General features: G+C 61.1%; 110 protein-coding genes, 3 pseudogenes and 1 riboswitch (2 of these 114 running past the window's edge). Of the genes and pseudogenes, 53 read left to right on the forward strand and 60 right to left on the reverse strand.

Going from position 1 to position 112,676, the window contains the following annotated elements; all coding sequences use genetic code 11:
• The 8 genes and pseudogenes from ACI3KW_RS01105 to ACI3KW_RS01140 form a co-directional block, all read left to right on the forward strand.
• Positions 1-273 carry the end of an aldo/keto reductase gene (locus ACI3KW_RS01105; protein WP_404846551.1) on the forward strand. 825 nt of this gene lie to the left of the window's left edge, so only the last 273 of its 1,098 coding nucleotides appear in the window; the start codon falls outside the window, past its left edge; its stop codon occupies positions 271-273.
• Between the two features lie 37 nt (positions 274-310).
• A pseudogene (locus ACI3KW_RS01110) lies at positions 311-454 on the forward strand (IS3 family transposase); the annotation flags it as partial.
• Positions 455-936: 482 nt separating this feature from the next.
• Positions 937-1,380, forward strand: coding sequence for a MarR family winged helix-turn-helix transcriptional regulator (locus ACI3KW_RS01115; protein WP_404846552.1), 444 nt, complete (start codon positions 937-939; stop codon positions 1,378-1,380).
• A complete protein-coding gene (locus ACI3KW_RS01120) occupies positions 1,377-1,979 on the forward strand; it encodes a hypothetical protein (RefSeq protein ID WP_404846553.1) in 603 nt (200 codons plus the stop codon). The genes ACI3KW_RS01115 and ACI3KW_RS01120 overlap by 4 nt, the downstream gene beginning before the upstream one ends.
• A 495-nt stretch (positions 1,980-2,474) precedes the next feature.
• Positions 2,475-2,954 carry a GNAT family N-acetyltransferase gene (locus tag ACI3KW_RS01125; RefSeq protein WP_404846555.1) on the forward strand — a complete coding sequence of 160 codons (480 nt, stop codon included), beginning with the start codon at positions 2,475-2,477 and terminating at the stop codon, positions 2,952-2,954.
• A 139-nt stretch (positions 2,955-3,093) separates the two neighbouring features.
• The gene (locus ACI3KW_RS01130; RefSeq protein ID WP_404846556.1) at positions 3,094-3,555 is read left to right on the forward strand and encodes a YbhB/YbcL family Raf kinase inhibitor-like protein; all 462 of its coding nucleotides are present in this window, start codon (positions 3,094-3,096) and stop codon (positions 3,553-3,555) included.
• Positions 3,556-3,615: 60 nt separating this feature from the next.
• Positions 3,616-4,083 carry a PPC domain-containing DNA-binding protein gene (locus ACI3KW_RS01135; protein WP_404846557.1) on the forward strand — a complete coding sequence of 156 codons (468 nt, stop codon included), beginning with the start codon at positions 3,616-3,618 and terminating at the stop codon, positions 4,081-4,083.
• Between the two features lie 520 nt (positions 4,084-4,603).
• Positions 4,604-5,104: a GNAT family N-acetyltransferase gene (locus ACI3KW_RS01140; RefSeq protein WP_404846782.1), complete on the forward strand. Its 501-nt coding sequence runs from the start codon at positions 4,604-4,606 to the stop codon at positions 5,102-5,104.
• Between the two features lie 195 nt (positions 5,105-5,299).
• Here the strand turns inward: ACI3KW_RS01140 and ACI3KW_RS01145 are convergent, their stop codons facing one another.
• The 3 genes from ACI3KW_RS01145 to ACI3KW_RS01155 form a co-directional block, all read right to left on the reverse strand.
• A complete protein-coding gene (locus ACI3KW_RS01145; protein ID WP_404846558.1) occupies positions 5,300-6,022 on the reverse strand; it encodes an anti-sigma factor family protein in 723 nt (240 codons plus the stop codon).
• Between the two features lie 14 nt (positions 6,023-6,036).
• Positions 6,037-6,543 carry an RNA polymerase sigma factor gene (locus ACI3KW_RS01150; protein ID WP_404846559.1) on the reverse strand — a complete coding sequence of 169 codons (507 nt, stop codon included), beginning with the start codon at positions 6,541-6,543 and terminating at the stop codon, positions 6,037-6,039.
• A gap of 65 nt (positions 6,544-6,608) precedes the next feature.
• The gene (locus tag ACI3KW_RS01155; protein ID WP_404846560.1) at positions 6,609-7,313 is read right to left on the reverse strand and encodes a hypothetical protein; all 705 of its coding nucleotides are present in this window, start codon (positions 7,311-7,313) and stop codon (positions 6,609-6,611) included.
• A gap of 160 nt (positions 7,314-7,473) precedes the next feature.
• Here ACI3KW_RS01155 and ACI3KW_RS01160 point away from each other — a divergent pair, with 160 nt between their 5' ends.
• The 4 genes from ACI3KW_RS01160 (at position 7,474) to ACI3KW_RS01175 (ending at position 12,115) form a co-directional block, all read left to right on the forward strand.
• Positions 7,474-7,872 (forward strand): hypothetical protein, encoded by a 399-nt coding sequence (locus tag ACI3KW_RS01160; protein ID WP_404846561.1) that lies wholly within the window; start codon positions 7,474-7,476, stop codon positions 7,870-7,872.
• A 206-nt stretch (positions 7,873-8,078) separates the two neighbouring features.
• Positions 8,079-9,557, forward strand: a complete 1,479-nt coding sequence (locus tag ACI3KW_RS01165) for an SLC13 family permease (RefSeq protein ID WP_404846562.1) — start codon at positions 8,079-8,081, stop codon at positions 9,555-9,557.
• A gap of 21 nt (positions 9,558-9,578) precedes the next feature.
• On the forward strand, positions 9,579-10,784 hold the full coding sequence (locus tag ACI3KW_RS01170) for a glycerate kinase (RefSeq protein WP_404846563.1): 1,206 nt from the start codon (positions 9,579-9,581) through the stop codon (positions 10,782-10,784).
• Positions 10,775-12,115 (forward strand): S8 family serine peptidase, encoded by a 1,341-nt coding sequence (locus ACI3KW_RS01175; RefSeq protein ID WP_404846564.1) that lies wholly within the window; start codon positions 10,775-10,777, stop codon positions 12,113-12,115. Before ACI3KW_RS01170 ends, ACI3KW_RS01175 begins: the two co-directional genes overlap by 10 nt.
• 136 nt (positions 12,116-12,251) lie before the next feature.
• Here ACI3KW_RS01175 and ACI3KW_RS01180 read toward each other — a convergent pair whose 3' ends face one another.
• From ACI3KW_RS01180 to ACI3KW_RS01210, 7 genes are all read right to left on the reverse strand, one after another.
• Positions 12,252-12,500, reverse strand: a complete 249-nt coding sequence (locus tag ACI3KW_RS01180) for a hypothetical protein (RefSeq protein ID WP_404846565.1) — start codon at positions 12,498-12,500, stop codon at positions 12,252-12,254.
• Between the two features lie 8 nt (positions 12,501-12,508).
• A complete protein-coding gene (locus ACI3KW_RS01185) occupies positions 12,509-12,835 on the reverse strand; it encodes an RES domain-containing protein (RefSeq protein WP_404846566.1) in 327 nt (108 codons plus the stop codon).
• Between the two features lie 2 nt (positions 12,836-12,837).
• Positions 12,838-13,554 (reverse strand): hypothetical protein, encoded by a 717-nt coding sequence (locus ACI3KW_RS01190; protein WP_404846567.1) that lies wholly within the window; start codon positions 13,552-13,554, stop codon positions 12,838-12,840.
• Positions 13,555-13,834: 280 nt separating this feature from the next.
• Positions 13,835-14,731: a hypothetical protein gene (locus ACI3KW_RS01195; protein WP_404846568.1), complete on the reverse strand. Its 897-nt coding sequence runs from the start codon at positions 14,729-14,731 to the stop codon at positions 13,835-13,837.
• Positions 14,732-15,110: 379 nt separating this feature from the next.
• On the reverse strand, positions 15,111-15,350 hold the full coding sequence (locus ACI3KW_RS01200) for a GNAT family N-acetyltransferase (protein WP_404846569.1): 240 nt from the start codon (positions 15,348-15,350) through the stop codon (positions 15,111-15,113).
• Between the two features lie 208 nt (positions 15,351-15,558).
• Positions 15,559-15,855, reverse strand: coding sequence for a DUF1778 domain-containing protein (locus ACI3KW_RS01205; RefSeq protein ID WP_404846570.1), 297 nt, complete (start codon positions 15,853-15,855; stop codon positions 15,559-15,561).
• A gap of 429 nt (positions 15,856-16,284) precedes the next feature.
• The gene (locus ACI3KW_RS01210) at positions 16,285-16,470 is read right to left on the reverse strand and encodes a hypothetical protein (RefSeq protein WP_113122220.1); all 186 of its coding nucleotides are present in this window, start codon (positions 16,468-16,470) and stop codon (positions 16,285-16,287) included.
• Positions 16,471-16,590: 120 nt separating this feature from the next.
• Between ACI3KW_RS01210 and ACI3KW_RS01215 the strand changes: the two genes are divergently transcribed.
• The gene (locus ACI3KW_RS01215; protein ID WP_404846571.1) at positions 16,591-16,884 is read left to right on the forward strand and encodes a hypothetical protein; all 294 of its coding nucleotides are present in this window, start codon (positions 16,591-16,593) and stop codon (positions 16,882-16,884) included.
• Between the two features lie 374 nt (positions 16,885-17,258).
• Here ACI3KW_RS01215 and ACI3KW_RS01220 read toward each other — a convergent pair whose 3' ends face one another.
• Both ACI3KW_RS01220 and ACI3KW_RS01225 read right to left on the reverse strand, forming a co-directional pair.
• Positions 17,259-18,848 carry a diguanylate cyclase gene (locus ACI3KW_RS01220; RefSeq protein WP_404846572.1) on the reverse strand — a complete coding sequence of 530 codons (1,590 nt, stop codon included), beginning with the start codon at positions 18,846-18,848 and terminating at the stop codon, positions 17,259-17,261.
• A gap of 447 nt (positions 18,849-19,295) precedes the next feature.
• Positions 19,296-20,219, reverse strand: a complete 924-nt coding sequence (locus tag ACI3KW_RS01225; protein WP_404846573.1) for an AraC family transcriptional regulator N-terminal domain-containing protein — start codon at positions 20,217-20,219, stop codon at positions 19,296-19,298.
• Positions 20,220-20,491: 272 nt separating this feature from the next.
• On the opposite strand from ACI3KW_RS01225, the gene ACI3KW_RS01230 reads away from it, so the two are divergent.
• A complete protein-coding gene (locus ACI3KW_RS01230; protein ID WP_404846574.1) occupies positions 20,492-21,463 on the forward strand; it encodes an SDR family oxidoreductase in 972 nt (323 codons plus the stop codon).
• Between the two features lie 6 nt (positions 21,464-21,469).
• On the opposite strand, the gene ACI3KW_RS01235 is transcribed toward ACI3KW_RS01230, so the two are convergent.
• The 4 genes from ACI3KW_RS01235 to ACI3KW_RS01250 form a co-directional block, all read right to left on the reverse strand.
• Positions 21,470-22,279, reverse strand: a complete 810-nt coding sequence (locus tag ACI3KW_RS01235; RefSeq protein ID WP_404846575.1) for an NAD-dependent epimerase/dehydratase family protein — start codon at positions 22,277-22,279, stop codon at positions 21,470-21,472.
• Positions 22,280-22,282: 3 nt separating this feature from the next.
• Complete coding sequence (locus tag ACI3KW_RS01240) at positions 22,283-22,888, reverse strand: MarR family winged helix-turn-helix transcriptional regulator (RefSeq protein WP_404846576.1); 606 nt, start codon at positions 22,886-22,888, stop codon at positions 22,283-22,285.
• A 166-nt stretch (positions 22,889-23,054) separates the two neighbouring features.
• Positions 23,055-23,363 (reverse strand): carboxymuconolactone decarboxylase family protein, encoded by a 309-nt coding sequence (locus ACI3KW_RS01245; protein WP_404846577.1) that lies wholly within the window; start codon positions 23,361-23,363, stop codon positions 23,055-23,057.
• A 44-nt stretch (positions 23,364-23,407) separates the two neighbouring features.
• On the reverse strand, positions 23,408-24,145 hold the full coding sequence (locus tag ACI3KW_RS01250; RefSeq protein WP_404846578.1) for an SDR family oxidoreductase: 738 nt from the start codon (positions 24,143-24,145) through the stop codon (positions 23,408-23,410).
• A gap of 93 nt (positions 24,146-24,238) precedes the next feature.
• Between ACI3KW_RS01250 and ACI3KW_RS01255 the strand changes: the two genes are divergently transcribed.
• The gene (locus ACI3KW_RS01255; protein ID WP_404846783.1) at positions 24,239-25,183 is read left to right on the forward strand and encodes an AraC family transcriptional regulator; all 945 of its coding nucleotides are present in this window, start codon (positions 24,239-24,241) and stop codon (positions 25,181-25,183) included.
• Between the two features lie 95 nt (positions 25,184-25,278).
• Here ACI3KW_RS01255 and ACI3KW_RS01260 read toward each other — a convergent pair whose 3' ends face one another.
• From ACI3KW_RS01260 to ACI3KW_RS01285, 6 genes are all read right to left on the reverse strand, one after another.
• Positions 25,279-26,316, reverse strand: a complete 1,038-nt coding sequence (locus ACI3KW_RS01260; RefSeq protein ID WP_404846579.1) for an osmoprotectant NAGGN system M42 family peptidase — start codon at positions 26,314-26,316, stop codon at positions 25,279-25,281.
• A complete protein-coding gene (locus ACI3KW_RS01265; protein WP_113122243.1) occupies positions 26,313-27,125 on the reverse strand; it encodes a FadR/GntR family transcriptional regulator in 813 nt (270 codons plus the stop codon). Before ACI3KW_RS01265 ends, ACI3KW_RS01260 begins: the two co-directional genes overlap by 4 nt.
• Entirely contained in the window at positions 27,122-27,931 is an 810-nt protein-coding gene (locus ACI3KW_RS01270) for an ATP-binding cassette domain-containing protein (RefSeq protein WP_404846580.1), read from the reverse strand. The genes ACI3KW_RS01265 and ACI3KW_RS01270 overlap by 4 nt, the downstream gene beginning before the upstream one ends.
• Positions 27,928-29,715, reverse strand: coding sequence for a dipeptide/oligopeptide/nickel ABC transporter permease/ATP-binding protein (locus ACI3KW_RS01275; protein ID WP_404846581.1), 1,788 nt, complete (start codon positions 29,713-29,715; stop codon positions 27,928-27,930). The genes ACI3KW_RS01270 and ACI3KW_RS01275 overlap by 4 nt, the downstream gene beginning before the upstream one ends.
• Positions 29,712-30,659 carry an ABC transporter permease gene (locus ACI3KW_RS01280; RefSeq protein ID WP_404846582.1) on the reverse strand — a complete coding sequence of 316 codons (948 nt, stop codon included), beginning with the start codon at positions 30,657-30,659 and terminating at the stop codon, positions 29,712-29,714. The genes ACI3KW_RS01275 and ACI3KW_RS01280 overlap by 4 nt, the downstream gene beginning before the upstream one ends.
• A gap of 122 nt (positions 30,660-30,781) precedes the next feature.
• Entirely contained in the window at positions 30,782-32,350 is a 1,569-nt protein-coding gene (locus tag ACI3KW_RS01285; RefSeq protein WP_404846583.1) for an ABC transporter substrate-binding protein, read from the reverse strand.
• A 130-nt stretch (positions 32,351-32,480) separates the two neighbouring features.
• Here ACI3KW_RS01285 and ACI3KW_RS01290 point away from each other — a divergent pair, with 130 nt between their 5' ends.
• On the forward strand, positions 32,481-33,134 hold the full coding sequence (locus ACI3KW_RS01290; protein ID WP_404846584.1) for a DUF1028 domain-containing protein: 654 nt from the start codon (positions 32,481-32,483) through the stop codon (positions 33,132-33,134).
• A gap of 101 nt (positions 33,135-33,235) precedes the next feature.
• Entirely contained in the window at positions 33,236-33,727 is a 492-nt protein-coding gene (locus ACI3KW_RS01295) for a hypothetical protein (protein WP_404846585.1), read from the forward strand.
• A 281-nt stretch (positions 33,728-34,008) separates the two neighbouring features.
• On the opposite strand, the gene ACI3KW_RS01300 is transcribed toward ACI3KW_RS01295, so the two are convergent.
• From ACI3KW_RS01300 to ACI3KW_RS01310, 3 genes are read right to left on the reverse strand one after another with little or no spacing between them, the layout of a single operon-like run.
• Positions 34,009-34,239 (reverse strand): hypothetical protein, encoded by a 231-nt coding sequence (locus tag ACI3KW_RS01300; protein WP_113122255.1) that lies wholly within the window; start codon positions 34,237-34,239, stop codon positions 34,009-34,011.
• Positions 34,236-34,874, reverse strand: coding sequence for an OmpA family protein (locus tag ACI3KW_RS01305; protein ID WP_404846586.1), 639 nt, complete (start codon positions 34,872-34,874; stop codon positions 34,236-34,238). Before ACI3KW_RS01305 ends, ACI3KW_RS01300 begins: the two co-directional genes overlap by 4 nt.
• A complete protein-coding gene (locus ACI3KW_RS01310; protein ID WP_404846587.1) occupies positions 34,871-35,320 on the reverse strand; it encodes a hypothetical protein in 450 nt (149 codons plus the stop codon). The genes ACI3KW_RS01305 and ACI3KW_RS01310 overlap by 4 nt, the downstream gene beginning before the upstream one ends.
• 295 nt (positions 35,321-35,615) lie before the next feature.
• Here ACI3KW_RS01310 and ACI3KW_RS01315 point away from each other — a divergent pair, with 295 nt between their 5' ends.
• Together ACI3KW_RS01315 and ACI3KW_RS01320 are read left to right on the forward strand one after the other, a co-directional pair.
• Positions 35,616-36,254: a hypothetical protein gene (locus tag ACI3KW_RS01315; RefSeq protein ID WP_404846588.1), complete on the forward strand. Its 639-nt coding sequence runs from the start codon at positions 35,616-35,618 to the stop codon at positions 36,252-36,254.
• Between the two features lie 118 nt (positions 36,255-36,372).
• Positions 36,373-37,155 carry a hypothetical protein gene (locus tag ACI3KW_RS01320; protein ID WP_404846589.1) on the forward strand — a complete coding sequence of 261 codons (783 nt, stop codon included), beginning with the start codon at positions 36,373-36,375 and terminating at the stop codon, positions 37,153-37,155.
• A gap of 513 nt (positions 37,156-37,668) precedes the next feature.
• Here the strand turns inward: ACI3KW_RS01320 and ACI3KW_RS01325 are convergent.
• Positions 37,669-38,997, reverse strand: coding sequence for a hypothetical protein (locus tag ACI3KW_RS01325; RefSeq protein ID WP_404846590.1), 1,329 nt, complete (start codon positions 38,995-38,997; stop codon positions 37,669-37,671).
• Between the two features lie 183 nt (positions 38,998-39,180).
• Between ACI3KW_RS01325 and ACI3KW_RS01330 the strand changes: the two genes are divergently transcribed.
• Positions 39,181-39,978 (forward strand): DUF1266 domain-containing protein, encoded by a 798-nt coding sequence (locus ACI3KW_RS01330; protein ID WP_404846591.1) that lies wholly within the window; start codon positions 39,181-39,183, stop codon positions 39,976-39,978.
• A gap of 493 nt (positions 39,979-40,471) precedes the next feature.
• Here the strand turns inward: ACI3KW_RS01330 and ACI3KW_RS01335 are convergent, their stop codons facing one another.
• From ACI3KW_RS01335 to ACI3KW_RS01360, 6 genes are all read right to left on the reverse strand, one after another.
• Complete coding sequence (locus tag ACI3KW_RS01335; protein WP_404846592.1) at positions 40,472-41,194, reverse strand: SDR family oxidoreductase; 723 nt, start codon at positions 41,192-41,194, stop codon at positions 40,472-40,474.
• Between the two features lie 10 nt (positions 41,195-41,204).
• A complete protein-coding gene (locus ACI3KW_RS01340; protein WP_404846593.1) occupies positions 41,205-42,053 on the reverse strand; it encodes a sugar phosphate isomerase/epimerase family protein in 849 nt (282 codons plus the stop codon).
• A gap of 75 nt (positions 42,054-42,128) precedes the next feature.
• Positions 42,129-43,220 (reverse strand): substrate-binding domain-containing protein, encoded by a 1,092-nt coding sequence (locus ACI3KW_RS01345; protein WP_404846784.1) that lies wholly within the window; start codon positions 43,218-43,220, stop codon positions 42,129-42,131.
• Between the two features lie 74 nt (positions 43,221-43,294).
• Positions 43,295-44,239: an ABC transporter permease gene (locus tag ACI3KW_RS01350; RefSeq protein WP_113122265.1), complete on the reverse strand. Its 945-nt coding sequence runs from the start codon at positions 44,237-44,239 to the stop codon at positions 43,295-43,297.
• Positions 44,236-45,234 (reverse strand): ABC transporter permease, encoded by a 999-nt coding sequence (locus tag ACI3KW_RS01355; RefSeq protein WP_404846594.1) that lies wholly within the window; start codon positions 45,232-45,234, stop codon positions 44,236-44,238. Before ACI3KW_RS01355 ends, ACI3KW_RS01350 begins: the two co-directional genes overlap by 4 nt.
• Positions 45,234-46,736, reverse strand: coding sequence for a sugar ABC transporter ATP-binding protein (locus tag ACI3KW_RS01360; protein ID WP_404846595.1), 1,503 nt, complete (start codon positions 46,734-46,736; stop codon positions 45,234-45,236). Before ACI3KW_RS01360 ends, ACI3KW_RS01355 begins: the two co-directional genes overlap by 1 nt.
• A 277-nt stretch (positions 46,737-47,013) precedes the next feature.
• Here ACI3KW_RS01360 and ACI3KW_RS01365 point away from each other — a divergent pair, with 277 nt between their 5' ends.
• Positions 47,014-47,814: a DeoR/GlpR family DNA-binding transcription regulator gene (locus ACI3KW_RS01365; RefSeq protein ID WP_404846596.1), complete on the forward strand. Its 801-nt coding sequence runs from the start codon at positions 47,014-47,016 to the stop codon at positions 47,812-47,814.
• A 263-nt stretch (positions 47,815-48,077) separates the two neighbouring features.
• Here ACI3KW_RS01365 and ACI3KW_RS01370 read toward each other — a convergent pair whose 3' ends face one another.
• From ACI3KW_RS01370 to ACI3KW_RS01390, 5 genes are read right to left on the reverse strand one after another with little or no spacing between them, the layout of a single operon-like run.
• Positions 48,078-49,148, reverse strand: a complete 1,071-nt coding sequence (locus ACI3KW_RS01370; RefSeq protein ID WP_404846597.1) for an ABC transporter ATP-binding protein — start codon at positions 49,146-49,148, stop codon at positions 48,078-48,080.
• A gap of 14 nt (positions 49,149-49,162) precedes the next feature.
• Positions 49,163-50,017, reverse strand: coding sequence for a carbohydrate ABC transporter permease (locus tag ACI3KW_RS01375; RefSeq protein WP_404846598.1), 855 nt, complete (start codon positions 50,015-50,017; stop codon positions 49,163-49,165).
• Complete coding sequence (locus ACI3KW_RS01380; RefSeq protein ID WP_404846599.1) at positions 50,017-50,886, reverse strand: carbohydrate ABC transporter permease; 870 nt, start codon at positions 50,884-50,886, stop codon at positions 50,017-50,019. The genes ACI3KW_RS01375 and ACI3KW_RS01380 overlap by 1 nt, the downstream gene beginning before the upstream one ends.
• Before the next feature lie 50 nt (positions 50,887-50,936).
• Entirely contained in the window at positions 50,937-52,250 is a 1,314-nt protein-coding gene (locus tag ACI3KW_RS01385) for an ABC transporter substrate-binding protein (protein WP_404846600.1), read from the reverse strand.
• A 24-nt stretch (positions 52,251-52,274) separates the two neighbouring features.
• Complete coding sequence (locus tag ACI3KW_RS01390; protein ID WP_404846601.1) at positions 52,275-53,255, reverse strand: nucleoside hydrolase; 981 nt, start codon at positions 53,253-53,255, stop codon at positions 52,275-52,277.
• A 181-nt stretch (positions 53,256-53,436) separates the two neighbouring features.
• Between ACI3KW_RS01390 and ACI3KW_RS01395 the strand changes: the two genes are divergently transcribed.
• The 4 genes and pseudogenes from ACI3KW_RS01395 (at position 53,437) to ACI3KW_RS01410 (ending at position 56,527) form a co-directional block, all read left to right on the forward strand.
• A complete protein-coding gene (locus tag ACI3KW_RS01395; protein ID WP_404846602.1) occupies positions 53,437-54,312 on the forward strand; it encodes a LysR family transcriptional regulator in 876 nt (291 codons plus the stop codon).
• A gap of 283 nt (positions 54,313-54,595) precedes the next feature.
• Positions 54,596-54,967, forward strand: coding sequence for an antitoxin Xre-like helix-turn-helix domain-containing protein (locus ACI3KW_RS01400; RefSeq protein ID WP_404846603.1), 372 nt, complete (start codon positions 54,596-54,598; stop codon positions 54,965-54,967).
• 58 nt (positions 54,968-55,025) lie between these two features.
• Positions 55,026-55,181: pseudogene (locus ACI3KW_RS01405) on the forward strand (RES domain-containing protein); the annotation flags it as partial.
• 80 nt (positions 55,182-55,261) lie between these two features.
• Positions 55,262-56,527, forward strand: a complete 1,266-nt coding sequence (locus tag ACI3KW_RS01410) for a diguanylate cyclase (RefSeq protein WP_404846604.1) — start codon at positions 55,262-55,264, stop codon at positions 56,525-56,527.
• Between the two features lie 99 nt (positions 56,528-56,626).
• Here the strand turns inward: ACI3KW_RS01410 and ACI3KW_RS01415 are convergent, their stop codons facing one another.
• The 8 genes from ACI3KW_RS01415 to ACI3KW_RS01450 all read right to left on the reverse strand — a co-directional run bounded on the left by ACI3KW_RS01415 (position 56,627) and on the right by ACI3KW_RS01450 (position 66,782).
• Positions 56,627-57,661 carry a proline racemase family protein gene (locus tag ACI3KW_RS01415; RefSeq protein WP_404846605.1) on the reverse strand — a complete coding sequence of 345 codons (1,035 nt, stop codon included), beginning with the start codon at positions 57,659-57,661 and terminating at the stop codon, positions 56,627-56,629.
• Positions 57,662-57,720: 59 nt separating this feature from the next.
• A complete protein-coding gene (locus tag ACI3KW_RS01420) occupies positions 57,721-59,379 on the reverse strand; it encodes a hydantoinase B/oxoprolinase family protein (protein ID WP_262165734.1) in 1,659 nt (552 codons plus the stop codon).
• A gap of 3 nt (positions 59,380-59,382) precedes the next feature.
• On the reverse strand, positions 59,383-61,458 hold the full coding sequence (locus ACI3KW_RS01425) for a hydantoinase/oxoprolinase family protein (protein ID WP_404846606.1): 2,076 nt from the start codon (positions 61,456-61,458) through the stop codon (positions 59,383-59,385).
• Positions 61,459-61,841: 383 nt separating this feature from the next.
• On the reverse strand, positions 61,842-62,567 hold the full coding sequence (locus ACI3KW_RS01430; RefSeq protein ID WP_404846607.1) for a GntR family transcriptional regulator: 726 nt from the start codon (positions 62,565-62,567) through the stop codon (positions 61,842-61,844).
• A gap of 22 nt (positions 62,568-62,589) precedes the next feature.
• Complete coding sequence (locus ACI3KW_RS01435) at positions 62,590-63,564, reverse strand: ABC transporter permease (protein WP_262165739.1); 975 nt, start codon at positions 63,562-63,564, stop codon at positions 62,590-62,592.
• A gap of 5 nt (positions 63,565-63,569) precedes the next feature.
• On the reverse strand, positions 63,570-65,111 hold the full coding sequence (locus ACI3KW_RS01440) for a sugar ABC transporter ATP-binding protein (protein WP_404846608.1): 1,542 nt from the start codon (positions 65,109-65,111) through the stop codon (positions 63,570-63,572).
• 69 nt (positions 65,112-65,180) lie between these two features.
• Positions 65,181-66,176 (reverse strand): sugar ABC transporter substrate-binding protein, encoded by a 996-nt coding sequence (locus tag ACI3KW_RS01445; RefSeq protein WP_404846609.1) that lies wholly within the window; start codon positions 66,174-66,176, stop codon positions 65,181-65,183.
• 96 nt (positions 66,177-66,272) lie between these two features.
• Positions 66,273-66,782: a hypothetical protein gene (locus tag ACI3KW_RS01450; protein WP_404846610.1), complete on the reverse strand. Its 510-nt coding sequence runs from the start codon at positions 66,780-66,782 to the stop codon at positions 66,273-66,275.
• 213 nt (positions 66,783-66,995) lie between these two features.
• On the opposite strand from ACI3KW_RS01450, the gene ACI3KW_RS01455 reads away from it, so the two are divergent.
• Both ACI3KW_RS01455 and ACI3KW_RS01460 read left to right on the forward strand, forming a co-directional pair.
• Positions 66,996-68,441: a leucyl aminopeptidase family protein gene (locus ACI3KW_RS01455; protein WP_404846611.1), complete on the forward strand. Its 1,446-nt coding sequence runs from the start codon at positions 66,996-66,998 to the stop codon at positions 68,439-68,441.
• The gene (locus ACI3KW_RS01460) at positions 68,438-69,472 is read left to right on the forward strand and encodes an Ldh family oxidoreductase (RefSeq protein ID WP_404846612.1); all 1,035 of its coding nucleotides are present in this window, start codon (positions 68,438-68,440) and stop codon (positions 69,470-69,472) included. The genes ACI3KW_RS01455 and ACI3KW_RS01460 overlap by 4 nt, the downstream gene beginning before the upstream one ends.
• A 59-nt stretch (positions 69,473-69,531) precedes the next feature.
• Here ACI3KW_RS01460 and ACI3KW_RS01465 read toward each other — a convergent pair whose 3' ends face one another.
• Positions 69,532-70,494 carry a dihydrodipicolinate synthase family protein gene (locus ACI3KW_RS01465; protein WP_404846613.1) on the reverse strand — a complete coding sequence of 321 codons (963 nt, stop codon included), beginning with the start codon at positions 70,492-70,494 and terminating at the stop codon, positions 69,532-69,534.
• A 388-nt stretch (positions 70,495-70,882) separates the two neighbouring features.
• On the reverse strand, positions 70,883-71,857 hold the full coding sequence (locus ACI3KW_RS01470) for a LysR family transcriptional regulator (RefSeq protein ID WP_404846614.1): 975 nt from the start codon (positions 71,855-71,857) through the stop codon (positions 70,883-70,885).
• Between the two features lie 134 nt (positions 71,858-71,991).
• Between ACI3KW_RS01470 and ACI3KW_RS01475 the strand changes: the two genes are divergently transcribed.
• Positions 71,992-73,047, forward strand: a complete 1,056-nt coding sequence (locus tag ACI3KW_RS01475; protein ID WP_404846615.1) for a nucleoside hydrolase — start codon at positions 71,992-71,994, stop codon at positions 73,045-73,047.
• Positions 73,048-73,341: 294 nt separating this feature from the next.
• On the opposite strand, the gene ACI3KW_RS01480 is transcribed toward ACI3KW_RS01475, so the two are convergent.
• Positions 73,342-73,518 carry a hypothetical protein gene (locus tag ACI3KW_RS01480; protein WP_162740279.1) on the reverse strand — a complete coding sequence of 59 codons (177 nt, stop codon included), beginning with the start codon at positions 73,516-73,518 and terminating at the stop codon, positions 73,342-73,344.
• Between the two features lie 348 nt (positions 73,519-73,866).
• Here ACI3KW_RS01480 and ACI3KW_RS01485 point away from each other — a divergent pair, with 348 nt between their 5' ends.
• The 10 genes from ACI3KW_RS01485 (at position 73,867) to ACI3KW_RS01530 (ending at position 85,765) form a co-directional block, all read left to right on the forward strand.
• Entirely contained in the window at positions 73,867-75,495 is a 1,629-nt protein-coding gene (locus ACI3KW_RS01485) for an ABC transporter substrate-binding protein (RefSeq protein ID WP_404846616.1), read from the forward strand.
• 75 nt (positions 75,496-75,570) lie between these two features.
• Positions 75,571-76,602 carry an ABC transporter permease gene (locus tag ACI3KW_RS01490; RefSeq protein WP_404846617.1) on the forward strand — a complete coding sequence of 344 codons (1,032 nt, stop codon included), beginning with the start codon at positions 75,571-75,573 and terminating at the stop codon, positions 76,600-76,602.
• On the forward strand, positions 76,586-77,491 hold the full coding sequence (locus ACI3KW_RS01495) for an ABC transporter permease (RefSeq protein WP_404846618.1): 906 nt from the start codon (positions 76,586-76,588) through the stop codon (positions 77,489-77,491). The genes ACI3KW_RS01490 and ACI3KW_RS01495 overlap by 17 nt, the downstream gene beginning before the upstream one ends.
• Before the next feature lie 3 nt (positions 77,492-77,494).
• Entirely contained in the window at positions 77,495-78,457 is a 963-nt protein-coding gene (locus ACI3KW_RS01500; RefSeq protein WP_404846619.1) for an ABC transporter ATP-binding protein, read from the forward strand.
• Positions 78,454-79,464: an ABC transporter ATP-binding protein gene (locus tag ACI3KW_RS01505; RefSeq protein WP_404846620.1), complete on the forward strand. Its 1,011-nt coding sequence runs from the start codon at positions 78,454-78,456 to the stop codon at positions 79,462-79,464. Before ACI3KW_RS01500 ends, ACI3KW_RS01505 begins: the two co-directional genes overlap by 4 nt.
• A complete protein-coding gene (locus ACI3KW_RS01510) occupies positions 79,461-80,468 on the forward strand; it encodes a DUF6282 family protein (protein ID WP_404846621.1) in 1,008 nt (335 codons plus the stop codon). Before ACI3KW_RS01505 ends, ACI3KW_RS01510 begins: the two co-directional genes overlap by 4 nt.
• An 11-nt stretch (positions 80,469-80,479) precedes the next feature.
• Positions 80,480-81,475 (forward strand): DUF6282 family protein, encoded by a 996-nt coding sequence (locus ACI3KW_RS01515; RefSeq protein ID WP_404846622.1) that lies wholly within the window; start codon positions 80,480-80,482, stop codon positions 81,473-81,475.
• On the forward strand, positions 81,475-82,881 hold the full coding sequence (gene allB / locus ACI3KW_RS01520; protein ID WP_404846623.1) for an allantoinase AllB: 1,407 nt from the start codon (positions 81,475-81,477) through the stop codon (positions 82,879-82,881). The genes ACI3KW_RS01515 and allB overlap by 1 nt, the downstream gene beginning before the upstream one ends.
• Positions 82,872-85,130 carry a GAF domain-containing protein gene (locus tag ACI3KW_RS01525; RefSeq protein WP_404846624.1) on the forward strand — a complete coding sequence of 753 codons (2,259 nt, stop codon included), beginning with the start codon at positions 82,872-82,874 and terminating at the stop codon, positions 85,128-85,130. The genes allB and ACI3KW_RS01525 overlap by 10 nt, the downstream gene beginning before the upstream one ends.
• A complete protein-coding gene (locus ACI3KW_RS01530; protein WP_404846625.1) occupies positions 85,127-85,765 on the forward strand; it encodes a response regulator in 639 nt (212 codons plus the stop codon). The genes ACI3KW_RS01525 and ACI3KW_RS01530 overlap by 4 nt, the downstream gene beginning before the upstream one ends.
• Positions 85,766-85,896: 131 nt before the next feature.
• Here the strand turns inward: ACI3KW_RS01530 and ACI3KW_RS01535 are convergent, their stop codons facing one another.
• From ACI3KW_RS01535 to ACI3KW_RS01545, 3 genes are all read right to left on the reverse strand, one after another.
• On the reverse strand, positions 85,897-86,727 hold the full coding sequence (locus ACI3KW_RS01535; RefSeq protein ID WP_404846626.1) for a hypothetical protein: 831 nt from the start codon (positions 86,725-86,727) through the stop codon (positions 85,897-85,899).
• A 3-nt stretch (positions 86,728-86,730) separates the two neighbouring features.
• Positions 86,731-87,066, reverse strand: coding sequence for a hypothetical protein (locus ACI3KW_RS01540; RefSeq protein ID WP_404846627.1), 336 nt, complete (start codon positions 87,064-87,066; stop codon positions 86,731-86,733).
• A gap of 502 nt (positions 87,067-87,568) precedes the next feature.
• Positions 87,569-87,907 carry a helix-turn-helix transcriptional regulator gene (locus ACI3KW_RS01545; RefSeq protein WP_404846628.1) on the reverse strand — a complete coding sequence of 113 codons (339 nt, stop codon included), beginning with the start codon at positions 87,905-87,907 and terminating at the stop codon, positions 87,569-87,571.
• Positions 87,908-88,223: 316 nt separating this feature from the next.
• Here ACI3KW_RS01545 and ACI3KW_RS01550 point away from each other — a divergent pair, with 316 nt between their 5' ends.
• The 5 genes from ACI3KW_RS01550 to ACI3KW_RS01570 all read left to right on the forward strand — a co-directional run bounded on the left by ACI3KW_RS01550 (position 88,224) and on the right by ACI3KW_RS01570 (position 93,241).
• The gene (locus ACI3KW_RS01550) at positions 88,224-88,793 is read left to right on the forward strand and encodes a TetR family transcriptional regulator (RefSeq protein ID WP_404846629.1); all 570 of its coding nucleotides are present in this window, start codon (positions 88,224-88,226) and stop codon (positions 88,791-88,793) included.
• Positions 88,794-88,816: 23 nt separating this feature from the next.
• Positions 88,817-89,857 (forward strand): NAD-dependent epimerase/dehydratase family protein, encoded by a 1,041-nt coding sequence (locus ACI3KW_RS01555; protein ID WP_404846630.1) that lies wholly within the window; start codon positions 88,817-88,819, stop codon positions 89,855-89,857.
• Positions 89,858-90,028: 171 nt separating this feature from the next.
• Positions 90,029-90,243, forward strand: a riboswitch (cobalamin riboswitch).
• Between the two features lie 105 nt (positions 90,244-90,348).
• Complete coding sequence (locus ACI3KW_RS01560; RefSeq protein ID WP_404846631.1) at positions 90,349-91,182, forward strand: ABC transporter ATP-binding protein; 834 nt, start codon at positions 90,349-90,351, stop codon at positions 91,180-91,182.
• 10 nt (positions 91,183-91,192) lie between these two features.
• Positions 91,193-92,140, forward strand: coding sequence for an ABC transporter substrate-binding protein (locus tag ACI3KW_RS01565; protein WP_404846632.1), 948 nt, complete (start codon positions 91,193-91,195; stop codon positions 92,138-92,140).
• Between the two features lie 39 nt (positions 92,141-92,179).
• Positions 92,180-93,241: a FecCD family ABC transporter permease gene (locus ACI3KW_RS01570; RefSeq protein ID WP_404846633.1), complete on the forward strand. Its 1,062-nt coding sequence runs from the start codon at positions 92,180-92,182 to the stop codon at positions 93,239-93,241.
• A gap of 135 nt (positions 93,242-93,376) precedes the next feature.
• On the opposite strand, the gene ACI3KW_RS01575 is transcribed toward ACI3KW_RS01570, so the two are convergent.
• Positions 93,377-94,078, reverse strand: coding sequence for a glutathione S-transferase (locus ACI3KW_RS01575; protein WP_404846634.1), 702 nt, complete (start codon positions 94,076-94,078; stop codon positions 93,377-93,379).
• 585 nt (positions 94,079-94,663) lie between these two features.
• A complete protein-coding gene (locus ACI3KW_RS01580) occupies positions 94,664-94,861 on the reverse strand; it encodes a hypothetical protein (RefSeq protein ID WP_404846635.1) in 198 nt (65 codons plus the stop codon).
• A 1,228-nt stretch (positions 94,862-96,089) separates the two neighbouring features.
• On the opposite strand from ACI3KW_RS01580, the gene ACI3KW_RS01585 reads away from it, so the two are divergent.
• Positions 96,090-96,383: a hypothetical protein gene (locus tag ACI3KW_RS01585; RefSeq protein WP_404846636.1), complete on the forward strand. Its 294-nt coding sequence runs from the start codon at positions 96,090-96,092 to the stop codon at positions 96,381-96,383.
• A gap of 610 nt (positions 96,384-96,993) precedes the next feature.
• On the forward strand, positions 96,994-97,260 hold the full coding sequence (locus ACI3KW_RS01590; RefSeq protein WP_404846637.1) for a hypothetical protein: 267 nt from the start codon (positions 96,994-96,996) through the stop codon (positions 97,258-97,260).
• A gap of 187 nt (positions 97,261-97,447) precedes the next feature.
• Here ACI3KW_RS01590 and ACI3KW_RS01595 read toward each other — a convergent pair whose 3' ends face one another.
• Complete coding sequence (locus ACI3KW_RS01595; RefSeq protein ID WP_046144904.1) at positions 97,448-97,777, reverse strand: helix-turn-helix domain-containing protein; 330 nt, start codon at positions 97,775-97,777, stop codon at positions 97,448-97,450.
• A gap of 119 nt (positions 97,778-97,896) precedes the next feature.
• Here ACI3KW_RS01595 and ACI3KW_RS01600 point away from each other — a divergent pair, with 119 nt between their 5' ends.
• Positions 97,897-98,751, forward strand: coding sequence for an NmrA family NAD(P)-binding protein (locus ACI3KW_RS01600; RefSeq protein ID WP_404846638.1), 855 nt, complete (start codon positions 97,897-97,899; stop codon positions 98,749-98,751).
• A gap of 169 nt (positions 98,752-98,920) precedes the next feature.
• Here the strand turns inward: ACI3KW_RS01600 and ACI3KW_RS01605 are convergent, their stop codons facing one another.
• Positions 98,921-99,463: a cysteine hydrolase family protein gene (locus ACI3KW_RS01605; protein ID WP_113121598.1), complete on the reverse strand. Its 543-nt coding sequence runs from the start codon at positions 99,461-99,463 to the stop codon at positions 98,921-98,923.
• An 88-nt stretch (positions 99,464-99,551) separates the two neighbouring features.
• Between ACI3KW_RS01605 and ACI3KW_RS01610 the strand changes: the two genes are divergently transcribed.
• Positions 99,552-100,475: a GlxA family transcriptional regulator gene (locus tag ACI3KW_RS01610; RefSeq protein WP_404846639.1), complete on the forward strand. Its 924-nt coding sequence runs from the start codon at positions 99,552-99,554 to the stop codon at positions 100,473-100,475.
• Between the two features lie 225 nt (positions 100,476-100,700).
• On the opposite strand, the gene ACI3KW_RS01615 is transcribed toward ACI3KW_RS01610, so the two are convergent.
• The 4 genes from ACI3KW_RS01615 to ACI3KW_RS01630 form a co-directional block, all read right to left on the reverse strand.
• Positions 100,701-101,930, reverse strand: coding sequence for a type II toxin-antitoxin system HipA family toxin (locus ACI3KW_RS01615; RefSeq protein WP_404846640.1), 1,230 nt, complete (start codon positions 101,928-101,930; stop codon positions 100,701-100,703).
• Positions 101,923-102,513: a multiprotein-bridging factor 1 family protein gene (locus ACI3KW_RS01620; RefSeq protein WP_404846641.1), complete on the reverse strand. Its 591-nt coding sequence runs from the start codon at positions 102,511-102,513 to the stop codon at positions 101,923-101,925. The genes ACI3KW_RS01615 and ACI3KW_RS01620 overlap by 8 nt, the downstream gene beginning before the upstream one ends.
• Before the next feature lie 529 nt (positions 102,514-103,042).
• Complete coding sequence (locus tag ACI3KW_RS01625) at positions 103,043-104,161, reverse strand: epoxide hydrolase family protein (RefSeq protein WP_404846642.1); 1,119 nt, start codon at positions 104,159-104,161, stop codon at positions 103,043-103,045.
• Between the two features lie 209 nt (positions 104,162-104,370).
• Positions 104,371-105,258, reverse strand: a complete 888-nt coding sequence (locus ACI3KW_RS01630) for a PhzF family phenazine biosynthesis protein (protein WP_404846643.1) — start codon at positions 105,256-105,258, stop codon at positions 104,371-104,373.
• 97 nt (positions 105,259-105,355) lie between these two features.
• Here ACI3KW_RS01630 and ACI3KW_RS01635 point away from each other — a divergent pair, with 97 nt between their 5' ends.
• Both ACI3KW_RS01635 and ACI3KW_RS01640 read left to right on the forward strand, forming a co-directional pair.
• Positions 105,356-106,219 (forward strand): LysR family transcriptional regulator, encoded by an 864-nt coding sequence (locus ACI3KW_RS01635; RefSeq protein WP_404846785.1) that lies wholly within the window; start codon positions 105,356-105,358, stop codon positions 106,217-106,219.
• A gap of 60 nt (positions 106,220-106,279) precedes the next feature.
• Positions 106,280-107,422, forward strand: a complete 1,143-nt coding sequence (locus ACI3KW_RS01640; protein ID WP_404846644.1) for an MFS transporter — start codon at positions 106,280-106,282, stop codon at positions 107,420-107,422.
• 229 nt (positions 107,423-107,651) lie between these two features.
• Here the strand turns inward: ACI3KW_RS01640 and ACI3KW_RS01645 are convergent, their stop codons facing one another.
• Positions 107,652-108,026, reverse strand: coding sequence for a winged helix-turn-helix transcriptional regulator (locus ACI3KW_RS01645; RefSeq protein ID WP_404846645.1), 375 nt, complete (start codon positions 108,024-108,026; stop codon positions 107,652-107,654).
• Between the two features lie 81 nt (positions 108,027-108,107).
• Between ACI3KW_RS01645 and ACI3KW_RS01650 the strand changes: the two genes are divergently transcribed.
• The 4 genes and pseudogenes from ACI3KW_RS01650 to ACI3KW_RS01665 all read left to right on the forward strand — a co-directional run.
• Positions 108,108-109,091 carry an NADPH:quinone reductase gene (locus ACI3KW_RS01650; protein ID WP_404846646.1) on the forward strand — a complete coding sequence of 328 codons (984 nt, stop codon included), beginning with the start codon at positions 108,108-108,110 and terminating at the stop codon, positions 109,089-109,091.
• Between the two features lie 667 nt (positions 109,092-109,758).
• Entirely contained in the window at positions 109,759-111,540 is a 1,782-nt protein-coding gene (locus tag ACI3KW_RS01655) for a methyl-accepting chemotaxis protein (protein ID WP_404846647.1), read from the forward strand.
• Between the two features lie 656 nt (positions 111,541-112,196).
• Positions 112,197-112,496, forward strand: a complete 300-nt coding sequence (locus ACI3KW_RS01660) for a hypothetical protein (RefSeq protein ID WP_113121591.1) — start codon at positions 112,197-112,199, stop codon at positions 112,494-112,496.
• 50 nt (positions 112,497-112,546) lie between these two features.
• Positions 112,547-112,676, forward strand: a pseudogene (locus ACI3KW_RS01665) (XRE family transcriptional regulator); its annotated part runs 134 nt beyond the window's last position; the annotation flags it as partial.

The following is a 112,676-nucleotide window of genomic DNA, read 5'->3' on the forward strand; positions in this document are numbered from 1 at the left end:
GTACAGTTCTTTCTCAAGTGGGTTATGGGGCATCCGGCGGTCACCACCGTGCTGTGCGGCACCTCGAACCCAGCCCATGCCGAGGACAACGTCCAGGCCATGTACGGCCCCCTCCCGGACGAGGCCATGCGCCAGCGCATGGTGCAGCATATGGAGACAATTCCCGGTTTTGCGGACATAGGTCGGATGCCTTGGTACCCCGGCAAGGAAGGCCGGTATCAGGGATTGATGCAGGCGGCCCAGGCAAGGGTTCTCGCACGCATGGCAGAATGAGTGCGTTAGAACGTACACTCTGGCCAACACATTCCGGCAGTTGATCGATGACGCCTGGAAGCAGAGCGGCAAGGCCTACGGCTACCGTAAGCTGCATGATGACCTGCTGGACCAGGTTGAGATCCGTTGTGCCAGCCGCACTGCGGACCTGGCCAGACTGGCCCAAATCGAATATCGGCGCAGCCTGGCTGGTCCACTTTGTTCAGATCGGCCCCGGATTCGTATAATATGCGGTCTGGAATGACAGCTACCGCACCCCTTTCGATCATTCGTTCCGCTATTTAATTTCCCGAAAGCTGCCATTGAGCAAGCTCAATGGCGTAGTCGGATGTCTGCGATGTAAGCGCTGGAGAGCCATCGTGTCGTGGTTCTGTTGGCTCGACACTCACTGTGGACGGCAGTGGAGTGGACCAATTAGTGTGGCGACCCCTCGAGGGTACGTCGCTGAGACCGCAGTGGCGCAGGGAATGGATTACAGCACTGCCGGCGAAACGGCTACGTTAGGTGGGCCGAACAGACCAGTGACCTCGCTGTACGTATCAATGGACCTGCATGCGCCCCGCAATCGGATCGAAGACTGTGGCAACCGCGTGATGCCAAGGCAAATCCGCGGAGTTCGAATACATTGACAATGTCTTGTCATAATGACAGATACTTGTCATTATGAAGCTGACCTCCCTTGGGAATATCTTTAGCGAGTTGGTCGTCGAGATCTTTCGACTCAATGGACTCGCGATAGCGGCAGGCGATGCACTGGCCGAGCCTGCGGGGTTGAGTAGCGCGCGCTGGCAGATTCTTGGCGTGGTAGACCACGGCGCCGCGCCCGTCGCGCACCTCGCGAGAAGCATGGGGCTCTCTCGTCAGGCCGCGCAGCAGACCGCTGATACACTCGAAAGAGAAGGTTTTGTGGAGTGGGCACCAAATCCGCATCACAAGCGGGCAAAGTTGGTCTCCATTACCACGAAGGGCCGCGAGGCGCTGCAAGTGGTGGAACGACGCCACGCTGCGTGGGCAAACCAGATCGCCAGCCACTTGGGTGAACAGACATTGATGACGGCGCTGACCGCGATGAGAGATACCCGCAAAGCAATGGATACCAAGTCATGACCGTCAACGCGATTCCCCTGCTGCCGTGCCGGGCACTCGATGACGTGCTACCGTTCTACCAGAAGCTTGGCTTCGAAGTGATCCAGCGGCAAGAGCGCCCCAACCCCTATGCAGCCACGCACTGGCGAGGGAGCGACGTGCACTTCTTTGGACTGGCGGCGCATGACGCGGCGAGGGCCTACGGCATGTGTCTGTTGATCGTGCCAGAGGTGGAGCAACTTCACGCACATTTCAGTCAGGCCATTCGGGCCTTGCTCGGCAAGGTGCCTGCGCGGGGCCTTCCGCGCATCACACGGATGAGGCCCGGTCAGACGCGCTTCACTGTCGTAGATCCCGCAGGAAACTCTGTTCTCTACATTCGCCGTGGAGAAAAAGACCCACACGAAGAGACGAAGCGACTTCAGAACGGGCTATCTCCGCTCGGCAAGGCGCTGCGGGCCGCCGAAGTGTTGAGCGACTACAAGAATGATGACGTTACCGCCGCCAAGGTTTTGCAAGCGGCGCTCGTCAAACACGCAGACGCAGACCCGCATGAGGTCACCCTTGCGAAGTCCAGACTCGCAGAACTGAGTTCCTCAGATGCGCTGCATCAACCGTGATGGGTTGCGACCTGCGGCTTGGAGCGCCGCATAATAGCGAACCCCGCCGACGCCGTAGGTGGCATCTCTTATTCTGTTTTGCGGGAACGCCGTGACGCGTCACTTCGGCCCAACGGGCGAGGTTAGGTGTGGCGAGAACGCTGGATGCAATTAACCTGCATTCAATTTTGAGATCGGTTCAAGGCGAACCTGGATTTTCCACTTGAATGGGAGACACACATGCCCACGTCACGATCATGACGACCATTGGTATGCCTTGTTATCGCGCTCTTTTTTGCTGGAGCTTTGGCAGGATGTCCCTGGCGCTCTTGCCCGGTTGCGGAGGCGGCGCCGGATCGATAGAAGGACGCGGCAGCACAAGGAGAATGCCTTTGATCACCTTCCCCGATTTCGCCTTAAATGGCGGTAGGGCGAAGAGATCGCGCCGGAACTGATCCGGCCTGATCAGTCCTACCGCTCGGTTTTCTGCGCAGGTCAAGCCTGCGCCTAACTGAGATGACAAAAGTGATTATTGAAGCAACTGCTACCGACTTTGCCGCGCTGCTTGCCGGGAAGGCGCCCCGGAATCTTTTTCTCGTAAACGACAGCGAACTCGCCCCGCCGGAGATTCTGGCCATGCTGGCGGGTCTGGCGGCGACAATTCGTACCGGTTTCGAACCGGCCGCCTGGATGCTCGTCGAAGCGTCCGAGATTGTTGGCCTTTGTTCGCTCGTTCGTGCGCCTGAACAGGGCGAGCTTAACATTGGCTATGGTGTGGCCCCGACGCGGCAGGGCCGCGGCATCGCTGGCCGGGCCATTGGCGAGATCCTGCACTGGGCCCGGCACGATCCGCGCGTCAACCTGGTGACCGCCGAAACGGCGATCGGCAACCTGGCCTCGCAGCGGGTGCTTGAACGCAATGGCTTCGCCCGCTGTGGCGAGCGTCATGATGCCGAAGACGGCCAGTTGATCTGCTGGGAGGTCCGCACCAGCTGAAACATCAGGAGCGGCGCTTGCGTGCCGCTCCTTCGATCGGTGTTGCTACAGGATTGGTTGGTTTGCCAGGACGGGCGGAACTTTGGGTGCCGCCCATCCATTCCAAACCAGATCCCCTGAAAATACCGGAGAGCACGCCATGCCGCTCACCCTCAACAGTCCCGCCTTCGCCGAAGGCCAGCCCATTCCCGTCAAATACACACGAGATGGCGAAAACCTGTCGCCGCCGCTGCAATGGACCGGCGCGCCGGAGCAAACCAGGAGCTTCATCCTGATCGTCGAGGATCCCGATGCGCCCAGCGGGATTTTCCGCCATTGGGCGACCTACAATATCCCCGCCGATCGGGACGGGCTTCCCCAAAGCGTCGATACCGGTCCCGACCGGGCGATCCGCTTTGGCAAGAACGATTTCGGCAATGCCAGCTATGATGGACCCGAGCCGCCCAAAGGCCATGGCGTACATCACTATCATTTTCGTCTGGGCGCCTTGTCCGTCCCGACCATCCAGGTTCCGGCCGGCATGGGCGTAGAGGAGATTTGGCGCCAAGCCGAAGAACATCTGATCGAAGAGGCCGAGCTGATCGGCACCTACGAGCGTTGACCGCATGCCAAGGTGTGCCGCCCCATGCAATTGATTGCGTCCAATCGAGGAGACCGGTCGATGAAATCCAGGTTAATGGCCGATGCCAGCGGCACCAATATCTTCGTGCTTGTGCTGGAGCCCGGCGAAGAGGCGCTGGCGGCAATCACGACCTTCGCCGCCGAGAACCACATTGGCGGCGCCTCGGTTACGGCAATCGGCGCTTTCGAGCGGGCAGTCCTCGGCTGGTTCGACTTTAAGACCAAGGATTACCGGCCTATTGCTGTCGATACGCAATGCGAGGTGCTCAGCGTCCTTGGCGACATAGCCGAAGATGACAGTGGCAAACCCAGCGTGCACCTGCATGCCGTTGTCGGCCTCAGCGACGGCTCAACCCGGGGCGGCCATCTGCTGGCAGGCATCGTCAAGCCAACGCTTGAAATCACGCTCGTGGAAACCCCGCGCAACCTGCGCCGCCGCAAGCGCCCGGAGCTCGGCATTGCGCTTGTCGATCTCGATCTCATGTCGCCCGGTTCGGTATCGCGATAATGAAGCGACGACACAAAGCCGATATATCCGAGTTTACGAAGCAGCACACTCAATGCTGCTTGCGAGCCTCCTCGGCCGATGGCGCAGATCGACCGCCTCTGTGAGGATCCTTGCCCGCCTTGGAGTCGCTCCATTCTCGATCGCCATCCTTCCGGCCGCGGTTTCCACCATGGTCGCCCTTGGAGCTCTGTTCGCCGACCGCCACGCGGTCACGTTCGTGTTTTGCCATTTTAGGATTCTCCCGTTGGAAGGGCAAAACTCAGTTCCCGGATGATGGTTTCAACTAAGCTGCCATAACTTTGGAGGTATGGCCGAGCGGCAGATCACTACCGCCGCCCGGCTCGTCGAGTGCCAAGTTCGCGCTTTTCCATGAGGAACGGCGGGCTGTATCCTGTGATAGGGGTGTCGCGCAGCGTCTGGGCGCTGACGCCCATGCCCCGCAACGGCCCTTTGGACGGGGCGGCTGCCAGGTGGTCACATAGCCCGGACAAGACGGAGCAAGTAATTGAGCTATTCGACAATCCGGGCCGAACGTCCAGCCGACGAACAAGCCATCCATGATTTGACGGTGAAGGCGTTTGCCCCAATGTCGTTCAGCGACGGATCGGAAGCACCTATTCTTCGAGCGCTACGGCGGTCGGGAGAACTATCTCTGTCTCTCGTGGCTTTGGTCGAGGAGGGCGAAGTCGTCGGGCACGTGGCTTTCTCCCCTGTCACCATCAACGATCTGCACAATGGATGGTTTGGCCTTGGACCTATCGCCGTCGATCCCGCGGTCCAACGTGCAGGCATCGGACGAGCATTGGTCCAGTCAGGATTGGGAATTCTAAGGCAGCGGGGCGCTTCGGGCTGTGCGTTGATAGGAAATCCCGCAATCTATAGCCGGTATGGCTTCGAAAGTGACGGCTTGTTGACCCATGGCGACCTCCCAGCCAGCATCGTTCAACGTGTGCTTTTTGTGGGTCCTGCCCCAAAAGGAGAGCTGAAATTCGCGCCCTCTTTCCAAGTTGGCAACCACTAGCCATGTGCGGAAGGCCCGCACCCGGTCGGGGCTGCGCAGCTCTTTGAGCGGACTGGCAGCTTTCGCGCGCGGCGCATTCGCGACGCCGATGAAAACGCTGGAGTGATGTTGGCGAGAGCCGAGATCATCGCGGATGAAGTCGGTGAGCTCCTTCTTCATCAGCTGAAAGCTTTCCGCTGCGGATTCGCCGTCACCTCACTCGCTCAGCGCTCCTGCCTCGTCCTCAGGGCTAAAAGGGGCGCCGGCGCCGATGGATTGCAGGTAGGTGTCGAGGGCGTCCAGTGCCGCGGCAGGGGCATAGCCTTCGGCCGTTGCGGGCGTGTCGAGCGCGAAAGCCACGCGCCATTCCCTCGCCGGCCGGCAGGCAATGGCGACAGTCGAAGAGGTGGCGTCCAGTTCGAACTCGCGGCAGAGCGCGCCCGAGGCGTCCCTGAAGGTTGCGATGGGCCGCATGATTGTGCCATCGCCAGTCCTTTGCTCACCACCCGAGGGGAGGGAAGCCAAAAGGGCCGCCAGCTCAGTGCTGAGTGGCGCACCGACGTTCAGGCCATCGCCACGGGGTGCCTGGCTCAGCAAGTAACCAGCGGGGCCCGCGACTATGGCGCCCAGACAGGCGGCCATCGCTAGGCCGGCAATCTCGCTACGGCCCAAGCCGCGCTTGCGAAAGGGCAGAACATTCAGAGTGCCGCCAGCATTTGCGACTGCGGTTTTGACGGCCCGGGTCAAGGGCGCGGGTACGGCCCTGTCGATCAGCGGGGCATAGACCGCTTTGGTCAAATCCTTGCCCAGCACCAGCAATTCCAGCCGTTCGGCCAGAGCCGGGTCGGCTTCGATGGCGGCGGCGACCTCGGAGAAATCGGGCTCGTCGAGCTGGCCGTCCGCGAAAGCCATCAATGTTTCATCGTCGTAGTTTTTCATGATGCCCTTCGTTCTCACAGCACCCGGCCCGATTCAACGCCGACATCCTCGGCCACGCGCTTGCGGGCACGAGCCAGCCGGCTCATCACCGTGCCCAGTGGAATTTCGAGAATTTCGGCGGCCTCGCGATAGCTGACATCCTCGACACAGATCAAAAGCAGCAGTTCACGCTGGTCCTCAGGCAGGCGATCGATCGCCGCGGCCGCCTTGGCCAAAAGCATGCGGCGCTCGGGAATGGCCTCGCCTTCGACGACCACCAGATCGTCACGCGAGCCGATCTCGATCTCCTCGCCGCGGCTGCGTTGCCGCCGCAGGCGATCATACCAGAGATTGCGCACAATCCTGAACATCCAGGCATCGAAGCGTAGCGTCTCGGACTGGCTCTCATGGGCGGCAAGGGCCCGTTCGCAGGCCGATTGCACGAGTTCGTCGGCCACATCGGCCATCCGGCTGAGTGAAATTGCATAGCGCCGCAAGCGCGGCAAAAGGTCGATAAGCTGGGTTTCAATGGTGGCAATCATGATGTCCTCACCACCATAGACGATCCATTGCCGAACTTATTCCCCGCCCGATCGATTTTTGTTTCTTATCGCGGTGCGCGCGCGAAACGGCGATACCAGCCGGTCATGGCCAGCGTGTTGCGAAACACCTTGCTGCGGCTCAGCGCCTCGGCGGGCCGCTCTGCCCGTATGTCGGCAGTCAGCGCCGTGGCGTCCCGTTTGAAGGGAATGACCTGAACCAGCGGGGTGCCCTTTTCCAGCTCATAGAGCCCGTCAACGGCCCGGGCGAAGAACGGGAAGTGGATCGGGGCGGTATAGGTATCGGTGTCGACAATGCCTGCGACCGGCTCGAATATGGGGCTGGCCCGGTTGAGCGGCGCCACGAAAAGGCAGCTCCAGCCCTTGGGTGTGCGGATCGACCAATAATTGTGGAACTTGCAGGGCGGTGTTGGGCTGGATGGATGCCCCTCCACCTGGTGAGCGCCGTGATTACTGACCATGGTGCGGTCGAAGTCCCAACCGGCAGTGACCGTTTGTCCATTGTCGCGAATATCGAGGCGAACCGTGGCGGCCAGGGGCAGTATGAAGCCGGTGGTCATGGCGTCGATAAACGGCATGCAGCGCTTGACCGTAAGGCCGGTGTCGGATGCTCCATATTTGGTCTTGTCGACCGCCGGCAATCGCCGGAACCATTCGGGCAGATGGGTCTTGGCCGGAACCGGCGGAGCGATGACGCCCTCATCTTCCGGCTGGCAGAGAAAGGCAATCCTGGTGTCGGGGCGATGAAACATGGCAAACCTCGTGCGTGCTTGCCTGGAAGACGCGGCGGCGCGGTATTTATTCCGGCGGCAGGATAAAAATTCCGGCGATGGTAGGGGAATAAATGCCCGGCTCGTCCGTCTTGTCCTTTCGTGGCGCCAGTTCGGTGCCCGAACACGCAAAGGACAGACCATGAGCAAGATAATGACGATTACCACGCTGGCCGTGGCCAGCATTGTCGCAGCGGCGGCGCCAGCGGTTGCGGATCTACCCAGGGCCATGAATGGCAAGGCCGCTCCGGCGCAGGCCGATACAGTGCTGCTTGCCGATAGCCGCGTTCGCTATGACGACGGCTGGATGGACTTCAAGAATGGCCGCTGGATCGCCCGTGACGGCTCGAGCTCCAACAGTTCATCCAATTCGAATTCGAACAGCTCGTCGAACTCGAGCAACAATAGCTCCTCCAATTCGAGCAATAACAGCTCGTCCAATTCCAGCTCGAACAGTTCCTCGAACTCCAGCTCCAACAGCTCTTCGAATTCGAGCTCCAACAGCTCGTCCAACTCGTCCGATGACGATAACGACGATTGATGGGCGTCGCGTTCGGCACGAAGGTCCCAGGTGGCCGCCGATAAATCTCCGGGTGGCGTAGCCATCCGGAGATTTTTGCATTGTGGGGACATCCGCTGTCATCGAACTGTCAAAAAACTCTCCCGCCGCTGGAATAAAGCCGAGGCCAGCCCGTCATCCCTTTCGCCAAGCCCAGTTTCGGGCGTCAGCGAAAGGTCTTTCCGATCATGTCTGCCGTCGCGCTCCTCACCCCAATAGAAGCCCAGCCTGCAGCATCGACTCCCACCCGGTCAGACACGCTGCCGCGCGCCACATCGGGCAAAGCGCTACGTCTTGGGATTGGCGCGGTTCTTATCGCTTTTGTCACGACGCTGCTCATTGTCGGGCTTGATGCGCCGAATTTGCCGGCCCGTACCGCCCTCGCAATCTTTGCGGCGACCCTCATTGCCTGGACGGTGATGGACCTGCCCGATACGCCGGTGGCGCTGAGCGGCGCCCTGGCCATGATCCTGGGCGGCGCAGTGGGCGAAGACGTGCTGTTTGCCGCCATGGGCAACCAGTTGATCTGGCTGCTGATCGCAGCCTTCGTGATTGCCGGGGTGTTGCGGCAGACCGGCATAACCGAACGCCTGGCCTTTGCCGCGCTGGAACGATTCACCTCAGTATCGGGAGTGTTCTGGGCCAGTTGCGTCACCATCGCGGCCACGGCATTCGTCATTCCCTCGACCTCAGCCCGCGCCGCCATGCTGGTGCCGGTTTTTCTCGGCCTCTCCGCGGCAATCGGTCGAGCTTCGGTCAGTCGCGCGCTGGCGCTGCTATTCGCTTCGACCATTCTGCTCTCGGCCTGCGCCTCCATGATCGGCGCCGGCGCACACCTGATCGCCGCCGATTTTGTCACCCGGCTGACCGGTAAGCCAATGGACTTTGCCTATTGGGCGCTGCTCGGCGCGCCATTCGGGCTGCTCACAAGCTTATTGGCCTGCGGATTGATCCAGCTCCTGTTCCTCTCCGCCGACGATCGCCGTGCCTCCGTGGCCCCAGGTTGGCATCCGCAAAGCGCGCCAGCTCGCAATCAAGGCCTGATCATCGCGACGATTGCATTGACCATAGCTCTCTGGGCCACCAGCGGACTACACGGCATCGACATGGCAGTGATCGCCCTGGTCGCCGCGCTGGTTGTCGGCTCGCGGTTGGTCTCCGGCATCGCCCTGAAGACGGCTCTCAAGGCAGTGGAGTGGAACCTGCTGCTGTTCCTTGCCGCTACTTTGGTGATGGGCGAGGCGCTGCTCAGCACCGGCGCTGCAGATTTCGTCGCGACCGGCATGGTGGAGCTGTTCGCAACATTCGGCGCGCCGGCGCCCTGGATGGTGGTGCTGTTCGCGGCCAGTATTGCGGCTGCCACGCATCTGCTGATCGCCTCCCGCACCGCCCGTGCCAGCGTGCTGATCCCGGCGGTGGCACTGCCATTGGCGGGCTTCGGACTCGATCCGGCGGCCCTGGTCATGCTCGTCACGATCGGCAGCGGCTTCTGCCAGACGCTGATGGTCTCGGCCAAGCCGATCATGATGTTTGCCGGCCTTGAGCCGACACCATTTTCCCAGCGCGACCTGCTGCTGCTCTCGGCTCCCTTGTTGCCCGCCTTTGTCGGATTGCTCGTGGCAATGGTGCTGTTCGTCTGGCCGCTGCTCGGCCTTCCCATCCTCTGATTGCTGCCAAGGAGACATGCAATGTCCATGACTATTCTGATTGCCCCCTCGGGGTTCAAGGAAAGCCTCTCGGCCAACGAGGTGGCCGATTGCATTGGCGCGGGCGTGCTGCGCGCCATTCCCGATGCCATTATCCTCAAGGCGCCCATGGTCGATGGCGGGGAAGGCTTTACCCAGGCCTTGGTGGCGGCAACCGGGGGCAGTTTGCATGCCGCCACGGTCACCGGTCCGGTCGGAGAGCCGGTGAAATCCTTCTTCGGCTTTCTGGGAGGGCGCGGCCCGCGCACCGCCGTTATCGAGATGGCAGCGGCCGCCGGACTGCGGTTGGTGCCACGCGAACGGCGTGATCCATGCCTTACCACCAGCTATGGCGTAGGCGAGCTGATCGCCAGGGCCCTTGATGCCGGAGCCCAGCGCATCCTGCTCGGCTGTGGTGACAGCGGCATTAATGACGGCGGCGCCGGCATGGCCCAAGCGCTGGGTGTGCGGCTGCTCGATGCCGATGGGGCCGACCTGGGCCGGGGCGGCGCGGCTCTGGCGCAACTGCAACGCATCGATATGAGCGGGCGCGATCGGCGGCTTGACCGGGTGCGGATCGATGCGGCGGTCAATTGGCACAATATGCTGCTCGGCCCGCGCGGCGTTGCCCGTGTATTCGGGCCTCAGAAGGGCGCGACCCCGGCCCAGGTCGAATTGCTGGATAGCGCACTTGAGCGCTATGCCACCGCCATCACGGCTGCCACTGGGTTGCATGTCGGAACTGCGCCTGGGGCGGGCGCTTCCGGCGGGTTGGGGGCTGCGGTGCTTGGTCTACTGGGCGGCGCCTTGCACCCGCGCTATGAGATCGTCATGACCTATCTCGAAATCGATAGCCTGGTGGCGCAGGCCGATCTGGTGATTACGGCAGAGGGAAGCCTGGACGGGCAGACCCCTTTTGGCAAGGTGCCGGCCGAGGTGGCCCTGCATGCCAAGGCGGCGGGCCTGCCGGTGATTGCGCTGGCGGGCACGATCGGGAAGGGCGCCATTGCCAATTTCGATCATGGAATAGACGCCTTCGCGTCTATTCTGACCCGGCCTTGCAGTCTCGAAGAGGCCATAGAAAATGCGCGCAAACTGCTGACTCATGCCGCAGAGGACGCCGCGCGCATGATCAATGTCGGTATTCGCCTGGGCACGCCGCCCGCACTGATAGCCCTGCCGGAAGAAGGAAGCTCGTCATGGTTCTGACCGCCTTGCATCGAACCGTTCTGGCGGTGACTCTTGCCGGATTTTGTGTGGTTCCGGCGCCGCTGCTGTTTGCATCATTGGTTCCCGGCTTCGCCATCCAAGCGGTGCTGGCCGACGATGACGATGATGGCGGGGATGATGATGACGACGATTACGGCGATGATGACGATGATGACGGGCCGGTTTTTTCGCCGCCTGCGCCCCGCATCCAGCCCGCCTCGGCCATCGTTCTGCCGGAGGCGGCGGCCAACGAGATTGTTGCCTATGGCTTGTCTAGTGCAAGCGTGGCGCAGCTGCTGGAAGCGGGCTACGTGTTGCAGGCCGACGATGAATTGTCCGAGTTGGGCCTGCTGGTGCGCTTGCAGGTGCCGGCGGGACGCTCGATTGCCGATGCACTGGCGCAGGTGGCCTTGCTGGAGCCCGACGCAACGGTCGCGCCGAATTCTTATTATTACAATCAGGCAGAACCGGCCCCCTGCAATGCCGCGATCTGCCAGTTGTGGCCCATGGTCGGTTGGCCAGACATGAGCGCCGGCCAATGCGCCGCAACGCCGCTGATCGGCGTCGTCGATACCGGGGTCAATGTGGAACACGAGGTGCTCAAAGGCGCCGATCTCGTGGTCGAACGCTTCATCGAGACCACGGACTCGCCATCCGGGGCCAAGCACGGCACTGCCGTAGTTGCGATGTTGGTGGGCGGCGCCACGAGCCAGGTCCCCGGGCTGTTGCCGAACGCCCAGGTGCGGGTCGCTGATCCCTTTGCGGTTCTGGACGGCGGCAGCGAGCGTGCCGACACCTATGCGCTGACACGCGCCATCGTTCACCTACTGGCTCTCGAGGTTGACGTGATCAATCTGAGCCTTGCCGGTTCTGACAATCCAGTCTTGGCCGGGGTGGTCGCTCTCGCCGAAACCAAGGGAATTCCGCTGGTTGCTGCTGTCGGCAACGCCGGCGCCCGCTCCCAACCCCTTTATCCGGCCGCCTATGGTTCCGTGTTGGCGGTAACGGCAATCGACACCCAGAAGCGCGTCTATCGCCGTGCGGTGCAGGGCGCCCATGTGGACATCGCCGCGCCCGGCGTCGACATCCCCACCGCCGCCTCTATCTCGGGCATGCGCCCCCAGACCGGAACCTCCTTCGCCGCGCCCTTCGTCACCGCCGCCCTGGCTGCAAGGCTGGCTGCCCAGCCCGAGTCATCGCCCGGCACCGTGGTGGAAGAATTAACCGCCGCTGCTGAAGACCTCGGCACAGCAGGACGGGACGAAATCTTCGGCTGGGGCCTGCTGCGCTCAGACGTGTCCTGCGGGCCCCGGGCAGCGCGGCCGGGATGAACGTAGGAGACGTTGCTTGCAACCAACCTCCCGCCCTCTTGGTCAGGCGAAGCTACCCCGATAGTGGTCAGGCAGGTTTCGGGCCGTCAGCGGACGGTCTTCTTAACAACCGTACGGTGATGACGAAGAGAGGCAGCTATGTGAGCCCCCTGACCGAGACGTTTATCGCCGTCAGAGCCGCGATCAGCCCTGCATGCCGCGCGAGGCTCGCAGCCGCAGTTGATCGCAGCTTGGGCGTCACGGCGCGATCGTAAACTGCGAGGCACTCAGCCGACGTCAGGCGAGAAGAATAGAGCACGCCATCGGCTGCGAAGTGATCATAGAGCGCCTTGCTGAGGCGACGGCCGGCGGCCTGGCCCTTGGCACGCACAGCATTAGTGGTCACGCCGAGCTTCAGCAGGCCCGTCGTTCGCAGGTCCACGACTGTGAGCGGTTCGATTGCCGAGACCTCCGCCACGACCACTCCTCGACTTCCGTAATGTCGAGAACGCGCCTGGCTTTTCCCTCGAAACGATCGCGGACCACGGTCTCGGCGATCGCCGTGGCAAGATTGCGTGCGAGATAGATCAACTGGAACGCGTTGTCGGGCGCAGCAAAGCGCGTCTGCCCGAACCCCATGCCAAGGGGCGTGGCGACATGGGCCTTGGGCATGATGCGTAGATAGGCTTTGGGCTGAAACGGAAGCGCCAGGTCCGCAACGACTCTAGAGTCCAGCTTCACGATCAGCCGAAATCACGTTCGGCTGCATCGAGAACTTCGGAAACATGCCCCTGCTTGAGCTGGTCGAGAGGCGTGCCTCCGATGCTGGGTTTGGGCTGAACCAGCCATTGCCATGCCACACGGGGATTGCCGATGATCCTCGAGACCTCGGATATACCCTCGATCGGCCGACCGTCGACGAACTGAGCCAGGGGAAAGACGTGCTTTCGCTCCCCTTTGAGCAGTCCGATGACCGCGCCGCGCTTGTGCCAGTCGTGCAATGTTGATCGGCGCGTGCCAAAGATTTTTTCGATCTCGCCTGGCCCTGCGACCGGGCCGGCCCAATCTTCGAGGCGACCCGGCGTCGCATAGGCGGCAAGCCGTAGCCGACCCACTTCGATGTCGACCACTTCGCCGAGGCCCTCACCCTCGCTAACCTCTACAGGCCGCTCAACATCGAGCTGGATGAGCCCCCGATCGTCCTGACTGGCAAGACCCGCTGCGACCGTACCCATCGCCTCCACCAGATTTCTCTCATGGGCCACAATCTGACGCTGCTGTTCGTCCGAAAGCCGTACGACGGCGGCCGTGACCGCGGCCACGACCCTGCTCTTGCCCTTCAGCATCGACCTTGAAATTCCTGGATTGTGTCGGGCAAGCACGTCCATAATGTCGGCAACTGCTGCGCTGCCCACATTGATCTGCCTTGTGGCCTCGGACTTCCGAATTGCTGCGACCATAATCGCCTCCATCGCGTATCCGCATATATAGTCCGGATTGTCCGGAATGTCCAGATTGTCTATTGCTGCGATTTCATTATCGCGGGAGCTGGTTCGCGGAGGTCCGGCGCTGAAAGCGGCGCCGGAGAGCAAATTGCGCGAACAGCTGACGACGATGGCCTAGCTTACCTGGAGACGGTAACTGCTATGGTAGCCTAGCGCCCGCAATGGGCGCTGTGGGATTGCGCCTTGTTGATGAATATTCTGCTGTTTGCTGAAGAAGGTCGTCGACATGGAAGACTTAACGAAACTTCGGGTAATCTTCGATCAATCTATCTTCGACAGCTTTGGCGAGTTCGTTGGACTCAATGGATTTAATATTGCGCAGGACCTTCCAAGGCTCGTCGATCAGAGCGTGATCAGCGTCGAACTCAGGGAGCTTGTACCTGCGCCGTAGAGCCTGGATGGCGAGAAGCTCTGCTGGAAAAACACGGTCGATTGTGGCGTCGAATTCGAACCTGATCTTGTCCGTGTTATCCTTGCTTCGCGAGATGTGGAGCTCAGCTGCCGTTCGCATAGCGGCTTGGAACTGTGCCTCGTCATCGGTGTTCCAGGCGTCGAGCACAGCTTGATATTGAGGGACAAGCACTGACGGGGGGACGAAGATCGTAGGGATTTTAAACTCTGCCGAGAAAATACTCAGCAGGTAGGCGTCAGAGGTCCCGTGCTTGATCCTGCGCATCCCAGGCGTCGTGTTTATCGCCTGGTCCTTCTCAGCCATTTCGATGAAAAGCTGGGCGCAAGTGCCAGCTTGATCCCACCACGAAAGCATACACGGGCCAGCGGCCTTCATGCCGTCGGAGAACTCTGTCGGCCAATTGCCCAAGTCTTGGCGCATGTCGCTATACATGCCATCCCAGCGGAAGATCAAAGAACGCAAATGAACAGCGTGTTGAACAAGGCGCGTGAGTTCTTGGATGTCGGAACGCAAAAAAGCGTCGCAGCTCGCCACGTCATAAAAAAGCGCAAGACTTCTAAGTTGCAGTCCCGCCTTTTGGTCCAGCTTGCCGGGCATGCTCAAGAAATTCTGAACCGCAGATGTGTAGCGCTCCATATGCTCTTTCTTGTGCGCGTTCTCCAGCCACTCGCTGCATTCCTCCGCCAGTCTCTTGAGAGAGGGGTGTGGGTTCAGTGTCACGATGTCAGTTGGTCCTGTGTGGTCGGCCTCACGTCAATCATTTCCCCTGGGGCGCCTTGGACGTAGAGTAGGCAGAGAGAGCAAAGGGTTTGAATGACGCCTTTCTGCTGTCGATGAGAGCGACACATCCTAACAATATGTCGAAGAAAACCGATTTTATCGACGGGTAGAATGACCTGACGTCCCGGTTACCTTATTTCAGCACAGACGAGTACGAGCCGGGCCAATGTCAATAATTCCGCAGACTAGCAGCCGGTAAAAACAGCCGCAGCGGATTTGAGGGCAGGGCGGTAAAGCGGTGTCCAGTCAGCCCCCATCGCCGATGGCGGCGATCGACGCCGCGATATCGGCGATAGACCGGAACAGAACCAATGTATCGTCACGCGAGGGCATGAAACCCCCTTCGGGTCCAAAAAGCAGCGGTCTCCGGATCGATGGCATTGACCACGAGGGCACGACCCCCGATCAGACCAGAGGCCTCGACACAACGCGTCAGGGCGTGCTTGACGAGGCCGGTACCGATCCCACGTCCAGCCCACGCAGTGTCCGTCGCTAACTGCCCTAACAGTAGACAAGGCACAGGGTCTGGCGGCTGCCCGGTTCGAATGGAGCGCGGCATGGTTGCCGCAACGATGGCGTCGGTGCGAGACCGTAGAACCCGACGACACGCCCGGCCTCATGCACCACCATCACGGCGGTAAAGCCCTTGGTCTGATTGGAGAGTGCCCGGTTTTGTAGCCAGTGGTCGGAGGGCCGGCTTGCCGCAGGAGAACTCGGAAACGTCATGATGCGACGCAAACGGTTCAGGCGAAGATAGGGACCACGGATCAGTCCCCGTCGCTCTCGGTCTCCCATGGCGCCGGACGCCGCATGGCCTCGACCATTTCTGGCACAGGCCGGCCCGGCTGGGCCAAGGCGTCCATGAAGGTCCTGAACCCCTCCGCGCTCATACGAATGGCCATAGCTTCCATGATGACATTCTCCGCTTCCCGCACCGCCGCATCGCGTACGAAATCGGTCCTTGAGCGCCCCCGCAGGCTGGCGGCACGGTCGATCATGGCAATGTCTGCTGACGGCAGCCGCATTGAGAGGGGATGATCCTTGCGTTCGATGATATTGGGCATGGCAAGACCTCATTTGTTCATGACAATATAGCTGGCCGCAGTGCAAAATACATGCGCCATGGCCTGTGTGGTCTCATGACGTGACCCATCATTCATGGGGTCAACTTTGCCCCCGGTCCAGCGAGGGGCGCTGCCGGCATCCACGGCGGACGGTTGGTCGATTGAGTGTAGGGATGCTTGGGCGATTGGCGGCGGACAACCCTATGGCACCTAACCGACTTAACCACCCAAAAGCGACAGACCGCTGCCGGCCCCAAAGTTGACAGTCAGCGTGCGGTCCGCTGACGGCAGAAAAGGGCCAACAGCTGTCTGTACGCTTTCAGGATCGGAAGGCGAGGAAGCCGCCGTCCACTAGCGAATACGCTGAGGCTGCTTCCGCGCCCATTTTGGTCATATGCGGGCAGAATTGAGTTTCCCGAAACCGCCCATTCATTTCGACCATTCTGACGAGAAGACGACAAATGCCTTCATGAGGAGGGCATTTTCTTCCTGGAGCTTTTCGAGTTGTCTGCGCAGCCGCCTGAGCTCGGTTGCCATCTGGATCTGGTCGAGGTCGCCAAGCTTACGCGCCTCGCCGTCGGCGTCTTGCGGATCGATCCGGGCGTAGACGTGCAACTGGTCATTCGCTGCCGCCGGTGGGGTTCCCAGCTAGGTGCGCCGTTGACGTTCCCGAGGATCAGAAATATCTACCATCTCTATCCCAGATAGTTGGATCAGTCCGCCGTGAAGCGCAGTATGACCGTCAGTGCAGCGGAGGCGAAACTAGCCAAGCGGTTGGTCGAGCGCGGCTACGTACGACGCGGGCAGACTAGGTCCGGCCTTGGTGCCAAAGTCCGCGAAATGTTACGCGGGATGGCCGATGCCGGTGGAATTCTTCATCTGGGGGAAGCTGAGGGTGAGGCCTTTGCTGAATTGCTTGGGGCAGCCACTCACCCTGGCTCGCGCGAAATATTGCCCGCAGAGGCCGATGCTATCGAACGTTTCTTCGCCCGAGTGGAAGTGACCTTGGCGGTCAAGCTTCGGAAGTGAGCCTCGAAAAACCACGCGCCTCGATGATCACGTTACCTCCGACACTGGAGATATCTCGTCGTCCTCCCAAAGAGCCGGGCTGTCGATAGAGCCGATCCCCCGTGGTCGGGTCTTCGCCCTTACGGGCATTCACCCTTGAGGCGACGCCGGCCACGTCCGTTGGCGGAGGGGAACGTTCGCCGGCCCGAACGGCGCCTGGCGTCCTATCGCTCTCGCGAGGCCGGCACGTTGGTCTTCTCGGATGAGCTTGTCGACAAGCGCCGCCAATTGGGCAAGGTTGAGAAGTCGCTGGCAGTAGATGTCGAGGGTGCTGCGAACGGGGAGGCGATTGCTGCCTGATCCAACAAGAGGACCGCTCGCGCATACCAGCCCCTTTAGCCGGCGACAGCGAAGGCTTTTTCAGCCGGATCTGCACTCACGATACAGTTCCGGCCAGCCGCCTTTGCTTGATAAAGACGCCGGTCGGCCGCAGCCATTAGCACGCTGCCGGCGGGACCACAGGCCAGGCCGATGCTTACCGTAACCGACAGGTCCGCCACCAGATCGCGCCAATCCATAGCCTCGATGTCGGCGCGAATGGCCTCGCAGCGCAGGGCGGCTTCGGCGATATCATCGTGCGGCAGCAGCACGGCGAATTCCTCGCCGCCTAGGCGAAATACCTCGAAATCGTCGCGGCTTCCAGCCGCCAGCAATTCCGCAGTTCGCCGCAATACCGCATCGCCTGTGGCATGCGAATAGCGGTCGTTGATTTGCTTGAAGAAGTCGAGATCGAGAATGGCCAGGGCTGTCACTCGCCCTTCGAGCGCCGAGAACACCCGGTCAAAACTGCGGCGGTTCGACAGGCCGGTGAGCCCGTCACGCGCCGCCTCGTCGGCCAATCGCTCGGCCGCCGCCCGCAGCCTGCCGTTTTCGAGCCGAATATCGGCGATATGGGCGCGGCGCCGCGTCACCTCGCTGAGCTGCTTTTCGTACAGCGCGTGAAACCGCTTATACAGCGCCAGCGCCTCGGCAAAGTTGCCCATGGCTTCATGTACTTCCGCCAGTCGTCGCGCGGTATTGCCCTGATGGTCGATGTGGGTCGTTGTCTCTGCCAGTCTTACGGCCTGCTCACAGATCTCCAGCGCTTCGGCCAGGTGACCACCCCCGGTCAGCAATTCTCCGAGCGTATAAAGGTAGTGAATCTGTTCGCGCAGCCCGGTTTCGCCCGCGACAGCTTCCCAGCGCCCCAGCAGCGCGTGTGCTGCCTCGGTATGCCCAAGAAGACCGAGATATTCAGCACCATTGCACAGCGCGATGCGCAGATTCCAACTGTCGCCGCCGCGTTCCGCAGCTGCCATCGCCGCCTCATTGGTTTTCACCGCCGCCTCGCGCCACCGCTGACCTTCAGCAGCATCGTCGGCCCGCTCATGCATCTCCGCCTGCGTGACTTGGCCAAAGGCCAGGTTGATGAGAAACTGCGCTTCGGCGCTTGGCTCATCGCGGCCCCGCACTAGCGCCAGGCTGCGTTCAAGCAGCGGCGCCGATAGGCTCGGCTGGCGGCCATACATCAGCACGCAGGCCTTGGCGCTGAGAGCCTGCGCTAATACGCCCTGGTCCTCCTGCCCCCCTGCCAAACTCATCGCCAGCTCGGCCTCTTCATATGCCTCTTCACTCAGCCCCATTTCCAGCAGCAACCAACTGCATATGGAGCTGGCATGCGCCTCGCCCGTCTTGTTGCCGCAGCGCAGCCACAACCGCTTGGCCGCGATAACCGCGTCGAGACCATGTTCTGGATGTCCCAACTGCAGGCAGAACCAGCCGATCTGGGTAAGGCTCATGGCGATCGAGTTTGTGTCTCCGGCATCTCGCGCTGCCATGAAAATCATCTTGGACTGCGATAGCGCTGCCACCGACTGCCCGGTGCGCCCGAGGCGCCAGCATAAGTCTAATTCCGTGTTGAAATCCATGATGGCATCGACGGACAAAGTACGCTCGGTGGCCGATTAACAGGCCATTAGGGTAGGCCGACCGCGTTAAGAAACTTAAAAATACCGCCCGACAACTCCTGTCCGACCGTTGCCACGTCCGAAGTACTTGTTTCGGACAGCAGCACAGGTGCGGCGTCCGAAGAACACTACAAATTTCGGACAGAGTAAGGGCGGGAATAGTTCGCATAATATTCGGTTTGGAACAGGCCAGCTCACCGCAACGCGGATCAGCTGCGGTCGATTTGCCGTTCGAGGCGGCCATCGGCAATCCTGAAAGCTGCTGTGGGCCGGTGCGCAGTGGCACGGTGGGATTGCGCCCCCGTAGCGGGTAACCCATCTCAGCCGTTCGCAGCAATCATGCCGCTGCCCGGAATACGATCTGAAGGTCCAACGGCGGCAAACCAGGCCTCACACCGAAGTTCCTCTACCAGCCTGCATCCATGTTCAAGAGGTCTGCACCGTGCGGCCGGCATACTCGCTATAGAGGCGCTGCTGGTTCAAGACGTCCTGCTTTGGCGCGGTGCCAAAAGTCCGCGAGTATTCCCGGCTGAACTGCGATGCGCTCTCATAACCAACCTTGTAGGCAGCCTCCGCCACGTTGGTCGCCTCCGATACCATCAGGCGCCGCGCCTCCAGCAGGCGCAGTTGCTTTTGAAACTGAAGCGGCGTCATTGAGGTCAGGGCCTTGAAGTGCTGATGGAACGAGGATGGGCTCATTCGCGCCACGTCAGCCAATTGCTCGATCCGCAACGTCTGAGCGAAGTTGAGGTGCAGCGTGGAGATGGCTTTGACAACCCGCTCGGTATTGGATTCCGGCAAGGCCAGCTTGCTGACTTCTCCACCATGCGGCCCGCTCAGCAACCAATAATATAGCTCGCGCATCACCGAGGGATAAAGGATCGGAATTGCCTTCGGCGTCGCCAGCATCCGCATCAGGCGCAGGATGCAGTCCGCCAAAGCTTCGTCGACTTTACCTACAAACACACAAGGACCGGAACTGGCAGCAGCGGTTGGCGGCTCTTCCAATTGTTCGAGCACGGCGCGCATATCCGCCACGTCGAAGTCCAGGGTCACACCGATATAGGGTGCCGTCGGACTGGCCTCGACAATCCGCCCGGTGGCCGGAAGCTCGACGCTGACAACCAGACATTCCATTGCGCCATAGTCGAGCCGATCCTCTCCGAAACGGATCTCCTTGGCGCCCTGTATTACGACGCAGAGCGACGGGCGATATAGCGCCCGCATCGGCATCATCGCCTGAAAGGAACGGACGATGTTGAAGCTCGCGATCGGCGTTGGAAAGAGACCCTGACCGCCGCCCTGTTCCTCGACATAAGCACTCACGACAGCAAGTAGCGATGATGACATTCGAGGCTCCGGTCGAGTGCCAGGCCAGCGCGGCACCTCAGCCGGGACTATGTAGCCATCTGTAGGAATAGGCAAGTTTCTTGAGGGTTCGGGCATTCTGCTCATCGGACGTTCCGTCTAGCTTGAAGTGCCGCGCTGAACCGTCAGCGGGGTTGCGCCGGAATATCCGGTCGGGACGCAGTCGTACGCCCCCCAATGATGCGGTGGCTTCCGCCGCTGCCGAAGGCGCCTCGGTCGCACCAATCCTGCCGTTCGCCTGAAAAGGAAACACGATGCCTATGAACTGGACTACAAAGAACATGCCATCCCAAGAAGGTCGTACGATCATCGTCACCGGCACAGGTGGTCTTGGCTTTGAAGACGCACTCGCGCTCGCGCGGGCCGGCGGCGATGTGATCATCGCCGGCAGAAATCCTGCGAAGGGAGCCGAGGCGATCGCGCGGATTAAACAGGCTGTGCCCGGTGCCGCCGTGAGCTTCGAAGGGGTAGACCTCGGAAACCTGGCCTCAATCGCGGCATTCGGCAAACGGCTGAGCGCCAGCCGTCAGAAGATCGATACCCTGATCAATAATGCGGGTGTAATGACGCCGCCAACCCGCACGACCACGGCTGACGGGTTCGAACTACAGTTCGGCACCAATTATCTCGGTCATTTTGCGCTGACAGCCTATCTGCTGCCGCTGCTGTTGCGCGGAAAAAATCCACGCGTGGTGACCCTTTCGAGCATTGCCGTTCGCGGCCGCGGCACCGCTATCAACTTCCATGACCTGCAGGCCGAACGAAATTACCAGCCGATGCCGGTTTACGGCCAATCCAAGCTGGCTTGCTTGATGTTCGCGTTCGAATTGCAACGGCGGAGCGACGCCGCCGGATGGGGCATTACGAGCATCGCCGCGCATCCCGGTGTGTCGCGGACGGACCTGTTGCACAACGCTCCGGGTCGACGCAGCGTCCAGGGCCTCGCTCGCTCGTTTATGTGGTTTTTGTTCCAGCCGGCAGCGCAAGGTGCGCTACCAACCCTGTTTGCGGCAACGTCTCCCGACGCCCGCAAAGGTGCCTATTACGGTCCGGACAAATTGGGCGAGACCCGAGGCTACCCAGTCGATGCGAAAATTCCTCCGCAAGCGCTGGAGGCTCACGCCGCCAAGCGGCTTTGGGAGGTGTCCGAGGAACTGACAGGCATCAATTTCGCCGACCGGACCGGCCCAGCCACGATCATCCCGGATACGCCGGACGAACGATAGCTTTGGTTACATCAGCCCCTCTTGCTGGGCCTGGTAAACGGTCCTTACGCTAGCGCGAAAGCCGAGGCTGCGCGCAAGCGAAGCGTCGACGTGCAGATACCAGGGATTTGCGAGAGGCTCGCAACTCGACTCCATTCTCGCATCAAGCAAGCCTGCAAGCTCGTAGACGGACGCGGGTGCCTCGTCGGCGACATTGACAACATGCCCATCGAACACTCCGTCCAGCGCCAGTTTCACCGCATTGGCGATGTCGCGGTGATGTATCGTGCTCATCCGTTGAGCCGGATGCCAATTGCCGACAAATTGGGAGAGCGAATCCAGATGTCCGTCACCGTCGCCGTACACAAATGGGAACCGGATAATGGACCAGTTTAGGCCGCTTTCGCGCAGTTCTTTTTCCGCCGCCACCTTGCTCGCCGGATAGGCTTGCTTCGGATCGACCGGGTCCTCCTCGCGTCCGGGGTGCGGATTGTCGATGTTATAGACATTGCTGGTGCTCGACATGATGAAGCGCGCGTCAGGCGCTTTCGCTTTGAGGGCAGCGATCAAATTGCGCGTCCCCTCCAGGTTGCTCTTCCAAATGAGGTCCGTATCCTGAGTGCGAAAAACCGCCGCCAAGTGCACGACCGCTGAAATACCGCGGACGGCATCCGAAAGCGTTAAAGGGTCAAGGATGTCGCCGGTCACGGCCGTTGCCCCCAGCGGAGAGGGTTTTCCGGCCCGCAGCAGCACCCGGCAGGAAAGACCTGCTTCAACCAGCCGCGGCACAAGGCGTTCGCCTACCAGGCCAGTTGCTCCGGTTATCAGGATCGTCATGCCTTATTCCTTTCGCAAGAGATTTTGTAGTCGTTCGGTGGCGGATTGTAGGACACGGATTGTCGTGATCAGGTCAGCCTCGTCGATGCCGCCAAAGGCAGTTTCGTGAATGAAAGAAAGATCGGGGAGCTCGAGCCACAGGGTTTCCCCGGCGGTCGTCAACGTCAGAAGACGCTGGCGCTGATCTTCTCCGCTTGAGCTTTGATTGAGCAGGCCCTTTCGAACCAGAGTGGCGACAATCCCGCTCAACGTCGCCCTTTCGAGTGAGAGGGCTCGCCCGAGGTCCCGTTGAACGGTTGGACCGAAGTTCGTCAGATGCCAGAGAACATACCATTGCGTCGAACCCAAATCGTATGGCCGCAGGGTCGCGTCCATCAGGGCGCGGCCCGCGAAATAGCATCGTTTCGCCCACGTCCCCGCGGTCAGCTGCTCGGCGTCACTACGTTCACCCAAAGACCAACCTTCCCATAATTCGTTCGCTAGCTTACAAATATTGCAAGGTAGCAAACGAATTGTCAAGCGCGCGTCGCGACGATGCCCAGCGGCAACTTGCAGGTTTGCCCTTTGCTCAGGGGCCGGGTTTTCATGTTCCCGATTCACGGTCTGCACGGCCTCTCCCCCTTCGATGGCACCGAGAGATGACCGCAGTGGGAACGGCCCAGTGTGTGCATCAGCCGAAAATGGAGGCAGAATGCGCTAGATCGAGAATATCGGTGTCGCTTAGGCCCTCTTGGCGCAGCGTCGCTAAATGGTCTTGGTGGCCGATGGCGGGGTACTAGAGAGGGCTTCGAGAAGTCGATAAGGGCACGCGCGGGCTTTCGGCTTCGTGCAGGCCGAAGCGGTAGACGCGCTCGACGGTGTCGGCATTGCCGGTCAGCTCGATATAGCGACGGGCATGGACGGAGGCGCAATTGGCGCAGCCATTGATGCAGGAGGCGATCAGCGCGCCAAGTTCGCGCTCGGCCCGATCACGTCCGCCCTTTACATACATGATGTCGTTGAAGAGGCGGGTCCGCGTCACGTACGAATCGGGGTCATGCGCCAGCGTGCGGACATAGTATCCTCGCCGGCCTGATGTTGCCATTGGCCGCTCAGGCTGCCACGCGAGTTGCGCTGTAGGCCCTTGGATCAGGTCTGTGCGGTAGGTCGTACGACGATCTCGCCTATATCCACATTCGCCGGCTGCCCGATCGCGAAGGCGATCGCCTCGGCAATAGCCAGGGGGTCGATCGCGATTTCGTCGCGAACACCGATGTAACGTGCCCGGACGTCCGGGTCGCCGATCTCTTCGACAAAGGGGGTCCTGATCGCTCCGGGGGAGATAACGGTGACGCGAAGTTGCGGTCCAGCCTCCTGCCGCAGTCCCTCGCAGATGGCGCGGACGGCGAATTTGGTCCCTGAATAGACCGCTTGTGTCGGGACGGTCTTCATGCCCGCCGTGGAAGCCACGGTCACGAAATGACCTGAACCCTGCGCGCGAAAGACCGGCAACGCCGCCGCTATCCCATAGAGTATCCCCTTAATGTTGACATCCACCATCTGCTCCCATTCCGAGACCCGGAGATTGTCGAGTGGCGAGATCGGTCCGACCCCGGCATTGCTCAGGAGGACGTCGAGCTTGCCGAAGCGCTCTTGTGCGCTACGCACCAAGCCGGCGACGTCGTCCTGCCGCGTGACGTCCGTCTGAGTGCACTCGGCCTGTCCGCCAGCGGATCTGATGCGCTCGACCAGAGCGACAAGCGGCTCCAGCCGGCGCGCTCCCAGCACCACCCGGGCTCCCTTCTCAGCTAAGAACAAGGCCGTTGCCGCGCCTATGCCGCTGCTCGCCCCCGTAATTGCGACGACCTTTCCTTCAATCTCAGACATGCTCAGTCTCCTTGCTTGCACCGAACATTGCCGAACTTGGCAGGATGATCTATGCGTGTAGATCCCAATTTTCGTCGCAATCGTCCAGCCCTCATGATCGACTCTCTATCTGAGATCCTCTCTTTGCTCGATGTCCGCAGCGCCCGCTGTACACGGTTCGAGGCTGGTGGCGGGTGGGCGTTCAAATTTCCCGCCAAGCCCCGGCTCAAGTTCGTAGCGGTCCTGCGCGGGGAATGCTGGATCATGCTTCCTGGGGAAGACCCGCATCGCCTTCTGGCCGGAGACACGTTTCTGCTCGCCGAGGCACCCGAATACATTCTGGCAAGTGATCCGCGCCTGATACCGCAAGATGGAATCGCGGCCTTCGACTGGGAGCATTCCGACGTGGCCCACCATGGCGGATCGGAGACGGTGCTTCTGGCGGGCAGCTTCGTTTTCGAAGCGATCTACATCCGGCTGCTCCTGGATGCTTTGCCGTCATTCCTGCTTATTCCCTCGGGGGATTTGGCGGCCGCCGCGCTGCGCGATTTGCTCGCGGTTCTCGATCGCGAGATTCGGGTCGGACAGATGGGCACATCGCTGGTAACACAGCGTCTCGCCGAAGTGCTTCTGGTTCAGGTTCTTCGAGGCTGTGCCGCCCGATCCGGCGGCCCCCGTTGCGGTTGGATTGCCGCCGCTGCCGATCCGCAGATCGGGGCGGCGCTCAATCTCATGCATGCCGACATCGCCCATCGCTGGACGGTTGCAGATCTTGCTCGTGCCGTCGGCATGTCCCGGTCCGCCTTCGCCTTCGCTTTCAAGCAAAAGGTGGGCGCTCCTCCGCTCGATTACCTGCTACGCTGGCGCATGGAGGTCGCTCGCGACGCCCTGCGCAGAGGAGAAACCGTCGCTATTGTCGCGACTAGGGTGGGCTACGCGTCCGAGAGCGCGTTTGGCAACGCGTTCAAACGTATCTACGGAACGGCGCCGAAGCGGTATTGGTCGAGTACCGATGCCCAAGAACACTATGCAAGCAGCGAACCGGTCAATGGGCTGTGAAGCGACAACGGACTTGCCTTCGGTATTCGGCCTTTGCGTGGCGTAGAATGTCGCGCCTGGGCGGCAACTGGCTCACGCCCGGCAAGATGAGCACTCTAGCTATTGGTTAGTTCCGACTGGATGTAGAGCCGCAACAGTTCCGCCAGAGCTGTGAGGGAGGCCATGTGGGTGCGTTCCCAGCCGTGGGAGGAATCGAGGGAAAAGCAGACGAGGCCGACGCGGATGTCCCAGCCGGCTTCGACGGCGGCGGCGCTGTCAGAGCGGTAATGGCGGAAGGTGTCGCGTTCGTATTTGATGCCATTGTGTTGGCAGAGCGCTAACATTTGGCGTGTCATTCGGGCGTCAAAGGGACCCTGGCGGTCACGCATGGCGATGGTGGCGGCATTATCGCGCGATGTCTGGTTGGGAGCGGTGACGGCGTTGTCGATGGCGAGCAGTTCTTCGACTTCGGGACCAAAGCCGTGGGTGCCACCGATGCCGGTTTCTTCGGCGACGGTGAACATGGCCTGGAAGGGGACGGCGACCTTGGTGTGACCCTCGGCCACGGATTTGAGGACCGCGAGCAAGGTGGCGCAGCCGGCCTTGTCGTCGAGGTGCCGGGAGACGATGAAACCGTCGATGACTTCGGGTTGAGCATCGATTGCGACCATGTCCCCGACATTGAAGCCGGCGGCGATGAGCGCCTCTTGGTCGGACAGGATGGCGTCCACGCGGATTTCGAGATTGTCCCAATCGGCGGGTTGAGTATCGACCTCGGTGTTAAAGCGGTGGCCGGAGGCTTTGAGCGGCAGGATGGTGCCCCGATGTTCGGCATTGTCTGAGAAGATGGTGACGCGGGCCCCCTCGGCGAAACGAGCGGCCCAGGTGCCGGTGTTGCGCAGGGCAAGGCGGCCATTGGGCTTGAGTTCGGTGACCATGGCGCCGAGCGTATCGAGATGGGCGGCAAGGGCGCGGCGAGGTGGGCCCCCGCCTACTTCGACGTAAAGGACGCCGCGGCGGGTATATTTGGGATTGTAGCCGAGATCGCGCAGCCAGGTGTCGACCAGCGCCACGACGCGCTCGGTCATGCCGACGGGGCTCGGCGTTTTGACCAATTGCAGCAAGCGGTCGAGGAGATAATCGGTATCGATCATGCGATGCGGCGCTTTCTGGTGCGGGCCGGGGACACTTCTTCGAGGAAGCGGTCTTCGAGCTTTGCCTCAAGGGTCAGCATGTGCTTTTCGGCTTCCTCCATATGTTCGGCGAGGATGGCGGCAGCTGAGGCGGCGTCGCGGCTTCGCATGGCCGCGATGAGATCGCGCTGGTGCTGGATGCCGCTGGCGCGCGAGACGGGTTCGGGCCGGACATAGATGTCCTGCGCGACAGTGAGATCCTTTAGCAGGCGCTGGAGGAAGCGGCAGGTGAAGGCGAGAATGGGGTTGTCGGAATACTCGGCGACGATGCCGTGGAAATCGAGTTCCGCCATGCGCTGGTTCCAGCGTTCGTTCTGATCTGCTGGCTCGTGATCATAGATCAGAATGACGGCTTCGAGGCGTTTGAGGCCGGCTTCGTCAATATGGGGTGTGGCGCTCGCCGCTAGTTGCGGTTCGAGGACCTTTCGCATCTCGTAGATATTGGCGATCGTCAGGTTTTTGGCGAAGAGGAAGTTGGAGAGCAGACTCATGGCCCGCCCCTCAGACATGCGCTCGATGAAGGCGCCGCCGCCAGGGCCGGTACGGACCGAAATGAGGCCCTGGACTTCGAGAGATTTCAGCGCTTCGCGGACGGTGCCCTTGCTGGCAGCGAACTGGGCCAACAGATCGCGCTCCTGCGGTAGGCGGTCGCCGGGCCCGAGGCCATGTTCAACGATCATACGCTTGATGGCATCGACGATTTCGTCGGTGCGCTTGCGGCGTGGGGGAACGGCAATTGCCGCTGTTTCGGAGGAGTCAGTGTCGCTCATGCGGCGCGGTCCGTTGCGGAAAGGCGCGGTGCGCTGGCTATGAGCGACCGCGTGTAGTCGTGCTGCGGGTTGGCAAAGAGCTGGGCCGCGGGCCCGACCTCTACCACTTCTCCCAGATACATAACGGCGACACGATCGGAAATCGATTCCACGACGGCCAGATCGTGGCTGATGAAAAGGTAGGAGAGGCCGAGATCGTCGCGCAATTGCTGGAGCAGGAGCAGCACCTGCGCCTGTACCGACACGTCGAGCGCACTCACCGGCTCATCGAGAACGAGAATGCTGGCTTCAGCGGCAAGGGCTCGGGCGATGGCGATGCGCTGGGCCTGTCCGCCGGAGAATTCGTGTGGATAGCGTTCGAGCGTGTCGAGCGGCATCTTCACGGCGTCGATTAGCTCCCGTTTGCGAATGGCGCGCCGCGTGCTGTCATAGGTGCAGAGCAGGCGCAGCGGCACATCGAGAATATCGCCGATGGTCTTGCGCGGGTTGAGCGAGGCGATGGGGTCCTGAAAGACATATTGGATAGTGCGACCAAAGGCGCGTGAGCCGGAGGAAGCGAGCTCGGCCCAGGGTTTGTTGTCGATGAGCATGGTGCCAGAGGTGGGGTGTTCGAGGCCGACCAGCATACGGGCGAGTGTCGATTTGCCCGAGCCGCTCTCGCCGACGATACCGAGGGTTTCGCCACGCTTGAGATCGAGCGAAATGCCGCGGACGGCCTGCACCTCGCTGGCCTGACGTCCGAAGAGATTGCGGCCACCGCCGAAGGTTTTGATGAGATCGCGGATTTGGATGGCGTTCTGGCTCATGCGCTTGCCTCCATAAACAGGGGCCGGACCCGGTCGAGGAAATTGTGGCCTTCTCCTAGCTCGGGCACGCAGGCGATGAGGCGCTTGGTGTAGTCGTGCTGGGGGTCGCGCAGCATCGCCTGCGTTTCTCCCTGTTCGACGATTTCGCCATTTTTCATAACCGCGACGCGGTCGCAGACTTGGGCCACGACGCCGAAATCGTGGGTGATCAGGAGAAGGGCGAGACCGCGCTCGCGGCGCAGGTTTTGCAGAAGGTCGAGAATGCGGGCCTGCACCGTGACATCGAGCGCGGTGGTCGGCTCGTCGGCGATGATGATGTCGGGGTCATTGGCGAGCGCCATGGCGATGCCGATGCGCTGGCGCTGGCCTCCTGAGAGTTCGTGGGGATAGGCGCTGGCGCGGCTTGCTGCATCGCGGATGCCCACGGTTTCCATCAGTTCGACGGCGCGCTGGCGGGCCCCGTGCTTACCGATGGGGTTATGGGCGAGGACTGCCTCGGCGATCTGGTGGCCGACCGAGAAGAGTGGATGGAGCGTCGTCAGCGGGTCCTGGAAGACATAGGCGACGCGGGCGCCGCGGAGGGCGATGAACTCCTGCTCGCGCATCGACAGCACATCCTTGCCTTGGATATAGACGCCGCCATTGGTGATGACGCCGGGCGGCGAGGCGACCAGGCCCATCAGCGAGAGCGCCGTCACCGACTTGCCCGAGCCGCTTTCGCCGATGAGGCCGAGACACTCGCCTTTGCCGAGACGGAAGCTGATGTCGCGGACGGCGGGGGTTATGGAGGCGCCGGTATCGAAGCCGGTGGAAAGGTTTTCGACGACGAGGGCAGGGGCGTCCGAAAGGGTTGGGGCAGGCTTGGTCTGGCGGCCGATTTTTGTGACCGGCATGGGGCGGCCGAGGGTGCCGGAACGGAGGCGGGGATCGAGCACGTCGCGGATGCCGTCGCCTAGCAAATTGATGCTCATCACCAGGAGGAAGATCATCACGCCGGGAATGATCGAGGCATGCGGGCCGGTGAAGAGCTGGGCGCGGGCCTGGCCTAGCATAGAGCCTAAGTCGGATGTCGGCGGCTGGGCCCCGAGGCCGAGGAAGGAGAGGCCGGCGGTTTCAAGGATCATCCAGCCCACGGTGGTCGACATGGTGATGACAATGACAGGCAGGACATTGGGCAGCACTTCGGTGAAGAGGACCGCCGCGTGGCTCTTGCCCGAGAGGCGCGCGGCATCGACGAATTCGCGATTGCGGATCGAGACGGTGACGCCGCGAATATTGCGGGCAAAGAAGGGGATATTGACGAGCGCGATGGCGTAGAGCGCGTTGAGAAGGCCGGGTCCAAGCGCAGCGACGATGGCAATGGCCAAGAGGATATAGGGGAAGGCCATCAGCATATCGACAAAGCGCATGAGAATGCTGTCGGTCGCGCCGCGGGCATAGCCGGCGACAAGGCCGATGAGGGAGCCGAAGAAGGCCGCGAGGGCTGTGGCGCTGACCCCGACCAGTAACGAAACCTGTGTGCCCCAGATGAGGCGCGAAAAAATATCGCGGCCGAGGTGATCGGTGCCGAGGAGGTGCCCAGCGCTGAGCGGGGGCAGCAGGCGATTGGGTTGGTCGGTGATGTCCGGGTTTGGGATCGGGAGGATCGGCGCGAGGAGCGCCAGGATGACGATGAAGCCGAAAATGAAAAGACCGGCCGCAGCAAGGCGATTGGCCATCAGCAATTGCAGATTGCTGCGGCGCTTGCGGGCGGAGGTTGGGATGGGGGCGATGAGATCGGTCATGCTTTGAGCCTTGGATCGAGCATGGCCTGCGCGACATCGGCCAGAAGATTGACGAGCACATAGACGGTAGCGGCAACGAGCACGCCGCCTTGCACCAGAAGCAGATCGCGAGTGGAGACGGCCTTGACCAGCATTTGGCCGAGGCCGGGCCACTGGAACACGGTTTCGATATAAACGGCACCACCGAGCACGAAGCCGGCCTGAATGCCGAGCACCGGAATGATGGAGACGAGTGCAGCGCGGAAGGCGTGACGATAGATAACCTTGGTTTCGCTAAGGCCCTTGGCACGGGCGGTGCGGATGAAATCCTGACGCAGGACTTCGAGCATCGCGGCGCGGGTGAGGCGGGCGACAACGCCGGTGGCGACGATCGCGAGGGTAGAGGCCGGCAGGATCAGGTGGCGCAGGAGGTCGGGCAGGTCGCCGCCGCCATAGACGGCGTACATGCCTGAGGCTGGCAGCAGGCGCCATTGCACGGCGAAGAACAGGATGAAGACCAGGCCAAGGAAGAAGGCCGGCATGGAAATGCCGATAAGGACAAAGAAGGTGACGATCCGGTCGGTCCAGCCGAACTGGCGCACTGCCGAGACGATGCCGGCGAGAATGCCGAGGACCGAACATATGACCAGCGACGCCCCGGCAAGGATCAGAGTGGCGCCAAAACGTTCAAGCACTTCATCGAGCACGGGCCGATTGAGAATATAGGAGCGGCCGAAATCGCCGTGGAGAAGGTTGCCGATCCAGATGACATATTGCTCGGGCCAGGAGCGATCGAGCCCAAGGGCGCGGTTGATGCGCGCGACATTGTCGGGCGTCGCATAGGAGCCGAGAAGGGCTTGGGCGGGATCGCCGGGGATCAGTTTCATCACCAGGAAGACGATGACGGAGAGGCCGAGGATAACGGGGATCGCGGCCAGGAGGCGTTTGCCGATATAGGCGGTCATGGGGGCCTCCTTTTGGCGGTGCGGGTGGGGAGAACCCCCACCTAGCCTCCCCCTGGTTGGGGGAGGGATGGATCGCGTATTGTTGTGGGCGATGGTTTGCAGCTGGTGGAGTGCTCCCAACCCTACTGTTTGGTCACGTCTCGCAGGACCAGTGAGAAGTCCGGCTGCAGTTCGAAATTGCCCACGGTGCTGGTGACGACGGCGTTTTGCTTCCAGTTGGCGACGAAGAGCCAGGGAGCGTCTTCGTGGGTGATGGCCTGGACTTGCTTGTAGAGTTCGCCGCGCTCAGCCGGATCGGTGGAGAGACGCGCCTTGTCCAGAAGGTCGTCGACTTCCGGGTTGGAATAATAGGACGAGTTGAAGCCGCCTTCCGCCGGGAAAGCCGCCGTGCGAAGGGTCAGGAAGGGCAGGGTGTCGGGGTCGGAAGTCATCCAGGCCATTTCGGCCATGTCGCCCTTGCCTTCGAGGCCGGGATTCACTTCGGAGAGGAAGGTGTTCCACTCATAAGTCTTGATCTCGACATCAAGGCCCACGGCGGCGAGATCGGCCTGGATGGCTGTGCCCATGGGGACGGGATCGAGCATGCCCGAGCCCCCTTCGGTGACGAGGAAGGTGAGCTTGGCGCCTTCAGCGCCGGCTTCGGCAAGGAGCGCCTTTGCTTTTTCCGGATCATAGGGATAGGGCGCCACGTCTTGGTTATAGGCCCAGTTGAAGGCGGGCGGGATGGGGCCAGAGGAGACGTCGGCCGTGCCTTGCAGCACGTCGTTGACGAGGCTTTCCTTGTTGACCGCGTAGTTGACTGCCTGACGCACGCGCTTGTCGGCAAACGGGCCGTCCTTGGCGTTGAGCATGACATACCAGACATGGGGCCCGACGGCTTCCACCACCTGGTAATTGGCGTCACTAGCGAACTGGGCGACGTTGTCTGGCGGGGTTTCGAGCAGCACGTCGATGCCGCCCGAGAGCATTTCGGCAACGCGGGTATTGGCGTCGGTGATCGGGCGGAAGATGACCGCTTCGAGCGAGGGAGCGCCGTCCCAATAGGCATCGTTGCGCGAGGCGACGACGCTGGTATTGGACTGCCATTCCTCGAACTTGAAGGGGCCGGTGCCGACAGGATGGCGACCGTAATCGGCGCCATATTGCTCGACTGCGGCGGGCGAGACGATAAGGCCGGTAGGGGAGGCCAGATTGCTCATGAAGGGGGCGAAGGCTTCGTTGAGGGTGAATTTGACCGTTAGGTCATCCACCACTTCGACGTCCTTGACCGAGGAGAAGAAGAAGGCGAGCGGGAAGGGGCCGGTCGAGGCGAAGGGGTGGTCTTCCTTCAACATGCGATCGAAGTTGAATTTCACCGCTGCGGCATTGAACGGGGTGCCGTCGTGGAAGGTGACGCCTTCGCGGAGGTTGAAGACGTATTCGAGGCCATCTTCGGAAATGGTCCAGTCGGTGGCGAGCGCCGGTTCGATCTCCAGCGTGCCGGGAGTGTTGCGCACGAGGCCATCGTAAATGTTGACGGCGATGCGGAAATCGTTGGCGGCGGTCGAGACATGCGGATCGAGCGATGCTGGCTCGGCGATCTGGCCCACCACCAGAATATTGGGCGGCGTCTGTGCCATGGCCGGAGAAACCAGGGCAAAAGCGGTGGCGGCGAGCAGGAGCGGCGCTAGGCCCTTCCAGGTGCGGATCATTGATAACCTCCTTGCGTTCCCTCGCCCTTGCCTTGCGGTGGGGACCGTGTGAGAAGGGCTTGCATAATTTATCATCATAAATTTTCGGTCTGTCAATTTATGATGATAAATAACTTGAAGAGGATGTTGCATGACCTTTTCCATCGTCGCTCGCGATCCGCAAACTGGCGCCTTTGGCATTGCCACTGCGACGGCTGGGCCGATGGTGGGGGCTTTGGTGCCCCATACACGCAGTGGCCGCGGTGCGGCGGCGACGCAGGCGATGACCAATCCGTATCTTGCGTTCGATGCTTTGGAGCTGCTTGATGGGCGAGATGCCGAAGCGGCTTTGCAGGCAGCGTTGGCTAGGGATGAAGAGGCTGCTTTGCGGCAGATGATTGTCGTTGATCAGGTTGGCAGGACCGCGGCATGGACCGGCCAAAGCTGTATCGCTTTTGCGGGGCATCTTTGCGGCGACGGCGTGGCTGTTGCTGGAAACATGCTGGCGGGTCCAGAGGTGATTGCCGACATGCTTTCAGCATATCTGTCGCTTAAGGGAAAAGTCGATTTCGCGTCGACCCTGCTTGGCGCGCTCAACGCGGGTGCCGAGACTGGGGGCGATATCAGGGGCATCGGTTCAGCGGCGTTGCGGGTCCATGGCGCCGAGTCCTTCGCCGAAGTCGACATAAGGGTGGATTGGTCGGAGGAGCCACTGGTTGACCTCCAAGGGCTGCTTGATCGGGCGTCTGGCGGTCCTTATGCTGAGTTTTTCTCAACGTTGCCGAGGCGTGCTGGGCATTTCTGAGCGCTAGTGGGTAGGAGCTTACGGTTGGGAAGCATCCCTCTCTAGACCATCACGGACCAGAGAACATGAGTATTCCCAGATGTATGCTTCTGGCTCTCGCATTGACCGTTGCAACCGCCATCTCGAGCCTGGCGCAGGAAGCGGAGGATGCCTATCGCATACGAGCTTCGATCTACGCCAACAAGGCGCTGGTAACGGCTGCGACTTGGGTTGGGGTATTGAATCGGGCAACAACGGTCAAGCAAACGTTCAGCACGCCCTATCAGCGCGATATCGCGCTAAACGAAAACGGCAAGTCGGCCGAAGGCACCTTGGAAGGGGAAGTCACGATGATGGTCCGTCCGTTCCAACACCGCGGCGCGCTCTGCCTCAATGTTGAGATCAACAGTCATACAGTGAGCCAGTTGCACCACTATCATAGCGATGCTCTGCTAGAAGTCCTGCCTGGGGGAGGCGGGTATGCGGTGAGCGGCGATTACTGCGATTTCGAGCAAACCGAAGACGGCCTCCTCTACAGCCTATCCCACAGTGAAAACGAGGATTACGCAGAGATCCTCGTCACTTCCGAAAAGCCGGTGGAAGAAACGGACTAGACCAGGGATCCGGCTTTGCCGAGCAGGCGGGTCGAGCGAGCCTAAATACCTGCTAACCAAGCCTGCGGGCTCTATTCCCCGCATACGGCGCTACGGCAGATGCTCGACGTCTGATCTCTTCCTCTCGCCCATATAACTGTGTCGCGGAGTTCGGTACATCGCCTGCGCTAACAGCGAGCCTGATGCCCTCTTCCAGAAGCAACAGGTCTTGAGGCTAGCAGTTGGCAGGCTCGCCCAACATCATGCTCTGGGCTTTCTAAGCAGCCAAAACGCAGGCCGTACTATCGCATGATCGCAGCGATCATGATGGCCGCAAAAGCAATGAACATCACAGATCCCAAGACCATCGCGATCAGCGCTTGACTTGAGATATAGGTACCGGCCACGCCGCCAATGACGCCGGGCCAAGCGCTCCTGCCCTTCTGTTGCACCATGGGGAAGCCGCAATGTGGGCAGGCAAAAGCCTTGTCGGATAGTTTGCCCTGACAATCCGGGCAGCTCATCAATGTCATTGCTGTTTTCCTATTATGAATTCAACCCGGCGGTTCTGCTGACGGCCCTCGGGATTGTCGCTACCATCGGCCTGTTCATTGGGGGCAACTGGAGATGTCTCCCCTTTGCCAGTGATGGTCATGGGGGAGGGAACGCCGGCATCGGCTAGCCAGGTTTGGGCAGAGTTTGCGCGATCTTCCGACAGGTTCTGATTGTAGTCATCGCTGCCCATAGAATCGGTGTGGCCAACAATAGTGACCGCGGCGTCTGGCATGGCCGAAAGCACGTCGGCTAGTTGCGACAGTACCGGCCGCGCATCCTCGCGGATGTCATATTTGTCGAAGTCGAACAGGACATCGCCGGCAAGGGTGACCACAATATTGTCGCCCTCCTTCTTGGCGCCAAGCGCAGTCAGCGATTGTTCAGTCGCAAGGCGGGTTTCAGAATCCATGTCCACCAGACCGAAAGTAGAGCCTTCCGATGCGGTCGAAGCAGCGCTGTCGATTGGGCGTTCGGTGAAGCTGGAGCGACCGAGGTCGAATTCCACGAACCGGCCGGGCTGGTCCGAAAGAGAGCCGGCACCTATGGTCACCGTGTAGGCCCAAGCCGTGGTCGGCATGGCGAGGATAAGCCCAACAATGATGCCTCTGATCACTGCGCGATCTCCAGCGGGATAGTAACGCCGGGCGCGCTGGTATCATCGCTGGCGTTGCCAGGATTGAACGCCAACGTGAGCTTGGAGGCGTCGGCGGGTATAACACCAGGAAAAACGAGGTCACCTTCCATGCTCTGGCCACTGGAGATGCGCATCCATTTATTGTCGGCGATCTGACGCATGAAAATGCGCTCCTGCTCGCTCTCGCCCCAGGCGAGATAGGCGTCTTCTTCGTCGTTCAGGTTGATGAAATTTGTCTGACCGCTGTCAAAGCTCGCAAGCAGCCGGACCTTGGTGGCATCCTCGCCAACCGTTACGCTTTTCACCTGCACTGTCAGCCCAAGGGGGACACTAACCTGTCCGCCAGCAATATCGTGGCTGCGCTCTTGAGCGAAGGTGGAGGCGGGAAGAAGCAGAGCCAGCACGACAACCAGAGATTTCAACATTTATGGGTCTCCCAAATGAGAATCTTGTGTTCATGCCGTTCTGGGCAAACTTGTGGCGCACTCAGGCGTCTTTCGAGTGGAGTAGGCAATTGGCTCGAGGTGGAGGCACAGGCCCTAGTCAGGGGAATGCGCGCCTACCGATTTCAATTTCTGAGGGATTGTGGTTGCTGCCTTATTGGTGTCGTTCATTTTTGCACCCCTATCGACACTCTGAGGGGGACGACATTTGAGACGCAGATCGTTTGTTGCCGCATTGGCATCTTTGTCTTTAATCCCGAAAACCGCGGGCGCCGGCATGCCGCACTTCAAGGATGTAATAGCCGCTACGCTTCCGAAGGGGATCGTTCTGCCACCCGCCTTTGCGCAGGCGATCGACTGGCTGGAAGCGACCGGCTATGTCTTTGAGGACAAATACGTTGCGCTGACGCCGCCTGACAAATCTAGGTCGATAATCCTGCAGTTCGAGCCGGTCAGCCAGGGGCACGTAGCCGCCTGGCTGGGCACCGATGATCCTGCCTTTACCAACCGGCTAGCACCTATCATCCGCACCGGCGGGGACGGGTCATACGCGGCACTCTGGCGCGCTGACGATGGCACTCTGTCAATCGTGCATGTGGGATCAGGGTCTGGCTCGATAATGATGCAAACGTTGGTCGAAAATCCCGTCGATATGTTGCGGCTCATGGCGATCGGCTATTCTGAACTTTGCTGGCCCGAGAATTTCAGCATCACGCCAGCCGAGGAGCATGCGGAGCTGGTTGCGGCAATCGGTATTGAAAACGCTCCGGTCTATCGCGCGCCCAACGAATTCCGCCGTTTTGTCGAAAAGACGTTCGCCGTCTCCGTTCCGCAGCGAGCTATCGACATTACTGGCAACGTCATGGAGATGGACGATCCTTTCCGGCGGTGGTTGCAGACAGTGCAGGAAGGGTAAGAGGGTAGACGTCATGGGTCACGCCGCTGGAACTCCATTGGACATGCACCGGCTCAACGGATCGGCTGGATCTCCTAGGACAGACCGGTTGTCCTGCGCATGGGCGGTGCTAGCCTGTGTGTTTCTGGCATTTTCAACGGATGCAGCGACCGCGGCGGAGTCGCAGATCACAGGATTTTTCGCCGGCCAAGGCTGTGCAATCGGCCCAGCCACCCGAGCGTTGGCGACAGCGGAAGGTTTCGACTCAGGCTCGATAGATGCGCTGATCGAAACGGCGCGTGCCGACCCGGACAGCATAGAGACTGGCGGCTGGCTAGTGATGTCATCGACCTTGTGTAAAATCCGTCCGCCTCAGGTCCGAAGCGAGCTCCGCTTGAGCGACCCCGAAATCCTGTCGCGCATCACCGCCATCGACGAATACGAGGATGAGACGGGTTGCTTCCTTCATGCGGACAATCTTTATGAGGAACTGTTGGCCACCCGCGGCTGGCCGCCGGAGAAGGCCAATACCGAATACCTTCGCTTCCTCGCCGAAAATCTCGTCGCAGGCGACTTGGCCTTTTACAGCGACGATCCGCTCAGGACACCGGCCGGTCTACAGCAGACAAGCGGCGCATGCGCAAACGTGCCGGCAATAGGCGAGATAGAGCGCAGCCACGAGAGCTTGATTGCCAATTTCGACCAGCTGATCCGCATCGACATGGGAAATGTCATTTGCGAGAGCGACGATGCTCCAAGCTGGAAGGCCTCTCAGCTCTACAAGGACATCGAGACCTTCGATAGCAGCAATGCCTGGACGTCTGCCGAACTTCGATTCATTGCCATGGGCGCCGGGTGGATCGAAGGCATCACCATGAGTGACAAAGGCATTCCCCGCCCGCCGCTGTGTGTTTTCAAATAAGAGGGACGGGAGGGCACGGCTGCGCCAGGGCGTGGACCAAGTCTGGACCGTGCATAATGGACCAGTTTTGAAAGTCGATCGCCTCTGGCAGATGAGACGTGTCGGTTCCCCGGCGAGCAATTATGCACAGCTGAGCTCATCCCCACTGGAAGTCCCGATGCGCTTTTTTACCCTTGCCTCGCTCGCGTTTGGCCTGCTGTCGGCTGGTAGCACAGGCTGAAAAACCCGTCCAACAAACTGCGCTGAGCTCCTAAACAGCCTGGATCTGCTGACCCGCGATCCCAAACTGCCGTCGACGACACCGCGACAGGCTGCACCCTCACCGACGTCTATTTCGGCAGCTCGTTTTCGCGCTTCGTGATTGGCCAGATCACGCTCGACGCTAACAATCGTTTTGGTGCCATTGCCGCAACACCCGCCCGACCCAGCTCAAGCTGAGCGTCACCGGTATCCGTTCTTAGCCCGAAATCGACGACAGCCCCCCAACAGCTAAGTGGTTATTGGGGTTTGTCGCTACGAGCCGACGAAGAGACGAGCGAACGATATTTCAATGCGTCTCCAACCGTGCCCTTCCTTCGCGCCGATCAGGCTAATCTCGGCTCCCGAAGCGTATCTGCTGAGCTCATCGCGACCGAGACGGACGGGGGCAGGCGCTGCGTAGGGGGCCAGGTAGTGCCTCGCGAGGTCACCCCGCCGGTCAGGCGGCAAGGCCGCATCGATGAGCGACCAGGCCTCGACGTCATCGAACACTGCGTCCCTGTTGGGAAAGATAACCATCTTGTCGGTGTGATGGCCGGGCTGGCCATAGCGGATCACAAAGACTTCCGCGTCTGCCTGCCAGTCAGTTAGGTGACGAATACGGTTCTGATCGGCGCGAGGGTGCCGCAGCCTGTAATAGTTGGCCAGGTGGATCTGGGCTTGGACGGCCAAGCCAGAGTCTGGTTGCTCTGCCAGTTCGTAAAGGACCAGGCCCATGCCAGGGACCTCATCCCGGATTTCGGTGGCTGTCATCACTGCAAGATCGGCGCGGTTGGCGGATAGGAGGCGGCGAACGGCCGACGGATCGTCGGCGGCCAGCTCATGGATATGGAAGTCGAGTCCGTTGAAAGGCAGGTCGGCAGGCTCCGGGCCGGTGCGTTGCTCAATTATCCCCAGCATCCATTCCACCGGATCGAAGTCGCGCCCCTCAAAGTCGACTCCCGACAAACCAGCTCCCGACCAGTAAGGGCCTGCAATTCCAGGCCGGCTCAGCTCTTTTGCCGTCAGTTTAGCGATGAAATCGGAATCCAAAAGCTCATCTGGCTTCTGGCTTTCGCCTTGACCGGCTCTTCCCATCATGTGAGCGGCGCAGGCCCTCACGTAATCAGATGAATGATCGAGGACGGGTGGCAAGTGCCCTTCCTCCCAGGCGTCGAGCCCGCCCAGAAGCACAATTGCGCCTTCAATCCGTTCAAGTGGAATGCCAGCCGGAGACCGCCTGGCAAGCTCATGTAGCCAAGGTAACAAAACCTCTGGAAAAGGCGACCGGTCGCCCTGGTGGCGCAATACCTTCAGGAAGGAGAGCAAAACGTCTGCGTGGAGGCGGCTCGCCTTGTCCACCACGTCAATCAACCAAGTCGTTCGCCTGCGTTCCGCCTCCGCCAGGAATTCTCGCGGTCCTCCTTGGGAGGAGTGCTCGGCCCAGAACGCACCCATGGCAAGGCGTTCGACTGCAGCGTCTCGTACCGCGGCGTCTTCCTGGTGCACGAGTTCTGCGACACGCGGATACCACTCGGACCAGTCTTCAGGTCGAAATTGATGGAGTGGAGCGTTCAGCAGCGCCTGGATTGAGTATTCTTCCATCTTCCGAACCTAGCATCCATGGCGTCGGCATGCCCACGAGGGGACTAACATTATCTCGCCTGAAAGGGATAGAAGGTTTGCGGGTGGCAAATGCGATGGGTTGAACCTCTATGTTCCAACACAAATTTGCCACGAGCGGCTGAGTTTCAATCCAGAGACAGACTTTTACCTTGAGGATTCGCAATGGGCATTATGGACGCGCTTGGCCATACCTTGATGGACAATGACGCCCTTCATTTCGACAGCGCCGCGGCGCTGTCACGAGAAGAACAAAAGCTTGTCACCTTGAGTGCGCCGCTGTCCGCATTCAACGGCGACTTCGTCAACAGCCTGGCCACTGGCAAGAGCAACGACGCTTTGCGCGAAGGCGTGGCGCAGGTCTGGAACGTGCATGATCGGGCCAGTTTTGAAGAGGTCGCCCATCGGCTGGCAGAAGAGGGGCAACGGTCTGCCTATCAGCCCGTGTGGGAGGCAATTACCGCCACGGACGAAGCGGTTCAGACGACGCATCCGCTGCTTAAGGCTGCCATGGAAGCCTGGTTTCCCGCCTTTTTCCAGATCAAGGCGCGCAACAATTTCGACTATCGCAACCTGGCATCGCAGGCTCGCGCGCTGGGGATAAACCTGCCGCAATTGCTGATTGGTAGTCGGGGATGGCTCGAGGCCATCCGTCTACGGCTTCATGTTCAGCCGGCGCAGATTCCGAATTTGGTGGCGTGGGACGCCGTGCGCCTGGCCAGCCTGTCGCGCTGGGCGGTGCAGCTGGGTTTCATCGATCGTGTGGAATTCGTGGACTTTGCCGGCGCCTTGATGCCGCAGGTTCGCAAGGCCTATACGGCGTGGCCCCAGGTGAGCGCGGCGTATATCGCCGGGGGTCTAATCTGGAACGCGTCGGAGGCACGCGAGGAAAATCTGCTGCGCACCAATGCTCTGCTGCTGAGCGACGTGAACAGTCCTTATCGTACCGTGGCTTTTGGCTGAGCCGAGCCGCAGAGTGGGCCCGCCAACCGCCCCGAGCGGTCTGTTTTCGGCAAAGTGCGGATTGTAGATGGCCTAGATAGCGGCTTCGACCTCTTGGCGCGCCCAAAGATAGTTGAACGGCACCACGTTACAGGCATTGAACACCGGCCTAGCGCGGCGGTAACTGGGCGAGGCCGGTCATGAGCTCGTCCATGACGGCCGGAGGGACATCCTACAGGGTAAATGCTTGTTTCCACTGCGTTCGATCAATTTGGCTAGATGCGACGCACTCACTCGCGGTGGTGAGCTGGACAGTTCGGCACGCCCAATGCTAGTTCGCCATGCGAACGCCGATGGGCTGCAGCAACCCCATGGCATATTCGACTCCGGCTTGCGCCAGGCGTTTCTATGGTTGCGGGGTACTTCTGAGGCTGCCGCCGGTTTCGGCGGACAATACCAAGCATGAAGTCAGTTCCCGGCGGGCGCCATATCATTATCCTAATTCGTTGGAGCATCACACAGCTTGGAAGCCGCCATCGACCGGCAGGCTAACCCCGTTGACCATGGCGGCCGCATCGCTGAGCAGGAACAGCACGGCCTCCGCCACATTGTCGGGGGTGGCAAAGCGGCCAAGCGGGGTGCGCGACAGCATCGGCCCGGATTTGGCGGGATCACTCCAGGCTTCGGCGGCAAGCGCGGTCAGGGTCACGCCAGGATTGACGGTGTTGACGCGGATGCCGTGTGGCCCCAATTCGTTCGCCATCACCCGGGTCAGAGCATCCAGCGCCCCCTTGGAGGCGCAATAGGACGCGTGATCGATAAAGCCATTGAAGGCGGAAATGCTCGAGATATTGACGATGGCGCCGCCTAGCCCCGCCGCGATACGGCTCCTGGCATAGAGCTGCGATACGACGAGGGGTGCCCGCACATTGATGGCCTGGACCTGATCGAAACTATCGGGGCTGGTGTCGAGGAACGGCTCCAGGATGTTGATCCCGGCGCAATTGACCAGATAGTCGGCGGGCAGCGCGGCCCGGCTTGCGGCGCGGGTCGCCTCGGTATCGGCAAGATCGACCAATACCGGCACGATGGCGGGGTGAGCCAACGCGTCGAGGTCGGATTGACTCCGCGACAGGGCAAAGACCCGGGCGCCACGCGCGGCCAGCATCTGGGTTATGGCGCGGCCGATGCCCTTGCCGGCACCGGTTACGATGGCTGTTTTGCCCGCAAAAGCCATGGGACTTCCTTCAGATGAGGCCATATTGCTGGGCCTTGTTGCGCAGGAACGGCAAGCCCTTGCTCATGACCTCCTCCTCGCTTTCGGCCACCGGCCGCCACACCGCCAGGCCATAGGCGAATTCGGGCGGCATGTTGATAAAGCTTTCCATGGCCAGCCCGCCGACAAATCTGATGGCCGCCAGGGCAGCGAAAATCTCGTCCCAATCGCAGGTACCATAGCCTGGCGTGCCGCGATCGCTCTCGGACAGATGGATGTATTTCAGGTGTTCCCGCGCCGCCAGAATGCCATTGGCAGCGCCCTTTTCCTCGATATTCATGTGATAGGTGTCGAGGTGGACAAAGATGTTGTCTGCACCCACGCGCTCTATCATCCGCACCGCCTGCCAGCCGGTATTGATCAGATGGTTTTCGTAGCGGTTGACCGGTTCGATCCCGAGCAGGATGCCGCGAGCTTTCGCGCGCCGGGAGGCGTGCTGCAACACGCGGGTAATATTGTCGTATTCCGCCTCTGTGGGCGGCAGGCCCGTGCGCTCCCCGATGCCGCCGAAGATGACGCCGGACAGCGCCTGGGCGCCTATATCGGCAGTCTTGTCGATAGCAGCGTCCAGAAATTCCATGGCCGTCTCTGGCCGGACCGACGCCCAGGCGCGCTCGGGCAGGCCGAGAGAACAGACCGACGCGAGACGGTGCTTTTCGAGCAGAGCACGGGTATGGGCGGCGTCGATTGCGCTGGGATCGGGCATGGCGATTTCGATGAAATCGAGGCTGTGCCGGAGTGCTGCGGCGACGGCATTTTCGGCGCCCTCGCGGGTCCACACCATTGCCCACATGCTGGTATGCGCGCCAAAACCTTTCATGCCGATCTCCCTCGATATCTTGGTTTCGGCGCGGCCGGATCAAGCCCAGCCGCACCGGAATTGGACGCTCAAACTCTAGAAATTGAAGTCGCCGATATTGTCCTTGGTGAAAACGAACGGCGCCCCGAGCAGGATTTCGCTACCATTGATTACCGAAAGGTCGCCCAGCTTGCCGGCCGCAACGCTGGTGGCGCCCGGCTGCAGGGTGCCGTCGGCGGCCGCGCGCATCACATAGGCGGCCGCATAGCCCAGATCGACCGGGTTCCACAGCACGACCGACTTGACGCAATCGGCCTCAACATAAGGCTTCATGGCATTGGGAGTGGCGAGGCCCACCACCGCCACCGAACCGCATTTGCCCGCCTGAGTCACTGCATCGGCGGCAGCGGGGGTGGCCACACTGGTCATGCCCAGAATGCCCTTGAGGTCATCGCCATATTTGTTGATCAGCGTATTGGCCTGGTTGAACGAGAGGATATTGTCTTCCTGGGCCTCCACTGTTTCCAGCCATTTCAAGCCCGGATGGCACTTTGCGGCATAGGCGCCCATTTCGGCGATCCAGCGCGCCTGATTGGGCGTGGTGAAGGTGGAGGTGACGATGGCAAAACTGGCATCCGGGCCGGTCTCAGCAGCCAGGCTATCGATCATCGACTTAGCGATGCCATTGAACTCGGCCTGGTTGACGAACCACTGGCGGGCATCGGGCTCCGAATTGGCATCGTAGCCAACTACATTGATGCCGGCGGCGAGCGCCTTTTTCAGCACCGGAGCAATAGCGACCGGATCGTTGGCAGCAAACAATATACCATCGACACCGCTGGTGATGTAATTGTCGATCAGGGTGATCTGGTCATCGATATTGGCCTCGGTGGGACCGTCCGTCGTAGCCTTCATGGTGCCGATCTCGGCGGCTGCTTCGGCAATACCCTTGGATGTGGCGTCGAAATAGCCGATGCCAATCAGCTTGGGCACATCAACGACGGTGATCTCCTTGCCCTTGCGATCGGGCGGATTGGTGGGCACGCCACCATCGTATTCCATGGCTGCCGGGGTCGCCGCCGTCGCGTCGCAAGCCAGCGGATTGGTGGGCAAGTCGTCGCCGCCGGTCCAGGCCGATTGGGCCTGAACGAGGCTCGTAGTCAATGCGAGGGTGGTCAGGACTGTCATACCGATGCGGAACATAGTCGTCTCTCCTCATTGCGCTTTGGCTTATTGGTTCGGCAAATACTCGCTTAGGGCTCTCATCGGTTGCCGTTCCGCTGAAAGATGTTGGTCAAAAGAATTGTCAGGATCAGTGCCGCGCCGATCAGCACGATCGTGCCGTCGCTTTTGATGCCGGCCAGCGACAGCCCGTTCTTGAGGGTCTGGATCAGCACAAGGCCCAGCAGCGTGCCGATAATCGTGCCGCGCCCGCCAAAGATCGAGGTGCCACCCAGCACCACCGCCGTGATCGCGTCCAGCTCCAGCCCCGTCCCCATGTCCGAGCGGGTGGTCGACACCCGGGACACGAAAATGATTGCGGCCAGCGCCGCGGCAAAGCCGGAAGCCGAGTAGATTGCCAGCTTGGTCAGATCGACCTTGAGCCCCGAAAAGCGGGCGGCCGTCTCGTTCGAGCCGATAGCGTAAGCGACCCGTCCCCAGGTCGTGTAGGCCAAGATGATACTTGCCAGCAACGCCACGAGCCCCAATAGCCACAGCTGAGTGGGAACGCCCAGCACCTGGCCTTGACCAAGCACGAAGAACCAGTCCGGATAACCGCGCACCGAACGCGCCTGGCTGATGCCTTCGGCAATGCCACGGTAAAGCGCCAGGGTTGCCAGGGTGGCAATCAGTGGCGGCACGCGGAACCGGGTGATGATCAGGCCATTGACGGCGCCGGCAAGCGTGCCGACGAACAACCCCAGAGCCATGGCGACGGGTAGCGGCAGGCCTAGGTCTTTCCAGAACACGCCAAGCAGAATGGCGACAAGACCAAGAATGGAGCCCACCGAAAGGTCGATCCCGCCGGTGACGATAACGAAGGTCATGATGATGGCGATCAGACCGACCTCCGTCATCAGCCGCCCCTGATTGAGCAGGTTGTCGAGGGTAAGAAATCTGTCGGACTGATTGCCCAGAACGATCAGGGCGATGACCACTAAAACGGCCAGCAGAATCTCGTGCCGGATAAGCTTGCGCCAGTTCATCCCTTGGCGCTCCGCGTCTCATTGGTGCGGCGGGCCATGTCGATCAGTACGGTGGTAAGAATCAAAAGGCCAATGACGGCGCGCAGCCAATAGGCCGACACATTGATAAAAATCAGCGCCGATCCAATGGCCGAGAACAGAATAGCCGCCAGCGTCGCCCCCACAACGGTACCAGTTCCTCCGAGGATGGAAACGCCGCCGATCACCGCCGCAGTAATCACCGTCAACTCGAGATTGGGGGGGACCGTCGACTGGATGATTTTGAGCTGGGTGGCAAACAAAATTGTTGCCAGGCCCGCAAAGGCCCCGTGGATCATGAAGACCAGCACCGTCCGGCGCTCGATATTAATCCCGGCAGCGCGCGCCGCTTCGGCGTTGCCGCCAATGGCGTAGATCGAACGGCCGGTTGCGGTATAGCGCATCCACAGCGCCGCCAGCCCGGTGAGGACGATCATGGCAACAACAGGCGCCGGAATACCGAGCAGGCGCTGCTGGGCGAGGAGGAATTCGGGCGGCAGATTGTTGATCCAGGCGCCGCCGGTGACGCTGACCAGCCCGCCACGCAAAATCGACAGCATGCCCAGGGTGACGACGATGGAGGGGATACGACCATAGGCTACCAACATCCCGACTACGGCGTTGACGGCCATGCCAACCACCACCGGCGCCAGCCAAGCAACCCAGACGGGATATCCTGCCACCGCCAGAGTGCCCGATATCGTCGCCAGCACGCCAATCAAGGCGCCCACTGAAACATCGATGTGGCCGGTGATGATGATCATCGACATGCCAATGGCCGCCACGGCGATATAGGCATTTCCAGAAAATATGGTGGTGAGATTATTGGCTCCAAGAAAGCGCGGATTAATGGCCGACACCAGAGCAAAAAGGATCAGAATGGCGCAGAAGATGACGATCTCCTGACCATAGCCGGACACAAACCGGACGAGAGTACTGCGCCGGGCGCCGCCGGAGTTCGGGAGCGGTTGAGCCATCACGAAGCCTCCCCGCGGACTCGCGTCATCGCGGCGCCAACGCTTTCAGGATTGGCATCAGCCCGATCCAGCGTGGCGGTTAAGCGCCCGCCATTGATCACCAGGACCCGGTCGCTCATGCCTAGCACCTCAGGCAATTCGCTCGATATCATCAGGATCGCCATGCCCTGGGCGGCGAGCCGCCCCATTAGCGCATGAATTTCCGCCTTGGCGCCTACATCGATACCGCGCGTTGGCTCATCCATGATCAGGATTCGCGGCTCGGTCTCCAGCCACTTGCCCAGCACGATCTTTTGCTGGTTACCGCCAGAGAGCTGACCGACCGTTTGTTGCGGCCCGCGCGCTTTTATCTCCAGCCGCGTTATAGCCCCGGCGGCCCGCGCAAATTCCCGCTCGGCGCGGATGAAAATCCCGTTGCTGACCCGATGCAGCGATGCCATGGAAATGTTCTGACTGATGGTCATAGGGCGCACCAGCCCTTCGAGTCCCCGATCCTCGGGCACATAGGCAATGCCCAAATCTCGCGCCTGCCGCGGCGAGGTGATCGACACAGCCCGCCCGTCAATTTCGATCGTGCCAGAGGTTGCCGGGGTGATGCCGAAAATAGTGAGGGCCATTTCGGTACGGCCCGAGCCGACCAACCCGGCCACACCGAGAATTTCACCGCGGTGCAATGCGAAGGAAATATTCTGCACCCGTGCGCCGCAGGATAGGCCCGAAACTTTGAGAACGACCTCTCCGATTTGCGGCGTGACCTTGGGGAACAACTGGCCGATTTCGCGCCCGACCATCATGGTAACCAAGCCTGTTTCATCAACCTCGGTTATAGCCTTGGTACCGATCAGGGCCCCGTCACGCAGCACAGTGACGCGGTCGGCCAGCTCGAAAATCTCGGGCAGCTTATGGCTGACATAAATAATGCCGACGCCTCGCTCACGCAGCCGCTTGATCACCGCCATCAGGCGCCTGACATCCGCATCGGCAAGCGCCGCCGTCGGCTCATCCATGATCAACACGCGGGCATCCTGGCTGAGCGCCTTGGCAATTTCCACGCGCTGTCGATTGGCCACCGAGAGCGTGCCGACCTTGGCGTCGATATCAAGATCGGGACTTTCGAGGGCGTCGAGCAGGTCGCGGGCTCGCTGGCGCATTACCGTCCAGTCAATGGCGCCCCATTTGGTGCGAGGCACATTGCCCAGAAAGACGTTTTCGGCCACCGTGAGCTCGGGAAACAGCAGCAATTCCTGATAGACCGTGGCAATGCCTAGTCGCCGTGCCTCGCGCGGCGAGAGAGAACTGGCCCCTTCTCCGCCGATACTGATGCTGCCAGCGTCGGGCGCGTGGACGCCGGCGATCACCTTGATCAGCGTGGATTTTCCCGCACCATTCTCGCCCATCAGGGCGTGGACCTCACCGGCACGAACGTCGAAGTCGACATCCTTCAGCACGGTTATGCCAGCGAAGGACTTCGACACCTTGCTCAGAGTGAGGAGTGCGCTCATGGCACAATCGCCATGACGGTTATCGGGCACGACGCTACCCGCGTCAAAGCGCCGCTGGCCGAGCCAGACCAAATTCGCATCAATCTCCTCCACCGGGCATTGCCCGCTGTCCTCTCAAGTGGCCGTCATGCGGCCCGCGCCCGGTTTCACCGATGCTGCGAGCAAATATAAGCACGGACCAGCGTATATGGTCAACGTATGATCATAGATCGTCTTTTTTGTTGATCCAGGCGTTACGTCATGCCAATTTCTGGCAAACAAATGACGATTGGCAATCATGGCAACTGAACATAGTGAGGCTGAGCGCCATCGCATTATTCGCGATGCGCTCGCTTATCGGCCCTTCGCCACGGTACGCGATCTGCTCGATCTGCTCACGGTTTCCCCGGCGACGATACGACGCGATATCGCCAAATTGCATCAGAGCGGGGCTATCCGGAAAGTGTTTGGCGGCATTGCGCTACCGGAGAACGCGGCTTCCCAGCGGCTCCATGCCAGGCCTTTCGAAGAAAATCGGGTGCTCAATGTCGCAGTCAAGCAAGCCATCGCCATAGAGGCCGAAAAGCTTTGCCGCGACGGCGACACCATCATCGTCAACGGGGGCACAACCTGCTTTGTCTTCGCCCGCCAGTTGGCGGCGCGGGCGCTTACGGTGTTCACCAATTCCATGCCAGTCGCCGCAACCCTATGGGAGAGCGGGGTCTGCCATCTGGTGGTCGGCGGTGGCGAACTGCACCGCGAACCCGGCGTACTATTTACGGCAAACCCACCCGACAACGAGTTCTACGCTTCCAAATTCTTCGTGGGCGCGCAAGGGATTGGGCCCAACGGCCTGATGGAATCCCACCCATTGATGGCGCGGCTAGTCGACGACCTGGCGCGGCGAGCCGACGAAGTGGTCGTACTAGTCGATGCCAGCAAGTTCGCGGTGCGCGCCCGCCATTCGGTTATCCCACTATCGCGCATCAGCACCCTGATCACCGACAGCAATCTCACCGATATGGACGCGCAAATGCTCGCCGATGAAGGCGTTAACTTGATCCTTGTTGAGGCGAATAATGCGCCCGGGCTGAGGTAAAGCACTCAAGCGTTCGTGGTGCCGAAGAGTGATCGCGCGTCAGAAGTCTGAACGATGGGTTGAAGCGTTCACTTTCTCGCCGACCCCAGGCGCGGCTAACCCAGCCGGCCTTTGGAAGAAAGCGCCGGTTGCCAGCAAACCAGCGGCCGCCGCGGATCCGGTCGTTACCGACCGATCAGCGTCAACGGGGTCGGTAGCGGGCATCCAAGGTTCGACTGGCGGCCTATCGTTCGGCCATCCTGCACTTAAAGCCGCAGTGATGCCTATCGAAGCCTGGTACCCGTCTCCGCGTCGAACAACAAGGCCTGGTCTAGGTCAAAACCGGTCTCAAGACGCCGGCCGGGACTGAGCTGGAGGCGATCGCGGAATTCAACGATCAGGGGATGCTCCGTGTCCGAACGGGCGTAGGCAAATGAGCTTCCCCCCAGATGCTCGACGAGATCGACGTCGATGGACAGTGTGACCGCCCCGGCGGGATCAAACCGATCAGGACGAATTCCGAGCAGGAATTTGCCGCCAATCTTGGGTGACGAGGCCAGAGCAAGCGGCACCGCAGCATCACCGAAATCCGGCAGTGTCAGCCGGCCATCGCTGTGGGCGAGTACCCGGAGGAAATTCATCCGCGGCGAGCCGATGAAGCCGGCGACGAACAGATTATCCGGATCATCATAAAGTTCGAGTGGCGTCCCTACCTGCTCAATCCGCCCGGCGCGCAGCACCACGATCCGGTCGGCCAACGTCATCGCCTCGACCTGGTCATGCGTCACATAGATCATCGTGGCGCCCAACTGCTCATGCAGCCGCGCGATCTCGATCCGCATTTGCACCCGCAATTCGGCGTCGAGATTGCTCAGCGGCTCGTCGAACAGGAAGACTTCAGGGTTGCGCACGATGGCCCGGCCGATCGCCACGCGCTGTCGTTGGCCGCCCGACAGCTGCTTGGGCTTGCGCTCCAGCAAGTCCCCTAGGTGCAGGATCGCCGCAGCCTTGTCGACCTTGCGCTTTACCGCGGCCTTAGGCATGCCGTTCATGCGGAGACCAAAGCCGATGTTCTCCGCCACGCTCATATGCGGATACAGCGCATAGGACTGAAACACCATCGCCACGCGCCGCAGCGATGGATCGAGCTCGGTGACATCTCTGCTCCCGATGCTGAGAGTGCCGCCTGAGGCCGTCTCCAGCCCGGCGATGACGCGCAGCAGCGTCGACTTTCCGCAGCCCGACGGCCCCACAAACACCACGAATTCGCCATCGGCGATGTCAAGGTCGACGCCGTGCAGGATGGCGGTATGCCCGAAGGATTTCTGAATGCCGCGCAGCGATAGACCAGACATGGACGTCTCCGAAACTAGCCCTTGATGCCCGCACCCGCGAGCCCCTGGACGTAATAGCGCTGCAACGGCAGCAGCAGTGCGATTGGGATGAGAGCAGTGATGACCGACACCGCGAAAAGCTGGTTCCAGATCGTCTGGTACTGCTGCTGGAATGCTGCCATGCCGACCTGGATTACCTTGAACTGCTGGCTGGGCATGGCCAGCAAGGGCCACAGGAATGCTTCCCATTGGAAGATGAACAGCAGCAGCGCAGCGCTGATGCAAGTGGGCATCGACAGCGGCACATAGATGCGGAACAGGATATTGGTCCAGCTCACGCCATCGAGGCGCGCCGCCTCCATATAGTCACGCGGCACTTGGCTGAAGAACTGATAGAACAGGAACACCGCCAGCCCGTTGGCCACGCTGGGCATGATCAGCGCCAGCACATTATCAAGCCAGCCCAGTTGCTGCGTCACCGTATAGAGCGGTAGCGCGATCGCCTCGAACGGCAGCATGAAGCTGATGATGATCAGCGACAGGATCAGCTTCTTCCCCTTGAACTCGAACATGGCAAAGGCAAACCCCGCCGCGCCATTGACGATCAGCCCGCCCACCATCGTGACCAGCGCAATGAACATCGTATTAGCAATGATCATGCCGAAACCGCGCTCGAACACGCCGGTATAGGCCTCGAAGGTCAGCGGCGAGGGGATCAGCGCCTTGGGCGTCATCGGAAAAATATCGGCGAACACCTCGCCATTGGGCCGCAGCGACGACACCACGGCCCACCATAGTGGCAGCACGAAGATGAAGGCGACCAGCGCATAGACCAGGTGCCGCGCACCCAGCCCCGCCCCACGCTTGATCTGCGTCGACGCACTGGCCATCACGCAGCCTCCTTGCGGCCGTTTAGCAGCCTGAACTGCAGCCCGACAATCACCAGCAGGATCAGCACCACCACCACGATGATCGCCATGGCCCGGCCCATGTCGCCGAACACGAAGCCGGACTTATAGGCCTCATACATCAGCACATTGGTCGAATCCGCCGGTCCGCCTTGCGTCAGCATGAAAATCGGCGCGAACAGCAGGAAATTGATCGATACATCCGCTACCAGCACGAAAAGCAATGTCGGCTTGAGCAGTGGAATGGTGATGAACAGCAGTCGCTGCCAAGGCTTTACGCCATCGATCCGCGCCGCATCGTAGATTTCCGGCGAGATATTTTGCAGCCCGCCAATAATGAAGATCATCCAGTAGGAAATGCCCTTCCACGTCGCGATGGCGATCACCGAATAGAGCGCGAAAGACGCCGAGGTCAGCCACGGCTGGGCGGGTACGCCGGCAATGCCGATGATCCCGTTCACCAGCCCATCCTGGCTCAGCATGATACGCCATATCAGCACCGCCGTCGGCAGCGACACCCCGATGGGAATTAGAAACAGCACGCGATAGAGCGTCACGCCCTTGAAATTCTGCACGTAGAGCAGCGCCAGTCCGAGGGCGAGCGCGATCTGGATCGGGTTGATCAGCAGGTTGAACCACAGCGTGACCCTCAGCGAATTCCAGAATACGGAATCGGTTAGCAGCGAGACATAGTTGTCGAGGCCGACAAAAACCGCCTGGCCGCGCAGCACGTTGAAAAAGCTGTCGTTAACGGCAAGGGCGATGGGATAGAGTCGGAAAACGACAAGACCGATCAGGGCCGGTGCCAGCAGCAGGGCAATCAGCAGCAATGGCGATCGGGATCTGGTCATGCCGTTTCCAGTCAGGGCGCCGTGGGGAGAACCGCAGGTGCCGGTTTCAATCAGGGCGCAACGCGCGCCGCTGCCGCCTCGAATTTCTGCACGGCGCTGGCCAGGGCATCGGCCACTGGAACGCCGTTGGCAATGTCGACAAAGGCGGTCCTGAACGCATCCTGCAACTGGCCGTAGGCTGCCGTAATCGGACGCGCCTTGGCGGTATTGAGCGAATCAAAAACCCCCATCCGGAACACGTTCTGTGGGAAGGCGTCAAACGCCGCGTCCGTGCTGATCGTATCGAGCAAAGGCGTATAGGTCGGCAACTGCTGCAGCGAGTCAAACCAGACCTTGGTCCCCTCTTCCGAGGTGGTTAGGAACTGCGCGAAATCCAGCGCTTCGGCTTGGTTAGTCGAGGCTGCGTTGACACCGACATACCAGCTCCCCGTCGGGGTCAGCACTTTGCCACCTTCGAAATAGGGGAAGGGCGCCACGCCGTAGTCGACGCCACTCGCCGTCAGCCCCGGCAGGTTCCAGGTGCCGCCCGCCATCATGGCAAGCTGGCCGTTGCCGAACAGTTGCGCGGCTTCGCCATAACCCAGGCTCTTAGGGCTGACATTCCACTCGTTGTAGAGATTGGCCCAGAACGTCGCGCCCTTGATCCATGCCGCGCTGTCGAGATAGCCGGCGGCGGTATAGCCATCCGCGCCGATCACGTCGGTGCCCAGCGATTCACCCAAGGGCTGCAACTGATACAGCTCGCCGAACTGCTCGACCGTAAAGCCATAGGTAGTGATGCGCCCGCCATCGCTGACCGTCAGCTTCTGTGCCGCATCGCCCACCTGTTCCCAGGTCCAGCGCTTCGTCGAGGCCAGTGTGTCGACATCGGCCTGAGTGGCTGTCTCGCCTGCTGTCAGTCCCTCCGGCGGAGTGATGCCGGCCGCCTCGAACAGCTTCTTGTTATAGAACAGCACCTGCGCCGAATTGTTGATCGGCAGTGCGAACTGTGTGCCCTCGTACTTGCCGGCATCCAGCGCGCTGGTCACTAGCGTCGAGATATCCACGCCCTCGATCGGAGACAGGAAGCCGCGCGACGCATAGGCGGCCAGCAGGGGTGCATCGACATAGACGAGGTCAATGCCGGTATCGGCCGACCGCAGCCGCAACTCTGCCACCTGGAAGAACTGCGCGAAGGGATAGGGCTGCAGGTTGATCGTGATGCCCGGATTGGCCGCCGTATAGGCATCAGCCACCGCCTGCATCGCAACCGTGTCCCCGCCCTCGATGACGATCATGTTGAGCGTCTTGTCCTGCGCGAGCGCCGTGCCGGCCAGCATGCTGGCCATGAGCGAAGCGACGATGGCAGTCTTGATGAGTTTCATAATGGCACCCGTGAGCTGAAGGGATTACGACTGGGCAGAAAGACGGCCGGCACCCCAGATCAACGCCTGGGTCATCAGTTGAGCAAAGCCTTCGGCATCGGCCTTCATGGCCACGCCGACATTTTTTTTACGCGCGTCGTGCGCGGGATCCTGAGGACGAATGTCGATCAGCGTCTGTCCGTAGCTCTGGTCGCCGCCGACGATCACGTCGCCCGGCAGCTGCTGGATTTCGAACAGGTCGGGCTGGATCAAATAGGCAATGGCGCACGGATCATGCAGCGGCGCGCCTGGCTTGTCCTGTCCGGCAAAGCGGTAATAGGTGCCGCAATAGAAATCCATGATGTCAGGCACGGCATTGTCGCCCGGCTGTGCCGCGCGGACCGCCGCAATATCGCTGCGGCGCAGCAGCGTCTGATGCGTCAGGTTCAGCCCGAACATCACCAGCTTAACGCCCGAACGAAACACCATGCGCGCCGCATGGGCATCGGCCCAGATGTTGAACTCCGCAGCCGGGGTAATGTTGCCCTCGGTGGCCGAGCCGCCCATGAAGACGATCTGCTTGATCGTGCCTGCCAGATCTGGCCGCATCGCCAGCACCAGCGCCAGGTTGGTCATCGGACCCACCACCACGACAGTGATCTCGCCCGGATTGGCGTCCACCAGGTCGATGATTGCCTGCACGGCATGCTTGCTCTCGGCCCTGATCGTCGGCTGCGGCAGGTCCACGCCCGCGCTGTCTAGCCCGGATGGGCCGTGGAATTCGGCCGGAAATTCATAGCGGTTGAGCAACGGAAGTTCCGCCCCGCGATAGACCGGCACATCGAGCTTGAACGCCTCGACGATGCGCAGCGCATTGTTGGTCGTGTTCTCCACTGAAGCATTGCCGCAGACCGAGGTGATCGCCTCGATGACGATGTCGTCGTGCCATGCTGCCAAAAGGATGGCGGCCATGTCGTCATGGCCGGGGTCGCAGTCGATGATGATGCGGTGGGGCAGGGTGGTCACGCAATATGCTCACAGTCAGTTTCGGTCCAATAAACTGCGCATCAGCAGAGCGTTAACTCCGGTGTACCGTTGCCCGGGAACGCTGCTAAACCCTACAGCTTACGGGGTGAGCCTAGGATGGACGACAGTTCTGTAACAGCATACAATTCCGCTGTTCGGTTGACTTTTACTCAAGGGTCGAATGCTTCATCTGCTCAATGCCGTTCGCGCCTTCGAGGTAGCTGCCCGCCTCGGCAGCGTGAGCAAGGCTGCCGACGAATTGCACGTCACCAGCGGCGCCGTCAGCCGTCATATCAAGAATCTAGAGGACGAATTCGGCATTTCGCTGTTCGAGCGCGGCAACCGCTCCATGCGCCTCACGCCCGAGGCACGGACCTTTGCTGCCACCGTGACAGAAGCCTTTGCTTCGATGACACGGGGTGCCGAGCACTTGCGCGCGGCCGCGAGCCAGTCCACCATCATGATCACAGCCCCTGATACCTTCATGCTGCGCTGGCTCGTGCCACGCCTGCAGAGCCTCGAACAGGCACTGGGTGGCATTTCCGTCCGCCTCACCACCTGGACACGAGAGATCAATCCCGCCGATCGCTCGATCGATATCTATGTCGGCGTTGGCCCCCTGCTCGACATCCCGGGAATGACGGTCAGCGCCGTGGCGCCGGAAACCTTCGGTCCGGTTATCAGTCCCATGCTGGTCAAGGGCCGCGAACTGACGCCCGAACTGGTCTGGAGCCTGCCCCGGCTCGACATCCGCTGGCCGCCGGATATGTGGACCAACTGGGCCCGCGAGGCCGGCTGCACTCTGCCACCGCGCGACACCATATGGTATGACGCACTCTCGTTCAGCGTGCAGGCCGCAGAAGCTGGCCTTGGCGTCGCCATCGGTCCCGGTCCCGCCATTACCGACGCCCTCCAGCACGGCCGGCTAATCGCGCCGTTCGGCATGGTCACCCGCAACGGCTCTTGGTTTCTCGCCTGGCGCAACGACCGCTCCGGCCGCACTATGCACCTGGTCCGCCGTTGGTTTCACCAACAAATGTCGGCAGACGCATCCTAATGGCTGTCACTGCCCCCCTGGCGAGGCGCGATCAAAGCATCCCCTCAGAAGGTCTGGGCGGCGTGCTCATGCCGATGAGGAAAAAGCCGCCAGTCCCCCTACCGAGCGGGTGACGACAGGCAAAAAGCCGCCAACGCTTGATTGGACGGAGAAGCGGTTCGAAGTCAGCGGCGTGTTGCACAAGTCCATGACGAACTGGGATCACGTGACTACCGACCATTGAATTGAGCTGAAGTGCGCGCATATTGATCACGACGCGCTCAAACGTGGATCGGAATGAGTGATGCGATTCCAGGGTCTCGAAATCGGCGCCACGCGTTTTGGCGAGAGCGGTTCGCCTTTCCTGTCGGCCCGCCGGCTGTCAGAACAGCTCGGCGTAACCCAATCCGAACTTGCTAAGCTCATCGGAATTGCCCGCAACACCCTCACGGCGAAGTCCGCGACCCGAAAGGTGGACGTGGCCCTGAGCCCGATCATACGCATTCTGGCTATGGCCACAGAAATGGCCGGCGGCGAAAACCGGGCGGTGATTTGGTTCAAGCACCAGCCGATCCCCGGTTGGGCCGGCAAGACCGCCTACGATCTTGTCGGACAAGGCAAGTCTGATCAGGTTCTCGCCTATCTGGAGGCTGTTCGCTCAGGCGTTTATGCCTGAGTTGGTCGACACAATGCCGTTCATTCTATAGCGGGCCTACGTTCCTCAGTGGTCACATCTGCCGCTGTCGGTTTGAGGGGCACCCGCTTCGGCGGCCGCTGGAATCCAGTCGGTATCCCGACCATTTACGCGGCGCAGGAACCGTCGACCGCCTGGGCAGGGATTCGTTCAACACCCTACGTTGATCGCTCTAATCGAGCTCAAGGGCGCCCGGCGCACTATTGGGTGGCGATTTCAGACTGACCGCTAGCGCGCTTCGGTTCGCTGGGCTTTTCCTTTCCGGGCCAAGCCGCGTTGCCGCGTCTGTCAACGTATACTTCGACTTTAACCAACGCTTCGGTTTGTGCGGCTAGGTTCTCAACTGAAAGCAGTGCCAACAAGGGAACCGGCATGAGCACGACACTGTTCATTTCGGTGCTGATACCGACGCTGGCGGTGATGCTGGCTGGGGCCTTTGCTGCGCTATGGTGGTTTCGGCCGAGCAACCTGCATGTTGCATTGCTGGCATTTTGCTACCTTGCGCTTGCAGCTGGCTTCACGTTCCAGGCCACTACTTTGGGCCTGCCGGATGCATTTGCGAGGTTTTTCTCCAATCTGCTGCTTTTCGTGGCGGTGTTTCTGCTGTGCACCGCGCTGCTTATTCGCGGCGGCCGGCCGGTTCCCACCCGGGCTCTTCTGGCGTGCTGCGCCGCGGCAATGGTGGCTTTTTGCTGGTTCCTGTGGGTACAGCCCAGTTTTGTTGCGCGCGTGACCATTGTCGCCTGGGGGATTGCGGGCATGTTGGCGTTGGCTGCCATGCGGCTACGCCGATCAAAGCGGCGCGCAGCCATAGACAATCTGATCCTCCTGGTTATCGGGTTGGGCGCGGTCTATTTTGTAGCGCGACCGTTCCTCGTCATCTGGTTTGAAGCTGGCGGCACCGCCACGCCCGATATGACCTCGTCCTATTGGCTGCTGACCTATCTGACAACGTTTGCCTATTCGCTCCTGATCGCGCTGACTCTGCTGACGGCGGTGGCCCTCGACGTCATTCGCGAATTGCAGGCTGAATCACAGACCGATCCGCTCTCCGGCCTCTTGAACCGTCGCGGCTTTGACCTGCATGCGGCGGCGCTGATGCTCGAATGCGAGGCATTGAAGCGACCGCTCGTGTTGGTCCTGGCCGATCTTGATCACTTCAAAAAAGTCAATGACCGCCATGGCCATGATACTGGGGATCGAGTCATCGTGTCATTCGCGCGGCGGCTGACGAGCGTGGGACACGCCGGACTCATTGCTGGCCGGCGCGGCGGCGAGGAATTTGCCGTGCTCCTGCCCCTGACTAATCTCCAAGCCGGCGTGCTTTACGCCGAGGCCGTGCGGACTGCGGGCCCGGCGGACTGGGCGTCGGGCCTCAAGGTCACCGCCAGTTTCGGCGTCGTCGAACGCCAGGCGGGCGAGACCCTTGAGCACATGATTGGCCGGGCAGACGCAGCGCTGTATCAGGCCAAACGTGATGGTCGCGACCGCGTCCGGAGCGGGGGTAAACCCATCGGCGGACTGCGCATGTTTGCCGGATAAAGCTGATTATGCCGCCTTGTCCCAGAGCGGGGCCAGCCCGGCACTGACACTTAGAGGCTTGGACAGCGCCAGGAGACAAGATTCCGCGGAAAATACCCTCTAGTTCATTAGGTCGAACGCATCGCCCCAGGTGTCGGATACCGAAAAGCCCTGCGGATAGGGGTCTGTCGGATCTACGCCGATCTGGTGGATGCCGTGGATCCATCCCCGACCCGAAATGATCGGCTGCACGGCGGGGCGGCCGGCGACGGTGGTCTCGCCGGCATAGTGGACCTCGAACGTGGAATCTATGATCGAGCGCGCCGTGAAGCGATCGCCCGGCTTGGCGAGGCCGCGCGCCGCCGCAACGGCGAGACGCGCCGAGTTACCGGTGCCGCAGGGCGAGCGGTCGATGCGGCCGGGCGGCATGATGGTGGCGCCCTTGAGTTCGCCTGCCGCGTTGTGGCTGACGAACATGGTGTAGGAAATGCCCTTCATGCCGGCCAGCTCGGGATGCGCGATGTCGAGCTGGGCATTGACGGCGCGGTGCACGGCACTGCCGGCCTCCACCAGCTTGCGGGCCTGGTCCGGGCGGATTTCGAGGCCGAACTGGGCCGGATCGATCAGCGCGTAGAAGATGCCGCCATAAGCAATGTCGACCTTGATCTTGCCAAATCCAGCCACGTCGACGACGGCGTCGAGTGCGTGCGCATAGGACGGGTTCATGGTCAGCGTAACGCGTTCGACCTTGCCGTCCTTGCAGGTGGCGCGGGCCGTGACCAGGCCGGACGCCGTGTCGATGCGCACCACTGTTTCGGGCTCGGTCATCGGCAGCATGCCCGTTTCAAGCACGGTGGTGACGAGGCAGATCGAATTGGACCCCGACATGGCATGCGCCTTGTCGCCCTGCAGGATAATGAAGCCGATATCGGCATCGGGCCGGGTCGGCGGGAAGATGAGGCACGTGCTCATCTGGGCCGAGGCGCGCGGCTCGAACACCAGGAAGCGGCGCAGGCTGTCATCCACCTGATTGAGATGGCGCAGTTTGTCGGCGATGGTTGTACCGGGAACGTCGATGACGCCGCCCGTGACGATGCGGCCCACTTCGCCTTCGGCATGCGCTTCGACTAGCGTGACAGTTTTCGACCACCGCATGGCCGGATCCTTCCCAGTACAGAACGGAAAGCGGGGCGAATAAACGCCCCGCCAGGAGATCAGATCGTGACGTTATAGACCCGCGCGGCCGTCTCGGCATCAATATAGCCGTTCTTGAAATCGCGGCGCACTGCGGCCTCGCTGCGATCGGCGGGCCGGCCGAAGCCGCCACCCACCCCCGTCACCACATGTACCACGTCGTTCTTCGAGAGCGGCACATTAGTGGCAAAGGCATAGCGTTCCACCTCCATGCCGGGACGCAGCACTTCGACATAGTTCGGCGAGCCGTCATTGCCGCCATTCTGGCCCCAGGGCGGAATGCGCGAGCGGGTATAGCCGACGCTGAGGAAGTTATCGTCGGCCCGCACGCGATAGCGCACGGAAATACCCTTGCCGCCACGCCAGGTGCCGTCGCCGCCCTTGTCGGTGTTGAGGGCCAGCTCGTCCACGGTCAGGCCGTAGCGCGCCTCGGCAACCTCGGCGGGGCAGTTGAACGTGTCGCCGTGGAAGCCCGAGAAGATCGCGCTGTTACCGTCGCGACCCTGCTGAGCCCCCCAGCCGCCGAGCTGCGGCTCGACGATGGTATAGTGACGGCCGGTATCGGGATGCTTACCGCCGATAACCGTACCGCAGATCGAGGCGAAGTTGCCGGCCGGCAGCACGCCAGGGAAGTGGTGGGCAAGGCAGCGCAGGATTAGGTCGAAGACGCGGATCTCGACTTCCGAGTAATAGCCGAGCGCGCCAGGCTCGACGACATGGAATACCGAACCCGGCCGGGTCAGCAGTTGCAGCGGACGGAAGAAGCCGCCATTGCCGGGCGCTTGGGTATCGGTAAAGGCCTTGAAGGCGAGCTGGGCGGAAATCTCGATGCCTTCGCGGCTCGAATTGCTCGATCCCTTTTGGTCGGGATTGTCGCGCAGATCGATGATGAAGGCATCATCGGTGATTTCGACGACGATCTTATGGATGTCGCCATTGTCCTGTTCTTCCTCGAACGGATAGACGCCCTTTTTGATGGTGGCGAGGGCCGCGCGGGCGCGGCGCTCCCCCAGATCCATGAAATCGGCGATGGCGGCGGTAAAGGTTTCTGAGCCGTATTTCTCGATCATCTCGAGAATACGCTTTTCCCCGATCCGCACGCCAGCAATGCCGGCCCACAGGTCGCCCCGCAGGAAGTCGGGCAGGCGGGTATTGACATAGAGAATGTCGAACACGGCCTGGTTGGGGACGCCGGCATCGATCAGCTTGACCGCCGGGATACGGATGCCCTCCTGGTAGATTTCGGTGGCTTCCGATGACATCGAGCCGGGAACATTGCCGCCAACATCGTTCCAGTGAGCAATATTGGCAGTCCAGGCGACGATCTTGCCATCGGCAAATACCGGCATGGCCAGAATCATGTCGTTGAGGTGGGTCACGCCGCCCCAATAGGGATCGTTGGAGGCGAACAGGTCGCCGGGCTTGATCGTTTCGACCGGGTGCTTCTCGATCATGCGTTTAACGGCCTTGTCGAGCACGCCGACAAAGGCAGGGATGCCGGCGCCGGAGGCGGCGATCTCGCCCTGGGCGTCGCAGATGCCGGTGCCCAAATCGAGCACTTCATAGATGATGGCGCTCATCGAGGTCTTGCGCTGAGCCGCGAACATCTCGTCGGCGACGGCTTCAAGGCCATTCTGGATGATGTCGAAGGTGACGGGATCGTGGGAGATCGTACTCATCGATCAGCTCCGCAGATGGATTTGGGTGTTGCCGAAATCGTCGATCTCGACCCGGTTACCGGGATGGATGACGATGGTGGTGCCGGGGTCTTCGATGATGGCGGGGCCGGTAAAGCTCATGCCGGGTTCCAACAGTTCGGCATTGTAGATTGTCGCTTCGCAGACGCCCTCGGTGGCGTAATCCACCTCGCGGCTGCCCTTGATGGCGTCTTCGAGCCTGGCGCCGGTGCGCTGCTGGGCCACCATTTCGAGCTTGCCGACCTCGGCCGAGGCGATGACGTGGATGCCCACGATCTCGACGGCGACATCGAGGCGATAGGTGTATTCGCGCTCATAGATGGCGTGGAAATCCTCGATCAGGATCGCCATGCTGGCGCCGTCGAGCAGGTCGGCCCGCAATGGGACCTCGACCGAATGTTCCTGATTGCGGTAGCGCATCTTGACGAGAGGCTGGATCTTGACCGCGTCGGGCGCGACCTCTTCCTTGCCGAACTGTTCAGTGGCGTGGCCGGCGATCTCGCTCACCAACGCCTGCAGGCCGGAACGGTCGGTGCCGTCCATCAGGCGGGTGACAAAATAGTCGCGGCGCAGGTCGCTCATCATCATGCCCCAGGCCGAGAAGACCGGCGCGCCGCGCGGTACGACAACCTTCTTGACGCCCAGCTCCTGACCGAGCGCCACGCCATGCATGGCGCCGCCGCCGCCGAACACGACGAGCGTGAAGTCGCGCGGGTCGTGCCCGCGGTTGAGCGAGACGAGCTTGAGCGCATTGACCATGTTCGCATTGGCGATGCGCACGATGCCGCGCGCCGCTTCCTGTTGGCTGACGCCCAGCTTGTCTGCCAGGGCGCCCAGGGCTCTGTCTACCGACGCCATGTCGGCGATGACCGAGCCACCGCAGAAATAGTCGCGGTTGATCCGACCGAGCACCAGATTGGCATCGGTCGTGGTGGCATTGGTGCCGCCGCGGCCATAGGCGGCCGGGCCGGGCATGGCGCCGGCCGATTGCGGGCCGACATGCAGCTTGCTGAAATCGTCGACCCAGGCGATCGAACCACCGCCATTGCCGATTTCCACCAGGTCCACGACCGGCACCATGATGGGATAGCCGGCGCTTCTGCGGTCGCGCTCGATCCAGTAGTCGGTCTTGATGGTGACCTGGCCGTTCTGGATCAGCGAGCATTTGGCGGTCGTGCCGCCGATATCGAGCGCCAACACATTGGGCTCGCCGATGATGCGCCCCAGCTCCGCCGCTCCCCAGAACCCGGAAGCGGGACCCGATTCCACCATGGTGATCGGAATAGCCTTGGTCGAGGCCAGTGAGTCGACGCCGCAATTGGACTGCATGATGTAGAGGCGACCCTCGTAGCCTTCCTGCTGCAGGCCGGCTTCGAGGCGTTCGAGGTAGCGCTGGGCGGTCGGCTGCACATAGGCAGAAAGCACGGTGGTGCTGGTGCGTTCGTATTCGCGCCATTCGCGCGTGATCTGGTGCGAGGCGACGGTCGCGACCTCGGGCCACAGGCGTGCGATCTCGGCCTGCACGGCCTTTTCATGCGCCGGGTTGGCATAGGCGTGGATCAGACAGATGGCCACGGCCTGGACGCCATCGGCCCTGAAGGCGTCCAGAATGGCGGGCAGGCCGCTCAGGTCGAGCGGAGCGACTTCTTCGCCGCTGTAGTTCATGCGGCCGGGCACGACCTGGCGCAGGTAGCGCTCGACGAATGGCGTCGGCTTTTCGTAGGAAAGATTGAAGAAATCGGGGCGGTTGCCGCGCGCTATCTCGAGGATGTCGCGGAAACCTTCAGTGGTGATCAGCCCCACCTTGGCGCCCTTGCGTTCGGTTAGTGCATTGATCACCACTGTCGTGCCATGGGCGAAAAAGTCGGCTTCGGCGACGCTGAGCCCGGCCTTCTTGATGACGTTGAGCACGCCCTGTTCGAAATTGGGCGGCGTCGTATCGGACTTTTCGGTCCGCACGGTCTGGCGGCCCGTGGCCCGGTCCGTCTCGAAATAGACGAGGTCGGTAAACGTACCGCCCACGTCAGTGGCGATCCGGGTGATCGTGTCGCGCTTGGTCATGCAATAATCCGGTTTGCGTCGTTCCCTCCACCCTGGCGGGTGGTTCTGTCAGTCATCATCATATCCAATATCCAAATTGTCGACAAGCAATTTGGCGGCGGATGCACGACCGCTCCGGACAGGGCGAGCGTTCCCTCGCAAGCCGGCCTTGGTTGCAGGCGACCGGGTTGGGATTGCCGAGGCGAGGAAGGCGAGCAGCTAGGGCAGCAGCGCCGACACGTCGGTCCAGCGCACGGGCAGCGGTCCGATCGGATCAAGCAGCCATTTGGGCACCGCGGTCAGAATGCCGGGGCAGGGCGATCAGCGCCGCGTTGCTCGAGGCAGTGGGCAGACCATTGATCTCGGGACCGCATGACCCGCGCCGACGACTGCTATCCTGGCCATCAAATCCGTTCCGTTCCGAGGGAGATGCCCGTGACCGTCGCCCGGGCGATATAGCTCTGGATCTGCTTGACGATCTGAGCCGCATGCTCAGCGGCCAGGGTGTCGGCCCGCTCGGCATCGCGGGATTCAATGGCGAGGATCATCTGTTCATGCTCATCGACATAGCGGCGGGGCAAGTTGTCGTCGAAGGAGCGGTAGTAGAGCCGCAGGATGCGGCGGCCTTCGTCGAGCAGGCGCCCGAATAGGGCGGTGAAATATGAATTCCCACCGGCCGTGGCGATGGCCATATGGAAATCGCGGTTGGTCTGGATCATTCCCGGGGCGTCATGTTGCCGGACCGTCTCTGCATAGCTGGCCGCATGCTGGCGGATATCGTGCATATGCTCGTCGCGCCGGTGCACCGCCGCCGAACGCGTGGTGACGCGATACATCAGCGTCAGCGCCTCAAAATAGACCGGCAATTGCTCGAAATCGATAGTGGCCACTACCGTATTGCGATTGGGCAGAGTCTTGACCAGCCCTTCGGCCACCAGCCGCACCAGGGCTTCGCGGATCGGGGTGCGGGACATGTCGAACCGCTCGGACAGCGTCGCTTCGTCGAGCGGGCTGCCCGGATCGAGGCTGAGATCGAGAATGGCCGTGCGCAACGTGTCATAGACGGTGCGGGCGCCTTGGCCCCGCACCCGGCCCTTTACACTGCCGTTTTCCTCGTCCTTCGCCTTCATACTGTCCCCCGGTATGGCGTGCCTATCTACGCTTTTTACCTGCGCTCAGGGCAACCGCAACCACGATAATGACGCCAGTGGTCAGGTCTTTGAAGAACGGATTGACGTTGAGGATGTTGAAGCCGTTGCCGATCAGGGCCAACAGCAGCACGCCGGCAATGGACCGCCAGACCGCGCCGGCGCCGCCATAGATGCTGGTGCCGCCCAAAATGACGGCGGCGATGGCCTCGAGTTCGAGGCCGACACCGGCCTGGGGCTGGCCCATGGAAATGCGCGATACCGCGATGATGCCGGCTAGGCCCGCGGCAAAGCCGGTGAGGCCAAAGCAGGCAATCCGCACCAATTTGGTCCGCACGCCCGACAGAATCGCGGCTTCTTCATTGCCGCCCACGGCGATGACGCGGCGACCGAACGTGGTGCGGTTGAGCAGGACCATCATGGCCACGGTGAAGACCAGCAAGATGAGCACCGCGACGTTGACCATGCCGACGCGGCCACGGCCCAGCCACGCGAATTCCTCCATGCGCACCGGGATCAGTGCACCGCCGGTGATCAGGACGGCGATGCCGCGATAGACCATGCTCGAGGCCAGGGTGGCGAGGAACGAATGGACGTTGAAGCCGGTGATGATGAGGCCATTGATCACCCCGAGCAGCAGGCCGAGCAGCGGCCCGGCGATCATGCCAAGGGTAGGATCGACATTGACCGCAAGCCAGGCGGCCGAGACGCTTGCCACCCCGAATATGGCGCCAGTCGACAGATCGAAGCCGCCGCTGATGATCACCAGGGTCAGCGCGGCTGCGATCAGGGCCAGCGGCGCACTCTGATTGAGAATGTTGAGCAGGTTGCGCGGCGAGAGAAAAGACGGGCTGAGCAGGGTCAGGCCGATCATCAGCAGCGCGATGATGATGAGAATGCCATATTCGCGCAGGAAGTCGCTGAGCAAGAAGGTGCTGCGGGTCGGCGCAGCCGGGGCGGTGACGTGGGTTTCGGCCATGGGTTTCAACCTTGTTCGGGCAAAAGCACAGCTTGCTCTTGCGCCTTCTGGACGTTGAAGAGACGGAACAGCGCATCTTCGACACTGATAGTGGCACTCTCGACCTCGCCGATGATCCGGCCCTGGCTCATCAGGTAGGCGCGATGCGACAGCTTCAGCACCTCCTCCAGTTCGGAGGAGATCAGCAGCACGGCTGCGCCGGTCTGCGCGAGTTCGACGATGAAATCGTGGATACGGCGGCGGGCGCCGATATCAACGCCCCGGCTGGGCTCGTCGAGGATGACGACGCCCGGCTTCCCATAGGCCCATTTGGATAGCAGCACCTTTTGCTGGTTGCCGCCCGAATAATAGGCCACTTCGCCATCGATCCCGGCGGGGGAGATGCCGAAATGCTCGATCATCGCCTTGGTGCGGCGGCGTTCCTCGCCCATGTCGAGAAAGCCGAAGCGGCTGATCTGGCTGAGATGTGGCAGGCTCATATTGGGCCGTGTGCGCTGCACCAGGTTGAGGCCCTGCTTGCGGCGGTCTTCCGGAATGAAGGCGATGCCGCGCCGCACCGCTTCCTTGGGGGTCAGCCTGGGCAGGTCCTCGCCGTCGAGGGTGATCGTGCCGGTCAGCGCCTTGTCTGCACCGAAGAGGGCGCGGGCCACTTCGCTGCGGCCCGACCCGACAAGGCCCACAAGACCCACGACCTCACCCGGGCGGATGGCGATGTTGATGTCGCGAATGCCCGCATGGCTGCTGACGCCGCGCATCGCAATGCGCGGGGCAACCGATGCATCGGGCCGGGCCGGCAGTTCGGGATAGGCGACCTCGGCACTCTTGCCGAGCATGGCTTCCACGAGGCTTTGTTTAGTCTCGCCGGCAATATCTCCGGTGCGCACGACGCGGCCGTCGCGCATGATGGTGACGCGGTCGCAGGCGGCTAGCACGTGATCGAGAAAATGGGTGACATAGATGATGGTGCGACCCTGCGCCCGAAGGTCTGCGATGACCCGGTGCAGCCGCTCGGCCTCGTCGGCCGTCAGCGACGAGGTCGGCTCGTCCATGATGATGATGCGGGCATCGCGCGCAATGGCGCGCATGATCTCGACCTTTTGCCGGTCGGCAATGGACAGGTCTTCCGCCTTCCGGCGCGGATCGAGGCCGAAGCGGCACCGTTCTTCCAGCGCTGCAAAGCGCTTGTTGTCCGACCCGCTTAGCAGCCCGGCGACATTTGCTTCCAGGCCGAGAAACACATTCTCAGCCACGGTCAGCTGCGGCACGAGCTGCAATTCCTGGTGGATCATCGCCACGCCCAGTTGCAGCGCACGGCGCGGCGTCGACTGGTCGAGCAGCGTGCCCGAGATTTCGACTTCGCCGCGATCGGCCGAGTAATAGCCGCCGATGATCTTGCCGACGCTGGACTTGCCCGCGCCATTCTCGCCGATCAGGGCATGCACTTCGCCGGCCCGGAAATCGAGCTTGATGTCATGCAGGATCTTGCTAGAGCCGAAGCTCTTCTCGACACCCGACAGCCGTACCGACGTCGTCCCGTTCGTTACCATGGCAACGGACCTCCGCTAGGGTGGAGGATGGGCAGGACCACGCGGTCCCGCCCGACTCTTTAAAAGCGCTCAGCCCTGCCACTCGGCGACGAAATCAGGGTTGGCGTCGAGCCATTCCTTGGTGACGATCACGGGCGTTTCGACCAGGTCGTTGGGGTTGATCCAAGTCGGCGCGGTGCCGCCTTCCAGTGTGGTGACCACCGCTTCGAGCGCGGCCCTGCCCATGCTGTGCGGGACTTCGGCCAGCGTGGCCGAGACAGTGCCAGCACGGATCGCATCGACCGTGATCTGGTTGAGTCCGCCGCCGATCATGTAGACAGAGCCCGGCTCGTAGCCGAAGTCGCTCAGTGCGATTTCGGCACCGATCAGGTGCTGGTCGGCATTGGACAGGACGGCGTCGATTTCCGGGTTGGCCTGCAGGATATCCTGCATGGCGGTCAGCGATGCGTCGGGATCGTAGTTGCCCTCGCCGGTTGCTACGATCTGGATGTTTGGATGCTGCGCCAGCACTTCCTTGAAGGTTTCGTTGCGCAGGTTGTCGAACGGATAGATCAGCTGACCGATGATGACTGCAACCCGGCACGGGTCCTTGTCGGCGCAGTATGCGGCAACCGCTTCGGCCTGGGCGCGCGCGCCGTCGGCAGGGTTGGCGGCAACCGTGGTGGTGAGGCCAGGAACCTGCGGCTCCATATTGGTGAGGTCAGGGCCGACCGGGAATAGGGTCGTGGCAACCTTGATACCGGCGGCGGTCGCGTCTTCCAGCGCCGGGGCAATGCCCACGGTGTCGTTGGGCGTGACGATGAAGGCGTCAAAGCGGCCGCCGGCCACCACGTCTTCGACCTGCGAGAACTGCACGGTGGAATCAAATGCGCCGTCAAAGATCTCGACTTCGACACCCTTTTCGGCCGCCGCCTCCTGGATGCCGGCGAAGATGGCCTGATTGTAGCCGTTCTGGCTGGAGGAGGCGAGATAGGCGACGCGGAACGGGTCCTGCGCCCAGGCTGGCACGGCGGCCGCGACACCGGCAAACGCAACGCTGGTCAGCAATGCAACACGTAGTTTCATGGTTCTTTCCCTTGTTGGATCGGCGGTTCCCAATTTCCGCCGACACTCTCCTGATTGGGGCCGGCACGGGCCGACCCGTTGCTTAGGCGGACGGCATCAATGACTCGCCTCGCGCATCGATTTTGCTAGGTGCTGGAAGGCGATGGTAGCGTAGGGCAGCAGCGCGGCGGCTGGCGCGAGGCGCTCGGCAGTATAGTAGTCGGCCTCATGCAGCAGGTTCAGCGTGCCGATGACTTTGCCGTCAACGACGACTGGAATATTGGCGTTGGATCCGTTGCCAAGCGAGCGGATCAGCGGCCAGTCGGAGAAGACTTCGGCGATCTCCTCGATGCGCAGGGTGTGGAAGATCTGGTGCTGGCGCAACACGACCTCGGTGTAGTGGTTGTCCAGAATGGGCTTGAGCCCCCCCAAGGGATAGGCGTCGAGATTTTCCGAATAGACGCGCTTGGACTGGCGGGCATCCATGTCATAGACCGACGCGGTCAGCAGCCTCGTGCCAATCGTTTCATGCACCATCCTGCCGACGCCGCCGATCAGGTCAACTGCCGTCACCCCGGGGCGGCGAACGCTCGCCATGAACTGGTCGATAAGGCCTGTACCAATCACGCCATGCACCTCATTTTAACCGGATGCTACCGCGTATCCAATTTGTCGACAAGTAGCTCTGAATCGTTTTCTTTGTAGAACTCTGCCGTGACTGTTTGCTGTGCAACCTGCCCGAGAGCGCGGCAAAAGACCCTTGGGCATGGCCTTTGATCGGCTGTCGACATTGTGCATACTTCTGTGATCAGCTCGACGGGATTATGCGTGAGGGAACAGATGAACGTGATTTTTGAGGCATCCGGGGCCTCCGGCACCGCCGGTACGGTGGCCAAGATACTGAACCCGGGGAGCTTGGGCAGCTTCATCAAATCGGCCGCCCGGCCCGAGCGCCTGTCGCGAATTCTGCGCGCGGAGGGCTTTGCCGCCGACACTGGCGACCTTGCAGTTCTGCTGGCGCCCGAGGGGCGTGAAGAAGACAGGCTCGTGCTGGTCGGCGTGTCGGACGATGCATCGGTGTTCGAGGCGCAGGCGGCCGGAGCGCGGCTGGCGGTCAGATGCCTCGATCTATCGGGAGGGTTGGCGCTGAGCTGCCCGGAAGGACTCGACGTCACCCTATTTGGTGAGTTCGTCTATGGCTTTCTGGTGCGTTCCTATCGCTTCGACATCTATCGCAGCGACCAGGATACGGGTCCCGGCCGTCTCACGCTGTTGGACTGTCCCGAGGCTGTGGTCGATAGTGTCAAGCGCCTCCAGATTGCCGCCGAAGCCACCCACAGCGTCCGCGACCTGGTCAACGAGCCGGGTAACATGCTGCCACCCCTGGAGCTCGCCGCGCGGATTGAAAGACTTTGCGCGCCCCTTGGCATCGCGGTCGAGATCCTCGAGGCCTGGAAACTGGAAGAGCTCGGGGCCAACCTGGTGCTGGCCGTGGGACAGGGCTCGGTCAATCCGCCCTGCATGGTGGTGCTGCGCCTGAAAGGCGAAGGCGCAACGGTCGGTCTTGCCGGCAAGGGCGTGACCTTCGATACGGGCGGCATCCACATCAAACCCGTCGCAGGCATGTGGGAGATGAAGAACGACATGGCCGGAGCGGCGACGATCGCCGCCAGCATGGCCGCAATGGCCCGGCTGGGGATCAGGCGCCCCGTCGTTGCGGCGCTGGGTCTTGCCGAGAACATGACGAGCGGCTCGGCGAGTCGGCCCGGTGACGTGGTGAAGAGCCTCGCCGGCCCCAATGTCGAGATCCGCAATACCGACTGCGAAGGCCGTCTGGTGCTTGCCGATTGCCTGGCCTATCTCCAGCAGCGCTTTGCGCCCAGCCAGCTCATCGACGTCGCTACCCTGACCTATGCGGTGCAGATCGGCCTCGGTCCGCGCTATGCCGGTGTTTATGGCAATGATCGTCCCGCTATGGACCGGTTACTGCAGGCGGCGCAAAGCACGGGCGAGCTGGCCTGGCCCATGCCTGTCGATGCAGGGTTTCACGACGAGCTGAAATCCGATTTCGCCGATTTCGTGAACTGGCCGGGCGTAACCTACGGCAATGCCTCCATTGCCGCGGCCTTCCTTGAGAAATTCGTCTCCAAGGAAACGTCGTGGTTGCATATCGATATCGCCGGTCCGGCCTATGCGCCAAACGGCAGTCCGCTGAGCCCGCCAGGCGGCACCGGCTTCGGTCTGCGCATGCTGGTGGATTATCTTGCCGGGGAGAGCGTTGCATGAGCGGCACCACAATTGCCTTTGCCGACCTGCAGAACCGCATCTGGGCAATCCTTACTGGCGCCGGCATGAGTGACGTCCAGGCCGATGCCGTGGCCCGGGTCATCGCGGCCGGCGAACGGGATGCCTGCAAGTCGCATGGCATTTTTCGCATCGAAGGCGTGTTGCGCACGCTGAGGGCTGGCAAGGTCCGTGGCGACGCCGTGCCGGCGATTGCCGATCTTGAAGACGGCGCCATTGTCCGGATCGACGGACAGCATGGCTTTTCCAGCCCAGCCTTCGAGCTGGGTCTGCCCCTGCTGGTCGACCGCGCCAAGGCGCTTGGCCTTGCCGCGATGGTGATAAACGACTGCACGCATTTTTCAGCGCTGTGGCCGGAAGTGGAGGCCGTTGCGGGCCACGGATTGGCGGCCATTGTCATGTGCCCCAGCTATGCCACCGTCGCGCCCTGGGGCGGCAGCGAGCCGCTATTCGGCACCAATCCCTTTGCCTTCGGCTGGCCACGGCAGCAGGTCGAACCCTATGTGTTCGACTTTGCGACATCCGTCGCTGCGCGCGGCGAAATCGAGCTGCATCGCCGCGCCGGAACGCCGCTGCCGCAGGGATGGGCCATCGATGCCCAGGGCGAACCCACCACCTCGCCCGAAGCGGCACTTGCTGGCGCCATGCTGCCGTTCGGCGGGCACAAGGGATCGGCGCTGAGTACGATGATCGAGCTCCTGGCCGGTGTCATGATCGGCGATCTGACCAGTGCCGGCGCGCTCGAGGCGCTGGGGACCACGGCCCTATCGCCGGCCCATGGCGAGCTGGTCATCGCGTTCTCCCCCGAGCGTTTCGCTGCTGGACGCCCTGGGGACCCGTTCGCCCGGGCCGAAACACTGTTTGAAGCCATTGCGGGGCAGGGCGCCCGCCTGCCGTCACAGCGCCGCTTTGCAGCGCGGCGCAAAGCGGAGACCGAGGGCATCGTGCTGACCGAGGCCGAGCTGCAGCATCTCGATCGTTTGGCGGCGCTCGGGCTGGCGGCAGCCGACTGACAGAAAAAGAAAGGCCCTCCGGCAAGGGAGGGCCTTTAGCCGCAGGTCAGGGAGGAAGGCTACGGCTTGGTGGTCTGGACGGCGCCGGGCAACTGGCTCCAGGCGGCGTACCAGGTGTTGAATTGCTCGAACTGCGCCTTGGCCCAGGCGCGCTGGCTGGGCGACAGCTCGTCGGTGGCATTGAAATGCAGCTTGTACGCGGCCTCGCCTTTCAGCTCGAGCATGTACTTGTAGTAAAGCACGAGATCGGTGCCCTCATCCCAGCTCGACAGCACATCGAGTGCCTCGCCCAGTTCACGGGCGCGGGTCCGCGCATCGATGTCGCCAGCGGCGGCGGCCTTGGACAGGGCAACCAGATGGAGGATTTCCCGGGGTAGGGCGTTGCCGATGCCGGTGATCGTGCCGGTGGCGCCTGCCTTGACATAGCCGTGATAGACGCCGGTATCGACACCGGCCATCAGGATGACGGTGTCATCGCCGCTGGTAATGTGCTCGGCAGCATAGGTCATGGCGGCAGGGCCGCCGAATTCCTTGAAGCCCACCAGATTCTTGTATTTGGCGCGCAGGGAGAAGAACAGGTCGGCCTTGGTCTCGAAGCCATAATGGGGACTATTGTAGATCACGGCCGGCAGATCGGGCGCTGCCGCGAGGACAGCCTCGAAATGGTGCCGCTGTGCCGTCGCCGAATTGCCGCGCGACAGCACGCGCGGAATGACCATCAGACCGGCGGCGCCAACCTGCTGGGCATGACTGGCAAGTGCCACAGCCGACGCCGAATTGATGGCGCCCGTACCAACGATCACCGGCAGGCCAGCCTGGACCAGCCGCGCCACGCCTTCCTGACGCTGGGCATCAGTCAGCAGCGGCCAATCACCCATCGAGCCACAATAGACCACGGCCGACATGCCCGCCGCGATCAACTCGCGGGCTTTGCGAACCAGCGCCTCGAAATCGGGTGTACGGTCGGCCTTGCATGGTGTCATCAGGGCCGGGATCACGCCGGTAAAGATCTCAGTGTTCATCGTATCCTTGTCCATCTCAGCGCCACCAAAGCGGCCGCACGCCTAGCAATTTTTACAAGTATAATCTTTGTATTCTGTTTGTCGACAGTGAATCCGCCGCTCCCCTATTTGTTGGTTCTGGCCGGGCATAGGGCTGACTGTGCCGTGCTGTATGTCGATGACAAAGACGATGAGGGACCCTGGAACCGAGCGGCGGCCAAGGAGCCTTACGGGTCACTAGGGTTCTCCGAGATCGATCGGCTGTGTAGCCGGGCCGTCGACTTTGCAGCGAAAAGGCGATCGTTTCGAGCGCTACGATCTCCGCAACAAGGTGGGCGCCTGCGCATCTATTAGCATCCAAAACTCGAATTGCACCGCGTGCGAAGCCATTGGCTTGCGCTCGCCTGCTTTACCGTCGCCCCTTTTGTCTTGTGGTGCTTCCACCTGGCATGGGCCGGAACACGTCCCTCTGGCGATAGGGAAAACAGTAAAAGCCTTCAAACTCACTTACCAGGAAGTCGATGAAAGCTCGGATGTGGGGATTGGCGAAGCGGTGGTCGTGGTAAAGGACGGTTACCGAAGTCGGGGCGGTGGTCCAGGCGGGCAATACCTCGATTAGGTCACCGGTTGGAACATGTTCCTGGGCGAAGAACTCTGGGAACAGCCCGATGCCATAGCCTTGCAGGACGCACACTTTGGCCACCCAATTATCGTTGGCACGCAATGGGCCGCGCGGTTCGATCAACTGACTGGCCTGACCATTTTCTAACGCCCATGGGATAATGCCCGACGGGCCTTCGCCGGAGATCAAGTCGTGCTGTCGCAGGTTGTCGGGATGCGTGGGCGTTCCTCTTTCTGCCAAATAGGTGGGGGCCGCATAGAGGCGGCTGACATAACGTGAGAACCCACGGGCAACCAGATTTGCTGTCCCCAGGATTGCCGGTAAACCTGAACAGATCATGCAATCCAGGTCGGTTTCACGCGACAGCAACCTGCCCAGCGGCATGACATGTAGATCAAGTGACACTTCCGGGTGCGACCTCGCAAACCGGAGCGATAGAGGCGCTAGTAGGTTGGTGGACAGTTCATCGGTTGCTCCCACACTCAGGCGCACGCTTTGTGCCGGCTTTTCGCTCGCCACAGAATCCAACGCGCGCGTGTAGGCGAGGTTTACCTCCTCGGCATGCCTGAGGAACGCCCAACCTGCCTTCGTGGGCGTCAGACCAGCGGCCGAGCGGATCAGCAGTGCGGTGCCGACATCATTTTCTAGACGTCTTAGCCGGTGGCTTAGTGTTGCTTTGGGTAGGTTCTGTTCGCGCGCGGTGCGGGACAGTGAGCCCGATGAAACCACCCAGGCAAAAGCCCGCACATCGTCGATCTGCATGGTCTACCCCGTTCAATAGCTTGAACGAGCATCCACGAATACATAGGCCTGACAAGCCTGTTTTCCTGAGGAATAGTCTTGAAGTCGTCAATCCCAGCCGTACTCGACGGACTTTACCCGTTCAAGGAATCCGCATGCTCAAAATTCTTCGCTCGTGTTCGGTGCTTGCGCTCGCAACTCTCGCGCAGCCGGCATTTGCTGCCAAGTTCATCTATGATCAGGATCTCACAGGCCCCGGCGGCACCGCCGTGCAGCCCATCTTGCTGTTCCTCAATAATCCCGACGTCGAGCTGCTCGGCATTACCGGCGTCGTCGGAGACGACTGGCTGGCAAAGGGGGTGGCCCACACCTTGCGTTTTCTCGAGATCGCCGGGCATCCCGAGATCCCGGTCTATGCCGGCGCCAGTGAGCCGCTCGTCAACACGCCCCAGCGCATGGCAATCTGGGAGAGCGTGTATGGTCCGATCAGCTGGAAGGGAGCCTGGAACAATTACGAGGACAAACCTGCCGACTTTGATCCAGGTCTGGCGCCCGACCTTGCCGAAGGCAACCCCAAGATTGTCGTCCAAGACTTGTCCGCAGTCCAATTCATGATCGAACAGGTGCACAAGTACCCGGGCGAAGTGACGATCGTTGCCGGAGGGCCGCTAACCAATATAGCCTTGGCCGTGCGTCAGGATTCCGAGTTTGCAAGCTTGGTCAAAAGCGTTGTGATTTCGAACGGGCCGAAGGCCGATTTCGACGTCGCCAGCGGCGAAGTCAAATCGATAGATGCTTTCAACACCGTTTTCGACCCCGAGGCCGCCCAGATCGTGCTGACGGCCGGCTTTGCCTCTATCGTCGTCACTGGCCTGGTCAACACTACCGTGATGGTCGATGCAGAGCTGGTCGAAGATATGACCCAACCCAACTCCGCGCTCAGCAGCTATCTCACCGAGAATGCCTGGATGGACCTGCCGCTGTGGGATGAAGTCATCGCTGCCGTAGCGATCGATCCGAGCTTGATCGTTCGCAGCACCACGATAAAGGCTGCGGTCGATACTAATTTTGGCCGATCCTACGGGCAGATGCTCTCCTTCAAGGATGATGTGGAGCCGGGGATAGGCGCTGGCGAAGTCAATGTCGCTCTTGAGTTGGACGCCCCCCGCTTTCGCACTATGTTCGTCGACGCGGTTACCGCGGCCGAATAACCGGCTCAGGCAGGCGCGCTGAAATCGCCCGCAGCCGTTGATGGCAAGGTTGCAGAGACGCTGCCAGGGTGATGATATTTTCCCATTCCTGGCACCCGTCGCATCGAACGCCTGGAAGAAAATGTTGGTGCGGCCAGTCTCGTGCTGCCGGCGGATGATCTGACCCGGATCAGCGAGGTTTTGCCCGAGGGTGCATTCGGTGCCCGCTATGCCGGCAACATGGTTCCCGCCTGGATCTGACTAGACGCGGCGGCGCTCAGGCGCCGCCGTTCGACGTTCGGCACGACTGAGAAACTAAGACCAAACTTCATAATCCTGGCCCGCGAAGCCCTTCTCCCAGGCTTCGTCCCAGTTCGCCTCGTCCGCATTCTTTTTGCCGCGATGCGGATTGGTGCTTTTGTCCTTCTCGGAAGCTCCGGCGGTCCACCCCGCCAAGCGAACCTGCTCGACGTGACGTTTGTCATCTTGCACTTGTCTCTCCATTCTGTTTCTCAGTCGTCAAAGGCGACGACCTGCCGTGGCTTTAGGGGGTGGCAGGGACCAAGGCCAATCCTCGCCTGAGTGTATGTGCCCACAGGCTGCTTTTGGCTGCAACCTCGATAGCCGCTCCGGCCCAATGGGCACTGCGCCGACTCGGACGAGCGCATTCCCCTCAACGTTGCCATTGCCGATCGAGATCAGGCCATTTTCGATACCAAGGTATCGGTGATTGCGCCGAAGTTGAACTGGTCGCCAGGCTGGCTTCCCGCCACCATCCAACCATCGATGAAAGACCGGCGCCGCGGAAGCGGCCGGCTCCTCAGTGATGGAAGGAAGGCAATGCAACGCTCGGATTTTCTGTCGCCCTTGGCGGCAATGCTGATGGTTTCGGCCCTTTCGGGGCCGGCGCTCGCCCAAACGGCCTTTGCACCGGCGCCGCTGACACCGGAAGACGTCGGGTCCGGCCCGCGGCTGATCTATCTCCATAATGAGTATCCAGCCACGCTCGATCCGCAGAACACGTCCGCCTTTGTCGGCCAACTGGCCATGGAGATGTTCGATACGCTTGTCACCTACGAGATCGATCCGGCGACCGGCATTGCCGATCAGACCAAAATCGTGCCGCGTCTAGCCGAAAGCTGGGAGATTTCGGACGATAACAAGACGCTGACCTTCCATCTCAATCCGACGGCCAAATTTTGGGACGGCTCCGCCGTAACGGCCGAAGACGTCTATTGGTCCATCGAGCGTGCGCTGGTCGGCCGTATGGGTTGGGGTACGACCCAGATCGAAACGGGCGGCATCTTCGCGGTCGATCAAATGGAAATCGTCGATCCGCAGACCCTCAAGATCACCTATCCCGATGGCCTGGGCCGCTATTCACTGCGCAACTTCGCATCCATGTCGCTGACCGTCATGTCCAAGGCCGCCTGCGAGGCCGGACGCGGCGAGGGTGATGAATGGTGCGTGGACTGGATCAAGACCCATGCCATGGGCTCGGGCCCTTACATGCTGGGTGACCAGCAGAGCGGGGAATACATTATCGCCGTTGCCAACAAGGACTATTGGGGTGACGCAAAACCCTATTATTCCGAGGTTATGTTCCGCGTCGTGCCCGACGCGCAGACCCGCATGCTGCTGCTCGAAAGCGGCGAGGCCCAAATCGGCTTCCTGACACCCAATGAATATTCGGTGCTGCAGAACTCGCCCAATGCCAAAGTGTTCAGCGTGCCCTCCCAGCAGGATGTCGCCGTTCTGCGCTGGAAACCGGACACCGCGCCGTTTGATGATCCGAAAATCCGCGAGGCCGTTATCAGGGCGATCCCTTATGACCGGCTCGTTGCCGAAGTCTGCCGCGGCTTCTGTACGCCGGTGCAAAACCTTGTCGGTGTGAATACCCCCGGCTATGCCGCCAATCCGCTCTTCACCACCGATATCGAAGCGGCCAAGGCGCTGGTCGCCGAAAGCGGTTATGCTGGCAATGTACCCGGCTTCGAAGTTCCGGTGGTCAATGGCTCCACCAATATGGCCGCCGGCATCATCATCCAGGATGCGCTGCGCGAGATCGGTCTCGACATGCAGATCAAGCCGCTCACCCAGAATGCCTTCGACGATATCGCCTGGGGCAAGCGCGACCTGAAAGTGTCTATCCACTCCATGGGCCCCTGGTGGAACGACTTCATGTACTGGGCCTATTGGATGTATCGCAGCGACAGCGCCACCAACCACATCCAGTATTCGAATCCAACGCTCGACAAGGATGTACTGGCAGCACTGCTGGTCCCGCAGGACGACGAAGCCGACTACATGGTGCTGCAGAACGAGGTGCTTGGTATCCTCAACGGTGAGTACCTTGCCGCGCCGCTCTTCCAGGTCAATTGGAACGTCGCAGTATCGAGCCAGATTTGCGACGTCAACAAATTCCCTTGGGGCACCATAGCTTTCTCCTGGCTGCGCCCCTGCGCCTGATCTCCCAAGGCGAACCGGCTGCACCGGACCTCCATCCGGTGCAGCCAATCTCCCCGTAAATCAGGAGACACAGCGATGCGCATTCCTCCCCTGGCGATCTATATATTGCGGCGACTGGCCATCAGCATCGTCGTGTTGGTCGGCGTCTCGGCCGTCGCCTTCTCCATGGCCTACCTCCTGCCTTCCGACCCCGTCACCGGCCGCTATCCTGACATTACCGATGCGCAACGCGCAGAAATGCGCCGCCAGATGGGCCTCGATCAGCCCCTGGTCGTCCAATATGTGCGCTATATGGAATCGGTCTTTCGCGGCGATTTCGGTAAGTCTTTCGGCACGGGTAATGCCGTTGGCCAGGATCTCGCCATCCGTATTCCAGCCACCCTCGAACTCGCCATTTTCGGCGTCGCCTTCGGCCTGCTTGTTGGTCTCCCGATGGGGATGCTGGGGGCAGTCTATCGCGGCGGCTGGATTGATCATGTCACACGCGTGCTTAATCTGCTGGCCCAATCCATTCCCGCCTTCTGGCTCGGCGTAACCTTGATCTTCTGGCTCTATTTCCAGTTGCGCGTCGTGCCGTCACCAATCGGGCGTTTGTCGCCAATGCTCAGCGCACCGTCAGGGGTTACCGGGTTCTACACAGTGGATGCCATGCTGGCCGGCCGCTGGGATGTCGCGTGGGCCGCGCTGCGCCAACTCATGCTTCCTGCCTTCGTGCTCGGGCTCGGCGTCGTTTCGCCCGTCGCCCGCATCACCCGAGCGGCCATGAGCAACGCGTTGAGGGAGGATTACATCACCTTCGGTCGTGCCCTCGGACTCAAATCGCGGCAGCTCATACTGGGTGATGCCTTTCGCGGCGCCATGATCCCCATTGTCACTACGCTCGGCTTCATCGTCGCCAATGTGCTGGCGGGCGCCGCCATCGTCGAAACGGTCTTTGCCTGGCCCGGCCTCGGCCGTTACGCGGTCACCGCCATCACCACCAGCGACATGGCGCCGGTCTCCACCTGCATTCTCTTGATCGCCTCAAGCGTGGCTGTCGCCAATCTTCTCGTCGATGTTTCCTACGCCTTCATCGACCCCCGGATCCGCAATGAATATGCACAGTGAGCCGATGAGAATTCCTGTTCCGGCCACGCGCCAGCCCTCGCCTCGCTTCGCCTGGCGGCGCGTCTATCACGGGATTTTCGGGGGCGATGCGCTCGGTTTTGCTGGGGCCGCGCTGCTTGCCCTGCTGATCGCCGTCGCTGTTATCGGGCCGCTGTTGGTCACGCAAGACCCGCTGTTGACGACGCCCAAGACACTGCTGGCGCCTTCGGCGGAACACTGGCTCGGCACCGACCATTTCGGCCGCGATGTATTTTCGCGCACCGTCACTTCGCTACGAATCGACTTTATTGTGGCTGGTGTCGGCGTTGCCGGTGCTGTGCTCATCGGCTCTTTCATCGGCCTGGTATGCGGCTATCTCGGTGGCTGGCTCGATGAACTGGCGATGCGGTTTGTCGACATCGTCCAATCGTTCCCACTATTGCTCATCGCCATGGTGCTCATCCTGGTCATGGGGCCGGGCCTGGAGAGCATCATCGTCGTCACTGTGCTCATCAATATCCCCACCTATGCCCGTGTCATTCGCGGCGAGGCGCTGAGCCGCAAGACGCTTGAATATATTGACGCAGCGCGCTGCTCTGGAGCCAGCGAAGCATCGATCATCTTTCGCCATCTCATGCCCAATACGCTCTCGCCCATTATCGTCCATGGCAGCCTCAATCTGGCAGCGGCCGTTGGCAATGTGGCGGCGCTCTCCTTTCTCGGCGTCGGCATCCGCCCGCCCACGCCCGACCTCGGCGTCATGGTCGCCGAGGGGACGAATTATCTCATCCAGGGTGCCTGGTGGATGAGCATCGGACCGGGCCTGGTGCTTGCCGCCACCATCTTCAGTCTCAACCTTGTCGGCGATTGCCTGGAAGGCCGCCTCGATCCACGTAGGACGGAGGGCTGAGCCTTGGCGGACATTCTTTTCTCCCTGGATGGCCTGAGCATTGACAGCGTGCGCGGCGGTGAGCGCCGGCGCATTGTCGACCACATGGATCTGAGGGTCGAACGCGGCGAGCTCTATGGGCTGGTGGGCGAAAGCGGTTCGGGCAAGTCCATCTCGATGATGGCCAGCGTCGGGCTGGCCGCCAGCGGCCTCGATATCACCGGCGGTACCGTGCGCTTTGGCGATCACCTTCACCCGGCAAACGAGCAGAAGGCCCTGCGCGGCAATCTTGCGCGCGGTGTGTCGCTGCTGTTCCAGAACGCCAAGGGCGCGCTCAACCCCTTCATGCGGATTGGCCATCAGGTGGAGCGCGTGGTGCGCCAGAACCGGCGCGACCGCGATGTTGCCCGGGAAGTCGAAAGCCTCTTCCGCGTAGTCGGTCTGAACTGGCGCGACCTAGGACACAAATATCCGCACCAGCTCAGCGGCGGTCAGGCACAGCGTGTCGCCATGGCCTGTGCGCTGGCCACCGAGCCGGCGCTACTCATCGCCGATGAACCGACCACGGCGCTGGACGTGACGACCGAGCGCGAGATGCTGCGGTTTCTCGCCAGGCTTTGCGCCGAGCGCGACATGGCCATTGTGCTGATCGCGCATAATCTTTCGTTGGTCTCGGAATATTGCCGCTCGCTCTCAATCATGCATGCGGGGCAGGTAGTCGAGGCGGGCAATCTCAAGTCGATCTTCGCCAAGCCTCTGCACCCCTATACCCAGGGGCTCATCAAGGCCGTGCCCGATGTCGATGCCCCGCGCGAGCTGGTGCCGTTGATCGGCTCGGTATGGGGAGGCCCCGAGGCCATTGAACGTTGTCGGTTCTCACATCGCTGCCCCCATGCTCGCAGCCAATGCGAGCAGGGGCGTCCACCTGCACTCGAGCGGGACAATCGCGCCGTTCATTGCGTGCTCTATGAGGAGGTGCCCGCATGAGCGCCACCCCGGCCTTATCCGTCCTGAACCTCACCAAGCTGTTCTTCGACCCGAGCCAGCCCCAGGCGATCAGCGTGGGCGTCCGTAGTGTTTCGTTCGACATTGCGCGTGGCGAGGTCGTTGGCCTTATAGGGGAAAGCGGCTGCGGCAAGACTACGCTTGGACGCTGCGTCGTCGGCCTGCAACAGCAAGACGACGGCGACGTCATTGTTGATGGTTCGGTCTTCTCCGGCTTGTCGCCGCGCGAGAAACGTCAGTTTCGCAAGGCCATCCAGATCGTCTTCCAGCGACCAGAAACATGCCTCAATCCGCGCATGTCGGTTTTTACCTTCGTCAAACAGGCCATGCGCAATTTCGACACCGTGCCCAAGGGGCAGGAGAGGGCGCGGATGACCGAACTGGCCCAACTGGTCGGGCTCAGGGATGAGGCGCTTGACCGGTTTCCGCACCAGCTTTCGGGCGGGGAGCGCCAGCGCGTCGCTATCATGCGGGCACTGGCCTGCGAACCCTCGGTGATTGTGCTCGACGAGCCGACATCGGCGCTCGACGTTTCGGTTCAGGCGCAGGTACTGCGCACGCTCAAGGACCTGCAATCGCGGGTGGGCACCAGTTTCCTCTTCATCAGCCATGATGTGGCCGTGGTCCGCTATATCTGTTCGCGGGTCATGGTCATGTATCTGGGGGTGGTGGTCGAGGAGGGGCCGAGCGAACAGGTGCTCGCCCGGCCCTGCCATCCCTATACCAAGGCGCTGCTAGCCGCAGCGCCGCGCATGGCGCCCCTGGCCGATCCGGGGCTATCGCTGCGTGGTGAACTGGTGCTGGGCGATGTGCGGCCCGAAGAATGCCCGGTTCGCGCTCGCTGTCCGCTCGCCCATGAGCGCTGCCACCAGAAGCCACCCATGACCGAACTGCCCGGCGGACAACGCTCCGCGTGCTGGCTGGCTGCCGATCTTGCCGCGGAATATTACCAATCCACTCTCGATCTCCCTCAGAAGGCATCGCAATGACGACCACCGAGACATTCTACAACCGCTCAATGGAGCTGCCGTCCGAGCTTCTGGTGGGCGCCATCGACAGCCATGTGCACGCCGGCCCGGTGCTACGCTCAAATCCCGGCCACCAGGACCCATTCGAAGTGGCCATCGAAGCCCGTGAGGCGGGGATGCGCGCCATCGTCTACTACGATGTCTTCGGCTGGGCCTCCGGCACCGCCTGGATGGTCAATCGCCACGTGCCGGGCATCAAGACATTCGGTGGCTATCTGATGAATTCCGCGCATGGCGGGCTCAATCCGCGCTCGGTGCGCACGGCTCTTTACATGGAAGAGGGGTGCCGGTTCATCAGTTTCGGGTCTCACTGCACCTATTTCTCGGCATCCCGGGAATCCACCATCATCGATGGCGAGTTGGTCCCGTTCAAGGATGCCTATCCTGAATTCGCCAAGGAGGAGCTTTCCCGGGCCATTCGCATTCCCGAAGAAGGGCCGATCTCGGATGACCTTGCAGAAATCCTGCAGATGGTCGCCGACCATCCCGATGTCTATCTCAACACCGGCCACGTCTCCGGCCCTGAAGTCATGCGTATTCTCGACCTCGCAGAAGAGTTCAAGATCGGCAAGGTGCTGATCGCCCATCCGGCGCGCCAGCAGCTTTCCATCGACCAGCAGAAGGATGCGGCCCGCCGCGGTTTCTTCCTCGAAGGGTGCCTTGTCGACTGGCTCTACCCCCATGCGCCGCGCACGCACTATTACGTCGAGAAGAAATACATGGACCGCTCGGGCGACCTGCCGCGTGTCCGCCGTTCGGCCGCCCAGTGGATGGCCGATATCCGCGAGGTTGGCCCGGAATATTTTGTGCTCGGCACCGACTATGGCATCCGCGCGGCGTCTTCGGCCGTGCAGGGCATGCGCACCATGATCACGACGCTGCTCGACTATGAGTTCACGCCGGACGAGATCCGCACCATGACCGCCCACAACCCCGCCCGCCTGATCGGGCTCGATCCCCTGTAAGGAGCGGCGCCATGGCCACCTACGAACCCTTCTACAACCGCACCATGGAACTGCCCGAGGAACTCCTCGTCGGCGCCATTGACAGCCATGTGCATGCCGGTCCTGTGTTGCGCTCCAATCCCGGCCATTTCGACCCCATCCAGGTCGCCGAAATGGCCCGCGCTGCCGGTATGCGGACCATTCTCTATTACGACGTCTTTGGCTGGGCTTCCGGTACCGCCTGGATGGTCAATCGCTATCTCAAGGATTTCCGCACCTATGGCGGATATCTGATGAACTCGAGCCATGACGGCATGAATCCACGTGCTGTGCGCACCGCCCTTAATATGGGCGACGGCTGCCGCATGATCAGTTTCGGATCGCACTGCACCTATCATTCGGCATCAACGGAATCGGCGTTGGTCGATGGCAAGCTCGTCCCCTTCAAGGATGCCATTCCCGGCTTTGCCGAAAAGGAACTGGCCCGCGCCATCCGCATCCCGCTCGATGACGAACCGGTGCCCGACGCACTCAAGGAAATCCTCGATATGGTGGCAGAGCACCCCGAGGTTTATCTCAACACCGGCCACGTCTCCGGCCCTGAAGCCCTGCGTGTGGTGGAGCTGGCGCAAGCCGCCGGCATCAAGAAGATCCTCGTGGCCCATCCGGCCCGAGCGCTGCTGACGGTCGAGGAGCAAAAGAATCTCGCCGCCAAGGGCGTGTTCCTCGAAGCCTGCGCCGTCGATTTCGGTGGCCCCTGGATGCCGCAGACACACTACTATGTCGAGCGCGAGCTCATGGACATGGGCGCCGTGGTGCACGGCCGTGCGATGAGCTGGCTGCAGGGGATACGCGATGTCGGCCCCGAGCAGTTCGTGCTCGCGACCGACTATGGCGTGCGCGTGCTGCCTTCGCCCATCGAGGGCATGCGGATGATGATGTCCATGCTGCTCTATTTCGGCTTCTCCGTGGAAGAGGTGCAGACCATGACGGCGCATAATCCTGCCCGGATGATCGGGTTGGATTAATGGTCCCGCCCGACCTCTATGTCCGCAATGGCCTCGTGGTCACCTCCGGCGGCAGCTTCGAGGGTGGGGTCCTTGCGACCGGCGGGCGGATCGTCGAGCTGGTGTGGGGAAATGCGGACCATGCCGCCAGAGAGACGATCCACGCCAATGGCCAGCTCATACTGCCGGGCCTGGTGGACCCTCACGTCCATTTCTCCGAGCCAGGACGCGGGCATTGGGAGGGCTTTGCCACCGGCAGTCGCGCCGCAGCCGCAGGCGGCGTAACGACCGTTATCGAAATGCCGCTCAATGCCTCGCCACCGACAATCAATGCTGAGGCTTTGGCGATGAAGCGCCAGGCCGCGCGCCAGAGCACGGTAGACTACGGGCTGTGGGGCGGGCTCGTGACCGATAATCGCACTGACCTTGCCGATCTTCATGCGGGCGGCGTCAGCGCGTTCAAGGCGTTCATGTGCACCGGCTCCTTTGACTTTCCGCGCGCCGATGACCAAGTGCTCGAAGGCGGGATGCAGCAGGTGGCCCGGCTCGGAAGCCTCATTGCCGTCCATGCCGAAGACGAGGCAATGACGCAGCGATTGACGGCCGATCTCCGTGCCGCCGGCCGCAGGGATCGGAGGGCCTGGGGCGAGGCGCGGCCGATCGGGGCCGAACTTTCAGCCATTCGAGCCGCCATCGAGATGGCGGAGCGGACGGGTGCGCGCCTTCACATTGTCCACGTTTCCTGCGCTGCGGGGATCGATCTTGTTTCTGCGGCAAAGCGTCGTGGCGTGCTGGTTACAGCGGAGACCTGTCCCCATTATCTGGTGTTCAGTGAGGACGATCTGGAACGCCTGGGACCTGTCGCCAAATGTGCGCCACCCCTCAGGGCTGCCGCTGACGTCGAGGCACTCTGGGAACGGGTCTTGGACGGCGCCGTCGACGTTATCGCGTCCGACCATTCGCCGTGCCTTTGGGTAGAAAAATCGCAGGGCGAAGACGACATCTTCGAGGCGTGGGGTGGCATTTCCGGGCTCCAGTCCACGCTACCGGCGCTGATAACCCACGGCGTATACGAGCGCGGGCTTTCGCTCACCGCCCTCATCCGCATGACCTCGACCAATCCTGCCAGCATCTTTAGGCTCGGCGGCAAAAAAGGCGATCTGGCGCCCGGATGCGATGCCGACATCGTTCTTGTCAATCCCGATGCCCAATCCATCCTGAGGCGAGGCGACCTTTTCTACCGCAACCGCCACTCTGCCTATGTCGGCTCCATGATGCGCGGCGCCGTAACGCGAACGCTGCTGCGTGGCTTGACGATCTTTGCCGAGGGGCAAATCATGGACGGCGCACCCGCCGGCCAATTCCTGCCTGGCGCCGGTGCAGATCAAGGCACGAATATGGAAGGACCGGTCAGCCAATGGGTCTAGGCGGATCGACCAACGGACCGCCGCTTTCGGCAGCTCCCGTTCGACCTCTCTATCGCGACGATGAAGACGGGACGCAGGCTCTACGCCTCAAGCGCTTCCGTTCGGTCGAAATCCCGGCGGCCGCTCGCAAGGACCTGCTCGCCCGGCTTGAACGCGCCGCTCGCGTCATCGGCGCAGGCTGGGCCGCCCTACTGGTCGAGGCTGGCCAGACGACCGAAGTTGTCACGACACCCGATACACCGGCCTCTCTTCATCGGCTTCTCGCCGATATGCGCTATGCCGCCGGCACCATGTCAGCGCCGCCGGCCTATGTGGTGCAACGCGCCGCAAGCCAGGGTTTTGTATTGGTCATGCGTCCGGTGGCCACCACTGGCGAAGTACAGGGGCACGTGCTTCTCGGCTTTCCCCATTCCAACCGGCCGCGCGGCGACTTCGACGACAGCGTGGCACTGGTTGCCGACGATATCTCGGCCTTCCTCGAATCCCATTCGCTGACCGGCCGCATGGATCGGGTGCATAATCACCTCTCGTTGATCCATCGCCTGGGGCAGATGGTCACTTCCATACGCGAACGAGAACAGCTTTTCGCCAAGATCACCGAGCTGGTCTACGCCTCCCTCGGCTTCGATCATGTGCAATTGCTGCTGATCGACGAGGACCGGCAGCGGGTCTCGCTGGTCCATGCCGCCGGGCCCCTCGCCGAGAACCTGCTCTCGGCCGGCTTCGGCGAAGAGGTTGGTCGCGGCATTATCGGTCGGGTCGCCCATACCGGCTATATGTGGATGAGCCAGAATGTGAGCCAGGACGCTCATTTCGTTTCCAACGCGCTGCTGCCCAACACTGCTTCCGAGCTTGCCATGCCGCTACGTCTGGGGCACCGGGTCATGGGTGTCCTCGACATCCAGAGCGACCGGCCCGATGCCTTCCGCCAGAATGATATCCTGCTGCTCCAGACCGTCGCCGATCAAATTGCTCCGGTCATCGAACAACATCGCCTTCTCGCCGCCGAACGCCGGGAACGCGAACTGGCCAATACGTTGGCGGATGTGTCGCGCATCATTTCGTCCCGCCTCGATCCGCGGCACGTGCTGGAAGCTGTGCTGATGCAACTGGGCCGCGTGGTACCCAATCGCGGCAGTCGCGTCACGCTGATGGGCGAAGACGGCCGCATGCGCGTCGTAGCTGCCAAGGGTTACCCCGACGACGGCCTGGTCAAGCGCCACAGTTTCGTTCCATCCGCTGCGCCCCTAAGCCGGCCCGTGATCGAAGCACATCGCACGCTCATCATCGACGACGTCCGCAACGAACCCGATTGGGTCTGGCAACCCGGCACGGAGCAAATCGTTTCGTGGTGCAGCGCGCCGCTGGTCCACGGCAATGACTGCATCGGCTGGCTCTGCGTCGATTGGCCGGAGCCCGGCTTCTTCTCGACCGAACATGGCCGCGTCGTTCGTGCATTTGCCGACCAAGCGGTTGTGGCCATCGAAAACGCCCGCCTGTTCGAGCGGGCAAGAGAACTTAGCGATATTCTCGAATATAAGGTTGCGGATCGCACGCGGCTATTGCGTGAAGCCCATGACGAGATCGCCAATAAGGCTCGGGAGCTACATGCATTGTGGCGACGGGTTGTTGATGTGCAGGAGCGCGAGAGACAGCGCATAGCCTACGATCTCCATGATAGCGTTGCCCAGTCGATCATGGCCGCAACGTACCAGCTCCAAACCATCCGCAAGCGCCTGCGCGGGGACGAGGACCTCGACCATCGTCTGACAGAATGCCAGGCCACGCTCGATGCCTCACTGACCGAGATGAAACAGATTATTTACGCCCTGCGACCCAACGTCCTCGACGAACTAGGCCTTGTCGCGGCGCTCGAAAACTATGTCAGTGCCCTTCCACAAAGCGCCGAGCTCGTCGCTAGTCTTTCTGTTCGCGGAACCCCCGCTGCCCTCAACCCGGAGGCCGAACTGGCGATCTTCCGCATCGTGCAGGAGGCCTGCCAAAATGCAATCCGCCACGCCGCAGCGAAATCGCTCACACTCCATCTCACCTATAGTGGCCGATCAGTTGATGTCCGCATTGTCGATGACGGCCACGGGTTCGTCTTCGATGACGCAAAAATGGGACTGGGCCTTGTCGGCATCCGCGAGCGGACTCAAGTCGTCGGAGGCGCCCTCACCATCAAGACCGCGCCCGGCGAGGGTACCCTCGTAATGTTCTCCATTCCTCTGGAGGCAAGTGCGGCATGAGCATTCGAGTGATGATCGTAGACGACCATCAAATCTTCCGCATGGGCGTCAAGAGCCTGCTCGAAGACGAGGCCGATATCGAAGTCGTCGGTGAAGCCGGCAATGCGCAGGACGCATTGACGCTTGCCGAAAAGCTCAAGCCCGACATCGCGACCGTCGATATTCGTCTCGGCGGCATGGATGGCATCCAGCTCGTCCGGGCCTTGAAGGCGCGGCCGGCGGCACCCCGGTGCATGATCCTGTCCACCTACGAGGACCGCCAATATCTTGTCGGCGCGTTGGAGGCTGAGGCCGACGCATACCTTCTCAAATCTAATTCCTATGAAACTCTGCCGGCCGCCATCCGCCAAGTATATGGCGGCACCTCGATGCTGTCGCAGGAACTGATCTCGGTCATGATGGACGAGTACAAAAGGGTGGCATCCCAGCAGATTCAGCGCGAAAGTGGCCTTACCCCGCAAGAGGTTCGCATGCTGCGCCTCCTTGCCAAAGGCGGGCGCTCGCTCGATATCGCCAACGAACTAGCGCTGACCGAGATTACAGTGAAGCGCAAGGTGCAGGAGATAACCATCAAACTCGGCGCCGCCAACCGCGTCCAGGCCGTCGCCGAAGCAATAAGGCGCGGCGTGATATAGGTGTTGGGAGCATGGGATCCAGTCGTGCCTCAGGCTGGTCCGGCCGAGATAGGCCCAACCAAACTCTTCGGTGACCGAGGCAAAGGCGCGGGCAGTTTCCGGCCACACGCCGAAGACGAAAACCTTACGATTCAATATCGTAGGTTGGCGGTCGGCGCATGTTGGAAGCCTGGCGTCTCATCCGGGATTGTCGGCACCGTCTCGGCTTCGTCCGTGGCCCGGCGAAGCGACACACCTTCGTTGGGATACGCAGCTCCCACTGGTAGGCCAGCCTGATCGACGGTTAGTACACCTACCAACTCGGGGTCAGCGGCGTGGATATAGTTTTCGGCGCGATCCAGTGCGGCGGCCAGGCTGTCACGAATACCTACGGCAGTCATATCCTGGGGAAGTCCTCGCACCGATAGATAGTCCTCGGCCCGCAGCGATAGCGAGCGGCGGCGGATCTCATCGATGATCCTTTGGGGCGAGTAGTTGGGTGGCTTGCCTGATGCGGCAAGTACAAGCGGCCCCAGCGGGCAATACCGCTGGTCGATCGTTATCAGATCGATATGGTCCCGAGCCTTGCTTCGGCTCGACGCCGCTCCGACCTTGTTAATCGCCAGGTCGGCCGTATTCAGCCGCACACCCCATTCTGGGTCACGAACGAGTGGAAAGTATCGATATCGGGTCTCGCTCATCCACTGCAGCATGGTATCGTCCCCATCTCTTGAGACAGTGCACTCAACGACGCCATAGATGATAATGTCGACGGAGACTTTGAACCCGGCGCTCTCCAAGGCCGCAATATCCTCCTTGGCGGTCGCCACGATCTCTTCGTCGGTGTCGTGGAAAATATCCAGGTGGTCCGTCAGCCGGAACCAGTCCTTGTTGAGGACTGCGCCGCCAGCCATGTAACTGGTGTCCGAACGATTGGCGGCGATAACCGCCATCACTTGCTTCTGCAGCGAGGTGAGTGCCATGGCTTACGCCATAGCCGCGGAATAAAGCCTGCGCCCTGCAATGAAGGCCTTCGCGTCGCCTCGGTCCATCAATGCCTTGCCCAAAACACGGGCCTTCTCATCCACGTTCTGGAGGCGGGACAGGTCAATATTGTCCAGCACCCTGACGCCATAATCGCGGACGGCCTGGTCAATGCTCTCCTGCAGGCGATCGCGGCGAACACGGTAACTGCTTCGCATGGCTGACGCCTGAGCTAGTATTTCCTCGCGTGAGCCAGCAGGAACCAGCACCTCGACGCGAACCAGATCCGCGCCGGCACCACACTTTCGATATCGCTTGATCCGATCCTGAACGCTCATGGCAACTCCTTTTCTGACACAATAGGCGTATCCCGGATACGTTTCAAGCTGGCGCCAGAATCCACGCGTTTTGGTCGTCGTGCTTCCCAACGGAATGGCTGAAACAACCAAGCTCAAGATTCTCTGGAGGAATGCATATCCGGGCGTCTACGAACCCCTTACCCGCCCCCACCAGCCTTGATCCTTCATCTGCCGATATTGAGAAGCCTGTGCCGTCGCTAATGTGAGTTGGGGCGAACTGTTGCCTTCCATTTTCCAAGTGAGGCGAACTGTCGAGTGCTTCGCTGCCAATTTGAGGCGAACTAAATTCTTAGCGCGCTGATTTAGCTATGAATTTTTGTGGCCGAAGTACAGGGAGATCGCATCGGTACTATCAAGATAGGAGCGGCCATAATTGAAGACGAACTGGCCGCTGGCGCGCGTGAGGAGCCCGGCAACGATGGGCTCCGTCTGCTCGGGCAGCCATACCCAGACATATGCCTGGTTTGGGATATCGCTTGCCCTAGAAGTCATCATTCACCTTGCCAGTCGAGGCGCGCACGGCCTGCGGTAGCAACGTATTGACGGACTGGGCTTCGCTGGCCTTCAGGGTCATGCCGCGCGCATCCTGGTCGAACAGGCGCAGTCCCACGACGGACGCGACCTCGAAGGCCGCGCCGATGGACGCGCCAATATCCCCTTTTTCAATGCGGTGGACCAGCCCGCGCGACATGCCCGCCCGCTCGGCCACTTCGCCAGCCGTCATCCGGTGCTCGACGCGCGCGCGCCGGATCAGAAGGCCGAGCAGTTCGGCCGCTTCTTTGGCATAACGGGAGATTGGGCGGTTTGCCGGCTTTGGCATGCGTGCTCCATAAATAGATCACGAGGCTAGCTCGTGTGCCATTTATCGAGAAGCTATCCAGCCTGACGCTGAAACTCAATGGTTGTTCTATAAATAGAACATAAGGCGGGTTTGAGTTGCTTTAATAGGACAACTGAATGCCGCCCTCAAGGAGGGAGGGGGCGCGTTGACCCGTTTCAGTCGTTCATCGCCGTCCGCAGCTGCCCAAAGCTGCCACTCGAAAAGCTGCCGCTCTTGGATTGCGGCCTGATCGATTATAGACGAAGCGTTCGACTTGATTTATAACCATCCGGACGGAAATATATGGGTAACGTAAGTGGGACGAAAGCGCGTCATTGACCAGCAGGCTATTCTCGATGCTGGCGAGGCGGTGGTTGCTCGACTGGGTGCCGCCAGTTTGACATTGGATGCCGTGGCTGCCGAGGCCGACATTAGCAAAGCCAGTGTCATTTATGACTTCAAGACCAAGCAGAACTTGATCGAGGCGATTGTGGAGCGGGCCTTTCGGCGCGACCGCGAGCATCACGCCGCTGTCGAGGCAGACCTTGCCTCATCGAATAGTCTCGCCATTCGCGGGCGCATAAAGGTCGCGGAAGAGCCGCCGCCAGAAAACTTCAAGCCCGTGGCCCTGGGCCTCAGTATGGCTCTGATACTCGACCCTGCCTTGCGTGCGCGCATGCAAAAGAGCCAGGCGGAAACGATCAGTCGGATCATCGAGACCGCCTCGTCCCCACGCGGTGCCCTTCTGGCCTATCTAGCCTTAGAGGGGCTGAAGTTCCTCGAGTATCTGGATTTCCACCATTTCGCCCCGGGCGATCGATCGCGGATAATTAATGAGATCGATTGGCTGGTGACCGCAACCCCGGACGACACAGCCGACAGCTAGAACTCCAAAACGGGAAAACGAACATGACTGAACGAGACGACGCGGCCATTGCCGCGGCGACCGCCGCCGGCTGGCCAATCGCCAGGATCTTTATCACTGGTGGCAGTGGCTATGTCGGCCGCAACCTAATCCGTCATTTTGTCGGCAAGGCCATCCCCGTTACCGCATTGGCGCGATCCGCCAGGTCGGAGAGAGTGGTCGCAGAACTCGGCGCGACGCCCTTTTCAGGCGATCTTATCAGCGCCGACCTGGTGCCTGGCATGGAAGGATGTGACGTACTGATCCACGCCGCCGCCGATACCGATCATGGTCCGGGCACCGAAAGCCAGCAGCGCGTCAATGAAGAAGGCACCAAGGCGGTGTTCAAGGCGGCGCGGGCAGGGGGCATCCAGCGAGCGATTTATCTCAGCACGGAATCCGTTCTGGCTGATGGACGCCCCCTCATCAATGTCGATGAACGCCATCCTTTGCCGCGTCGCCCCGCCGGATCGTATTCTCGCAGCAAAGCCGCCGCCGAACGCTACGCCCTGTCCAACAATGGCGGTGGCATGGATGTCATTGTGGTTCGGCCCCGCTTTGTCTGGGGGCGTGATGACACGACTGCCTTACCCCATCTGCTAGGTGCTGTTCAATCGGGGCAGTTCGCCTGGATCAGTGGCGGCGACTATCTGACGACGACCATCCACATCGCCAATCTCTGTCATGGCATTGAACTGGCGATCGCCAGGGGCAAAGGCGGCGAGATCTACTTTCTTGGCGACGAGGGGCCCGTTCGGTTCCGCGATTTTGCAACCGCGCTGATGGCCACGCAAGGCGTCACGGCACCAGAAAAGTCGGTGCCGCGCGCACTGCTACGTTTCATCGCCGGTGTGGGCGATCGGCTGTACGGGCTTTCGGGTGGGAAGATCACCGCTCCGTTGACCTTGCAGTCCTTCGCCACATCGGCCGTTACGATAACGCTCAACATCGGCAAGGCGCGCCGCGAACTCGGCTACGCGCCGATTATGACGCGAGAAGCAGGCCTCGCCGAAATGACCGCCAACCTGCAAAACGCCGCGCAGTGAGGCAATCGAAACGCGCTGGGGCGGATCGCGTCCACCCTGGCCTCACTTGCTTCTAACGCCAGTCCGCTTCCCAGGCGAAACAGGCCAGTCCGCACTCGACCCCATGCCGGCCATAGAGGCCACAGTTGTAACTTACCGAGAGCGGACATTGACAACGCTGCGTCCACAATGCCCTATGCACCCGTCGTAGGTTCTTCGGCGGCCACAAGCCAACGGGGATTAAAAGGGAACACGGTGCGACGTACCCATCAGGGCGCAAAACCGTGACTGCCCCCGCAACTGTGAGCGGATAGCTCTTTCGAGATGCCACTGGCCGTAAGGCTGGGAAGGTTCGAAGGCGCCGTGACCCGCAAGTCAGGAGACCTGCCATCGACACACCTTTCAACCCGGCCGGGGTGTGCCGCGGGGAACGATGATGGCGCTTGACGACACGACCAAAAAGCTCAGCCTGATTTCGCCCGCAATGCGCCCCGCATCTGCGGAGCGCCTCGGTGAACCACGTCCACCTTGCTGATCATCTGCTTCCCTTCGACCCGTCCGGCCGCACCCGGCGCCCGGCTGCCCTGCAGGTCGACGGGCTGAGCTGGGGACCTTCTGGAGCGGCGCGGCTGCTGCACGACATCGCGTTCAGCGTTGCGCCGGGCGAGATGCTCGCTGTCGTAGGGCCGAACGGCGCTGGCAAGTCCTCGCTGCTGCGGTGCCTCTATCGCTATCATCAGCCGACTAGCGGGACAGTCGCCCTCGATGGTGCTGACATCTGGGCCATGGCTCCGCGCGATTGCGCCCGCCGGATTGCTACGGTGCTGCAGGAGCCAGCGACCGATTTCGGCCTGACCGTCGCCGAGATTGTCGAACTGGGCCTGACACCGCATCTGGGACGGTTCGGTCAGGCCGATCTGGCCGAGGTGGAAAGCGCGCTGGCATTGATGGGTCTCACCAGCTTTGCCGCTCGCGATTTCGCCACACTCTCCGGCGGCGAAAAACAACGGGTGATGATCGCCCGCGCACTGTTGCAGAAGCCCGATCTGCTCATTCTCGACGAGCCCACCAACCATCTCGACATCCGCCACCAGCTCGAAGTGCTCGCGCTACTCTCGCGCCTCGACGCCACCGTCATCGTCTCGCTGCACGATCTGGCACTGGCCTCGGCCCATGCCGATCGCGTGCTGGTGCTCGACAATGGCCGCCAGGTGCAATTGGGCGCTCCGCTCGACGTGCTGACCCCCCAATCCATCCGCCGGACCTTCGCGGTCGACGTCGCCATCGACGCCCACCCTGCAACGGGCCGGCCCCGCTTTTCCTTCCATCTCAACGACAAACCTTGAGGATATTTCCGTGCGTCTTGCCTTCACCTTCCTCGTGCCGGCCCTGCTGGCCGCAACCACGGCCACAGCGCTCGCCTATCCCGTCACCGTCAAGAGCTGCAATCGCGACGTGACTTTTGACGCGGCGCCGATGCGCGCAGTGTCAAACGACGTGAACCTCACCGAGATGATGCTGGCCCTGGGCCTCACCGACCACATGGCCGGCTATACCGGCGTCTCCGAATGGAAGACGCTGGACGAGACCTTGCGCGCCAATGTCGAGCAATTGCCCGAGCTCTCGCCCGATTATCCGACCAAGGAAGTGCTGCTCGGCGCCGATGCGGACTTCTACTTCGCTGGCTGGAACTACGGCATGAGGGTTGGCGGTGAGGTGACGCCGGAAACGCTGGGCGCGTTCGACATCGCGGTCTACGAGCTCACCGAGAGCTGCATCCACATCATGGACAAGCCAAAGTCCTCGATGGACGACATGTATGTCGACCTGCTCAATCTGGGCATTATCTTCGGCGTTGAGGACAAGGCCGAAGCGCTAGTCGCCGGCTACAAGCAGGAATTGGCCGATTTCAGCGCGACGCTGCCGGCCAGCGCAATGCCACCCAAGGTGTTCGTCTATGACTCGGGCGAGGACAAGCCGTTCACCGCCGGCCGCTACGCCATCCCCACCGCTCTGATCGAGGCGGCCGGTGGCACCAACATCATGGACGATGTGGGTTCGAGCTGGGTCGAGGTTGGCTGGGAGCCGGTTATCGAGCGCAATCCGGACGTGGTCGTCATCGTCAACTATGGCGATGTCACCGCCGAACAGAAGATCGCCTTCATGAAGGACAATGCTGCGTTCAAGGATATCCCGGCCGTGGTGAACGATCGTTTCGTCGTGCTCGAATATGTCGAGGCGACGCCCGGCCCGCGCAACATCGCGGCAATCAAGCGCCTTGCCGCCGCGTTCCATCCTCAATGAGCTGATAGGGCTGGCCAATCCGGCCAGCCCGTTTCCACCATGTCCCACAAGCACCTCGTCGCCGGTCCACGGCATACCATTCTGCATAACCTGCCGCTGCTCACGGCCGGCCTCGTCATGCTGCTTTTTGTCGTGATGATGGTCGGCGTCAGCGTCGGCGCCATTGCCATCCCGCTCGAGGTGGTCTGGGGCGTCGTGGTCAATCACCTCGCCCCGGGCAGTGTCGAGGTCACCTGGTCGGCCGGCCGAGACAATATTGTTTGGGAAGTTCGCCTGCCGCGCGTGATCCTGGGGGCGATCATCGGCGCCAGCCTCGCCCTGGTCGGCGCCGCGCTCCAATCGGTGACGCGCAACCAGCTTGCCGACCCGCATCTGCTCGGCATTTCTTCCGGCGCGGCGCTCGGTGCCATCATCGTGCTGCTGCATACCGGCATGTTCCTCGGCCTCATCACCGTGCCGCTCTTTGCCTTTGGCGGGGCACTGCTCACCACGGCGATCGTGGTCGGCGTGGCCAATCTCTCCAACGCCACCAATGCCGGCCGGCTGGTGCTGACCGGTGTCGCCGTGTCATTCGTCGTCACCTCGCTGGGCAGCCTCGGCATTTTCCTGGGTGACCCGCGTGCCGCGCATACCGTGATCTTCTGGATGCTCGGTGGCCTGGGCCTGTCGCAATGGGCCCAGCTCCCCTATCCGCTGGTGGCTCTAGCGGGTTGCGGCGCTTATCTCATGGCCAATGCCCGCAATCTCAACGCCATGACGCTGGGCGATGAGTCCGCGACAACGTTGGGTATTCCCGCTGCCCGGTTCCGCATCATCGTCTTCATCGTCTGCGCATTGTTGACTGGTGCCGCCGTGGCCTTTTCGGGCATTGTATCCTTCGTCGGGCTGATGATCCCCCACCTGGTGCGCATGGTGGTCGGTGGCGACTATCGTCGCGTGCTGCCGCTCTCGGCGCTGGTAGGCGCCATCTTCCTAGTAGTGGCCGACATGGCCGCGCGTATCATCATCCCGCCACAAGACATCCCGCTCGGCGTCATCACCGGCTTGGTCGGCGGCGTGTTCTTCATCGTCCTGATGCGGCGGAACAAGAGGATTGGATGACGTTGGGTCGCAATCGGACCGACAACTTCATGTCCGGTTTCTGCCCGTACCTGGCCACAAGCAGACCGACTGCTCTCCACCCCCTTGGAGACCTAACCAGCCACTGTCGGCCCATTCATCTGGCCCATCAGGTGGCTAGTCGTTGAGTATCTTGGCCATGGAGGCACCGATCTGCCCACCGGCATAGGCCTGCCCATAGTTCTGTCGAGCCGTTTCGCCCAGCTTGGCGAGGGGCGGCAGCGCGGAGACGCGCCGGCAGAGCGCGGCGGTCATCGGTGCGGTTTCCTCCAATAGATCGTGGACTTTGCTGAAGCGCTCGGCCATCGTGGTCCAGAGCGTAGCGGTAATCACGTCGGCAATGCCTAGCGCCTGGCCGCCAAGGATGTGGCCGGTGCCCTTACCCAGTCCATTTCGCCGGCCAGTATCTTCCCAGATGCTCATCCACTTCGCGAGCCGAGGCACAAACGCCTCCCAGCGCTTTTCGGTCCACATGTGGTCACCGCCATTGAGGGTGATTTCGTCGATGACATCGTTGGCGTCATTGACGATCTTGATCGTCATGGCCCGCAATGCAGGCGTATCCGGCATCAGCTCTAGTGTTTCCCCCAGATAGAGGATGATGGCTGGCATTTCGGCCAGGGCCGTGTCGGCCTTGTGGTCGATCAGGACAGGTGGTCCCATGAAGGGCACAGGCATGTCCTCCACCGGGCCCTCCATCAGCCGCGAGATTTTCGCGTCGCCGCCCTCCGTCCAAGTTTTGCCAGCAAAGGCCAGCACAGCGCGCACAAACTGGCCTCGAAAGGGTACTGACCAGTAGAGAAGTTCGTAATCAGCCAAAGTTCATCTCCATCGCTGGTGGAATGAAACGCGCCGACGCTGGATTAGTCGCGAGGGTGTGCTTATCGCAAAAAAACCGGCGAGAAGATGAGGAATGCGGCAACGACCGCGGCGCATGCTTTGTGGCGGGACCTTAAATCCGCCCATGCGAATGGCATATCTGGCGTGTTCGGCAAATAGGCATGAAACAGCCGAAATGGGGCGCAACGCCGACTGAGTTTGCGCTGATTGCCGGCCGGCGGTCACCTGGTTTGGGCAACGCATCGTGATCGTCCGCGTTGCGCCCCAGTTCGCCGGCGCGGACTTGAGCCACTCTGACCTAGATGAGAAGCGCGTGCTCGCGGAACAGAACCGCGGCTTGGGGCGACGGCAAATTCGCGCTTCATGGGGGAAGCATCGGTCAATACCAGCCTGCGCCAATCTAGGCGATAGCTATGCCATTAAGGGCAATGTCGGGCTTGGCGTGGAGTTCTAGCCGCGTGCGTTGGGGAACCAATGCGGGGATAACGAGGTTCAAGACCAGCGCATAGCTTGCGTCGCTCAGGCGGTGCGTGGGCCCTGACCAGAAGGTCGGGGCTTTTTGCCTTAATCCGCCTCAGCCGATGGCGGCGCTGGATCAATGTCGAGCATACCGGCATTGAGTAGTGCGACTATTTCAGCGGCTTCGTTCTCGGCCATGCCATCATAGGGGTGTCCTGCAATCAGAACGACGTAGCCGGTCTTAACCTCACAGACCAGCCAAAGGTCCTCGTCATGGAGCCGCTTTTCGTATCTAGCTGGCATGAACGCCCAATGGCTACCTCGTTTTCGCGACCTAGAGCTTCTTCCACGGGGCGAGATCATGATCAAAGGCAGCGCAGGCCAGAGCGACGTGCAGCGGGATTCTGCCTTGCCGTCCTCTTACCGCTGGGGGGTATTTCGGCCTAGGCCTAACGCGTTGCATGTCTGCTTTCGGCTTAAGCCCATATGCTCGCGCTACGCTCTGAAGTCTTCCTTGGTCATAGGGGCACCCAACGTTCTATCTGGCGCGGTTTCAGCTCGGCGGTTAACCTCGTTAGACGGGTATATGCAACTGATGAAGTGGGACCGAGTTTACCTTTCTCACGTCAGGTCGCGTTATCTGGCGAACAAGGAGCGGTGGCATGATGTGTCAATTCCGCTATGTCGAGACTAAGTCGGACATTTCTGTCAATCTTCATCTTTATAGAATGCTGAACGGCACTCCACGCGGAGACGTAAAAGGGCCGGTCAGTCCTCACGTCAGCGGCCGGGGTGATGTCTATCATTTGGATAGCTGCCTGCCAGTGGACGTGGCGTTTGCATCTGCCATCCGGGTCGCAAATACGAACGACACAGAACTCGTGGTTACTGGCGATCGCTCACTGTGGGCGCCCTCTTGGGGCACGCTAACGGCGGATGGAAAAGACTTTGGCCCGGCGGAGAAATAGCGAAGCCATGAACCTTCATTCCATCATGCATTGAAATGTTGCCGCATACTGCTGCTCAAGTTTCTCAGCGATACTGTATTGTTCTTGCATAAGGGCAAGGGCGTTGTCGGCATAACAGTCGCAGAAATCAGGACGAGTGCCGGCACCAATACCAACGATGGCACCAACTTCGTCCGCGTTGCTGGCTCAGCGACGGGAAGCAACGACCCGGCCGGTCAATCCTGCATTTCCTCGAAGTCCGCAAGGGTGAGGCCCTTTGCGGATCTGACGCAGGCTACACGCCGTAAAACTCGATTAAAACTAACCCCGACACTAAGGGACAGTAGTGCCGGGGTTAGCTTAGACTGCTGAAGGTGCAGGAAATACCTGCCCGACAATAACGGCCACGCTTCACCGACGTTCCACTCGCCACGGCTCTCGTTTTCAAACTGTGGGATCGGGAGAGAGCAGGAAGGCGGCGACGTTCCAGCCTCTCTCCCCAAGAGCTCATCGAGCCCCCGCATTACCCTACACCCTGGGGGATGAAGTCCCGCATCACGAACACATCATCAAAGGAGGCCAACATGGCCAAACCAAACGCGGAATCGACGTTCCGTGCGAAAGCGCCTGGCATCATGGCGCAGCTAATCCCCGATTTCCCCATCACGCCGGACGATGCCGCGGCGATCCTGGGCAATCTCGGCCACGAAAGCGCCGGGCTGACCACACTGCAGGAAATCAAGCCAACAGTGGCAGGCAACAGCCTGGCACTGATATCCGCGTCATTCGTGAGATTGTGGAGCACAGCGCCGGGCCGCCAAGGTAGGCGCCAGATGGTGACGATCTGGCAATGCGGAGGGTTGCGCTTTTCGCTCTGAGGAGACCGGCTCAGGGTATGGGTCCAGCACGATCACCACGGCCACTAGCAACGCATCGTGCAACTTGTTGAATAGACGCATTGGTCTCTCCGGTTCCTGCACCGTAAACGTGGTGCAACGGCCGAAGTTGCTTGTCGCAGCGGCGGAAAAGATGACCTGCCAGAGGAGCCTTGAGGGAGGTCGGGGCGACGCCGCACTTTATCCCCGAGCCCACGTTGCCGCCTGGACTTAACAATGGCGTTGGCCAGGCCCTCGATCAGGTAACTAAACCGGGAGTAAAGGGCGCGCCGTCCCCTCAAATGAGGGGGTTGCCCTAACGAACTTCGTCCTAGTCCAGTCAAACCTGGCCGCCGGTCGCGGCGACGGGTACCGCGTCAGCAAGTGGTATAGTGTCGAGAAAATCGATACTTCCGATTTCGAGATGCCCTATGGCCTCAGAGGGTCACCCTTCGGGAATGGCCGGCCGTCTGAATCGTACCCCAGCGGCTGCCTTGACTTCACGATCAGCTCGCCGTCTTGAAGAGGTCTCTGCAGCTTTTTGGCTTCAGCCCAAGGCTCGTTCATCGGATTAGCGCTGTGCTACTTCGGAATATACGCGCCGATCCAGCAGATGTCTCAGGGAGAGCCCGACATCACGGTCGGCAGGACTATGCCTATCCTGGGCCCCTTCTTCGCCATTGGGGGATTGGGCCTGGTACTGGCCACCTTGGTGTCGCGCTGGCGCGGTGCCGATTTCTCCGTGAACCTGTTCCAGCGGAATGGGCTGCATCGCTCGATTGTGGTTATAGGCATGCTGACCGGCATCGTTGTAGGTCTATACTTCGGCATATTCGTCATGCAGCACATGCAAGCGGAATTCGGCTACGTGCCCAGCTAGCCGCCGCCCGGCCCTAGTTCCCCATTAAACTCGACGTCTGCGATTAGGCGCACCGGCGATCACGTGCACAGCATTGGCGGAGGTGTTGCCGATCGCACTACCGCTTTCGACCCCGAAACGGTCATAGACGCGCTGCAGCTGGTGTCTCAAAAGCAGCCACTCGCGTCCTATAGGATCATCCGACTACTCAGCCCGCAAGTTGCTCGTCCTCAACCGAAACACCCCAGGCGTTCATGGCATTCAGCACGCCACTAAGCGTCATGCCCAGTGCCGTTAATTCATAGACGACCCGTGGCGGCGTCTCGGCAAAAGCAGTTCGGGTCACAATCCCATGTTGCTCGAAGCGTTTCAGCCGATGGGTGAGCGTATGCGCGCTAATGCCGTCCAGAGCAGTTTTCAGTTCATTGAACCGGCGGGGGCCCACCAGCAGTTCACGAACGATCAGCGTTGCCCAAGGGCCGTCCAGCAACAGCAGGCAGCGTTCGACGCCACATTCTGGAAGACAGTGATCAGCCATGTTTGCTCTCTCGCTTTCCGTACAAAATAATCTTGCGCGGCGTCCATTAGTGCATTTGACGTAACCGATGCAAGGAATGCACTGATGCGTCTTTCTAACAGCTTAGAGAGATTATGCCTATGTCGTTCATCATCCACGGCGCCACCGGCGCACAAGGAGCTCCCCTGTTCGAACGCATCAAAGCGGCAGGTAAATCCGTAAAGGCGGCGTCGCGGAATGCTGAGAACGGAGGCCATGCCGTGGCTGCCGATATTGCCTCAACGGACTCTCTGATCAGCGCCTATGACAAGAGCGAAGGCATTTTCGTGCATCTGCCACAGGCCCCGGAAGACCTACGCCTGAGCTATGCCAATAACATCGTTGCGGCGATCCGTGCTGCGCGGCCTGCTCGCGTCGTAATTTCGACCAGCGGCGCAGTTGTCGATGCCCCAGATAGCTCGCTGCAGTCTCCTGCTGATTCCGCCATCATGACACTGATCAATGGCGTCAAGGACAGTGGCGTTTCAAACGCGGTGGTTGCACCCCGGCTGTATCTTGAAAACCTGCTGCTGCCGATGGTTTCGGCACCTGTCACGGCCGAGGGCGTGTTGCGCTACCCGGTTCGGCCCGACTATGCAGTTTCGTGGAGTTCCCACACCGACGTCGCCAAGGTGGCAGAACGCCTACTGCTGGACCGCACATTGACGGGCATTGTCGGCATTGGCCATTTGCCCGGACTGGTCGGGGCGGATCTGGCCGCCGGTTTCAGCAAGCATTTTGGTCGCGATGTGAGATTTGAAGCGCTAACGCCAAAAGCGTTCGGGGACCTGATCGAGCCATTCTTCGGCCCGGCCTTTGCCGGCGTCGTCGGCTTCTACCAGGCGCATTGGCAGTCTCCTGCAAACACCATCGACCCAAAAACCAGTGCTCAAACCCTTTTGGCTATCGAGCCTGACAACGTACAAACCTGGCTTGGAAACGCTTTGGGCCACTAATCCGCAACGATTGTCTCACCCTTTCTGCGGGAGCGCCTATCTGTAGATTTGGGCCCTTCGGTAACGGCGGCTAATACCGCTGGACCGGAGGGCTTGGAGTACATTAGGGGTTAGTTTGCCGCTCTGCAGGTAAGCATCCTGCACGCACATGGGCGCGGGAGATTTCGACCTACTTCAGGTATTCATCGGCCTTCACGACCTTGCCGTAAGCAAAGCCGAGGGCCGACATGAAAGCAGCGTGGACCTGATCTGCCGGAACCGTCATGCCGTCGAACTGCGCGTCACGGGTTGCCGCAGCATCCGCGACGACAGTCACGTTGAACCCGTAGTCGGCGGCGGCCCTGGCGGTAGCGTCGATGCACATATGGCTCATGGCCCCGATGATGACGACATCCTTTGTGCCCGCGGCGTCCAGATTTGCCTTCAGGTCCGTGCCGCGGAACGCGTTCGGGAAGTTCTTCACCACGACCTGCTCGCCTTCTTTGGGCGCCACTGTTGGAATGATCTCGGCTCCGCGTGTCCCGATGACAAAGAACGGCGAGCCCTCGGGGCTCTCGTGCCGGACATGGATGACGGGAATGCCCTTGGCGCGAGCGTCGTCAATTACCCTGACGGCATTCTTCACGGCGGCATCGACACCGACCAGTGGCCAGGAGCCGGACGCGAGGTAATCGTTCTGGAAATCGACGACGATGATAGCTTGCTTACTCATAAGTGGGTCCTTTCGATGCGTATTTATGGACGCTGGCTGAAGACTTCGCTATTGGCGGTACCGACAATTTGCGGGTTGAAAACGACAAATGAGCAACAACATCGAAATTGCGCTTCTCGAGTATTACGGTGCTCAGGAAGCTGCATTGCTAGGGCTGGCAGACTTGTTCGAGATCGCAAATCAGCCTGATCGACCTCAGATCAGGGTAACAAGATGGCGGGCTATCGGCGATGAGCTAGTACCCGGCAGGAATACCGGGGCACCGCTCGTCATGGTCATACCTCCGGGCAAGCAGGGGCCGGTTACTGCCGAGGTGGCTCGACCTATCGCCTCGGCGCTGCGGCAGATGCATGGTAGCGGCACCACGTTGGCGTCCGTATGTGTTGGTGCCTTCATCTTGGGTGAAACAGGGTTGCTGGATGGGCGATCTGCGACGACGCATTGGGGAGCAGCCGAGGTTTTTCGATCCCGCTTTCCGAAGGTTGACCTCGACGTCGATCGACTGGTGATCGATGACGGGGACATCATGACTGCTGGAGGCATGATGGCGTGGACGGACCTAGGCTTGAAGCTGGTTGACCGATATCTGGGCACCACGGCCATGATGAATACCGCAGGAACTCTGCTGATCGATCCTCCTGGTCGTGAACAGCGCTACTACAGCTCCTTCGTCCCAACGCTGACCCACGGCGACGCTGCTATCTTGGTGGCGCAGCATTGGCTTCATGCAGAATTTGCAGACAGCATCAGTCTCTCAGATATGGCCAGCAAGTCAGGCTTGGAGGAGAGAACCTTCCTGCGGCGTTTTCGGAAGGCGACGCACATGACTGCAACCGAGTACCTCCAACGATTTCGCGTCAATAAGGCCCGCGAGATGCTTCAGTTCGGAGCTGATGCCGTCGAATCGATTGCGTGGGCGGTTGGCTACAGTGATGCCAGCGCCTTCCGGAAGGTCTTCCTCCAAACCGTAGGCTTGTCGCCGTCGGAGTATCGGAGACGATTTCGCGCCTAACTTATTTTGAGCTCGCGCTTTTGCTGACCGAAACTATCTTAAATCACCAATGGCTAAGGTCTGCTTTGTTTGATCTTTACCCAAAACCGGACGGACCGCATCCCACCCCGTTGCTGCCCTTCGGAGTCGGATTGCAAAACCCAAGAGATGCGCACCACCAGCGCACAATATCTGATCTGGAAAGGGCGCCAGTGTTGCCCCGGGCACGTCCTGGCGCAATGGAAGCTATGACAATTCGCGATATAGCGGCACCATCGGCGCGTGCGCGTCGATCATTGTCGAGACCTTCTCTGCCAGAGGCAGGTTTTTCTTCTCTACCTCCCACGCCTCACGGAATCGTTGCACTGTCTCGGTCGCAGTGTCGATGACGAGCTTCTCCGGCAGGAGCGCTTTAGCCGCCATGTAGCGGAGTTCGTCGGCAGTGAGCTCGGTCATCTTCTTGGTGCGCGAATAGTGGAGGGCAGAGGTGTCCTCGCCAGCGATGTAGGGAATAGTGGAGACGAGGTCATAGGCCGGCGACAAAGCCGCGGTGCGTCCGTCGGGATAGATGAGCGACCAGTTCTTGAGGTGCATGTCGCCGTTGCCGATCAGTGCACTGAAAATCAATCTGCGAATGTACTCGGCGGTGCCGGCGTCGCCGGTTTCCGTACCGATAACGCGGCCGATATTCGCGTAGCTCGCCCGCTTGTATTTGTCTTCCGGGAAGACACCGAACACCTGGGCAAAGTCCTCCATGTGCGCCGGGCCATCCGCCGTGCGGTCGAAGCGACTGACGGCGAGCGCCTGGCCTTTCAGCTCTCCAATGCCTTCCGGCATCCCGGAGATAGCATCTATGTCGATGAGTTCGATGGAAGGCACGTCCATGCCAATCATGGAGGCCAGCCGCATCATCGAGAATTCATTCTCGGGTACGCCCGCGAATTGTTGTGAAGGCAATTTTACAATCCAGGAGCCACCGACGCCCTCGGCCGGGATGGTAAGGCCCCCATTCTTGTGGCCATTTTCCAGCGCCGAGAATTTGAGCTGAACACCTGCCAAAGAGAAGCGATAGGCGTTGGGCCGCGCGTCGGCGGGCAGTTCCTCGGTGACGCCCGGTGGCAACGCGTGGCCCTCGACCGGGTGGATAGACAAAGCGCCGGGCAGGTCCTGGCCCAGCATCCAGAGCAGGAAAAACTCGCGCTGTGGATTCACTCCGGCGCGCTCGGCTAGATAGCGGCGCAAATGGCCTTCGGGCAGCAGGTTGGAAAAGAACGGAGGCACCACGCGTTGCGTGGGCCGTGAGTTAGTGATCAGGCCGCCAAGATTGTCCTTGTACGACAGGCTCAAAGTCGGGCGATTGGCGTCCTCAACATAGTCCTCGTTGAACGCGAAGATGGTGCGGTCGCCCTGCAGGTGGGTGAGGGTGGCAATGGCCCGCCCGTTCAGCCGGACATCGAGAACCGAGACGTCAGGCATTTTCGTCACCGTCATCAAGCGCATAGGCAGGGCGCGGCTCGCTGGGTACGCCATGGGCGGCAGAGTTGCGTAGCCGTTGCAGGGCCTGCGCGATATCATGAACGACCGGATCAGCCTGCGGGCTCGCCTGGTGGCGTTCGAGGCGATCCATCTCGCCACGCACCAGCTGCATCTCCTGATCGCTTAGGTTTACGCGGCGGAGGAAACGCAGGTACGCCTCGATGCGGTCGAGGTCGGCTGAGCTGCCATAGACTTGCTTGAGCTTCTTCACGAGACGCTCGGCGCGCGCGAAGCGCTTGTCGTTAGGCTGACCAGCATGAACATGCATGTCGGGTGTAGCCTGCGACCTCATAAGGGCTGCCACGCCTGACACCAGCTTCTTCGGCACGAGAACAAGTTCGAGGTCGAGCGCGCGGGCCATATCGATGAAGCTCGACAGCCCCGGCTCCATCTTACCGCTTTCGATCTGAGAAATGTGGCTCTGTGTCTGGCCGGTCCGCTCGCTGAGCGCGCGCTGGCTTAGTCCGGATGCTTCCCGCACTTCCCGGACTTGGCTCACTAGATGCTCACTCTTATACCCCATGATGCATTATCCTATATCTACGTACATGCTTGATACAGGATGCAATATCAAAAGTCACATAATGATTTTACAAACTGATATCGGATAATGATCTAAATGGTAAGTTGATGCGCTATCATATATCGCAGAGCCGGCCAACGGGCGAGATCAGCTACTTTGATGGCCGATGGCTATTGCGGTCGTTCTACCTCCCCTAAAGTGCCGGAAGTTTGTCGCTTGCCTGCTGTCGCTGCTAAACGCGCTCTTCCTATCGGGCGTCTTTGGGAGGGCCGTGCGGAAAGCAGCCGTTCCGCTTTCGACCTCGTTTCGGTCATTCACGATCAATTAGCAGATTTCCCATAGCTGCCGTTCATGGGGGCATCTCGGTCCGACGGAAAGTTATTCAACGCTGCGATCTGACCGGAGTTCATCGGCACACCGGTCGGCGTCAAATTGGTATTCTCGGTTGCCGGTCCCGGTCTGGATGCAGCATGGGCCCCTGGCAGGAAGTCCCACCCCGGCGCCCCGTGGCGCAGGCCTGCAACTGCGATCAGCCCTCAAGCAGCGCCGCGAACTCCACGAGGTCGCCGACGAAGAATGACGGGTCCTCCCAGGCCGCGAAGTGCCCGGCGTTCTGCATATCGTGGAACTGGACGACGTTCCCCGAGGTCTGGCGATCCGCCCATTCGCGCGGCAGGCGCACGCCACCGGGAATGGGCAGTTCGGTGGCCACCGCAACTGGAATGCCGGTATTCGTGCCCACGATGGTCGGCGGCTGCACCGTGTTCTGGTTATAAATCCGGAAGGACGAGGCAGCCGTCTCGGTCAGCCAGTAGATCATAACGTTGGTGAGAAGCGCATCACGGCCGAAGCGCGCATCGGCTTCGTCGCCATGACCCATTCCGGCCATGAAGCTCATGATCCATGCTGCGAGCCCGACCGGAGAGTCATTCATGGCGAAGGCGATGCTTTGCGGCTTGGTGGCATGCACCAGGTTGAAGGCGCCGTGGGCGAAGAACCATTGCTGGATGGCGCCAGCATAGGCCTGTTCCGGTTGGGTCAGGACGGTGAAGTCCGTGGTATGGTCGGGATAGCCTACGTCGGTCACGTGATAGCCGAGCAGCACGTTGGGATGACGCTGAGCCAGCGACATCGAGATGATGGAGCCGCCGTCGCCACCCGCGGCGATGAACTTTCTATACCCGAGCCTCTCGGTCATCAGGCGGGCGAAGAGATCGGCAACCTTGTCCATTGGCAGGGCGGTCTTGCTGGAAAAGCCTGTGCCGGGGATCGACGGGACGACTACATGGAAGGTCTCGGACAACTGTTCGATTACGCGGTGGTAGCGATAGAACGAGTCCGGCCAGCCATGCAGCAGCAGGAGCGGAACCGCATCGGGGTTCTTGGAGGGCTGATGGATGAAATGCAGATCGACCGTGTCGATGTGGACCTTGAAGTTGGCAAAGGCGTTCAAGCTCGCCTCGGCCTGACGCCAATCATAGTCGTTGAGCCAATAGTCGGTCAGCCGCTTCATGTAGTCGAGATTGGTGCCCATGGACCAGCCTGCATCGGCCGGCTCGTCGGGCCAGCGGGCATGGTGGAGGCGGTATTTCAGGTCGATGAGCTGGGCCTCGGGGATGGCGATTTCGAACGGTGTTGGCGCGGTCATGACAGCGGTCTCCTGTGCGAAAGGCGTTTTTGTGAAGCCGCTGAGCAAAGCTGAGGCGGCGAGAGCTTTGTTGAATTGACGGCGGGTCAGGGTCATGTCGTTCCTTTCACTTGGCGATGCGCGTGCATGCGGCGCGAAGGCGCGCGGTCTGGCTTTGACGCACAACCACTGTCGCGACGCCTGGTCGATTGGTCAGCTGGTCGATTTGCTCAGATGGACAGCCTGCCGCGCATCACGATGATGCCGGCACCCGAAACTTCAGGCTCGGAAGCAAGGCTGACGCGCAGAATACTCCGCCGTCCCATCTTAGTGCCCTGCTCGATCTCCATCGCGCCCGAGATCATGCTCTCACTTGCCAGATAGGCAGCAAGCGGCCCGGCGGCAGTGCCGGTGGCGGCGTCTTCCCACAGGCCCACCGAGGGGTTGAAGAATCTTGCATAGGCGCGGCTCGGTGCGGCGCCATCGAGGGCGTAGACATAGCAACCCTCCGCTGAGGCGGCGGCGAGTACCTTCAGCAATCCCCTGGCGGATGGTTCGGCCCGATCGACGGCTGATATGTCGGCAAGGCGGACCAGCAGATGCGCCACGCCGGTATCGGCGACGCGCGCAGCAGGCTCGGATAGCACATCCTCGCAGGACAGGCCCAGGGCCGCAGTAAGCGGTGCCAGGTCGGTCAGCGCCGGTCCCAGCTTCAATGTGGACTGCTTCATGCGCCCAACAATCCGCCCGTCTACCCGGCGAAGCTCGATGGGCAGCACTTCGCCGCCAATCTCCTGCTGGAAGGTTCGCGGGGCCTCGATCGGCCCCAGCTTGCCGTCCTCAGCCAGCCACAGCCACGCACCGAGCGCATTGTGACCGGCCCCGCCCACTTCGACCCCGGCGGCGGTGAACGAGCGGAGCTTGAGGTCGCCCCGATCGCTCTGCATGACGAAGGTGGTTTCGGCCTGATTGAACTCACCGGCGATCCGGCGCATCTGCGCGTCGGACAGGTTATCGGCACCTTCCACGACGGCCAGCGGATTGCCGCTTAATGCGGTGTCGGCGAACACGTCAATGAGGCCGGCGACCAAGGCTGCACTGCTCGATTGCGGGGACACGGCTTAACTCCTATCCTGCTGATGGGGACGAGTGTGCACCAGAGCGCTTTCGTCACAAAACGCGCATTCCTTGCCCATATGACAAGGGAATCTAATCATTCGGCCTTCAGTTGAATCGCTTCGGATTTTCGAGATGTGCGTCCGCGTCGGCAGCTTTGCCGCCGCAGCGGACCGTTTGGCGCTGACGCCCGCCGCTGTCAGCCTGCGCATTCGCACGCTTGAAGCAGAACTTGGCCAACACTTGTTCACGCGGGTCAGCCGGCGGGTCGTGCCCACGCCAGCCGCCATGACTCTGGCAAGCCAGGTTCGGCGTGCACTGGATGGCGTCAACGATGCTCTGAACGAGTTTCACGCTGCGGTTGCCCCCTTGCGTGTAACGATGCCAGCGACATTTGCATCCCGTTGGCTGGCGCCTCGATTATCGGGCTATCGCGCGCCCGGGGGTGCTGCCATCGAACTCGACATTTCGTCAGACCTGCGTGATCCCAATGCCTTCGATGTTGCCATCCGTACGGGACGGGGAGGATGGGACCAACTTGACGAATATCCCCTCATGCCGCTCGACGTCACACCAATGCTCGCACCCAGGCTGCTTGTCTCACAGACACTGGCGGCGCCGGAGGACCTCACGAAATTTGACCTCTTGCCCCACCCCGATTGGGGCAAGTGGTTCGCAAGAACCGAGCGGCCCATGCCCAGCGGCCTGCGCTTCGCCGCCGTCGACTACTCGCTCTTTGAGCTCATCGCCAGTGCCGCGGTGGCCGGCCAGGGCGTAGGATTGCTGTCGCCGACGCTCTTCCGGCCGCTGCTGGACGATGGACTGCTCGTTGCGCCCTTGCCCACAGTACTGAAAGGGCCTGACTGGTATTTTGCCCTGATCCAGGAAGGTGACCAGCGCCCGGCACCTCGCGACTTCTGTGGCTGGCTCCTCGAACAGATGCGGCAGACGCCTGTTCCATGACCGGCCGATCCGAGGGCTTGACGACGGGAACCCTCCTGCTGCCTCTGCAGTTGAAGGGCCATGATTTTCGCTTCCCCCGCCGCCCGCTTGTATACGGTGTTCTTCGCTGCCAGCCTAACTCTGGGCAACTGGTATCCCCGCATCGCAGACGTGCAGGAACGGCTGGCTCTCGACAGTGTGTCACTAGGCCAGAGTCTTGCCGGTCTGCCATTCGGCATTATGCTCGGCTTCTCGCTCCTTGCCAGAGCGGTGCACCGTTTCGGTTTCCGTCGCACCTTTGCCATCGGTGCGCCGGTGATGGCATTTTCGCTGGTCACGGCCGCACTGGCTCCCTCCGCCCCTGTTCTGTTCTTCTCGCTCACGGCTGCAGGGGCCGCACAAGGCGCTCTCGGCATAGCTGGCAACGTCGAAGCCAACCGGATGGAGGCGGCTCTGGGTCGACCGATACTAGTGCGCGGACACGGGTTCTGGAGTCTTGCCACACTTGTTGGCGGCGCCATGGCCGCGGCATTTCGAGGGTGGGGTGTCGAACCGGTCCTGCACTTTGTGGTCGTACTGCCAGTTTCGCTCCTCCTCCTCTGGTTGGGACTAAAGGAGTTTTCGGCATCGCCGGAGCGCGACGACGAGGAAACCGCGTCGGCACCGATCTTAGTCCTGCCAACGCGCGCGATCTTTGGCCTGTTCCTGGCTGGCGGGGTGGTGCTTTATCTTGACAGCGCGGCTTCCGATTGGTCCGGCATTTTGATGCGAGATGCTTTGGGTGCTGGCGCCATTCTCTCTGGCCTTGCGTTTGCGGCGTGGGCGCTGGGACAAACCAGCGGGCGGTTAATTCATCCAACTCTCGCCGCTCGGGTTGCCCAGACTCCGATGGCACTGGCTTTTCTTGGCACAGCAGCGATTGGCGTCGGCGTGATTGCAGTTTCCGCAAGTGTGCCGATTACTATTCTCGGCTTCGTTCTATTGGGTTTCGGCACCAGTTCGATGCTGCCTTTGGCACTCTCTGCCGCTGCACGGCTGGCAGAGCGTGCGCCCGCCGCCAGTGTCGCATCGCTATCGCAACTGGCATTTCTCGTTTCGGTGCTGTCGCCGCCCGTCATCGGCTGGGTGGTTGGAGCCACCGACATACGGATAGCGTTCCTGCTTGGTCTGGCGCTGCTTGCGGTTAGCGCCGCAATTGTGATCACACGCCGGCCATTTGCGTGAGCTCGGTGTCCACAGCGATGCCCTTAACACAGGTCATCGTGGCAGAACTGCATAGCCCGGCAGCAACCAAGCGGCCGCCGCTACGGTCTGCTTCTGAGCCGTGGCTACTCAAGAGCAGACCGTCGTTTCCCATCCCATAAGTGCCAGCCCGCCTGTCGAACCCATGTCGGTCATTCGAGCCCTTAGCGCACGTGCCCAAGTCGTGCTGCGTCGAGCCAGGTTTCCAAATTTACTGACAATTCGGATCGGTTTGCTCAATGCCGGCAAAGCCAGCACCCCAGTTGCGCATGCTGAGGAGAACCGGCTCAAGCGAACGGCCCAGATCGGTCAGCTCATATTCCACTCGCGGCGGCACTTGCGGATAGACAATGCGATTGATGACCCCATCCCGCTCCAGCTCTCGCAACTGGAGCGTCACCATGCGCGCCGTTGCGTTGGGGACCATGCGACACAGGGCATTGAAGCGCAATTTGCCATTGAGCAAGTGAAACAGGATCACCGGCTTCCACAACCCTCCGATGACCGAGAGCGTCACCTCCACGGCGCATCCGGTGCGTTCGGCACGTCGACGTGGGCGGGTTTGGATAGGGGTGCTATCATTCATGATAGTACATGTTCTCTTTGTACGTACTGTTCGTGGACGTATCAAATCCCTAACTTCGATGCGAAACAAGAGGATCGTTCCATGAAAGCTGCCTGGTACTCAAAAAATGGCCCCGCTCGCGAGGTTCTTGAAATCGGTGATTTGCCGGATCCGACCCCTGGTCCGGGCGAAGTTCTGGTTCGCGTCCGTGCCTCGGGCGTCAACCCGTCCGATACCAAGAGTCGCGGTGGTCGCGGCATGGTCTTTCCACGGATCATTCCCAATCAGGATGGCGCTGGAGAAATTGTCGGCGTCGGCTCTCCCGAACTCGAGAGCCGTATCGGCGAACGCGTCTGGTTCTACGAATCCACGCTGGGCCGCTGGAACGGTTCGGCCGCCGAATTCACGACCGTGCCGGCATACAAGGCAGTGCGCCTGCCCGATGGCGTGAGCTTTGAGGAAGGCGCCTGTTTGGGTATTCCGGCCATGACCGCCTGGCGCTGCGTGTTTGCCGACGGTCCAGTCGATGGCAAGGTTGTTCTGGTTTCGGGCGGCGCCGGGGCCGTCGGCCGGTACGCAATCCAGTTCGCCAAGCTGGGTGGCGCCAGGGTCATTGCCACGGTTGGTAATGCGGAAGCCGCGGCATCAGCATCGGCGGCGGGCGCGGACCTTGTCCTCAATCGTCATGTCGACGATTTGGCGACGGCAATAGCCGGCTTCACAGGCGACGCCAATGGCCGTGGCGTGGACCGCTTTGTTGAAGTCGCGTTCGGCGCCAATCTTGAGCTGATCGTCAAAACGATCTCGCCGAATGGTGTCGTCGCCAGCTATGCCAGCGATGCGGTGCCCGAGCCAAAGCTTCCGTTCTGGCCCCTGGTGATGCTCGACGTCACCATACGCTTTGTGCTGGTTTACGTGATGCCCAAGCAGGCCCATCTGGAAGCGGCCGAGGCCATCAATTCGGCGCTTGAGGCAAAGCAGTTGACGCATCACATTGGCCGAACGCTGCCGCTTGCCTCCATCGTAGAGGCGCATGAAGCCGTCGAGCGTGGAGATCTGGGCAAGACGATTTTGGTCCTGCCGTAAGCTGGAATTTGGCAGAGCCGAAGATGGGACGGACGTTCGGCCCGCCCCGAATTTCGGCTCTTCCACCGTTCATCAAGACAGGTACTGCGGAGCGTTTAATGTCCGCTTTCACGAACTACCATCGAAAAGCGGACAGGCCACATTTTCCACCATGCATCAGCGGTCGCGCGGGCAGGGGCGTCGGAAATCCTGGGACGGGAGGTGTCGCGCTGCGGGATCGGGGCACTGCGGGGCAGGGAGATGATCAATGGCCGGGCCGCGTAGGCCTACGCGGGGGCGCAGTGGCGCCAGGGCGGAAAAGGACCGCTGTCAGCCACAAGGACCCCCGCAGCGCCGCGGCATAGCCCCTGCGAAGAGACCAATGCGGCCATTGAACAAATCCAGGGCCGGGCCAGAGAACCCGATCGTGTTGTTGCGATCTTTACTCTGGCCGCGCCTGTACCATCGATGATGTCGCGGCGTTGCCTAGACTTATTATGGAGTTGCGAGTTTATTAAGCCTGTTGTGCTTGGATGTTCTAAGTTGAAATAGAGTATTCGACATGCGATTTGGAACCATTGTTGCCGCGGTCTGCGCTACGGTTCTGCTTACGGGCTCGGTCCTTATTGGATCGAGCTTTTTTGTGGGGCGGGCTTTTGAGGCTGCGCGAGACGAGTCGAGCACGCTGATGACCTCAATGCGCCAGCAGATGTTTGCCGACATGATGCACGACACCATGCGTGGCGTGGTCTATCGCTCGCTCTATGCGGCCAATGTCGGCGACAGCGCCATGAGCGCCGCGGCGACAGCCGAAATCGCCGAATACGGTGCCAGCTTTACAGATGCCATCGCGGCGCAGGACGCCCTGCAATTGCCTGCCGACATCAGGGCATCGCTGGACACCGTCGCGGCACCGCTCGAGGCCTATATCGGCACTGCGAACGCCATTGTCGCCCAAGCCGCGTCTGGTGAAGCGGACGCGGCAAAGGCGGCATTGCCCGATTTCGAGGCCAGCTTCTCGGTGCTCGAAGAGGCCATGGCAGGCGTTTCCGACACGATCGAGGCCGGCAATGTGCGCAACAATGCGCAGTCGGAGGCGGCAACTATGCTGTCGCGTGTGGCCAGCCTTGGTGGTCTGGCGGTCATCATCGCACTGGCGACCGCCATGCTGTTGCTCAGCCGCCGCTTCATCGTCATGCCAATGACGGTCATGACCACAAGCATGCAGGGGCTGGCCGATGGTCAGCTCGAAGTATCGGTGCCGGAGCGCCAACCCGTCAGCGAAATGGCGGCTATGGCTTCGACGCTGAGTGTCTTCCGCGATGCGCTCAGGAGCCGTGCCGAGCTGGCCGCCAATGCCGATGTATCGACGCGGTTGACAGCACGCCGCGCCGAACAGTCAGCTCAACTCAATCGTAGCCTCGCCGATGTCGTCGGCGCGGCCGCGACGGGGGATTTCTCTCGACGCGTTGAAACCGGCTTCGATGATGATGAACTGCGTGAGGTCGCCGGAGCAGTCAATGACCTAGTGAGCGTCGTCGACAATGGCCTGGCCGAGACCAGTAGTGTCTTGGGGGCCCTGGCGCATGCCGAACTCGACCAGCGGGTAACGGGCGACTATCGGGGCGCCTTTGGGCGGCTCAAGGACGATACCAATGCGGTTGCCGAACGATTGAGCGAGATCGTCATCCAGCTCCGCAGCACCTCGGCGGCCCTGAAGACAGCGACCGGCGAGATACTTGCTGGCGCCAATGATCTCAGCGAACGGACGACGCGGCAGGCGGCGACCATCGAGGAGACTTCCGCGGCGATGGAGCAGCTTGCATCCACCGTAGTCGACAGCGCCGGCAGGGCGGAAATCGCCAGTCACATGGCAGCAGGCGTTTCGCGCTCGGGCGAGGAGGGCGGCGCGGTGATGAATGCGGCAAGGACCGCCATGGAGCGCATCACGGAGTCGTCCAGCAAGATTTCCAACATTATAGGATTGATCGACGACATTGCTTTCCAGACCAATCTGCTGGCCCTCAATGCCTCCGTCGAAGCCGCGAGGGCCGGTGACGCCGGCAATGGCTTTGCGGTGGTGGCCGTGGAAGTGCGCCGACTGGCCCAATCAGCCGCCAACGCATCAGCCGATATCAAGAGCCTGATCGAGCAGAGCGTCGGCGAGGTGGCCGGTGGCTCCAAGCTGGTTTCCCAAGCCGCTGACAAGTTGGCCGACATGCTCAAAGCCATGATCGAGAACCACCAGGCGCTTGACGCAATCGCCAGGTCCAGTCGCGAACAGGCCTCGGCGATCGAAGAGGTCAATGTGGCGGTGCGCCAGATGGATGAAATGACCCAGCACAATGCCGCGCTGGTCGAGCAAACTAATGCGGCTATCGAGCAAACTGAGGCGCAAGCCAGAGATCTCGACCGGCTCGTTGCCGTATTCAAGCTGAACACGGTGGACGGTCTGCGCCGGGCTGCCTAGACACGCCAGGCCAGCGCGGCCGCGAGCAGCGCCGCGCTGTGCAGGTCCGTGGTGTCATGGACCGGGAGGTGCTGTGGCGCCATCGATAGCAGGCGATATCGGCGAAACCAGGATCACCGCCCCTGCACCGACCTAAATGCTCAGTTTTACGGCCTCAGTGAGCCATTTTTCTCTTGCTGAGTGAGATTGAAAATCTGGTGCGGCAATAGATTGCGGGAGTTTACCGCAGCGGAGCTGCAGAGAATCTGTGGTGAGATAGGCCGCTCGCCCGACTTGAGCGTTTCGGCGAGCAAACCCACTTCAGATATTCCTGTCGCAGTGACGAATATCGGTCCGCGGATTTCGAGCAGGCGTATTGGCTGGGCGTGGCGCGAGAGTGCCTCGGTAATCGAACTGAGGCACGGCTCGTGCTGATTATGGCACCGCCTGGCGTGGAAGCAGGATGTCGGTACGCAATTGGTTTTGCGGGACGTGGCGGGGGTCGTCGAGATAAGCCTCAAAGCCACCGGTGCATCGCGCCGCGCCTACAAAGGAGACGAATAGCGGTGGACCCATGGCTGCCATGGAGCTTCAGCTTGACTCTGCTTGCCCTGGCCCACTAAGTCACGACACGCGCCTAGCGTCCAAGGCGTAGACCCCCACAGCATAGGTGCCGAATGGACGAAAAATACGCAAACGCGCGTGAATACCTCTTCATTGCCATACGCTCGCTCGCCGCTTCGGCCGATTCTCTAGAGAGCAGGCTGATTTCAGCGACAGCAAGCATCGTTCAGATTACCATTGATCAGTTCGACGGCGATCCTGAACTGAAACTGCGGTTTGCCAGAATCCTGGACCACCTTGGGGTAGATCAAGATGATCTTGAAACTGTCGCCATCGAAACGGCTACGCACATTACCGAGATAGAGCGCATCAAGATTGCCGAATTGATCTGTGATCTTTTCTATGACCTTTAGGCCGCTGGCGGACTTTGTGGGTGAACAAGTTGCCACGGTGTTCGTATGTCGAGTCACAACTCGCGGAGATCGCAGGGTCAACGCGTGAGACGCTCTATCCACTAGAACGGCTGGGCGCGCCAAAAGCGCAAGATCGTCTGCGCCAAATGCTAAAGATTACCAGCCGCGCGACCAAAAAGG

The organism is Devosia sp. ZW T5_3 (assembly GCF_044987315.1).
Lineage (GTDB): Bacteria > Pseudomonadota > Alphaproteobacteria > Rhizobiales > Devosiaceae > Devosia.

Coding starts and splice junctions, on each gene's coding strand:
- ACI3KW_RS01215 (WP_404846571.1), top strand. CDS start 16,591: ATGACCGTCAGTGCAGCGGAGGCGAAACTAGCCAAGCGGTTGGTCGAG.
- ACI3KW_RS01525 (WP_404846624.1), top strand. CDS start 82,872: ATGGGTCTAGGCGGATCGACCAACGGACCGCCGCTTTCGGCAGCTCCC.
- ACI3KW_RS01235 (WP_404846575.1), bottom strand. CDS start 22,279: ATGACGATCCTGATAACCGGAGCAACTGGCCTGGTAGGCGAACGCCTT.
- ACI3KW_RS01505 (WP_404846620.1), top strand. CDS start 78,454: ATGAGCGCCACCCCGGCCTTATCCGTCCTGAACCTCACCAAGCTGTTC.
- ACI3KW_RS01570 (WP_404846633.1), top strand. CDS start 92,180: ATGTCCCACAAGCACCTCGTCGCCGGTCCACGGCATACCATTCTGCAT.
- ACI3KW_RS01370 (WP_404846597.1), bottom strand. CDS start 49,148: ATGTCTGGTCTATCGCTGCGCGGCATTCAGAAATCCTTCGGGCATACC.
- ACI3KW_RS01510 (WP_404846621.1), top strand. CDS start 79,461: ATGACGACCACCGAGACATTCTACAACCGCTCAATGGAGCTGCCGTCC.
- ACI3KW_RS01585 (WP_404846636.1), top strand. CDS start 96,090: ATGGCCAAACCAAACGCGGAATCGACGTTCCGTGCGAAAGCGCCTGGC.
- ACI3KW_RS01190 (WP_404846567.1), bottom strand. CDS start 13,554: ATGGTCGCAGCAATTCGGAAGTCCGAGGCCACAAGGCAGATCAATGTG.
- ACI3KW_RS01420 (WP_262165734.1), bottom strand. CDS start 59,379: ATGAGTACGATCTCCCACGATCCCGTCACCTTCGACATCATCCAGAAT.
- ACI3KW_RS01365 (WP_404846596.1), top strand. CDS start 47,014: ATGGCAACTGAACATAGTGAGGCTGAGCGCCATCGCATTATTCGCGAT.
- ACI3KW_RS01130 (WP_404846556.1), top strand. CDS start 3,094: ATGCCGCTCACCCTCAACAGTCCCGCCTTCGCCGAAGGCCAGCCCATT.
- ACI3KW_RS01270 (WP_404846580.1), bottom strand. CDS start 27,931: ATGAGCCAGAACGCCATCCAAATCCGCGATCTCATCAAAACCTTCGGC.
- ACI3KW_RS01285 (WP_404846583.1), bottom strand. CDS start 32,350: ATGATCCGCACCTGGAAGGGCCTAGCGCCGCTCCTGCTCGCCGCCACC.
- ACI3KW_RS01400 (WP_404846603.1), top strand. CDS start 54,596: ATGCGATTCCAGGGTCTCGAAATCGGCGCCACGCGTTTTGGCGAGAGC.
- ACI3KW_RS01200 (WP_404846569.1), bottom strand. CDS start 15,350: ATGCCGCGCTCCATTCGAACCGGGCAGCCGCCAGACCCTGTGCCTTGT.
- ACI3KW_RS01485 (WP_404846616.1), top strand. CDS start 73,867: ATGCAACGCTCGGATTTTCTGTCGCCCTTGGCGGCAATGCTGATGGTT.
- ACI3KW_RS01395 (WP_404846602.1), top strand. CDS start 53,437: ATGCTTCATCTGCTCAATGCCGTTCGCGCCTTCGAGGTAGCTGCCCGC.
- ACI3KW_RS01555 (WP_404846630.1), top strand. CDS start 88,817: ATGACTGAACGAGACGACGCGGCCATTGCCGCGGCGACCGCCGCCGGC.
- ACI3KW_RS01170 (WP_404846563.1), top strand. CDS start 9,579: ATGTCCATGACTATTCTGATTGCCCCCTCGGGGTTCAAGGAAAGCCTC.
- ACI3KW_RS01145 (WP_404846558.1), bottom strand. CDS start 6,022: ATGAAAAACTACGACGATGAAACATTGATGGCTTTCGCGGACGGCCAG.
- ACI3KW_RS01430 (WP_404846607.1), bottom strand. CDS start 62,567: ATGAAGGCGAAGGACGAGGAAAACGGCAGTGTAAAGGGCCGGGTGCGG.
- ACI3KW_RS01335 (WP_404846592.1), bottom strand. CDS start 41,194: ATGGCTTTTGCGGGCAAAACAGCCATCGTAACCGGTGCCGGCAAGGGC.
- ACI3KW_RS01205 (WP_404846570.1), bottom strand. CDS start 15,855: ATGCCCAATATCATCGAACGCAAGGATCATCCCCTCTCAATGCGGCTG.
- ACI3KW_RS01540 (WP_404846627.1), bottom strand. CDS start 87,066: ATGAGCGTTCAGGATCGGATCAAGCGATATCGAAAGTGTGGTGCCGGC.
- ACI3KW_RS01115 (WP_404846552.1), top strand. CDS start 937: ATGAAGCTGACCTCCCTTGGGAATATCTTTAGCGAGTTGGTCGTCGAG.
- ACI3KW_RS01245 (WP_404846577.1), bottom strand. CDS start 23,363: ATGGCAACATCAGGCCGGCGAGGATACTATGTCCGCACGCTGGCGCAT.
- ACI3KW_RS01530 (WP_404846625.1), top strand. CDS start 85,127: ATGAGCATTCGAGTGATGATCGTAGACGACCATCAAATCTTCCGCATG.
- ACI3KW_RS01225 (WP_404846573.1), bottom strand. CDS start 20,219: ATGTCATCATCGCTACTTGCTGTCGTGAGTGCTTATGTCGAGGAACAG.
- ACI3KW_RS01580 (WP_404846635.1), bottom strand. CDS start 94,861: ATGCCAGCTAGATACGAAAAGCGGCTCCATGACGAGGACCTTTGGCTG.
- ACI3KW_RS01165 (WP_404846562.1), top strand. CDS start 8,079: ATGTCTGCCGTCGCGCTCCTCACCCCAATAGAAGCCCAGCCTGCAGCA.
- ACI3KW_RS01590 (WP_404846637.1), top strand. CDS start 96,994: ATGTCTCAGGGAGAGCCCGACATCACGGTCGGCAGGACTATGCCTATC.
- ACI3KW_RS01660 (WP_113121591.1), top strand. CDS start 112,197: ATGGACGAAAAATACGCAAACGCGCGTGAATACCTCTTCATTGCCATA.
- ACI3KW_RS01160 (WP_404846561.1), top strand. CDS start 7,474: ATGAGCAAGATAATGACGATTACCACGCTGGCCGTGGCCAGCATTGTC.
- ACI3KW_RS01435 (WP_262165739.1), bottom strand. CDS start 63,564: ATGGCCGAAACCCACGTCACCGCCCCGGCTGCGCCGACCCGCAGCACC.
- ACI3KW_RS01385 (WP_404846600.1), bottom strand. CDS start 52,250: ATGAAACTCATCAAGACTGCCATCGTCGCTTCGCTCATGGCCAGCATG.
- ACI3KW_RS01275 (WP_404846581.1), bottom strand. CDS start 29,715: ATGACCGATCTCATCGCCCCCATCCCAACCTCCGCCCGCAAGCGCCGC.
- ACI3KW_RS01265 (WP_113122243.1), bottom strand. CDS start 27,125: ATGAGCGACACTGACTCCTCCGAAACAGCGGCAATTGCCGTTCCCCCA.
- ACI3KW_RS01625 (WP_404846642.1), bottom strand. CDS start 104,161: ATGACCGCGCCAACACCGTTCGAAATCGCCATCCCCGAGGCCCAGCTC.
- ACI3KW_RS01645 (WP_404846645.1), bottom strand. CDS start 108,026: ATGAATGATAGCACCCCTATCCAAACCCGCCCACGTCGACGTGCCGAA.
- ACI3KW_RS01175 (WP_404846564.1), top strand. CDS start 10,775: ATGGTTCTGACCGCCTTGCATCGAACCGTTCTGGCGGTGACTCTTGCC.
- ACI3KW_RS01260 (WP_404846579.1), bottom strand. CDS start 26,316: ATGATCGATACCGATTATCTCCTCGACCGCTTGCTGCAATTGGTCAAA.
- ACI3KW_RS01605 (WP_113121598.1), bottom strand. CDS start 99,463: ATGAGTAAGCAAGCTATCATCGTCGTCGATTTCCAGAACGATTACCTC.
- ACI3KW_RS01515 (WP_404846622.1), top strand. CDS start 80,480: ATGGCCACCTACGAACCCTTCTACAACCGCACCATGGAACTGCCCGAG.
- ACI3KW_RS01340 (WP_404846593.1), bottom strand. CDS start 42,053: ATGAAAGGTTTTGGCGCGCATACCAGCATGTGGGCAATGGTGTGGACC.
- ACI3KW_RS01535 (WP_404846626.1), bottom strand. CDS start 86,727: ATGGCACTCACCTCGCTGCAGAAGCAAGTGATGGCGGTTATCGCCGCC.
- ACI3KW_RS01255 (WP_404846783.1), top strand. CDS start 24,239: ATGATCGACTCTCTATCTGAGATCCTCTCTTTGCTCGATGTCCGCAGC.
- ACI3KW_RS01150 (WP_404846559.1), bottom strand. CDS start 6,543: ATGATTGCCACCATTGAAACCCAGCTTATCGACCTTTTGCCGCGCTTG.
- ACI3KW_RS01310 (WP_404846587.1), bottom strand. CDS start 35,320: ATGTTGAAATCTCTGGTTGTCGTGCTGGCTCTGCTTCTTCCCGCCTCC.
- ACI3KW_RS01610 (WP_404846639.1), top strand. CDS start 99,552: ATGAGCAACAACATCGAAATTGCGCTTCTCGAGTATTACGGTGCTCAG.
- ACI3KW_RS01655 (WP_404846647.1), top strand. CDS start 109,759: ATGACCTCAATGCGCCAGCAGATGTTTGCCGACATGATGCACGACACC.
- ACI3KW_RS01425 (WP_404846606.1), bottom strand. CDS start 61,458: ATGACCAAGCGCGACACGATCACCCGGATCGCCACTGACGTGGGCGGT.
- ACI3KW_RS01475 (WP_404846615.1), top strand. CDS start 71,992: ATGCTCAAAATTCTTCGCTCGTGTTCGGTGCTTGCGCTCGCAACTCTC.
- ACI3KW_RS01360 (WP_404846595.1), bottom strand. CDS start 46,736: ATGAGCGCACTCCTCACTCTGAGCAAGGTGTCGAAGTCCTTCGCTGGC.
- ACI3KW_RS01490 (WP_404846617.1), top strand. CDS start 75,571: ATGCGCATTCCTCCCCTGGCGATCTATATATTGCGGCGACTGGCCATC.
- ACI3KW_RS01355 (WP_404846594.1), bottom strand. CDS start 45,234: ATGGCTCAACCGCTCCCGAACTCCGGCGGCGCCCGGCGCAGTACTCTC.
- ACI3KW_RS01640 (WP_404846644.1), top strand. CDS start 106,280: ATGATTTTCGCTTCCCCCGCCGCCCGCTTGTATACGGTGTTCTTCGCT.
- ACI3KW_RS01495 (WP_404846618.1), top strand. CDS start 76,586: ATGAATATGCACAGTGAGCCGATGAGAATTCCTGTTCCGGCCACGCGC.
- ACI3KW_RS01125 (WP_404846555.1), top strand. CDS start 2,475: ATGACAAAAGTGATTATTGAAGCAACTGCTACCGACTTTGCCGCGCTG.
- ACI3KW_RS01415 (WP_404846605.1), bottom strand. CDS start 57,661: ATGCGGTGGTCGAAAACTGTCACGCTAGTCGAAGCGCATGCCGAAGGC.
- ACI3KW_RS01600 (WP_404846638.1), top strand. CDS start 97,897: ATGTCGTTCATCATCCACGGCGCCACCGGCGCACAAGGAGCTCCCCTG.
- ACI3KW_RS01280 (WP_404846582.1), bottom strand. CDS start 30,659: ATGACCGCCTATATCGGCAAACGCCTCCTGGCCGCGATCCCCGTTATC.
- ACI3KW_RS01455 (WP_404846611.1), top strand. CDS start 66,996: ATGAACGTGATTTTTGAGGCATCCGGGGCCTCCGGCACCGCCGGTACG.
- ACI3KW_RS01460 (WP_404846612.1), top strand. CDS start 68,438: ATGAGCGGCACCACAATTGCCTTTGCCGACCTGCAGAACCGCATCTGG.
- ACI3KW_RS01230 (WP_404846574.1), top strand. CDS start 20,492: ATGCCTATGAACTGGACTACAAAGAACATGCCATCCCAAGAAGGTCGT.
- ACI3KW_RS01615 (WP_404846640.1), bottom strand. CDS start 101,930: ATGCCTGACGTCTCGGTTCTCGATGTCCGGCTGAACGGGCGGGCCATT.
- ACI3KW_RS01620 (WP_404846641.1), bottom strand. CDS start 102,513: ATGGGGTATAAGAGTGAGCATCTAGTGAGCCAAGTCCGGGAAGTGCGG.
- ACI3KW_RS01465 (WP_404846613.1), bottom strand. CDS start 70,494: ATGAACACTGAGATCTTTACCGGCGTGATCCCGGCCCTGATGACACCA.
- ACI3KW_RS01375 (WP_404846598.1), bottom strand. CDS start 50,017: ATGGCCAGTGCGTCGACGCAGATCAAGCGTGGGGCGGGGCTGGGTGCG.
- ACI3KW_RS01135 (WP_404846557.1), top strand. CDS start 3,616: ATGAAATCCAGGTTAATGGCCGATGCCAGCGGCACCAATATCTTCGTG.
- ACI3KW_RS01650 (WP_404846646.1), top strand. CDS start 108,108: ATGAAAGCTGCCTGGTACTCAAAAAATGGCCCCGCTCGCGAGGTTCTT.
- ACI3KW_RS01380 (WP_404846599.1), bottom strand. CDS start 50,886: ATGACCAGATCCCGATCGCCATTGCTGCTGATTGCCCTGCTGCTGGCA.
- ACI3KW_RS01300 (WP_113122255.1), bottom strand. CDS start 34,239: ATGACATTGATGAGCTGCCCGGATTGTCAGGGCAAACTATCCGACAAG.
- allB (WP_404846623.1), top strand. CDS start 81,475: ATGGTCCCGCCCGACCTCTATGTCCGCAATGGCCTCGTGGTCACCTCC.
- ACI3KW_RS01325 (WP_404846590.1), bottom strand. CDS start 38,997: ATGGAAGAATACTCAATCCAGGCGCTGCTGAACGCTCCACTCCATCAA.
- ACI3KW_RS01440 (WP_404846608.1), bottom strand. CDS start 65,111: ATGGTAACGAACGGGACGACGTCGGTACGGCTGTCGGGTGTCGAGAAG.
- ACI3KW_RS01445 (WP_404846609.1), bottom strand. CDS start 66,176: ATGAAACTACGTGTTGCATTGCTGACCAGCGTTGCGTTTGCCGGTGTC.
- ACI3KW_RS01595 (WP_046144904.1), bottom strand. CDS start 97,777: ATGGCTGATCACTGTCTTCCAGAATGTGGCGTCGAACGCTGCCTGCTG.
- ACI3KW_RS01155 (WP_404846560.1), bottom strand. CDS start 7,313: ATGTTTCATCGCCCCGACACCAGGATTGCCTTTCTCTGCCAGCCGGAA.
- ACI3KW_RS01315 (WP_404846588.1), top strand. CDS start 35,616: ATGCCGCACTTCAAGGATGTAATAGCCGCTACGCTTCCGAAGGGGATC.
- ACI3KW_RS01120 (WP_404846553.1), top strand. CDS start 1,377: ATGACCGTCAACGCGATTCCCCTGCTGCCGTGCCGGGCACTCGATGAC.
- ACI3KW_RS01250 (WP_404846578.1), bottom strand. CDS start 24,145: ATGTCTGAGATTGAAGGAAAGGTCGTCGCAATTACGGGGGCGAGCAGC.
- ACI3KW_RS01470 (WP_404846614.1), bottom strand. CDS start 71,857: ATGCAGATCGACGATGTGCGGGCTTTTGCCTGGGTGGTTTCATCGGGC.
- ACI3KW_RS01350 (WP_113122265.1), bottom strand. CDS start 44,239: ATGAACTGGCGCAAGCTTATCCGGCACGAGATTCTGCTGGCCGTTTTA.
- ACI3KW_RS01345 (WP_404846784.1), bottom strand. CDS start 43,220: ATGACAGTCCTGACCACCCTCGCATTGACTACGAGCCTCGTTCAGGCC.
- ACI3KW_RS01330 (WP_404846591.1), top strand. CDS start 39,181: ATGGGCATTATGGACGCGCTTGGCCATACCTTGATGGACAATGACGCC.
- ACI3KW_RS01545 (WP_404846628.1), bottom strand. CDS start 87,907: ATGCCAAAGCCGGCAAACCGCCCAATCTCCCGTTATGCCAAAGAAGCG.
- ACI3KW_RS01290 (WP_404846584.1), top strand. CDS start 32,481: ATGACCTTTTCCATCGTCGCTCGCGATCCGCAAACTGGCGCCTTTGGC.